This is a genomic window from Brevundimonas sp. DW-iso22 (assembly GCF_058725425.1).
On sequence record NZ_JBZXEB010000003.1, the window covers coordinates 225,855 to 336,324 of the forward strand.

Annotated in this window: 113 protein-coding genes and 1 tRNA gene (2 of these 114 only partly in view); 54 read left to right on the plus strand and 60 right to left on the minus strand. The window is 66.7% G+C overall.

Annotated elements, in window-relative coordinates; all coding sequences use genetic code 11:
• From AC4PRM_RS04675 to truA, 6 genes are all read left to right on the plus strand, one after another.
• Window positions 1–14: transfer RNA gene (locus tag AC4PRM_RS04675), tRNA-Arg, on the plus strand; it begins 63 nt to the left of the window's first position.
• Window positions 15–110: 96 nt separating this feature from the next.
• Window positions 111–458, plus strand: a complete 348-nt coding sequence (locus AC4PRM_RS04680; protein ID WP_373257187.1) for an acyl-CoA thioesterase — start codon at window positions 111–113, stop codon at window positions 456–458.
• A gap of 57 nt (window positions 459–515) precedes the next feature.
• Window positions 516–1,106: a peptide deformylase gene (locus AC4PRM_RS04685; RefSeq protein WP_492039188.1), complete on the plus strand. Its 591-nt coding sequence runs from the start codon at window positions 516–518 to the stop codon at window positions 1,104–1,106.
• Window positions 1,106–1,333, plus strand: coding sequence for a hypothetical protein (locus AC4PRM_RS04690; protein ID WP_373256916.1), 228 nt, complete (start codon window positions 1,106–1,108; stop codon window positions 1,331–1,333). Before AC4PRM_RS04685 ends, AC4PRM_RS04690 begins: the two co-directional genes overlap by 1 nt.
• Before the next feature lie 40 nt (window positions 1,334–1,373).
• Window positions 1,374–2,312, plus strand: coding sequence for a methionyl-tRNA formyltransferase (fmt, locus tag AC4PRM_RS04695; RefSeq protein ID WP_492038963.1), 939 nt, complete (start codon window positions 1,374–1,376; stop codon window positions 2,310–2,312).
• A 13-nt stretch (window positions 2,313–2,325) separates the two neighbouring features.
• The gene (gene truA / locus AC4PRM_RS04700) at window positions 2,326–3,075 is read left to right on the plus strand and encodes a tRNA pseudouridine(38-40) synthase TruA (protein WP_492038964.1); all 750 of its coding nucleotides are present in this window, start codon (window positions 2,326–2,328) and stop codon (window positions 3,073–3,075) included.
• Here truA and AC4PRM_RS04705 read toward each other — a convergent pair.
• Window positions 3,072–3,464 (minus strand): YidB family protein, encoded by a 393-nt coding sequence (locus tag AC4PRM_RS04705; RefSeq protein WP_492038965.1) that lies wholly within the window; start codon window positions 3,462–3,464, stop codon window positions 3,072–3,074. The genes truA and AC4PRM_RS04705 overlap by 4 nt on opposite strands.
• 126 nt (window positions 3,465–3,590) lie before the next feature.
• Window positions 3,591–3,728 (minus strand): entericidin A/B family lipoprotein, encoded by a 138-nt coding sequence (locus tag AC4PRM_RS04710; protein ID WP_373256912.1) that lies wholly within the window; start codon window positions 3,726–3,728, stop codon window positions 3,591–3,593.
• Between the two features lie 100 nt (window positions 3,729–3,828).
• Between AC4PRM_RS04710 and AC4PRM_RS04715 the strand changes: the two genes are divergently transcribed.
• The gene (locus AC4PRM_RS04715; RefSeq protein ID WP_492038966.1) at window positions 3,829–5,490 is read left to right on the plus strand and encodes a thiamine pyrophosphate-binding protein; all 1,662 of its coding nucleotides are present in this window, start codon (window positions 3,829–3,831) and stop codon (window positions 5,488–5,490) included.
• 48 nt (window positions 5,491–5,538) lie between these two features.
• Window positions 5,539–8,454 (plus strand): DNA polymerase I, encoded by a 2,916-nt coding sequence (gene polA, locus AC4PRM_RS04720; RefSeq protein WP_492038967.1) that lies wholly within the window; start codon window positions 5,539–5,541, stop codon window positions 8,452–8,454.
• 19 nt (window positions 8,455–8,473) lie between these two features.
• Here polA and AC4PRM_RS04725 read toward each other — a convergent pair whose 3' ends face one another.
• From AC4PRM_RS04725 to AC4PRM_RS04755, 7 genes are all read right to left on the minus strand, one after another.
• Complete coding sequence (locus AC4PRM_RS04725) at window positions 8,474–8,860, minus strand: ubiquitination-like system serine protease family protein (protein WP_492038968.1); 387 nt, start codon at window positions 8,858–8,860, stop codon at window positions 8,474–8,476.
• The gene (locus AC4PRM_RS04730; protein WP_492038969.1) at window positions 8,857–10,041 is read right to left on the minus strand and encodes a ThiF family adenylyltransferase; all 1,185 of its coding nucleotides are present in this window, start codon (window positions 10,039–10,041) and stop codon (window positions 8,857–8,859) included. The genes AC4PRM_RS04725 and AC4PRM_RS04730 overlap by 4 nt, the downstream gene beginning before the upstream one ends.
• Window positions 10,016–10,729: a multiubiquitin domain-containing protein gene (locus AC4PRM_RS04735; protein ID WP_492038970.1), complete on the minus strand. Its 714-nt coding sequence runs from the start codon at window positions 10,727–10,729 to the stop codon at window positions 10,016–10,018. Before AC4PRM_RS04735 ends, AC4PRM_RS04730 begins: the two co-directional genes overlap by 26 nt.
• 162 nt (window positions 10,730–10,891) lie before the next feature.
• Window positions 10,892–11,428, minus strand: a complete 537-nt coding sequence (locus AC4PRM_RS04740) for an ImmA/IrrE family metallo-endopeptidase (protein WP_492038971.1) — start codon at window positions 11,426–11,428, stop codon at window positions 10,892–10,894.
• 1 nt (window position 11,429) lies between these two features.
• Window positions 11,430–11,726 carry a helix-turn-helix transcriptional regulator gene (locus AC4PRM_RS04745; RefSeq protein ID WP_492038972.1) on the minus strand — a complete coding sequence of 99 codons (297 nt, stop codon included), beginning with the start codon at window positions 11,724–11,726 and terminating at the stop codon, window positions 11,430–11,432.
• A gap of 64 nt (window positions 11,727–11,790) precedes the next feature.
• Entirely contained in the window at window positions 11,791–12,078 is a 288-nt protein-coding gene (locus tag AC4PRM_RS04750; RefSeq protein ID WP_492038973.1) for a hypothetical protein, read from the minus strand.
• Between the two features lie 72 nt (window positions 12,079–12,150).
• Window positions 12,151–12,357, minus strand: a complete 207-nt coding sequence (locus AC4PRM_RS04755) for a hypothetical protein (protein WP_492038974.1) — start codon at window positions 12,355–12,357, stop codon at window positions 12,151–12,153.
• Window positions 12,358–12,878: 521 nt separating this feature from the next.
• Here AC4PRM_RS04755 and AC4PRM_RS04760 point away from each other — a divergent pair.
• The 4 genes from AC4PRM_RS04760 to AC4PRM_RS04775 all read left to right on the plus strand — a co-directional run bounded on the left by AC4PRM_RS04760 (window position 12,879) and on the right by AC4PRM_RS04775 (window position 16,060).
• A complete protein-coding gene (locus AC4PRM_RS04760; RefSeq protein ID WP_492038975.1) occupies window positions 12,879–14,087 on the plus strand; it encodes a BaiN/RdsA family NAD(P)/FAD-dependent oxidoreductase in 1,209 nt (402 codons plus the stop codon).
• A gap of 95 nt (window positions 14,088–14,182) precedes the next feature.
• Window positions 14,183–14,935, plus strand: coding sequence for a tRNA (guanosine(37)-N1)-methyltransferase TrmD (gene trmD / locus AC4PRM_RS04765; protein ID WP_492038976.1), 753 nt, complete (start codon window positions 14,183–14,185; stop codon window positions 14,933–14,935).
• 1 nt (window position 14,936) lies between these two features.
• On the plus strand, window positions 14,937–15,365 hold the full coding sequence (rplS, locus tag AC4PRM_RS04770; RefSeq protein ID WP_492038977.1) for a 50S ribosomal protein L19: 429 nt from the start codon (window positions 14,937–14,939) through the stop codon (window positions 15,363–15,365).
• A 167-nt stretch (window positions 15,366–15,532) separates the two neighbouring features.
• On the plus strand, window positions 15,533–16,060 hold the full coding sequence (locus tag AC4PRM_RS04775) for a hypothetical protein (RefSeq protein ID WP_492038978.1): 528 nt from the start codon (window positions 15,533–15,535) through the stop codon (window positions 16,058–16,060).
• A gap of 699 nt (window positions 16,061–16,759) precedes the next feature.
• Here the strand turns inward: AC4PRM_RS04775 and AC4PRM_RS04780 are convergent.
• The 7 genes from AC4PRM_RS04780 to AC4PRM_RS04810 all read right to left on the minus strand — a co-directional run bounded on the left by AC4PRM_RS04780 (window position 16,760) and on the right by AC4PRM_RS04810 (window position 22,836).
• On the minus strand, window positions 16,760–17,146 hold the full coding sequence (locus AC4PRM_RS04780) for a DUF805 domain-containing protein (protein WP_492038979.1): 387 nt from the start codon (window positions 17,144–17,146) through the stop codon (window positions 16,760–16,762).
• Between the two features lie 126 nt (window positions 17,147–17,272).
• Window positions 17,273–17,758: a PA2169 family four-helix-bundle protein gene (locus AC4PRM_RS04785; protein WP_492038980.1), complete on the minus strand. Its 486-nt coding sequence runs from the start codon at window positions 17,756–17,758 to the stop codon at window positions 17,273–17,275.
• 75 nt (window positions 17,759–17,833) lie between these two features.
• Window positions 17,834–18,646, minus strand: coding sequence for a tryptophan 2,3-dioxygenase (locus AC4PRM_RS04790; RefSeq protein WP_492038981.1), 813 nt, complete (start codon window positions 18,644–18,646; stop codon window positions 17,834–17,836).
• Between the two features lie 31 nt (window positions 18,647–18,677).
• Window positions 18,678–18,938 carry a hypothetical protein gene (locus AC4PRM_RS04795; RefSeq protein WP_373256901.1) on the minus strand — a complete coding sequence of 87 codons (261 nt, stop codon included), beginning with the start codon at window positions 18,936–18,938 and terminating at the stop codon, window positions 18,678–18,680.
• A gap of 15 nt (window positions 18,939–18,953) precedes the next feature.
• Complete coding sequence (locus tag AC4PRM_RS04800; protein ID WP_487921197.1) at window positions 18,954–19,334, minus strand: DUF1318 domain-containing protein; 381 nt, start codon at window positions 19,332–19,334, stop codon at window positions 18,954–18,956.
• Window positions 19,334–19,519, minus strand: a complete 186-nt coding sequence (locus AC4PRM_RS04805) for a YnbE family lipoprotein (RefSeq protein ID WP_373256899.1) — start codon at window positions 19,517–19,519, stop codon at window positions 19,334–19,336. Before AC4PRM_RS04805 ends, AC4PRM_RS04800 begins: the two co-directional genes overlap by 1 nt.
• An 83-nt stretch (window positions 19,520–19,602) precedes the next feature.
• Window positions 19,603–22,836 (minus strand): intermembrane phospholipid transport protein YdbH family protein, encoded by a 3,234-nt coding sequence (locus AC4PRM_RS04810; protein WP_492038982.1) that lies wholly within the window; start codon window positions 22,834–22,836, stop codon window positions 19,603–19,605.
• Between the two features lie 390 nt (window positions 22,837–23,226).
• Here AC4PRM_RS04810 and AC4PRM_RS04815 point away from each other — a divergent pair, with 390 nt between their 5' ends.
• Window positions 23,227–24,579, plus strand: a complete 1,353-nt coding sequence (locus AC4PRM_RS04815) for a M23 family metallopeptidase (protein ID WP_373256897.1) — start codon at window positions 23,227–23,229, stop codon at window positions 24,577–24,579.
• A 13-nt stretch (window positions 24,580–24,592) separates the two neighbouring features.
• Here the strand turns inward: AC4PRM_RS04815 and AC4PRM_RS04820 are convergent, their stop codons facing one another.
• The gene (locus AC4PRM_RS04820; protein WP_492038983.1) at window positions 24,593–25,225 is read right to left on the minus strand and encodes a glutathione S-transferase family protein; all 633 of its coding nucleotides are present in this window, start codon (window positions 25,223–25,225) and stop codon (window positions 24,593–24,595) included.
• A gap of 62 nt (window positions 25,226–25,287) precedes the next feature.
• Between AC4PRM_RS04820 and AC4PRM_RS04825 the strand changes: the two genes are divergently transcribed.
• Complete coding sequence (locus AC4PRM_RS04825; protein WP_492038984.1) at window positions 25,288–26,178, plus strand: alpha/beta fold hydrolase; 891 nt, start codon at window positions 25,288–25,290, stop codon at window positions 26,176–26,178.
• Between the two features lie 21 nt (window positions 26,179–26,199).
• Here the strand turns inward: AC4PRM_RS04825 and maiA are convergent, their stop codons facing one another.
• Window positions 26,200–26,832 (minus strand): maleylacetoacetate isomerase, encoded by a 633-nt coding sequence (gene maiA, locus AC4PRM_RS04830; RefSeq protein ID WP_492038985.1) that lies wholly within the window; start codon window positions 26,830–26,832, stop codon window positions 26,200–26,202.
• Complete coding sequence (locus AC4PRM_RS04835; protein ID WP_492038986.1) at window positions 26,829–27,482, minus strand: fumarylacetoacetate hydrolase family protein; 654 nt, start codon at window positions 27,480–27,482, stop codon at window positions 26,829–26,831. Before AC4PRM_RS04835 ends, maiA begins: the two co-directional genes overlap by 4 nt.
• A gap of 145 nt (window positions 27,483–27,627) precedes the next feature.
• Here AC4PRM_RS04835 and AC4PRM_RS04840 point away from each other — a divergent pair, with 145 nt between their 5' ends.
• Both AC4PRM_RS04840 and AC4PRM_RS04845 read left to right on the plus strand, forming a co-directional pair.
• The gene (locus tag AC4PRM_RS04840; protein ID WP_487921203.1) at window positions 27,628–28,008 is read left to right on the plus strand and encodes an ElaB/YgaM/YqjD family protein; all 381 of its coding nucleotides are present in this window, start codon (window positions 27,628–27,630) and stop codon (window positions 28,006–28,008) included.
• Complete coding sequence (locus tag AC4PRM_RS04845; RefSeq protein WP_492038987.1) at window positions 28,008–28,409, plus strand: hypothetical protein; 402 nt, start codon at window positions 28,008–28,010, stop codon at window positions 28,407–28,409. Before AC4PRM_RS04840 ends, AC4PRM_RS04845 begins: the two co-directional genes overlap by 1 nt.
• 74 nt (window positions 28,410–28,483) lie before the next feature.
• On the opposite strand, the gene AC4PRM_RS04850 is transcribed toward AC4PRM_RS04845, so the two are convergent.
• Both AC4PRM_RS04850 and AC4PRM_RS04855 read right to left on the minus strand, forming a co-directional pair.
• On the minus strand, window positions 28,484–29,335 hold the full coding sequence (locus AC4PRM_RS04850; protein ID WP_492038988.1) for a metallophosphoesterase family protein: 852 nt from the start codon (window positions 29,333–29,335) through the stop codon (window positions 28,484–28,486).
• The gene (locus AC4PRM_RS04855) at window positions 29,335–30,291 is read right to left on the minus strand and encodes a diacylglycerol/lipid kinase family protein (RefSeq protein WP_487921205.1); all 957 of its coding nucleotides are present in this window, start codon (window positions 30,289–30,291) and stop codon (window positions 29,335–29,337) included. The genes AC4PRM_RS04850 and AC4PRM_RS04855 overlap by 1 nt, the downstream gene beginning before the upstream one ends.
• 171 nt (window positions 30,292–30,462) lie before the next feature.
• On the opposite strand from AC4PRM_RS04855, the gene AC4PRM_RS04860 reads away from it, so the two are divergent.
• The 4 genes from AC4PRM_RS04860 (at window position 30,463) to AC4PRM_RS04875 (ending at window position 34,386) form a co-directional block, all read left to right on the plus strand.
• Window positions 30,463–30,810, plus strand: coding sequence for a YMGG-like glycine zipper-containing protein (locus tag AC4PRM_RS04860; RefSeq protein ID WP_373256888.1), 348 nt, complete (start codon window positions 30,463–30,465; stop codon window positions 30,808–30,810).
• Between the two features lie 127 nt (window positions 30,811–30,937).
• Complete coding sequence (locus tag AC4PRM_RS04865) at window positions 30,938–31,390, plus strand: OmpA family protein (protein WP_373256887.1); 453 nt, start codon at window positions 30,938–30,940, stop codon at window positions 31,388–31,390.
• Window positions 31,391–31,475: 85 nt separating this feature from the next.
• Window positions 31,476–33,683 carry a protein-disulfide reductase DsbD family protein gene (locus AC4PRM_RS04870; RefSeq protein ID WP_492038989.1) on the plus strand — a complete coding sequence of 736 codons (2,208 nt, stop codon included), beginning with the start codon at window positions 31,476–31,478 and terminating at the stop codon, window positions 33,681–33,683.
• 13 nt (window positions 33,684–33,696) lie between these two features.
• Window positions 33,697–34,386 carry a thioredoxin family protein gene (locus AC4PRM_RS04875; RefSeq protein WP_492038990.1) on the plus strand — a complete coding sequence of 230 codons (690 nt, stop codon included), beginning with the start codon at window positions 33,697–33,699 and terminating at the stop codon, window positions 34,384–34,386.
• A 21-nt stretch (window positions 34,387–34,407) separates the two neighbouring features.
• Here AC4PRM_RS04875 and AC4PRM_RS04880 read toward each other — a convergent pair whose 3' ends face one another.
• On the minus strand, window positions 34,408–34,884 hold the full coding sequence (locus tag AC4PRM_RS04880; protein WP_492038991.1) for a hypothetical protein: 477 nt from the start codon (window positions 34,882–34,884) through the stop codon (window positions 34,408–34,410).
• Window positions 34,885–34,990: 106 nt separating this feature from the next.
• On the opposite strand from AC4PRM_RS04880, the gene pgi reads away from it, so the two are divergent.
• Window positions 34,991–36,616, plus strand: a complete 1,626-nt coding sequence (pgi, locus tag AC4PRM_RS04885) for a glucose-6-phosphate isomerase (protein WP_492038992.1) — start codon at window positions 34,991–34,993, stop codon at window positions 36,614–36,616.
• 90 nt (window positions 36,617–36,706) lie between these two features.
• Here the strand turns inward: pgi and AC4PRM_RS04890 are convergent, their stop codons facing one another.
• Window positions 36,707–37,141: a hypothetical protein gene (locus tag AC4PRM_RS04890; protein ID WP_373256882.1), complete on the minus strand. Its 435-nt coding sequence runs from the start codon at window positions 37,139–37,141 to the stop codon at window positions 36,707–36,709.
• 294 nt (window positions 37,142–37,435) lie between these two features.
• Between AC4PRM_RS04890 and AC4PRM_RS04895 the strand changes: the two genes are divergently transcribed.
• The 6 genes from AC4PRM_RS04895 to AC4PRM_RS04920 all read left to right on the plus strand — a co-directional run bounded on the left by AC4PRM_RS04895 (window position 37,436) and on the right by AC4PRM_RS04920 (window position 46,770).
• Complete coding sequence (locus AC4PRM_RS04895) at window positions 37,436–37,723, plus strand: co-chaperone GroES (protein ID WP_373256881.1); 288 nt, start codon at window positions 37,436–37,438, stop codon at window positions 37,721–37,723.
• Window positions 37,724–37,775: 52 nt separating this feature from the next.
• Window positions 37,776–39,425 carry a chaperonin GroEL gene (groL, locus tag AC4PRM_RS04900; protein ID WP_373256880.1) on the plus strand — a complete coding sequence of 550 codons (1,650 nt, stop codon included), beginning with the start codon at window positions 37,776–37,778 and terminating at the stop codon, window positions 39,423–39,425.
• Window positions 39,426–39,570: 145 nt separating this feature from the next.
• Window positions 39,571–40,926 carry an SWIM zinc finger family protein gene (locus AC4PRM_RS04905; RefSeq protein ID WP_492038993.1) on the plus strand — a complete coding sequence of 452 codons (1,356 nt, stop codon included), beginning with the start codon at window positions 39,571–39,573 and terminating at the stop codon, window positions 40,924–40,926.
• Entirely contained in the window at window positions 40,923–43,850 is a 2,928-nt protein-coding gene (locus AC4PRM_RS04910) for a DUF6493 family protein (RefSeq protein WP_492038994.1), read from the plus strand. Before AC4PRM_RS04905 ends, AC4PRM_RS04910 begins: the two co-directional genes overlap by 4 nt.
• 158 nt (window positions 43,851–44,008) lie before the next feature.
• Window positions 44,009–45,583, plus strand: a complete 1,575-nt coding sequence (locus AC4PRM_RS04915; protein ID WP_492038995.1) for a DUF1800 domain-containing protein — start codon at window positions 44,009–44,011, stop codon at window positions 45,581–45,583.
• On the plus strand, window positions 45,580–46,770 hold the full coding sequence (locus AC4PRM_RS04920) for a DUF1501 domain-containing protein (protein WP_492038996.1): 1,191 nt from the start codon (window positions 45,580–45,582) through the stop codon (window positions 46,768–46,770). Before AC4PRM_RS04915 ends, AC4PRM_RS04920 begins: the two co-directional genes overlap by 4 nt.
• Before the next feature lie 3 nt (window positions 46,771–46,773).
• Here AC4PRM_RS04920 and AC4PRM_RS04925 read toward each other — a convergent pair whose 3' ends face one another.
• Complete coding sequence (locus tag AC4PRM_RS04925; protein ID WP_292170095.1) at window positions 46,774–46,926, minus strand: hypothetical protein; 153 nt, start codon at window positions 46,924–46,926, stop codon at window positions 46,774–46,776.
• 75 nt (window positions 46,927–47,001) lie between these two features.
• Window positions 47,002–47,478 (minus strand): transcription elongation factor GreA, encoded by a 477-nt coding sequence (gene greA / locus AC4PRM_RS04930; protein ID WP_492038997.1) that lies wholly within the window; start codon window positions 47,476–47,478, stop codon window positions 47,002–47,004.
• Window positions 47,479–47,524: 46 nt separating this feature from the next.
• Here greA and AC4PRM_RS04935 point away from each other — a divergent pair, with 46 nt between their 5' ends.
• The 3 genes from AC4PRM_RS04935 to AC4PRM_RS04945 are packed head-to-tail and all read left to right on the plus strand — an operon-like array spanning window position 47,525 to window position 50,623.
• Window positions 47,525–48,760 (plus strand): BaiN/RdsA family NAD(P)/FAD-dependent oxidoreductase, encoded by a 1,236-nt coding sequence (locus tag AC4PRM_RS04935; RefSeq protein WP_492038998.1) that lies wholly within the window; start codon window positions 47,525–47,527, stop codon window positions 48,758–48,760.
• 10 nt (window positions 48,761–48,770) lie between these two features.
• The gene (locus AC4PRM_RS04940) at window positions 48,771–49,457 is read left to right on the plus strand and encodes a hypothetical protein (protein WP_492038999.1); all 687 of its coding nucleotides are present in this window, start codon (window positions 48,771–48,773) and stop codon (window positions 49,455–49,457) included.
• 32 nt (window positions 49,458–49,489) lie between these two features.
• Complete coding sequence (locus tag AC4PRM_RS04945) at window positions 49,490–50,623, plus strand: serine hydrolase domain-containing protein (RefSeq protein WP_492039000.1); 1,134 nt, start codon at window positions 49,490–49,492, stop codon at window positions 50,621–50,623.
• A gap of 18 nt (window positions 50,624–50,641) precedes the next feature.
• On the opposite strand, the gene AC4PRM_RS04950 is transcribed toward AC4PRM_RS04945, so the two are convergent.
• The 3 genes from AC4PRM_RS04950 to AC4PRM_RS04960 are packed head-to-tail and all read right to left on the minus strand — an operon-like array spanning window position 50,642 to window position 54,222.
• Window positions 50,642–52,156: an MFS transporter gene (locus AC4PRM_RS04950; RefSeq protein ID WP_492039001.1), complete on the minus strand. Its 1,515-nt coding sequence runs from the start codon at window positions 52,154–52,156 to the stop codon at window positions 50,642–50,644.
• A gap of 52 nt (window positions 52,157–52,208) precedes the next feature.
• Window positions 52,209–53,171: an EamA family transporter RarD gene (gene rarD / locus AC4PRM_RS04955; RefSeq protein WP_492039002.1), complete on the minus strand. Its 963-nt coding sequence runs from the start codon at window positions 53,169–53,171 to the stop codon at window positions 52,209–52,211.
• 4 nt (window positions 53,172–53,175) lie between these two features.
• Complete coding sequence (locus tag AC4PRM_RS04960; protein WP_492039003.1) at window positions 53,176–54,222, minus strand: aspartate-semialdehyde dehydrogenase; 1,047 nt, start codon at window positions 54,220–54,222, stop codon at window positions 53,176–53,178.
• Between the two features lie 361 nt (window positions 54,223–54,583).
• On the opposite strand from AC4PRM_RS04960, the gene zapE reads away from it, so the two are divergent.
• Together zapE and AC4PRM_RS04970 are read left to right on the plus strand one after the other, a co-directional pair.
• Entirely contained in the window at window positions 54,584–55,687 is a 1,104-nt protein-coding gene (zapE, locus tag AC4PRM_RS04965; protein WP_492039004.1) for a cell division protein ZapE, read from the plus strand.
• A 68-nt stretch (window positions 55,688–55,755) separates the two neighbouring features.
• A complete protein-coding gene (locus AC4PRM_RS04970; protein ID WP_492039005.1) occupies window positions 55,756–56,289 on the plus strand; it encodes a type III secretion system chaperone family protein in 534 nt (177 codons plus the stop codon).
• A gap of 6 nt (window positions 56,290–56,295) precedes the next feature.
• Here the strand turns inward: AC4PRM_RS04970 and AC4PRM_RS04975 are convergent, their stop codons facing one another.
• From AC4PRM_RS04975 to AC4PRM_RS05030, 12 genes are all read right to left on the minus strand, one after another.
• Window positions 56,296–57,570 carry a bifunctional folylpolyglutamate synthase/dihydrofolate synthase gene (locus AC4PRM_RS04975; protein ID WP_492039006.1) on the minus strand — a complete coding sequence of 425 codons (1,275 nt, stop codon included), beginning with the start codon at window positions 57,568–57,570 and terminating at the stop codon, window positions 56,296–56,298.
• A 10-nt stretch (window positions 57,571–57,580) separates the two neighbouring features.
• Window positions 57,581–58,504 carry an acetyl-CoA carboxylase carboxyltransferase subunit beta gene (locus AC4PRM_RS04980; RefSeq protein WP_492039189.1) on the minus strand — a complete coding sequence of 308 codons (924 nt, stop codon included), beginning with the start codon at window positions 58,502–58,504 and terminating at the stop codon, window positions 57,581–57,583.
• A gap of 12 nt (window positions 58,505–58,516) precedes the next feature.
• A complete protein-coding gene (gene trpA / locus AC4PRM_RS04985) occupies window positions 58,517–59,347 on the minus strand; it encodes a tryptophan synthase subunit alpha (protein WP_492039007.1) in 831 nt (276 codons plus the stop codon).
• Window positions 59,344–59,766 carry a hypothetical protein gene (locus AC4PRM_RS04990; RefSeq protein WP_373256867.1) on the minus strand — a complete coding sequence of 141 codons (423 nt, stop codon included), beginning with the start codon at window positions 59,764–59,766 and terminating at the stop codon, window positions 59,344–59,346. The genes trpA and AC4PRM_RS04990 overlap by 4 nt, the downstream gene beginning before the upstream one ends.
• Window positions 59,763–60,215: a hypothetical protein gene (locus AC4PRM_RS04995; RefSeq protein ID WP_492039008.1), complete on the minus strand. Its 453-nt coding sequence runs from the start codon at window positions 60,213–60,215 to the stop codon at window positions 59,763–59,765. The genes AC4PRM_RS04990 and AC4PRM_RS04995 overlap by 4 nt, the downstream gene beginning before the upstream one ends.
• 4 nt (window positions 60,216–60,219) lie before the next feature.
• Window positions 60,220–61,404: a tryptophan synthase subunit beta gene (gene trpB / locus AC4PRM_RS05000; RefSeq protein WP_492039190.1), complete on the minus strand. Its 1,185-nt coding sequence runs from the start codon at window positions 61,402–61,404 to the stop codon at window positions 60,220–60,222.
• A 62-nt stretch (window positions 61,405–61,466) separates the two neighbouring features.
• A complete protein-coding gene (locus AC4PRM_RS05005) occupies window positions 61,467–62,105 on the minus strand; it encodes a phosphoribosylanthranilate isomerase (protein ID WP_492039009.1) in 639 nt (212 codons plus the stop codon).
• Window positions 62,102–62,515, minus strand: coding sequence for a type II toxin-antitoxin system VapC family toxin (locus AC4PRM_RS05010; protein ID WP_492039010.1), 414 nt, complete (start codon window positions 62,513–62,515; stop codon window positions 62,102–62,104). The genes AC4PRM_RS05005 and AC4PRM_RS05010 overlap by 4 nt, the downstream gene beginning before the upstream one ends.
• Entirely contained in the window at window positions 62,512–62,760 is a 249-nt protein-coding gene (locus AC4PRM_RS05015; protein ID WP_373256863.1) for a type II toxin-antitoxin system Phd/YefM family antitoxin, read from the minus strand. Before AC4PRM_RS05015 ends, AC4PRM_RS05010 begins: the two co-directional genes overlap by 4 nt.
• Before the next feature lie 59 nt (window positions 62,761–62,819).
• Complete coding sequence (locus AC4PRM_RS05020) at window positions 62,820–64,034, minus strand: NAD(P)/FAD-dependent oxidoreductase (protein ID WP_492039011.1); 1,215 nt, start codon at window positions 64,032–64,034, stop codon at window positions 62,820–62,822.
• 52 nt (window positions 64,035–64,086) lie between these two features.
• Window positions 64,087–64,776 carry a pseudouridine synthase gene (locus AC4PRM_RS05025; protein ID WP_487921679.1) on the minus strand — a complete coding sequence of 230 codons (690 nt, stop codon included), beginning with the start codon at window positions 64,774–64,776 and terminating at the stop codon, window positions 64,087–64,089.
• 80 nt (window positions 64,777–64,856) lie between these two features.
• Entirely contained in the window at window positions 64,857–65,759 is a 903-nt protein-coding gene (locus tag AC4PRM_RS05030; RefSeq protein WP_492039012.1) for a class I SAM-dependent methyltransferase, read from the minus strand.
• A gap of 73 nt (window positions 65,760–65,832) precedes the next feature.
• On the opposite strand from AC4PRM_RS05030, the gene recQ reads away from it, so the two are divergent.
• Window positions 65,833–67,710 carry a DNA helicase RecQ gene (recQ, locus tag AC4PRM_RS05035; RefSeq protein WP_492039013.1) on the plus strand — a complete coding sequence of 626 codons (1,878 nt, stop codon included), beginning with the start codon at window positions 65,833–65,835 and terminating at the stop codon, window positions 67,708–67,710.
• On the opposite strand, the gene trxA is transcribed toward recQ, so the two are convergent.
• The 7 genes from trxA to AC4PRM_RS05070 form a co-directional block, all read right to left on the minus strand.
• Window positions 67,707–68,045, minus strand: coding sequence for a thioredoxin (gene trxA / locus AC4PRM_RS05040; protein ID WP_373256859.1), 339 nt, complete (start codon window positions 68,043–68,045; stop codon window positions 67,707–67,709). The genes recQ and trxA overlap by 4 nt on opposite strands.
• A gap of 109 nt (window positions 68,046–68,154) precedes the next feature.
• Window positions 68,155–71,598, minus strand: coding sequence for a double-strand break repair helicase AddA (gene addA / locus AC4PRM_RS05045; protein WP_492039014.1), 3,444 nt, complete (start codon window positions 71,596–71,598; stop codon window positions 68,155–68,157).
• Complete coding sequence (addB, locus tag AC4PRM_RS05050) at window positions 71,595–74,666, minus strand: double-strand break repair protein AddB (protein ID WP_492039015.1); 3,072 nt, start codon at window positions 74,664–74,666, stop codon at window positions 71,595–71,597. Before addB ends, addA begins: the two co-directional genes overlap by 4 nt.
• Window positions 74,663–75,382, minus strand: a complete 720-nt coding sequence (gene murU, locus AC4PRM_RS05055; protein ID WP_492039016.1) for an N-acetylmuramate alpha-1-phosphate uridylyltransferase MurU — start codon at window positions 75,380–75,382, stop codon at window positions 74,663–74,665. The genes addB and murU overlap by 4 nt, the downstream gene beginning before the upstream one ends.
• Window positions 75,379–76,467 carry an N-acetylmuramate/N-acetylglucosamine kinase AmgK gene (gene amgK, locus AC4PRM_RS05060; RefSeq protein ID WP_492039017.1) on the minus strand — a complete coding sequence of 363 codons (1,089 nt, stop codon included), beginning with the start codon at window positions 76,465–76,467 and terminating at the stop codon, window positions 75,379–75,381. Before amgK ends, murU begins: the two co-directional genes overlap by 4 nt.
• Window positions 76,460–76,927 (minus strand): tRNA (adenosine(37)-N6)-threonylcarbamoyltransferase complex ATPase subunit type 1 TsaE, encoded by a 468-nt coding sequence (gene tsaE, locus AC4PRM_RS05065; protein WP_492039018.1) that lies wholly within the window; start codon window positions 76,925–76,927, stop codon window positions 76,460–76,462. The genes amgK and tsaE overlap by 8 nt, the downstream gene beginning before the upstream one ends.
• Complete coding sequence (locus AC4PRM_RS05070; RefSeq protein WP_492039019.1) at window positions 76,924–77,790, minus strand: GNAT family N-acetyltransferase; 867 nt, start codon at window positions 77,788–77,790, stop codon at window positions 76,924–76,926. Before AC4PRM_RS05070 ends, tsaE begins: the two co-directional genes overlap by 4 nt.
• A gap of 104 nt (window positions 77,791–77,894) precedes the next feature.
• On the opposite strand from AC4PRM_RS05070, the gene AC4PRM_RS05075 reads away from it, so the two are divergent.
• Window positions 77,895–80,009 (plus strand): S9 family peptidase, encoded by a 2,115-nt coding sequence (locus AC4PRM_RS05075; protein ID WP_492039020.1) that lies wholly within the window; start codon window positions 77,895–77,897, stop codon window positions 80,007–80,009.
• 110 nt (window positions 80,010–80,119) lie between these two features.
• Here the strand turns inward: AC4PRM_RS05075 and AC4PRM_RS05080 are convergent, their stop codons facing one another.
• On the minus strand, window positions 80,120–80,458 hold the full coding sequence (locus tag AC4PRM_RS05080; protein WP_373256852.1) for a hypothetical protein: 339 nt from the start codon (window positions 80,456–80,458) through the stop codon (window positions 80,120–80,122).
• A 212-nt stretch (window positions 80,459–80,670) separates the two neighbouring features.
• On the opposite strand from AC4PRM_RS05080, the gene AC4PRM_RS05085 reads away from it, so the two are divergent.
• Together AC4PRM_RS05085 and AC4PRM_RS05090 are read left to right on the plus strand one after the other, a co-directional pair.
• Complete coding sequence (locus AC4PRM_RS05085) at window positions 80,671–81,522, plus strand: alpha/beta hydrolase (RefSeq protein ID WP_373256851.1); 852 nt, start codon at window positions 80,671–80,673, stop codon at window positions 81,520–81,522.
• Window positions 81,523–81,632: 110 nt separating this feature from the next.
• Window positions 81,633–83,078 carry an AMP nucleosidase gene (locus AC4PRM_RS05090; RefSeq protein WP_492039191.1) on the plus strand — a complete coding sequence of 482 codons (1,446 nt, stop codon included), beginning with the start codon at window positions 81,633–81,635 and terminating at the stop codon, window positions 83,076–83,078.
• Window positions 83,079–83,121: 43 nt separating this feature from the next.
• Here the strand turns inward: AC4PRM_RS05090 and AC4PRM_RS05095 are convergent, their stop codons facing one another.
• Window positions 83,122–83,625, minus strand: a complete 504-nt coding sequence (locus AC4PRM_RS05095; RefSeq protein ID WP_492039021.1) for a phasin family protein — start codon at window positions 83,623–83,625, stop codon at window positions 83,122–83,124.
• 20 nt (window positions 83,626–83,645) lie between these two features.
• Window positions 83,646–84,401, minus strand: coding sequence for a creatininase family protein (locus tag AC4PRM_RS05100; protein ID WP_492039022.1), 756 nt, complete (start codon window positions 84,399–84,401; stop codon window positions 83,646–83,648).
• Window positions 84,402–84,511: 110 nt separating this feature from the next.
• Here AC4PRM_RS05100 and nth point away from each other — a divergent pair, with 110 nt between their 5' ends.
• A complete protein-coding gene (nth, locus tag AC4PRM_RS05105; protein ID WP_492039023.1) occupies window positions 84,512–85,246 on the plus strand; it encodes an endonuclease III in 735 nt (244 codons plus the stop codon).
• Here the strand turns inward: nth and AC4PRM_RS05110 are convergent.
• A complete protein-coding gene (locus tag AC4PRM_RS05110; protein ID WP_492039024.1) occupies window positions 85,243–86,301 on the minus strand; it encodes a serine hydrolase domain-containing protein in 1,059 nt (352 codons plus the stop codon). The two genes, nth and AC4PRM_RS05110, sit on opposite strands and share 4 nt — an antisense overlap.
• Window positions 86,302–86,344: 43 nt before the next feature.
• Complete coding sequence (locus AC4PRM_RS05115; protein ID WP_492039025.1) at window positions 86,345–87,229, minus strand: ATP-grasp domain-containing protein; 885 nt, start codon at window positions 87,227–87,229, stop codon at window positions 86,345–86,347.
• Between the two features lie 45 nt (window positions 87,230–87,274).
• Here AC4PRM_RS05115 and AC4PRM_RS05120 point away from each other — a divergent pair, with 45 nt between their 5' ends.
• Window positions 87,275–88,309, plus strand: a complete 1,035-nt coding sequence (locus tag AC4PRM_RS05120) for an adenosine kinase (protein ID WP_492039026.1) — start codon at window positions 87,275–87,277, stop codon at window positions 88,307–88,309.
• On the opposite strand, the gene AC4PRM_RS05125 is transcribed toward AC4PRM_RS05120, so the two are convergent.
• From AC4PRM_RS05125 to AC4PRM_RS05135, 3 genes are all read right to left on the minus strand, one after another.
• Window positions 88,296–88,841, minus strand: coding sequence for a Smr/MutS family protein (locus AC4PRM_RS05125; protein WP_492039027.1), 546 nt, complete (start codon window positions 88,839–88,841; stop codon window positions 88,296–88,298). The two genes, AC4PRM_RS05120 and AC4PRM_RS05125, sit on opposite strands and share 14 nt — an antisense overlap.
• A gap of 10 nt (window positions 88,842–88,851) precedes the next feature.
• The gene (locus AC4PRM_RS05130) at window positions 88,852–89,112 is read right to left on the minus strand and encodes a helix-turn-helix domain-containing protein (protein WP_373256844.1); all 261 of its coding nucleotides are present in this window, start codon (window positions 89,110–89,112) and stop codon (window positions 88,852–88,854) included.
• 90 nt (window positions 89,113–89,202) lie between these two features.
• The gene (locus tag AC4PRM_RS05135; RefSeq protein ID WP_373256843.1) at window positions 89,203–89,766 is read right to left on the minus strand and encodes a DUF2975 domain-containing protein; all 564 of its coding nucleotides are present in this window, start codon (window positions 89,764–89,766) and stop codon (window positions 89,203–89,205) included.
• Window positions 89,767–90,218: 452 nt separating this feature from the next.
• Here AC4PRM_RS05135 and rdgB point away from each other — a divergent pair, with 452 nt between their 5' ends.
• The 8 genes from rdgB (at window position 90,219) to AC4PRM_RS05175 (ending at window position 97,793) form a co-directional block, all read left to right on the plus strand.
• Entirely contained in the window at window positions 90,219–90,821 is a 603-nt protein-coding gene (gene rdgB / locus AC4PRM_RS05140; RefSeq protein WP_492039028.1) for an RdgB/HAM1 family non-canonical purine NTP pyrophosphatase, read from the plus strand.
• Window positions 90,814–91,968, plus strand: a complete 1,155-nt coding sequence (gene hemW / locus AC4PRM_RS05145) for a radical SAM family heme chaperone HemW (RefSeq protein WP_492039029.1) — start codon at window positions 90,814–90,816, stop codon at window positions 91,966–91,968. Before rdgB ends, hemW begins: the two co-directional genes overlap by 8 nt.
• Before the next feature lie 327 nt (window positions 91,969–92,295).
• Complete coding sequence (rsmI, locus tag AC4PRM_RS05150; RefSeq protein ID WP_492039030.1) at window positions 92,296–93,168, plus strand: 16S rRNA (cytidine(1402)-2'-O)-methyltransferase; 873 nt, start codon at window positions 92,296–92,298, stop codon at window positions 93,166–93,168.
• Entirely contained in the window at window positions 93,165–93,593 is a 429-nt protein-coding gene (locus tag AC4PRM_RS05155; protein WP_492039031.1) for a YraN family protein, read from the plus strand. The genes rsmI and AC4PRM_RS05155 overlap by 4 nt, the downstream gene beginning before the upstream one ends.
• A gap of 15 nt (window positions 93,594–93,608) precedes the next feature.
• Window positions 93,609–94,424, plus strand: a complete 816-nt coding sequence (locus AC4PRM_RS05160; RefSeq protein ID WP_487921249.1) for a transglutaminase family protein — start codon at window positions 93,609–93,611, stop codon at window positions 94,422–94,424.
• 71 nt (window positions 94,425–94,495) lie between these two features.
• Window positions 94,496–95,443: a glutathione synthase gene (gene gshB / locus AC4PRM_RS05165; protein ID WP_492039032.1), complete on the plus strand. Its 948-nt coding sequence runs from the start codon at window positions 94,496–94,498 to the stop codon at window positions 95,441–95,443.
• Between the two features lie 19 nt (window positions 95,444–95,462).
• Complete coding sequence (locus AC4PRM_RS05170) at window positions 95,463–96,140, plus strand: hypothetical protein (RefSeq protein WP_492039033.1); 678 nt, start codon at window positions 95,463–95,465, stop codon at window positions 96,138–96,140.
• A gap of 69 nt (window positions 96,141–96,209) precedes the next feature.
• Window positions 96,210–97,793 carry a YifB family Mg chelatase-like AAA ATPase gene (locus AC4PRM_RS05175; protein WP_492039034.1) on the plus strand — a complete coding sequence of 528 codons (1,584 nt, stop codon included), beginning with the start codon at window positions 96,210–96,212 and terminating at the stop codon, window positions 97,791–97,793.
• 46 nt (window positions 97,794–97,839) lie between these two features.
• Here the strand turns inward: AC4PRM_RS05175 and AC4PRM_RS05180 are convergent, their stop codons facing one another.
• From AC4PRM_RS05180 to AC4PRM_RS05190, 3 genes are all read right to left on the minus strand, one after another.
• Window positions 97,840–98,145: a hypothetical protein gene (locus AC4PRM_RS05180; RefSeq protein ID WP_492039035.1), complete on the minus strand. Its 306-nt coding sequence runs from the start codon at window positions 98,143–98,145 to the stop codon at window positions 97,840–97,842.
• Between the two features lie 144 nt (window positions 98,146–98,289).
• Complete coding sequence (locus AC4PRM_RS05185) at window positions 98,290–98,655, minus strand: hypothetical protein (protein ID WP_487921253.1); 366 nt, start codon at window positions 98,653–98,655, stop codon at window positions 98,290–98,292.
• A 14-nt stretch (window positions 98,656–98,669) separates the two neighbouring features.
• Window positions 98,670–99,608, minus strand: a complete 939-nt coding sequence (locus AC4PRM_RS05190) for a helix-turn-helix domain-containing protein (RefSeq protein WP_492039036.1) — start codon at window positions 99,606–99,608, stop codon at window positions 98,670–98,672.
• Between the two features lie 247 nt (window positions 99,609–99,855).
• Between AC4PRM_RS05190 and AC4PRM_RS05195 the strand changes: the two genes are divergently transcribed.
• Together AC4PRM_RS05195 and AC4PRM_RS05200 are read left to right on the plus strand one after the other, a co-directional pair.
• Window positions 99,856–101,376, plus strand: coding sequence for a response regulator (locus AC4PRM_RS05195; RefSeq protein ID WP_492039037.1), 1,521 nt, complete (start codon window positions 99,856–99,858; stop codon window positions 101,374–101,376).
• Window positions 101,377–101,415: 39 nt separating this feature from the next.
• A complete protein-coding gene (locus tag AC4PRM_RS05200; RefSeq protein WP_492039038.1) occupies window positions 101,416–103,113 on the plus strand; it encodes an AmpG family muropeptide MFS transporter in 1,698 nt (565 codons plus the stop codon).
• Here the strand turns inward: AC4PRM_RS05200 and AC4PRM_RS05205 are convergent.
• Window positions 103,100–105,382, minus strand: a complete 2,283-nt coding sequence (locus AC4PRM_RS05205; RefSeq protein WP_492039039.1) for an NADP-dependent malic enzyme — start codon at window positions 105,380–105,382, stop codon at window positions 103,100–103,102. The two genes, AC4PRM_RS05200 and AC4PRM_RS05205, sit on opposite strands and share 14 nt — an antisense overlap.
• A gap of 152 nt (window positions 105,383–105,534) precedes the next feature.
• Here AC4PRM_RS05205 and AC4PRM_RS05210 point away from each other — a divergent pair, with 152 nt between their 5' ends.
• The 5 genes from AC4PRM_RS05210 to AC4PRM_RS05230 all read left to right on the plus strand — a co-directional run bounded on the left by AC4PRM_RS05210 (window position 105,535) and on the right by AC4PRM_RS05230 (window position 109,318).
• Window positions 105,535–106,776: an argininosuccinate synthase gene (locus tag AC4PRM_RS05210; RefSeq protein WP_492039040.1), complete on the plus strand. Its 1,242-nt coding sequence runs from the start codon at window positions 105,535–105,537 to the stop codon at window positions 106,774–106,776.
• 94 nt (window positions 106,777–106,870) lie between these two features.
• Window positions 106,871–107,332, plus strand: a complete 462-nt coding sequence (locus AC4PRM_RS05215; RefSeq protein WP_373256715.1) for a translation initiation factor IF-2 — start codon at window positions 106,871–106,873, stop codon at window positions 107,330–107,332.
• A 109-nt stretch (window positions 107,333–107,441) separates the two neighbouring features.
• Window positions 107,442–108,008 carry a hypothetical protein gene (locus AC4PRM_RS05220; protein WP_492039041.1) on the plus strand — a complete coding sequence of 189 codons (567 nt, stop codon included), beginning with the start codon at window positions 107,442–107,444 and terminating at the stop codon, window positions 108,006–108,008.
• A gap of 46 nt (window positions 108,009–108,054) precedes the next feature.
• On the plus strand, window positions 108,055–108,687 hold the full coding sequence (locus tag AC4PRM_RS05225; protein WP_492039042.1) for a LysE family translocator: 633 nt from the start codon (window positions 108,055–108,057) through the stop codon (window positions 108,685–108,687).
• Between the two features lie 82 nt (window positions 108,688–108,769).
• Window positions 108,770–109,318, plus strand: coding sequence for a CC0125/CC1285 family lipoprotein (locus AC4PRM_RS05230; RefSeq protein WP_492039043.1), 549 nt, complete (start codon window positions 108,770–108,772; stop codon window positions 109,316–109,318).
• A 90-nt stretch (window positions 109,319–109,408) separates the two neighbouring features.
• Here the strand turns inward: AC4PRM_RS05230 and AC4PRM_RS05235 are convergent, their stop codons facing one another.
• Window positions 109,409–110,149, minus strand: a complete 741-nt coding sequence (locus AC4PRM_RS05235; RefSeq protein ID WP_492039044.1) for a DUF6065 family protein — start codon at window positions 110,147–110,149, stop codon at window positions 109,409–109,411.
• A 47-nt stretch (window positions 110,150–110,196) separates the two neighbouring features.
• Here AC4PRM_RS05235 and AC4PRM_RS05240 point away from each other — a divergent pair, with 47 nt between their 5' ends.
• A protein-coding gene (locus tag AC4PRM_RS05240; RefSeq protein ID WP_492039045.1) for a prolyl-tRNA synthetase associated domain-containing protein crosses the window boundary here: on the plus strand, window positions 110,197–110,470 show its 5' portion. 254 nt of this gene lie beyond the right edge of the window; the window shows 274 of its 528 coding nt (coding positions 1–274); the start codon lies at window positions 110,197–110,199; the stop codon falls past the right edge of the window.

Sequence of the window (110,470 nt, forward strand, 5' to 3'; positions counted from 1 at the left end):
TGTCGGGTGCGCCATCTTCTCTTGCTCAGGAAACGACCCGCGTGACCGACGCCCCTGCACCCGCGCCTTTCGACCAGCCGCTGGGCCAGCCTGTGGGCCGCGTCATCGCCATGCCGGCGGACACCAATCCCGAGGGTGACATCTTCGGCGGCTGGCTGCTGGCGCACATGGACCTGGCCGGGGCGACCCCGGCATTCGAACTGGCCCAGGGGCGCTGCGCTACAGTGGCCCTGGACGCCATGGTGTTTCACAAGCCGGTGTCGGTGGGCGACGAGGTCTCCATCTATGCCCGTGTGATCAAGACAGGCCGCACCTCGATCCGCGTCCATGTCGAGGCCTGGAAACGCCCGCGCAATCAGGCCCATGCGACCTCGGACCGGGTGACCGAGGGCGTCTTCACCTATGTGGCCATCGATCAGGACCGCAACCCTCGTCCCTTGCCCGGCGTCGTCGCATAACCCAGCGAAACGGTCGGAAATCTTGACCTTTTGCCCCCCACGGCCTACCTGCCGGGCATGGCCATCCGTCGCATCCTCACCATCGACAACGCCGCCGACCTGGCGGTGCTGAAGCAAGTCTCGACCCCCGTCGAGGGACCGATCACCGATGAGGTGCGGACCCTGATGGATGACATGCTGGAGACGATGTACGACGCGCCCGGCATCGGTCTGGCCGCCGTCCAGATCGGTGACACCCGCCGCGTGATCGTGATGGACCTGTCCGACAAGGACGGCGTCGCCTGCGATGACGATCCCGCCGAGATGAGCGAAGAGGACCGCGCCAAATGGGAGGCGGAACGCCGCAACCCGCGCTATTTCGTGAATCCCGAGATCGTGTGGACCTCGGAAGAGACCCTGCCCTACGAAGAGGGCTGCCTGTCCATTCCCGACTATTTCGACGCCGTCGAGCGGCCCGCCCGCGCCCGCATCCGCTATCTGAACTACCAGGGTGAGACGGTCGAGGAAGAGTGCGAGGGCCTGTACGCCGTCTGCATCCAGCATGAGATGGATCATCTGAACGGCGTGCTGTTCATCGACCACCTGTCCCGGCTGAAGCGCGACCGCGCGGTCGCCAAGGTCAAGAAGAACGCAAGGTTGGCTGCCTGATGGCCCGTCTGAAACGCCACCGTGACCGCATCATCGACCCTATGGGTCGCCGCCGCCTGACGCGCAACGAGAAGATCGGCATCGGCAGCCTGGCCACCCTGGTCGGCGTCGCCGCCCTGGGCGTCATCGCCGGCGTGGTGCTGGATCGTCTGCTGGATTTCGACGACGCCCTGGATGCGGGTGGCGAATGGGACGAAGGCGGCGGCGTGTCTACCCGCTGGGAATAGTTAGGTTGCCCGTCGACAACCTGTTCAAGAGCGTGAGCTGATGCGCCTCGCCTTCATGGGTACGCCCGAATTCGCTGTCCCGTCCCTCGCCGAGCTGATCGCCGCCGGGCACGAGATCGTGGCCGTCTATTCCCAGCCGCCCCGACCCAAGGGACGCGGGCAACAGCTGACGCCCTCGCCGGTTCAGGCCTTTGCCGAGGCCATGGGCCTGCCGGTCTTCACGCCCGCCTCCATGAAATCACCTGACGCCATCGCCACCTTCCAGAGCCTGGACCTGGATGCCGCCTGCGTCGTGGCCTATGGCCAGATCCTGAAGCCCGAGGTGCTGGAGGCTCCGCGTCTGGGCTGTTTCAATCTGCATGGCTCCCTGCTGCCGCGCTGGCGCGGGGCCGCCCCGATCCAGCGGGCCATCATGGCCGGCGACCGCCAGACCGGCGTCCAGATCATGCGCATGTCTGAGGGTCTGGACGAGGGGGCCATCCTGCTGTCGGAAGTCATGGACATCCGCCCCGACGACACCGCCGCCAGCCTGTCCGAGCGCATGTCGCACATCGGGGCCGGCCTGTGGCCCCGGGCGCTGGCCGCCATCGAACGCGGCGGCGTCACCGGGACGGAACAGACCGGCGAGCCGACCTATGCCCGCAAGATCACGCCTGCCGAGGCCCGCATCGACTGGTCGCGCTCGGCTGGCGACGTCGATGCCCACATCCGCGGCCTGTCGCCCTTTCCGGGGGCCTGGTTCGAGGTGTCCGGTGCCGACGGGCCGATCCGTATCAAGGCCCTGATGTCCCAGGTCGCCGACGGAAACGCCGCGCCCGGCACGGTTCTGGACGACGCCCTGACCGTCGCCTGCGGCGAGGGCGCGGTAAGCCTGACCCGCGTCCAGCGCGCGGGCAAGGCGGCTCAGTCGGCGCAGGAGATGCTCAGAGGGCTGGCGCTCCCATCCGGCACCGTCCTGTCCTCAAGCGGCGAGCGCTAGGACACACCCCCCCATGCCCCGCTATCGGCTGACCCTCGAATACGACGGCTCGGGCTATAACGGCTTTCAGGCCCAGGCCGATCAGCCGACGGTGCAGGGCGCCGTCGAGACCGCCATCACCGCCTTTTGCGGCGAGGCCGTGCGACTGGCAGCGGCGGGCCGGACCGATACGGGTGTCCATGCCACGGGTCAGGTTATCAGCTTCGACCTCGACAAGGCCTGGCCCGCGTCCACCGTCATGAATGCCCTGAACGCCCATATGGTCGAGGAGGCCGTGTCGGTTCTGGACTGCGTGACGGTGGACGACGACTGGCATGCCCGCTTTTCCGCGACGGGGCGGCGCTATCTGTATCGCATCCTCAACCGGCCCGGCCGCCCGGCGCTGGACCGGGGCCGCGTCTGGCATGTGAAACAGCCCTTGGGAGTCGAGGCCATGCAGGCGGCGGCCCGGGCCCTGGTCGGGCTGCACGACTTCACCACCTTCCGCGATGTGAACTGCCAGTCGAAGTCGCCGGAGAAGACGCTGGACGTCGCCCGCGTCACTCGCGTCGGTGACGAGGTTCACCTGATCTTCGAGGCCCGCAGCTTCCTGCATCGACAGGTGCGGTCGATGACGGGATCATTGGTCCAGGTCGGCCTGGGCCGCTGGACCCCCGACGACCTGAAGGCCGCTCTGGAGGCCCGCGACCGCGCCGCCTGCGGGCCGGTGGCACCGTCGACGGGGCTGTATCTGACCGGCGTCGAATACGCCGGGGACTCCTAGCGCTTCAGGAAGCCGCCGATCATGTCGCCCAGACCGCCGGGCAGGCTGTCCAGAAGGCCGTCGGCCCCGGACGCGTCGCCGCCGGGCGTCAGACGATCCACCGCCTCGGGCAACAGCCCCGCCAGCGTCTCGCTGGCCTGATCGGTGGAGATGCCCAGCTTTGCTGCCAGATCGGCGATCGGCCCACTGCCCAGCACCTGCTGGATCTGTTCGGCGGAGATGTTGGCGTTGGGTCCGGTACCGATCCAGGAGCCGACGGTGTCGCCCATCCCGGCCTGGGTGAATTTCTCGACCAGGCCGCCGACCCCGCCCTGACCCTTCAGCAGCTCGGCGATGCCGCCACCGGCATCCTTGCCGAGATTGCCCAGAACACTGTCCAGAATACCCATTGTCCGTCTCCCTCTGTGGTGTGACGCCAGCGTCGCATGGCCACGCTAAGCCCGGATGACGGCCCGCGCACACGAAAAAGCCCGCCGGAGACCGGCGGGCTTCGTCATTCAGGTCTGGAATGACCCTTAGTTCTTGGCCTGCTCGGCACCCGAGGACACGGCCTGGCCGGCGGCCGAAACGTCACGGCCCACGCCCGACACGGTGTTGCAGGCCGAAACGGCCAGGGCGGCGGCGACGATGGACAGAGCGATGATCTTTTTCATGGGAAATCCCCTTCACTGGTGTTGAACCTGCGCCGTAACGCCAAGCGTGGCCATTCGGTTGCATGGCCAGCGACGCAGGTGATCTGCTAAGCGACGCCTCATGACCCAAGCCGCCAACACCGCCGCCCGCCGCCTTGTCGAAACCCTGGTGATGAATGGTGTCACCCGCGTCTTCTGCGTGCCGGGCGAGAGCTATCTGGCCGTGCTGGATGCCCTGGCGGACGTGCGCGACACGATCCAGGTCATCGCCTGCCGTCATGAGGCCGGGGCCGCCAACATGGCCGAGGCCTATGGCAAGCTGACCGGCAAGCCCGGCGTCTGCATGGTCACGCGTGGGCCCGGTGCGACCCATGCCTCCATCGGCGTGCATACGGCGCATCAGGACTCCACGCCGATGATCCTGTTCGTCGGCCAGATCGCGCTGTCGGACCGCGGGCGCGGCGCTTTCCAAGAGGTCGACTACCGCGAGGTCTTCGGCGGCCTGGCCAAATGGGCGACCGAGATCGAAAGCCCGGACCGCACCGTCGAGGTGGTCGAGCGCGCCTTCGCCACCGCCCAGCAGGGCCGGATGGGGCCGGTGGTCATCGCTCTGCCCGAAGACATCCTGCACGAGGACGGCGGTCCCGCGCCCATCCGCCCCGTGGTGCCCGCCCGTGCGGCACTGGACCCGGCCTTCGTCGAAGCCGTGCGCGAACGCCTGTCGAAGGCCGAGCGTCCCCTGCTGGTCCTGGGCGGGTCGGGCTGGACAGAGGAGGCCGCCGCCGCCATCGGCGACTGGTCGGAAAGGCTGGGCCTGCCGGTCAGCCTGTCGTTCCGGCGCAAGGACATCCTGTCGAACGCGCGGCCCAACTATGCGGGCGATCTGGGCCTGGGCTGCAATCCCGAACTGATGAAGCGGGCGAAGGACGCGGACCTTCTGATCGCCATCGGGGCCCGGCTGGGCGAAAATCCCACCCAGGGCTACACCCTGTTCGACCGGGCCCGCACGGCAGAGACGCTGGTTCACATCCATCCCGGGGCCGAGGAACTGGGCCGCGTCTGGACACCGTTGCTCAGCGCGACGGCCGACAATTCCCTGGCCGCCCACGCCCTGTCCACCATCGACCCGGGCCGCACCTGGCACGACCAGGCCAGGGCGGCCCACGATCACTATCAGGCCTTCTCGACCCCCGTGCCGGTCACCGGTGCGGTGAACATGAGCGAGTGCATGGCCCATCTGGGCCAGGCCCTGCCGCCGACCGCCATCGTCACCAACGGGGCCGGGAACTTCGCCGCCTGGCTGCACCGCTTCTATCGCCACCGCGCCTGCCGCACCCAGCTGGCGCCGACGTCGGGGGCCATGGGCTATGGCTATCCGGCGGCGCTGGCGGCCAAGAGCCTGCATCCCGACCGCGAGGTCATCTGCGTCGCCGGCGACGGCGACTATCTGATGACCGGTCAAGAGCTGGCCACCGCCGTCCAGTATGGCATCAACGCCGTCGTCATCGTCGTCGACAACGGCACCTATGGCACCATCCGCATGCATCAGGAGGGGCACTATCCCGGGGCCGACCGCGTCATCGCCACCGACCTGAAGAACCCGGACTTCGTCAAATATGCCGAGGCCTTCGGTGCCTTCGGCATCCGCTGCGAGCGCACCGAGGACTTCCCCGCCGCCCTGGACGCCGCCCGCGAGGCAGGCCGCCCCGCATTGCTTCACCTGATCACTTCGGCCGAGGACATCGCCCCCAACCGCACGATCACGGGCCTGCGGGCGAAGTAGCGGCAAACGGGCGATGACGGCGGCGATCTGCCCGCCTATGTTCGCCGCATGACCGACGCTGCGCCCGAAACTACAGACCGCCCCCTCACCCAGGACGGCCCGCCGCTGCGGCTGTGGATGATCGACGCCTCGGCCTATATCTTCCGCGCCTATCACGCCCTGCCGCCCCTGACGCGCAAGTCGGACGGCCTGCCGGTCGGGGCGGTCCAGGGCTATTGCAACATGCTGTGGAAGCTGTTGCAGGACATGAAGGGATCGGACGGCCCGACCCATCTGGTGGCCATCTTCGACCATTCGGAAAAGACCTTCCGCAACGATCTGTATGATCAGTACAAGGCCAACCGCAGCGCCCCGCCCGAGGACCTGATCCCCCAGTTCCCGCTGGTGCGCGAGGCGACGGCGGCGTTCGGCGTCGCCTGTCTGGAGCTGCCCGGCTATGAGGCTGATGACCTGATCGCCACCTATGCCTGCAAGGCGCGCGACGCGGGCGGCGAGGCGGTGATCGTCTCCTCCGACAAGGACCTGATGCAGTTGATCGGCGGCGGCGTCGTCATGTGGGACCCGATGAAGGACCGCCGCCTGGCCGAGGACGCGGTCATGGAGAAGTTCGGCGTCCTGCCCGAGAAGATGGTCGATCTTCAGGCCCTGATCGGCGACAGCGTCGACAACGTCCCCGGCGCCCCCGGCATTGGCCCCAAGACGGCGGCCCAGCTGATGGACGAATACGGCGACCTCGACACCCTGCTGGAGCGCGCCGGCGAGATCAAACAGCCCAAACGGCGCGAGACCCTGATCAATTTCAAGGACCAGATCCTGCTCAGCCGCGAACTGGTGCGCCTGACCTGCGATGCCCCCGCGCCCGAGCCCATCGACGACTTCGTCGTGCGCCATCCCGACCCCCAGGTTCTGGGCGATTTCCTGGACCAGATGGAGTTCCGCAGCCTTCGCAACCGCGTCGGCGACGGCGTGGCCCCGGCCAAGGACGGCACCGCCTTCGTGGTCCGCCCCAAACCCCTGACCGCCCCGGTCATGACGCCCCGCTATGCGCCGAAGGAGGCCACCACCCCCGTCGCCGACCAGACCTTCGACCTGGACGCCTATGTCTGCATCCAGACGCTCGAGGCGCTGGACGCCTTCATCGCCCGGGCGACCGAGGCGGGCATCGTCGGCTTCGACACCGAGACCTCGGCCCTGTCCGCCACCCATGCCGGCCTGTGCGGCATCTCCCTGGCCATCGGGCCCAATGACGCCTGCTACATCCCCCTGACGCACGAGGCCGAGCCGACGGCCAGCGCGGGCGGGCTGGATTTCGGCGGCACCGACAACGACGCCGCCTGCGCCCCCGTCCCGACCCAGATCGACAAGCCAACCGCCCTGGCCCGGCTCAAGGTCCTTCTGGAGGACCCCGGCGTGCTGAAGGTCGTCCAGAACGGCAAATACGACCTGGCCGTCATGGCCCAGCGGGGCATCCGCGTGGCCCCCATCGACGACACCATGCTGATCTCCTATGTGCTGGAGGGCGGGCTGCACGGCCACGGCATGGACGAGCTGGCGCGGCTGCACCTGGGCCACGACCCCATCCCGTTCAAACAGGTGGCGGGCACCGGCAAGAGCCAGAAATCCTTCCGCCACGTCGATCTGGTCCCCGCCACCCGCTATGCCGCCGAGGATGCGGACGTCACCCTGCGCCTGTGGCACATCTTGAAACCCCGCCTGGCCGAGGAAGGCCTGGTCACCGTCTATGAGACGCTGGAGCGCGGCATGCCCGCCGTCCTGGCCGACATGGAGCGGGCCGGCATCCGCGTCGACCCCGACCGCCTGAAGCGGCTGTCCAGCGAGTTCGGCCTGCGCATGGCCGAGCTGGAGACCCAGGCCCATCAGATCGCCGGCCGCCCCTTCAACATCGGCAGCCCCAAACAGATCGGCGACATCCTGTTCGGAGAGCTGAACCTGTCCGGCGGCAAGAAGACCGCCAGTGGCCAGTGGGAGACCGGCGCCGCCACCCTGGAGACCCTCGCCCTCACCCACGACCTGCCCCGCGTCCTGCTGGACTGGCGCCAGCTGTCCAAGCTGAAGGGCACCTATACCGACGCCCTGATCGAGGCGGCGGACAAGACCACCGACCGCGTCCACACCAGCTACCAGCTGGCCGCCGCCACCACCGGCCGCCTGGCCTCCAGCGACCCGAACCTTCAGAACATCCCCATCCGTACCGAGACCGGCCGCCAGATCCGCCAGGCCTTCATCGCCTCGCCCGGCCATGTGCTGATCAGCGCCGACTACAGCCAGATCGAGCTGCGCCTGCTGGCCCACATCGGCGACATTCCGGAGCTCAAGCGCGCCTTCGCCGCCGGCATCGACATCCACACCGCCACGGCCAGCGAGATGTTCGGCGTCCCCGTCGACCAGATGGACCCCGAGACCCGCCGCCGCGCCAAGGCCATCAACTTCGGCATCGTCTACGGCATCTCTGCCTTCGGCCTGGCCAATCAGCTGAACATCGACCAGGGCGAGGCCGGGGCCTACATCAAGACCTATTTCGAACGCTTCCCCGGCATCCGCACCTATATGGATGCGACCAAGGCCCTGGTGCGGGAAACCGGCACGGTCTCCACCGTCTTCGGCCGCCGCATCCACATCCCGGCCATCCAGTCCAAATCCGCCGCCGAGCGCCAGTTCGGCGAACGCGCCGCCATCAACGCCCCCATCCAGGGTGCCGCCGCCGACATCATCCGCCGCGCCATGATGCGCATGCCCGGGGCCCTGGCCGACGCAGGCCTGAGCACCCGCATGCTGCTCCAGGTCCACGACGAACTGGTCTTCGAGGCCCCCGAAGCCGAGGCCGACCGCGCCATCACCGTGATCAAGCGGGTGATGGAAAAGGCGGCGGAACCGGCCGTGGCGCTATCCGTGCCGCTGGTGGTCGAGGCGCGGGCGGCGGCGAACTGGGACGAGGCGCACTAGGGGGACAAGGCGGTCTTTCTTAGAGGGGCAAAAGGCGCCTGAGCCATGCAAGGGCCCGCCTCCACCAAGCCGCCCCGACTGTCTCCGTGGACATATGCCGCGCAATCTGACGCTTCATGATCGCGTTGGTGCTGAATTGGCTGAAAGGAGGCAGCATCTCCACGGTCCCTGCTGTGACCCAGAAGTGTGATAGACACGGAGCATCAAATACGCCGATGGATGGGGTAATCGTCGCGAAGCCCCCTTCGTCGAAGACTTGATGGCTATCGGGGACGAGCAGACTAATGCGATGGCCGCAGCCGCAGGCGCAGAGTAGAGCGGCCAACTCGAAATCCTCGTTATGATAGACGACTCCCGCCAAAAGACTTTCTGGAGTGCGATCAACACGTTGATATCGATATTTCATTTTGGCTTCAGGGGGTCGAGTTCAAATGTAGTAGTTTCGAAGGTTAAAGAGATCATCTCTTCATCGCGAGCATAGATTCCGAAGTGCTGTTTGAAGCGAATAACGGCCAAGCTGGCGTTAAGGGCATTCATCTCCGCGATCTGGCCTTGCTTGCGATACTCACCACCTTCAGGATCGCCGCCAGGAAGATGAACCGTCCCAGCCGCCTGGTCGAAGGCGTTGCGATCGACACCTGTGATACGGACTACACCGTTAAGGCCGCCGAGCACTCGGTTTAGCCCCATCCCGCAATCCACGAAGGGAATTCCACGGGCGGTCAACCAGTCAGCGATCAGTAGGCGCGATGGGCCGTCGTCAACCGCGACAAACACGAAATGATAGGCTGCCAACTGATCTATATTTTCAGTTGTGATGCGTTGTTCGAATGGTTTTATGTTCGAGTGCCAGTTTCCATACTGTTGAGCGAGTGCGTTTACCTTTTCGATTCCCATTTCCATCGGAATGTAGCCCGGCATTCGGAATACTGTGTGTACATGCATGGTGTCGGCATCGAACAGAGCGATTTCTGCCAAGTGCGTGCGTGCGATGAAATCTAGGATGTACGCACCTGTTCCACCCAGTCCGATAATCGCCACGCGCTTGCCCTCAAGGGCGGCGGACAAATCGTTCATGTGATACCGGGCTGACATCGTATCTGGGAGTCGAAGTGGCGTACCTCGTTGCGCCGCCTTGACTTCAATTCCCCTAAGCGGAGTGGCGTCCGGGTATGCATCCATTGCAGGTGCCGTTATTGTATCGATGTAGGTGCGGACCTTCTCTTCGAAGGACGCGTACGCACGCATCTCGTTGCCCAGCATCAGCTTGTAGGAAAAGGAGCGGTCGACCTTAAAGTGGTTGGCGATCTGGACTTGGTCTGGCCCCCCGCCCAGTCTTAGCGGACGACCATTCCGAGCATGAGGCAAGCCACCTCGGAACCACGCTTGGTGATTGCTAGGCGGATCGATCACGTTGTTTGGGCGCAAGTCGACAGGGCTAGCCCAGTCGCCGTGCTGAAGCCCCCCAGCGGCATCGAGGTAGGGCAGCCCGTAGATGACAAGGTAGTTGCCTACGAAATCTACGTGAAAGCCCTGATCCTCGAGCTCTTGGATGAAGGGATTACGACTCGCCAGTTCCTGATACACGGAAGCGCATCCCATTCTTGATTGCCACTTGAGCGCCAGGGGAGAGCGTACCCTTGATGTTTTCCGGCGGACCCTTCGAATATTTGACGAGGTACTCGGCCGCCTGAGCGTTACCGGCACCAAGATAGAGCGCCACGACCTCGTCGTAGGCAATCTTCGGCTTGTCAAACTTGTGCTTGTTTTCGTTCACCCAGATCGACGGAACCTTGGGCTTACGCGTCTTGAACTGTTCCTGACCACGTTCTGCCAGGTTCACCACGCCCGTCTCGTCCACGACCTCGTCCGCAGTGTCCTCTCGTTCGATGATCAGTTCGAGATCATCGCTAACGTCGGCCAGCTTAAGAAGGTCCGATCCTTTGATGGTCGGGAACGGCCACTGCATACTGCGGCCGTCAATGGCGAAGCCATACAGATCCGCACCTTGGATGACGAAGAACTGCTCCGTCCCAGCTGACCCAAGATCGACTAGTTCGGTCGGACGGATCGATTCGATCTCTGTGTTCGGCAAGCGGTGCAATACGAGGAACGCCTCAACGGGGGACCGACCCGCCGCGTTAATGATCTGCGCTCCTGTAACCTTGCGGTCCGAAATTTTCACCGTCCCGAAAGAGAACGTCTCGTCGGAAACCATGAACTGGAAAGTCCCGCCCTTTTTTCCGGCGGACGGTTCGGTATCTGGGTTGGCCATGAGGCGCTCCTGTCATCATCTGTTTCGGCGAGGACATTTGCGCCGTCAGTGTTTGATGACGGCTTTACCGTCTTGTGTCTATGACATTGTCACAAACATTAGTGCGGCAGAATGTCGCACCGCGCATTGCTGCGCGGATGGAATCCGTGACTACTAAGGCAGCTAAAAGGGCTTGTAACGTCCGTACAGGTTGATCAGTCTCAGACTCATTGCGTGCCTGCTCACATCAAATTGCGTAGCGAGCTCGGCGACGCGGCCGTCATCATCCACGGCGTCCTCAGCGTTCAAGTCATTAAGAAATGGCTCTGGCATCAAGAGCGAAGCAGCAAACGTATTAGCTTCGATCTCCTCGATGTTTGTCGCGAGCGAGGATTCGTCGTCGCGGTAGTTGACCCGAAAGTCTTTATCGACGTGGCTCAACAGACCTTCGTGCAGCAGGAAGTGCCCTAGCTCATGGGCAATTGTGAAGCGCCTCCTGGTCGAAGGGTGCTTACTGTTGACGCCGATTGTCGCTCCAGCAGTTCCGCGAACCAACATCCCAGATACTAGACCGAGATCGCCTTGCTTTACCTCTAGCCCTTCGCCTCGTGCGATCGCCTGAACAGGCACGCAAGGGCCAGAGACGCCATGCCTGCCCAATAGCTCTTGAACCGTGGCAGCTATCTTAGAGTAGCGAACTCGCAGGGGCTTGAGGGCCATTTTATGCAGGCATCCGTTTCAGCCTGGACATGTAATCTGCGATTTCATCTGCCGGTGCCGATCGTGCAATGACAGACGTTATATCATCGTCAGGGACGAGTTCGGTTAGACTAGCGTCTAGCGCTCTAGCAAACAGCAAGAGCTGATGGACAAGGACTGCCTGGCGCCCCCGCTCAATATTGGTCACTGAAGTCCGGGATAGGCCTACCTGATCGGCTAACGCTTCCTGCGTGAGGTGCCGCTTTTCCCGAAGAGCGCGGACGCGCTCTCCCAAGGCAATATAGCTGATGTCCACCATGTTTTGATCGTCTACCGCATTGTCCAAATTGTCAATCAGGCAAACATTGCCTGCCGCATGGTCCCTACCCCTCCACCACCTCCCGCACGAACACCGGCCGTCCCTTGACCCAGCGGGCCTGAAAGATCGCCTGGGTTCCCGCGAACGGCGGGCACTGGCTGCGGCTGAGGAAGATGTGCGAGCGGCTGCGTGAGGCGGCGCGGATCAGGGCGACGGTGGGATCGTCCTGGATCGAGATGACATCGAAGATGCCCTCGACAAGGACCGTCCTCAGCCCCGGTTCGGACAGGGCCGGTCCCCGGGGCACCGGCGGATGGCGCAGCGGCAGGGGCCGGTGATCGGGCAGATTCACGCGCAGGTGCATTCTTTTTGGTCGCTACCGCTCGCCGCGCGGCGGCTCGCTGCTTGAGCGAGGGGTTGGCCCCTAACGCCCGGCCTGCGGGGCCTCGCGGCCCGGACGGTGGATGCCCACGCGCCGCAGTTCGATCCCGGCGGCCTGTTGCAGGATCAGGCCGGGCGACAGGCGCTCAATCTCTGACAGCAGGGTGCGGATGCCGGCGCGGCCGTCGGCGCTGGTCAGGTCCAGGCCCTGAAGCGAGGCCAGCAGGTCGGGGGCGGGATTGGGGGTCATGGCGGGCTCCGGGGGGCTAGGGGCTAGGGGCTAGGGGCTAGGGGCTAGGGGCTAGGGGCTAGGGGCTAGGGAAGACCCGGAGGGGGGTGGGTGGCAAGTCAATTGTTCCGGTTTTGTTCCGGGTGTCCACAGGTGAGGGGCGGCACACCCGATGGTGGATTCCCGACCCTGATCCTGTGGCCCCTTGCGACCCCTCCAGTGACCCTTGTGGCCCCTTTCATCGCCCGAACGCCCTCACGACGCCCTCGCGCCGGGTCATTCTTCCCGCCCCATGGGCCCGCCGGGGTATAATGCGGGCCAGGGCCCTCCAGGGCCCCGCCCTGCCTGACCGGTCTTTGACAGCCCTGCCCCCGATCTCGCCCGACCGCCCCAGGTCCGGCCGAAATGTCCGCATGCCGATCCCGCCCCCTGCGCACAGCGGGGTGCCGTTCCCGTTTTTCGCCGGTTGCCGTGGAAACCCGACCCTATTCCCCCCGGCTGCGGGCCTCGCTGCCCCGGCACGTCGGTGCTAGGACGCCCGCATGAAGCCACAGACCGTAGACGTCCTGATCGTCGGGGCCGGAGCCGCCGGCATGATGTGCGCGGCCGAGGCGGCCCGGCGCGGCCGCTCCGTCCTGATCGTCGATCACGCCCGCAATCCCGGCGAGAAGATCCGCATCTCGGGCGGCGGGCGCTGCAACTTCACCAATCTGGGCACCACGGCGGCCAACTTCCTGGGCGAGAACCCCCGTTTCGCCACCAGCGCCCTGAAGCGGTTCACCCAGCACGACTTCGTCAAGCGGGTCGATCGCGCCGGCATCGCCTGGCACGAGAAGACCCTGGGCCAGCTGTTCTGCGACGACAGCGCCAAACAGATCGTCCGCATGCTGACGGACGACATGCGCTCCGCCGGGGCGGTGCTGAAGATGGGCACCGGCGTGGACCGCGTGACCCGCGATGGTGAAGGCTTCGAGGCGGCCCTGTCGGACGGCTCGGTCGTGCGCTGCGCCTCCCTGGTGCTGGCCACCGGCGGCAAGTCGATCCCCAAGATGGGGGCCACCGGCTGGGCCTATGACACCGCCCGCCAGTTCGGCCTTCGGGTCACCGAAACCCGCCCCGCCCTGGTGCCCCTGACCTTCGAGCCGGGCCTGCTGGAGAAACTGGCCCCCCTGTCCGGTCTGTCGGTCGAGGCGGAGGTCACGCACTCAGGTGACAAGGGCAGGACGTCCTTCGCCGAGGGTCTGCTGTTCACCCACCGCGGCCTGTCCGGCCCGTCGATCCTGCAGATCAGCTCCTACTGGCGCGAGGGCGAGGCGATCACCGCCGCCCTGGCTCCCGGCGAGGACGTCTATGCCCGGCTGAAGGCCGCCAAGGAGGAGAACGGCAAGCAGATGCTGCACACGGCGCTTGGCCACATCGTGCCGCGCCGCCTGGCCGAAAGCATCGCCGAGCGCGAAGGCGTAAAGGGCAAGCTGGCCGAGATCGGCGACAAGACCCTGCGCCGACTGGACGAGGCGGTGAACGGCTGGACCGTCAAACCCGTCGGCTCCGAAGGCTACCGCACCGCCGAGGTCACCTTGGGCGGCGTCGCGACGGACCAGCTGGACCAGCTGGACCAGCAGACGATGGCGGCGACCTCGGCCCCTGGCCTGTTCGTCATCGGCGAGGCGGTGGACATCACCGGCTGGCTGGGGGGGTATAACTTTCAGTGGGCGTGGTCGTCAGGATGGGCGGCGGGGCAGGTGTGTTAGGGGTTAGGTTCTAGGGTTTAGGTGCTAGGGAAAGGCTGATTTGCCGACCGAACTGCCTTCCCTGATCCCTAGTCCCTCATCCCTAGACCCTGCCCATGCCCTTCACCGCCACCGTCCTGACCATGTTCCCCGAGGCCTTTCCGGGGCCGTTGGGTGTGAGCCTGATCGGCACCGCGTGGCGCGAGAAGGGGCTGTGGGCCTTGCAGACGCTGGACATTCGGGACTTTTCCGAGGATAAGCGCGGCTTCCTGGACGACACCCCTGCGGGTGGCGGGCCCGGAGCCGTATTGAAAGCGGACGTGGTGGCCCGGGCGCTCGACAGCATTCCGGGGTCTTCGCGGCCGCTTTTGTACATGAGTGCCCGGGGTCGGCCCCTGACCCAGGCACGTGTGAAAGAATGGACGACGCATGACGGGATCACCGTCCTGTGCGGCCGGTTCGAGGGGGTGGATCAGCGCGTGCTGGACGCGCGCGGGTTCGAGGAGGTCGCCGTCGGCGACGCGGTCCTGGCTGGTGGCGAGGCGGCGGCGATGGTGGTGATCGAGGCGTGCGTACGATTGATCCCCGGAGTGCTCGGCGCGGCAGACAGCCTGTCGTCAGAGAGTTTCGAGGACGGTCTTCTGGAGCATCCGCAATACACGCGACCGCGGACGTTCGAGGGACTGGAGATACCCGAGGTTCTGGTGTCGGGCGACCACCGCAAGGTGGCCGAGTGGCGTCAGACGCAGCGAGAAGAGACGACGAAGGCGCGCCGGCCGGACCTCTGGGCGGCGCATCTGGAAAGAACCACTGCGGAACCCGCTTCCGCCAAATCACAGCTAAAGGGCGCAAAAGCCCGAGGAGAATAGAATGAACATCCTGCAGACCATCGCGGCGGAAGAAAAAGCCCGCCTGATCGAAACCCGCGCCATTCCCGACTTCCAGCCCGGCGACACGCTGCGCGTCATGGTCAAGATCAAGGAAGGCGAGCGCGAACGCATCCAGGCCTTCGAGGGCGTCTGCATCGCTCGCGCCGGTGGCGGGATCAACGAGAATTTCACCGTGCGCAAGATCAGCTTCGGCGAGGGCGTCGAGCGCGTCTTCCCGCTGATGTCGCCGAACATCGACGCGATTGAAGTCAAGCGTCGCGGCGTCGTGCGTCGCGCCAAGCTGTATTACCTGCGTGACCGCCGCGGCAAGTCGGCCCGGATCGCCGAAAAGCAGACCGTGCGTCCCGCCAAGGGCGTGGCCGTGCCGGAAACCGGCACCGCCGATAAGGCCGCCGACACCGAAGCCTAAGCCGCTTCATCGGTTCGAGATTGAAGAAGGCCCCGGTGGAAACGCCGGGGTCTTTTCTATGGTTTGGCTGTAGTAGCCAGGCGCTCAAGGATGTCCGGTGTTCGGTGATATAGTTATGTCTGCTGTCGACCCATTGCGGACATTGGCGCGAGGTGTAACTTGGGTTGGTGAAACGTGCTATTTTGCTAGCAGTTGCGGTTCTGTCTTGCACGACTTCGGGTTGTGACAAGGTGGACAATGGGGCGAGCGAGCCAGCCTATAAAGCATCCTTCAAGGTCGAGGCAGAGCAGTGTGCAAGCCATTGCCGCTTTGTGATCGTTCGCTTGAAGATCGAAAACACCGGCAGCGAAGTCCTATGTGTGCCCAGCGTCTATTCTGACAATGGCGGCGCGGCTGCACTCTACCTCGTGGATCGCGCGAGTAGTCAAGCCGTCAACCTCACCAGAGGTTATGATCCCAACAGATTTAGTAGCCTTCGCTACAAAGAAGATATGCTGGATTTTTTCGAGCTTCCTCAGACGGTTGTCCAGCCGGGCACCCATCACAATTTTCTGCTGACTTTCGATAGTGATTTCGAGCTTCGCAAACAGCCGACCGATGCGATGTTGCGGCTTATCGCTTTTCGTTGCCGCGCGACCTCAGCCAAGCCTGACGCAGTATTTCAAGACATACGTTCGGAAGTGGTTTTTGAGTAGCGGGCCAAGGTCCGCTTTCTACCCGCCGCTGAAAGTCCGCTTCCGACCCATTGCGGACGTTGGTTTCAGGACCGTATCATCCCTTATGACGTCACTCTCCGGCCCACTGCATGGCCCGCGACAAACACTCTTCGTGATCGGTCGCTTGTTTTGTGGATTTGCTATTGGTCTGGCTATTCTCTGGTTTGTGGATCTTCGAGATGGCCGCACCTACACCCAAGAGCGGCGTGGCGGCCCCTGGATGCTGGTATCCATGGAGGACAATAAGGAAAGTTTCGTGATCGCTATAACGATGCGCTATGCAGTTCCCGTCGTGTTGCTAGGCACAATAGGTCTAGTCAGCATTTTGGGAGGGTTTGCGCAGCGGCGAGCTGAGACCTCGAAATAGCTCGTTCAAGTCCGCTTTCCGCTCATAAGCGACAGTCCGCTCTCGACCCAAAGCAGAGATTAGTGTGCGCGCCGGGCCTGTTCGGCTTCGGTGGCGTGACGCTTTTTCAATATTAGCTTCGATACGAGCGTAAACAGGGGCGTCGCCAAACGGCTTTTTACCCGAGTGTATTCTCTCTCAAGCTCGCCGTCCGACAGCCCGGACAGGCTTGCCTCGGACGGCACTCCAATACGATTTCGGGTTGAACGAGCCATGCCTCCTTTTCTCAGCTTGGATGTCCGCTTTCTACCTTAGGCGGACATTGGCCGGTCTCAGCCGAGCGTCAAGCCGTCAGGCCGGACACTCGTTCCGGCGACTGTCCGTGGAGCGCGGACGAGCCACCCCAAGGCCACGGGGATGAGATGGATGAGATGGCTGACGTGGAACGTAAGCGGCTCTAGCCCCTCCCAATAAGGACCAACGTTGATCACCAAGATCATCAGTACGATCCACCAGCCGCTGAGATTGGCGTCCCGGAGGCGGCGATACGTCAGAACGATAAGAGCGACGTAAACCGGCAGTCCCGCGAGAGCAGCGACCCACTCCAAGGCTCCAAGCCTCACCATGAGAACCGGGAGAAGGATCATCGTCGCAATGAGCGCGACGCTTGCCCAGCGATAGTTCTGGATTGCGCTTAGCCGGTGAACGAACGTCGCCATGCCAGGACGGTAGCAGGGGCGGTGTCCGCTATCCACTCTTAGCGGACGTCAGACATGTCTGCTTCCGGCATGGGCTCGCCTACACGATAGACGTGTAGCTCAGCCTCAAAGGCCGTTGGTTACGATCTACTGCGGAAACAGCCCGCTCTCGGCCGTCTGGCGGCTTTCCAGAGTATGTTTGAGTTCGCTCATCTCGGCGTGGCCGGTGCGGATGGCGGCGTGGACGCGGCGGATAGTTTCGCGGGTGGTGGCCGAGATGGAGGTGTCGGCGACGGCCTTGTGGAACCGGGCGCTGATGGCATCCTCGGCCTGTTCGGGGCCACCCGCCACGGTCGCCTCATTGCGCATCAGGGCGTGTTTGACGTCGGTCAGGGCGCGCTGGGCTTTGGCGATGATGGAGCCGGAGGTCTGGGGCTCGCCACCCAGAAGGCGCACGTGTTGTGAAAGGTCCTCGGCTAGGGCGCGGCGTTCGGCTTCGCGCCGGGCGTACAGCTCGCCGTATTCGGGATTGGTGGTTTCGGCGGCGGCCTCGCCATAGCTTTCGGCGCTGTCGATCATCGACTGGATCAGGCCGTTCAGCACCTGGATATCGTGGCGGTTGGCGTCGGTCATGGGAGGTCTCCGCAATGTCAGGTGCCTAGAACGGCCCGAAACGGCGGAGGTTGCGGCGCAGCATGATGCAGGTTGTCACAGCTTGGTGCGCAGCGACCACAGCTCGGGGAAGCAGCGGCGTTGCAGGGTCTCGGTCAGATAGGCCACGCCCTCGGTGCCGCCCGTGCCGCGACGGCGGCCGATGATCCGCTCGACCGTCACCACATGCTTGTGCCGCCAGGTCAGCAGGGCGTCGTCCAGATCGACCAGCTTTTCCGCCAGTTGATACAGCGGCCACCAGCGTGTGGTGTCGCGGTAGACCTCCAGCCAGGCGTCCTCGACGCCTTGCGACGGCTCATAGGGCTGGCTGACGTCGCGGTTCAGGACCTCAGACGGCACAGGCAGGCCCGCCGCCGCCAGCTGGGCCAGGGCGTCGTCGTACAGGCTGGGGGCGTCGATGGCCGCCTGGAGCGCGGCCAGGGCATCGGGGCGTTCGGTGTGGAACTTGAGGAAGCGCGCATCCTTGAGGCCCAGCATGGCCTCGAAACGGCGGAACTGATCGCTCTGAAAGCCGGAGGACGAACCGAGCACGCCGCGGAAGCGCAGATAGTCGGCGGGCGTCATGGTGGCCAGGATGTCCCAGCTCATGGTCATGACGGCCTGGATACGGCTGACGCGGGCCAGGCTCTTGTAGGCGGGGACCAGATCGCCGGCGCGGACCAGGGCTTGCGCCTGGGCCACCTCGTGCAGGATCTGCTTGAGCCACAACTCCTTGGTCTGGTGGATGACGACGAACAGCATCTCGTCGTGTTCGTCCGACAGGGGGTGCTGGGCCGCCAGCAGGTCGTCGAGCGACAGATAGCCGGCATAGGTGATGTCGGCGCGGGACGTGTCAGCAGGTGCGGTCATGGGCGACCTATCGCCCGTCGCGGCGATGGGCTCAAGCCTCGGGCGAGTTGCGTCCCGGCGTCAGGTCGGAGGTGTCATCGGCGCGGGCGTCCCATCCCTCGCGGTCGGAGCGAAAGGCCAGTCGCATCAGCACCCAGGTCAGGGCGACGGTACCGGCGATGCCGAGGCTGAGCGCGATCCAGCCGTGGATCGGCAGGGTGCCGCCGCCGATGGCCATCCAGGCCGCACCGACAGCCACGGTCGAGACGACGGCGACGGCCAGGACGATCAGGAGCTGACGAACGGTTCCCACGGCGTCAGACCCGGCCTAGCGCTGGACCCACTGGCCACTGGCGTTGCGGTACCACTGGCCCGAGCTGATGCGCGGCAAGACGATGGTCTCGAAGGCGCGAGCGGCGGCGACGTCGGGTGCCGTGCCGGCGGCCTGGGCGCTGCGGGCATAGGCGGCGCGGCGGGCTTCATTGGTCGCCTGGACGGCCTGGGTCAGCGAGCCGTCCGAGGACGGGGTGCGGAAGCCGAGATAGCCGTCGGCCTGCTCGCCCACGGTGCCTTGCGCCTTGGCGGCGTCGATCATGGACTTCTGGGCGGGGGTCTGGGCAAAGGCCGCGCCTGCGGCGACGCCCAGCGCGGCCACAGCAGCGGTGACGACGAAGAATTTGCGGAACGACATCTGGGTCAACTTTCGCATCAGAACAGGTTGGGGTTTTCGACCAGGAGGTCCTGAAGCTCCTTGTCGAGGCGGACGCGCACGTCGGCGTCCAGTTTCGCATAGATCTGGATAGGGTCCACCTGCAGCCGGATCGTCGGCGTGCAGGCCGCAGTGGTCACGGCGGCGAGGCCCAGAAGGGCGACGGTCAAACGCGTCCGGTTCATGGCTGTGGTCTCCGGTCTCAAACTGTCGCCCCTGACTAACACCTTTCAGGGTGAATGGGTTCTGAACGGCCAAGGTGCCTTCATCAAGGCGTTTCGACTGCGGGCTCGGTCGGAACGGCGGCTTCAGGCTCCGGGTCTGGCTCCGTTCTGGGGGTACTGACCTCGCCGTTGCGCGAACGGTTCAGCTCCATCAGATCGCCCGCCAGCTCATTGGCGTTCAGTGTCGTATCCAGTGTCAGATCGATGGCCGTGCCCGACGGCAGGGGGATGGGCCGGTTCAGGAATTCGCGGCTGATCAGATCGGGAATGGTGACGCGCAGGTCCTGATATTGCGGCGGTTCGTGACGGCCCTGGATGTGAAACAGCACGCCGATCCGGCCCTCGTCCAGGCTGTTGAGCTGGGCCGTCAGAACGTCGAAGGCCAGGTTCTCCATGGCCTGGAAGGCCAGGTCCTGAACGGTATTCGGTGGCACCTCGCCGCCTGCACCGCCGGCCTGGACGCCGGTCAGGGCGTCGCGCGAAATGGACAGGCGACCCGGCTGGACCGCTTCCATCGTGCCCGACTGAATGCGGATGCCGTTGGTCGGATCATAGGTATAGGGCAGCCGGCCCGAGACGACGGCGTCCATCGTCACCTTGTCGGCAAAGCCGGAATTGGCCACCACCTCGCCCAGTTGCACCCGGTCCAGGGTGATCACGCCGGAAAAGCCCTTGGAGATGTCCAGCGGCACGGCGAACGACTCGACCGTCACCTTGCCGCCAGCGATGTTGATCTCTCCGCCGTCGATCATGAAGGCGTCGGCGGCCAGGTCGAAGGTGACGGCGACGTCCGTGATCGGCGCGACCGATTCCAGGGTGTCGATGGTCAGCCGCTGGTCCGGGGCGGTGACCAGGGGGGCCAGGCTGGTGAAGTCGACCGTGCCGCGCAGGCCCTTCACCGGACCACCGGGACTGACGAAGTCCAGGCCGGGAATGGTCAGGCGACCCGAGCTCAAGCCATCGGTGTCCGACGACCAGTCGATCCGGCCTTGGAAGCCGACCGAGCCGGTGGCGGGCGACTGGATGAAATCGGCGACCAGGGGGCTGAGGTCGTCGGGCTGAAGACCGGGCTCGGCAAAGACGATGGACGGCGCGTCGATGGTCAGGCCACCCGCCCCTGCCCGCCCGTCATGCGCCAGGGTCATGCGGCCCAGCGCCGTACCGCTGCGGGCCAGGTCGAAGGTGCCGGTCCAGTTTTCGTTGGCCAGGCGGGCGGAACCCTGGGCCGTGACCGGATTGAACCGGGCGGGGGTGGTGGCGTCGACAACAAGAGCCGAGGCGACCTGTGCCTCCAGTCCCACGCCGAACGGTCCCCCGGTCGCCACGAAGCTGCCCTTGGCGTCGGTGAAGGTCAGCGCAAGGAAAGGGGCCGCAGCGTCGAGGCCCGCAATGAGACCCTCCGCGCGCCAGCCGCCGTCGGCCACAGTGACGAGCGGGCGGTCGGCGGGACAGATCTGACCGGCGATCGTGGTGACGTCACTCTCGTCCAGTTCCAGCCGCTCGACCGTCAGGGGAATGCAACTCTCGGCCACATAGGTCAGACGGCCGTTGGAGGAGGCCAACTCGCCGCGCGTCTGCAGCGCAATGCCTCTTGCCAGGTCGAAGTCGAGCGCCGCACGACCGTCCAGGGTGGCGGTAAAGCCACCGGGTGTCAGTCGCCAGGCCGGAATGTCGAAGGTGGCCTCCGGCAGGCCCTCACCGCGCGTGGCGCTAAGGGACAGGGCCCCGCCGCCCGCCTGACCATCGCGGGCGCTGAATATGGGGGTGGCAGCGGGGCGGAGCGTCAGCACGCCACCGTTGCGCGGTGTCAGCGTCGCAGGCCGGTCCAGCGTCACGCGGGTGGTGGCGGAAGACACGGCGAGCGTAAACGCCGGGATGTCGACGGCGAAATCGCCCAGCGCCCGCTTCATGGCCCCCAGCTCGGCAATGTCGTCCGACGCCGGAGGGCCGAACAGGGGCCAGGCCCCGCCTGAGCTTTGCAGACGACCAACACCGGTGACGCGGAAACCCTGATCGAGCACGGCATCCAGCGTGACCGATCCGTTCACGCCGGTCAGGGACAGCTCGTCCCAGGCCAGACGTCGCGCCTGGAGCGCCAGCGGCGCCTGGGCCTCCATCGCCGCGCCGCGCCCGCCAAGGGTGACGGCGCTGGATGTCAGGCTGACGCCATCGCCCTCAAGCCCCGCTCCCGACGCCCGGGACGCCGTCATCCGCAGGGGGCCATCGACACGCCAGCCGAGCTCGTCTGCGTTGCGCGACACCGATACCGGATTGCGCTCCAGCATCAGACGGGCACCGGTCGCGCTTGCGTCAGAGGCGTCGAGACGGGCCGCGCGGATGTCGGCCCTGGTCTGGCCCTCGATCGTGAAGGTTTCGATCCAGCCCCGCATCTGGCCGTCGAAACTCAGGCGGGCGCTGAGGTCACGCGCATCCGTCACGCCGGAGCGAAGCCGACGCGCCGCCACCACGGCCTGCACGTCCGCCGCCCCGTCACCACGGCGCGTTTTCAGGTCGGGATAGGGCACAGTACCGGTCAGGCTCAGGGACCCGGCCTCGGTCGACACGCCCGATACAGTCGCCGCATCCGCCGAGGCGCTGGCCCGTACATCGACCCGGTTGCCCGTCGTCGTCAATTGAACAGCGGCCTTCAGACCCTGGGCCTGGATATCGCCGCTGCGCAGGGCCGTTTCGGGCAGGCGGGCGTTCAGCTGCATCAGCTTGCCATTGTCCACCCGCGCATCGGCCAGGACAGTGACGGGGCCATAGTCGGTGTCCAACCGCAGACGCCCCTGTTCGACGATGACCAGGGGGCTGCGACTGTCGGGGCGGGGCGGCTGGCCGATGAAGCGATCGATCAGGGGATCAAGGGAGCCGAAGGTCAGTTTCCCGTCCCGGAACCCGGCGCTAACCACCGGACGGATCAGCCGGATGCGGCTGGGTGTGACCCCCAGACCCGTGCGCGACCAGGGCGTGGCGACGGTATAATCGACCTCGACCCGCTCGATGACCACGTCGGGGTTTGCCGGATCGCCGATGCGGATGCTGGCGACGATGCCGTCAAGTTCCACCCGCTCGACCTGCATGTCGGCGTCTATCCCCTGACGCTCCAGCCAGCCGATCAGGACCTCGCGCGTCGCCGCCCGGCGGTTCAGATACAGCGTCGCCAGCAACACCAGGACGATGGCGACGAACACGCCGAGGGCCAACCCCAAGCGTCGCCAGCCGCTTTTGCGCACGGTGGCCTTGGGTGGCGTTGGGCTAACGGAGTCTGTGTTCAAACGCGACATCCTTGAGAGTCATTCTCTGAACATACGTGGGGCAAGAGCGGCTCCGGAAACAGCATCAGGCCCGTTGCGAACGAACCACAGTAGAGTGTCAGATCAGCCACCCCTCCAACACTGCGCATCGCGTCCAGGCAAGAGAATCTTTGGCACTCACTGATCTTGAAGAAAACCCCGCGATTACTCGAAAGATGCGCGCCTGCCACACCCGGCGAACAGCGAAACTCGCCGATGTTATCGCGGCGGTTAACAGTTTGTAACGTGCTGTCTTCCCATCATGGGACGGACGGGTTATAGGCCCCGTCTCGCAACGGGACAAAGTCACGTCGCGCAGTACCGATTACCAGTGGCTTGGCGCCGACCGGCGTCGTTATGTTTCGGGGACCGATGGCTCAGTTCGACCCACGTCGCCAACCGATGCGCATCGCGCCACACGCCCTCACGGCCGTGGCCGCGCTTTCGGTGGCGCTGTTCGCAGGACGTTCGTACCAACCCGCACAGGCGGAAGTGGTTCCGCCCCCCAGCGCATCCCAGATGGCCGCGATGGAAGCCAATGCCCTGGCCACGGCCAGTGCCCCTGACGGTCTTACCGCGCCCGAGGCCATTCCAGTCCAGATCCGCCGCGGCGAAACCTTCGAGCAGGCCGTGCGCCGCACCGGCATCGCGCCGGAAGAGGCCTCCGCCGTCGCCGCCACCCTGTCCAACGCCGTGGATGTGACCGCCATGCGCGCGGGCCAGAAGTTCGAAACCGCCATTTCACGTCCGCGCGGTGGCCGGGGCGATGCCCGCCTGATCGGCCTGACGATGCGCACTGGGCCGGCGACCCAGGTCACCGTGTCCCGCAGCTTTGACGGCGCTTTGCGTCTCCGGGCGCTGGAAGAGCGCGTTGCCCACGAGACCGTTGTCCTGAGCGGCAAGGTCGAGGGGTCGCTGTCCCGCACCGCCCGGCGCGAAGGCGTGCCCGCCGATATTACCCGGGTCGCCGGTCGCCTGTTCTCGCACAAGTTCGACATGGATCGCGACATCCAGTCCAACGACCAGTTCACCTATGTCTTTGGCCGCACCGTGACCGAGGCGGGCCGCACCATCGGCACCGACGGCCTGCTGTATGCCGAGCTGAAGGGCGTGGCCTTCTATCGCTTCCAGCCTGCGGGCGCGAAGGAAGCGCAGTATTTCGACGCCACAGGCAAGAACACCCGCTCGGCCTTCATGCGCACGCCGCTGGAGCGAGGCTTCCGTGTTTCCTCGTCCTTTGGTTTCCGCCGCCACCCGATCGCCGGCTATCGCAAGATGCACCAGGGCATCGACTTCGCCGCAGGCTCCGGCACGCCGGTCGTGGCTCCTGCTGATGGCGTGGTCGTCGAGGCGCGTCGCTGGGGCGGCTATGGCAACTGGCTGCGTATCCGCCATTCGAACGGTCTGGAAAGCGGCTATGGTCACCTGTCGCGCTATGCCTCCGGTATCCGTGCCGGTCAGCGCGTGCGTCAGGGTCAGGTCGTCGCCTATGTCGGCTCGACCGGAGCCTCGACCGGTCCGCACTTGCACTATGAAATCTGGCGTGGTGGCCAACGGATCAATCCCGCCGGGGTCCGTACCGAGGAAGGCACCGTCCTGGCCGGGGCCGATCTGAACGCCTTCCGCGCCGAAAAGGCCCGCATCGACCGCATCCGCGCCGCCGGCGGCGAACGCCGTCCGCAGGTTCAGAGCGCGGCCCTGCGTCCCGCCTCGACGCAGGGCTGATCAGGCCAAAGCGCTAGGCCGGGGCCATCAGCGCGTCGTCGAGAGCCCGCGCCTGTCCCGCCGCCTCACGCGATTGCAGCCGGTCGGCATAGGCCTTGAACGCATCACGCTCGGGCAGGGTCTTGAACTGCAGACCCCAGACAATCTGGCTGCCGACATAGACATCGGCCGCCGAGAAGTTGTCGCCCAATATCCATGGGCCCTTGGTCACCGCCGTCTCCAGTGCGTCGACCACCTGATCGAACGACCCGTAGCCGACCATGCCGGACTTTTCCGTCGGGGCCAGCAGGCCCAACGACTTGGCCGTGACTGCCGCTTCCAGCGGACCCGCTGCAAAGAACATCCAGCGCAGATAGGTCCCGCGCCCGGGATCGTCGAAGGCCGGGGCCAGGCCCGCCTGCGGAAAGGCGTCGGCGAGATAGGCGCAGATGGCGGCGCATTCGGTGACCGTCACCCCGCGATGAGTGATCGCCGGCACCTTGCCCATCGGATTGATGGCCAGATAGTCGTCGCCCTTCATCGTCGTGCCGTAATCCAGAACCACGGTGCGATAGGGCTGGCCCACCTCTTCCAGCATCCAGCGGGCGATGCGGCCGCGCGACATTGGATTGGTGTAGAGGACGATCTCTTCTGATGACGGGTTCATTTCGGTCTCTCCTGCGTTGTCCTTGAATGCGATCCTGGACGCGACCTTGGCACGACGGTGACATGACACATAGACGCGACATCCTGAGAACGATCGGCGGCCTGACCCTGGCAGGCCTTGCCGCCCCTGCGGGCTGGGCCCAATCAGCCTTTGCCTCGCAGCGGATAGCGGTCAGCGCGCGCGGGCAGGGCCCCGATCTGATCCTTATCCCCGGACTGGCCTCGACGGCCGAGGTCTGGCGCGGGACGGCCCAGCGGCTGGAGGGGCAGCGACGTCTGCATCTGGTCTCGATCCGCGGGTTCGGCGATCTGCCGGCCCAGGCCAATGCCAGCGGGCCGATCCTGGCAACCGTTGCCGATGAGGTGCGCCGCTATATTGCCGAGCAACGGCTGGAGCGACCCGCCATCATCGGCCACTCCATGGGCGGACAACTGGGTCTGCGTGTCGCCGCCGATGCCGGGGATCGTGTGGACCGGGTCATGACGGTGGACTCCTCGCCGTTCTTCCCGGCCCTGATCAGCCCCCAGGCGACGACCCGCGATGTCGAACCCTTGGCCCAGGTGGCCTATCAGGCCCTGCAGTTCCTGGGCGACGACGTTCTGCTGGCCCGCAGCCGCGCCATGGGTGTTGAGCTGGGCGGGGCCAGCGACGCCTTGTTCGGCTCCATAGGCTGGCAGGGCGGCGACCGCCGAGTACTGGCCCAGGCGCTGTACGAGGTGATGACTGTGGATCTGCGCCCACGACTGGCCGATGTTCGCGTGCCTGTCACCGTGGTCTATGGCTGGAGCCCGGACGACGCCTCACCGCGCAGCCGGGCCGACAGCCTGTTCCGGTCCGCCTATGCGCGCCTGCGCTCGCCCGCCACCTTCGAACGGATCGAAGGGGCCGAGCATATGGTGATGATCGACCAGCCGGACCGCTTCCTGGCTGCCGTGAACCGCTTCCTGGCTTGAGGTTGCGGGACTGGAGCGCGGTCAGTCCGCGTCCGGCTGGCGGTCCGGATGGGCAGCGATGAAGGCGGGATGAGCCTGGGCTGCAGCGTCGATGGCAAGCAGGCGAGGGAAAGCGTCCAGCGGCACATTGAACCGGTGCGCCGAGTAGATCTGCGGGATCAGGCAGGCGTCGGCCAGTGTAGGAGTGTCGCCAAAGCACCAGCCCTGTCCGTCGCGCTCTACCAGCGCCTCCAGCGCCGTGAAGCCCGGCACGATCCAGCGCGCGGCCCAGGCATCGACGGCCGCCTGGTCGGCCCCGAAATCCTCGCGCAAGCTCTTGCCGACACGCAGATTGTTCAGCGGATGAATGTCGCAGGCGATCAGCGCCGCCATGGCCCGCACCCGCGCACGACTTAGCGGTTCGGACGGCAACAGCGGCGGCTGGGGATGGGTCTCCTCCAGCCACTCCAGAATGGCCGGGCTCTGGGTCAGGACCGCGCCGTCGATCTGTAGCGCCGGCACCATCCCCTGGGGGTTCAGGGCGACAAAGTCTGCCGCCTTCTGGGCGCCCGTGCGCAGGTCGCGGCCCTGCGTCTCATAGGCGAGGCCCTTCAGCGCCAGGGCGATACGGACGCGATAGGCGGCACCGGAGCGCCAGTAGCCATGCAGGATCATCGGGGCCTCACAGTGAAGGACAGGGGTGACAGGCCCGCGATCATAGCTTCGACCCGGTCGCCGGGCACCAGCGGGCCGACGCCCTCCGGCGTGCCGGTGAAGATCAGGTCGCCGGCTTGCACGTCCCACAGCGTCCGCGCCTTCTCCAGCACCTCGACCGGGCTCCAGACCATGTCGTCCAGCCGCCCGGACTGGCGCGTCTGGCCATTGACGGTCAGGGCGATCGCCGCCGCCGGATCAGGCAGGGCACCCAGCGTCAGGGCCCCGCAGGGCGCAGACTGGTCGAACCCCTTGGCCGCATCCCAGGGCCGCCCCTTGTCCTTGGCTGCCGCCTGAAGATCGCGCCGGGTCAGATCGCAACCAACCGCCCAGCCGATGATATCGCCGTCCTCTCCGATGGCGCACACCAGTTCGACCTCGTGGTGCAGATTGCCTGTCGCGGTCGGATAGGTGGGGTGGGCCCCGTCGGTGAGCAGGGCATCGGCCGGTTTGGAGAAGAAGAAGGGCTCGGCGCGCTCATGCCCCATCTCCCGGGCATGGGCGGCATAGTTCTGACCCACGCAAAGGATGCGGCGTACAGGAAAACGCTCGGTGCGCCCCGCGATCGGCAGGCCGGGTCTCTGGGCAGGCGGGAACAACCACTGTGTCATGTTGTTTTCCTAACTCGCCACTCCGGGAATCGCCACCAATCCGGGCGCGGTGTCTTGCTGCAATGCGGGAACCGCGACGGTGGAGTGGCGTTCCCTCGCAAGATTATCTATCTAACCGTCAAGCTTGACGACAGGAGCGCGCATCATGGCCAATAACAAGACAGCACGGGCGACCGTCAAAGACGACCTCAATACCCTGAAGGATGACCTCAAGGTTCTGGGAGCCGAAGAAAAGGCCGCACTGCGCGAGAAGGCGACCGCCGCCGAAGCCAAGGTTCGTGCCAAGGCCTCAGAGACAGAAGCCAAGTTGCGGGAACAGAGCGAAGTGCTGCGCGAGCGGGCTCGCGGCTATTACGACACGGCCCGCGTGCGTGGCCGCGAATATTACGATGAAGCGTCCGAGCGCATCGACGAGGCCCAGCGTTATGTCGTCGAGCGCGTGCAGGAACGTCCGATCCAGTCGACCGCCATCGCGCTCGGCGTCGGCGTCGTTCTGGGCATGCTCCTGTCGGGCCGTCGTCGCTGATGCTGGGCGGGGGACTTGCCCGCGGGCTGGTCAAGAAGGCCGTCGCTGCCGCAGTCGCGGCCGGGGCGGGCTTCGTGGCGCTGGTCGCCTTGGGCGGGACGATCTTCTATGCCTTGTGCCTGGTCGTGCCGGAGATGGGTGCAGCAGCGATCACCTTCGCCATATTTGGTCTGATCGCTCTGATCGTCGCCCTGGTCTACCTGAAGCGTGATAGCGGCGATGAAGAGGATGACGAGCCCGTCGGCATGGGTCAGCGCGCATTTTCGCTGTTCCGCGAGCGCCCGATTCTGGGAGCCGTCGCGGCCCTGGCGGGCGGCTGGATCTTCCTCAGGAACCCGGCTTTGGCCACGATGGTCGCTGCCGCGTTCACCGAAAAGTCGCACGGACGCCGCCGGTACTAGCCACTGACTAGTGTCGAAGAATGAGGGCCGCAGGAGCAATCCTGCGGCCCTTGTCTTTGGCGTGGGGTCTCGATCTAGGTGGCGGCCATTTCTCTCTCGCCAGGAGCATTGGGATTCGGTGCTGTCGCCAGTTTCCGCGTGTCCTGACGGCGGGCCAGCTTCCACATGTCGCTGGGCTCGAACCGGTCACCAACCCAGGCCACGACGGTCACGGTAATGTGGTGAGCGTCCCATTCGATCTGGTTGAAGCTGGGCGGGGAGCCGCGCTCGCGATGCGACAGTGTCCCGCAGCCGACGGCATAGGAGCACCGGTCACCCAGTGCGATCGGCAGGGCGAAGGGCACATGGACATGGCCGGTGGTGATCAGGTCGACGCCCGCCTCGGCAAAGATCAGCGCCGCCGCATCGCCGCGTTTGACGTCGCCCGTCATGGGCGTGCCGATCATCTCGATCAGGGGATGATGGCAGGCCAGCACGCGAAGAGCACCGACTGGAGCCTGGCGCAGCGCTTCGGCAGCCTTTCGGGTCTGCGCCAGGTCGATGACGCCCTTGGACCAGTTAGCGCGTGCCTGCCACCCCCTGGCGGTCACGACGCCGCGCACCATCACACCGGGGCTCAGGAACTGATGATCATGAGCGGGGTGACCCGTCGCCTTTTCAAAGGCCTTCCAAGGATGGAACAGCCGCGCGAACAGTCCCCAATACGGCACGTCGTGATTGCCGACGATAACGAAGCGCGGGTCCGGCATGCGGTCGATCCAGCGGGCCGCAGCTTCGAATTCGTCCGGCAAACCCTGCTGGGTAATGTCGCCCGTGATCAGAACCAGATCGGACGGATTGGCGTGGGCGTAGTCCAGGGCAGCTTCACAGGCCTGTTTGTGTTCGCACCCGAAATGGATGTCCGAAAACTGGAGGATGCGCCCCATCAGGCGGCATCCTCCACAGGGAGCGTGGGAGCCAGGGCCTTGAAGGCCTTTTTGACAAACTTCACCCTGGCCGTGGATTTGAGCAGGATCGGCTCGCCATCGACTACCGCCGGGATGCGCGAGCGGGCGGTGACCTCCACCTTGCGGGTCGCCTTGGTGGTCACGGCCGGATCGTTGCGCCAGTCATTCAGAACCGCGTGGGCGGCCAGTCGAAACGCCTGTGCGGCATCGGTCGGATTCATGGCCGCTGCCTCCAGCCCGGTATTCTCGTCCATGGCTTTGGAGATCATCGGGCTGATCAAGACCAGGGCCTCGGTCCGCTTCATGGCAGAGCCGTCCAGGGAGTAGCGAAGGCGTCCCGAAAACGCACGCTTCAACGCCTTGCGCGCATGGGTCCAGGCCAGGCTGACCTTGCCGGTTCGCATGGCTTCCCGAGCCGGGGCCCACAGGGCCGGAGCCCCCAGGATGGCAGCACAATAAAAAGCCTGGGTGACGACCCCGTCCGAAACCTCGCCGCCCGCTACGTCCTGGGCTTCGCCCTGTTCCAGCGCCAGTCTGAGAGCGGCCTTCCAGTCGGCGGTGCCGTACAGGGCCTTGGGGAGCATGTTCATGGTGCCGCCCGGCAGCGGGGCGACCAACGGTCCATTGGGGCCCGCGCGAGACGCAATCGTTCCGGCCGTGCCGTCCCCCGCCAAGACGAAAAGGGCGTCAGGGCAAGCCTCAATGGCGGTTCTGATCTGCTCATCGAACTGCCCGGGCTCCAGAGAAACCACGCTTGCCTGGCAGTCATACTCCGAAAATATAGCCCCCGCTTCCTCGGCCGCCTGATTGCTCACACTTCCCGACAGCGAGTTGACCAGCATGATCACGGTCTTGAGCGAGACATGGCGGGTCAGAGCCGGCAGCGGCGCTTCAGGGATTTCGGCAGGGCCGACGGGGATTTCAACGTCTGTCATGTCCGCCCGAACGCCCTCGTCTCGCCGATGTTCCGACCCCTGCTTTACGCTGACTATGTCATCCAGGCGAGCAGACCGCTACCGCCACAACAACCTTGACCATTGGGGGAACCGGGGTGCTAGCTTGGCGTTGTGACGACAGGGGCGAACCCGGGAACAAAGGATTTCACCATGAAAAAGGCAATTCTCGCCATTGCTGCAGCCGGCATGATGGCCAGCGCCTGTGCCAGCGACGGCTACGGCGGCAGCGGCGTCAATGAAGCGACCCGTCAGGGCGCAATCGGTGCCGGTATCGGCGCTGTCGCCGGTGCCATCATCGGCAACAACGTGGGTGGCGGCAATGCCGCAACCGGCGCGCTCATCGGCGGTGCCGTGGGTGGTGTGGCCGGTGCCGTGCGCGGCTCCAGCCAGGACCGCGCCAACCAGCAGCGTTACCGCGACAACAACGGCGGCTACTACTACTGCTACGATGGTCGTCAGAACGAATGCTACTGGGAAAATGGTCAGCGTCGCCGCTAGACCCATCCTGTAGACTGGTTTGAAGAGGGCGGCGGGTCGAGAGACGCGCCGCCCTTTTTGCGATTGGGCACTGGCGCAGTTCGCTGCGGGCTGCGACGGTGGTGAAGTGAGTATGGAGGGTGGGCTTGTGAGAGTATTTCTGGTGGGCGGACTGGTCGCGGTCGGGCTGACGGCGGCAGGATGCAATCTGGCCCCGACGATGAGCCGAAGCGACATCGTGGCGGAGCCGTCGGCGTGCACGACGAAACGGTTCGAAGTCTATTTTGCCGAGGGTGAAGCCAGGCTGACGGATGTGGCGCGCCAGGCCATCGGCCTGACGGCGACGCAGCTTCAGGGTTGCCGCATCGACAAGGTGCAGGTGATCGGCCTGGCGGATGCCAGCGGCGGGCACAGCGCCAACCAGACGCTATCCGAACGCCGTGCCATCGCCGTCGTCGAAGCCTTCGAAGCGGCGGGTTGGCCCGCCCCGGTGTTCGATGTCGATGGCGTTGGCGATCAGGGGGCCGCCATGCCCGGAGGCGTAAACGAGCCCATGCGGCGGCGCACCGAAGTGCTGGTTGAGGCGTCGCCACGAACCTGAGGCGTGACGCCGCGCAAGCGGCGGGTTCGGTGGACGCCAGGCTACGCGGACGACTAAGGTCGCCCGGATCCGTTCCGGAGGCCGCGTGAGACCTTTTGCCCGTCTGTTGATCCTGCTGGCCTTGTGCCTGCCGCCCTTGCCCGTTGTGGCGCAGGCGACTGCGCCCCAGGCGACAGCAAGCCGTATCGCCGGGCCGGGCCCCCAGAGAACCGACCGGATTGAGGCGGAACTGGTGCCGATGTCTGCCTGGGCGGCCCCTGGTTCCACAGCCGTGGTTGCTGTGAAGCAGACCATCAAGCCGGACTGGCATACCTACTGGCGCAATCCCGGCGATTCCGGCGGGGCGACAACCCTGAGCTGGACCCTGCCCGCAGGTGTCACGGCGGGCGAGATCGTCTGGCCCGTGCCTGAACGCCAGCGGCTGTCGGGACTGATGAACTATGGCTATTCCGGCGAGGTCTATCTGCCGGTGCCAATCGAGATACCGGCCAGTGCGCGCCCAGGCACGACCCTGCGTTTGACCACCCAGGCCCTGTTCCTGGTTTGCAGCGCAGAGATGTGTGTGCCGGATGAGCTGACCCTGGTGCTCGACCTGCCCATTCGAGACGGAGCCGCGCCGCTGGATCCGGAACACGGCAAGGCCATCCAGACGGTCCTTGAGAATGCGCCACGCCCGGCTGGAATCGAGGCGCGGATCGTCCTTGAAAACGATCAACTCACCCTGACGGCATCGGGAGGGCCGCTGGTCGGCCAGAACCCCGGGCCCAGCTACTTCTTTCCCTTCGGCAGCGGGGTGATCAGTCATCCGGCCCCCCAGACCGGGGCCTGGGGCCCTCAAGGCCTGACGCTTCGCCTGACGCCTGGAGGTGCGACGCGCGCCGCTGGGATCACCGAACCCGTTCAGGGCATCCTCGTCACCGCCCAAGGCGCATTCGAAATCACGGCCCAGCCTGGCGGCGCCCTGCCCGGCGCGACCGGTTCGGGATCGCTGACGGCGGCACCCGACGCCGCCTCCGAAAGTGAAGCCACTAGCGCCCCGGACACTGGTCTGGCCGTCTTCTTCCAGGCCCTGCTGTTCGCCGTGCTGGGCGGGTTGATCCTGAACCTGATGCCCTGCGTCTTCCCCATTCTGGCGATGAAGGCGGCATCCCTGGCGTCGGCGGCGCACCATCCCGCTCATGCGCGCCGCGACGGCCTGGCCTTTCTGGCCGGCGTCCTGACCACCTTCCTTCTGCTGGCCGGGTTGCTGCTGACGCTGAGGGCGGCGGGTGAGGCGGTAGGCTGGGGCTTCCAGCTGCAATCGCCCCCGGTCACGGCGGCTCTGGCCCTGCTGATGCTGGCGGTCGCGCTGAACCTGTCCGGGGTCTTCCATATCGGCGCAGGCCTGCAAGGCGCGGGGTCCGGGCCTCTTTCGCGCTTGCCCGGCGGCGTGGGGGCTTTTTTCACCGGCGTGCTGGCCGTGATCGTGGCCGCGCCTTGCACCGCCCCCTTCATGGCCTTTGCACTGGGAGCGGCGCTTGTGATGCCATGGCCGCTGGCGCTCGGCGTGTTCCTGGGTCTGGGCTTGGGCCTGGCCCTGCCCTTCGTGATCGTCAGCGTGACGCCCGGCCTGTTGAGCCGCCTGCCGCGCCCCGGTCCGTGGATGGAGCGTCTGAAGGGCCTGCTGGCCTTTCCCATGTATGGCACGGCCCTGTGGCTGGTCTGGGTGTTCGGACGACAAACAGGCACCGACGCCCTGGGCCTGTTGTTCGTGGCGGGTTTGCTGCTGGCGGTGGGGGTCTGGCTGATCGGGGGTGGGCAGGCGGAACGCACCGCAGGTCGGCGCGGCCTTCTGCATCTGACGGCGGGTATCGTCAGCCTGATGCTGGCGGGCGGGGCATTGTTTCTGGCTGCGCGCACACCGGTCGCGCCCAACGAGGCATCCGGCACTGACAGCGGCACGACACTGGCCAGCGCGGCGTGGTCCGAAGCGGCGGTTCAGTCTGCAATGGCCGAGGGCCGTCCGGTACTGGTCAACTTCACCGCCGACTGGTGCGTGACCTGCAAGATCAACGAGCGAACCTCGCTGTCGTCCGCCAGGGTTCAGGGAGCGATGGAACAGGCCAATGCCGTCTATCTGGTCGGTGACTGGACCCGGCGCGACGACGTCATCGCCGCAGAATTGCAGCGGCACGGCCGCTCCGGCGTTCCGCTGTATCTGCTCTATGCGCCCGGTTCGACCGAGCCGCGCATCCTGCCCCAGCTGTTGACCGAGGGGGTCGTGATCGACGCCCTGGAGGATATCCGCCCCTAGAAGGAGTTGCCCGATGACCCGCCTGCCCGTCGCCTCACGGTTCCTGTCTGTCGCGTTCGCCACCCTTGTCCTGTCCGCCTGCCAGCAGCAGGCCGCTGCGCCGGACAATGCGGAAACGCCCGCGCCCGTCGCGACAACCGCCACCACGCCGCCGTCGGCCGGTCAGGCCGCGCCGGCCTTCACCCTGGTCGATGCCGAGGGGACGCCGCGCTCCCTGGCCGACTTCCGCGGCAAGACCGTCGTGCTGGAATGGACCAACGAGGGCTGTCCCTATGTGATCAAACACTATTCAGGGGCCATGCAGGCGCTGCAGCGCGAGGCGGTGGCCGACGGCGTGATCTGGCTGACCATCATTTCATCGGCACCGGGCACCCAGGGGTTCGTCGAGGGTCAGGCCGCGCGGGAATGGCGGACGCGCACCAATGGTGCCTCGACCCATCTGCTGCTGGATCCGACCGGAGAGATCGGCAAACTGTTCGACGCCAAGACCACGCCGGACATGCGGGTGATCGATGCCGACGGCATCGTGCGCTTCGTCGGCGGGATCGACGACCGGCCCACCAACAAGGTCGAGGACCTTGAGGGCGCCAACAACTACGTCCGCGCCGCCCTGGCCGATATGGAGGCGGGCCGCCCGGTGCGGACGGCGTTCGCAACGCCCTATGGCTGCTCGGTCAAATATCCCGAGACGGTGGAGGGCTGAGGCCCTCCGCACCCGGTCCGATCAAACCTCCGGCTGAGGCGGAGCCGTGATCACTTCGACGTTGTCGTTGAGCAGATAGGCCAGTTCGTCGAGCGCGACGCGGCGCTCGGCGGAGGTAGCGGCGGTTTCCAGGGCCGCAACCTTCTTGGGCATGTCCTCGGAGATGCCGCGCAGGATGCATTTCAGGTCGCCGTCGATACCGCGCTCTTTCAGGATCAGGTGACCCTGCATGTCCATCTCGGCCAGGGCATTGGCCTGGACCTTGAAGTCGGCGAAGGCAGCGCCGTTCAGAAAGCCGTCCTGATCAATCAGGCCCGAGGTGCCCCAGCCCTCGACCATCGTCTTCAGCGTGGTCGAGCGGGTCACGATGTCGACGAACAGGGGCTCGCCCGCAACCGAGACCGGAGCCGACGCCAAGGCGGGCGGCTGGGCTGCGGCCAGGGCTACATTCGGATCGCTGAGCAGGAGGGAAACGGCCAGGGCGACACCACAGGACATGGCGAACCTCATCTCTATTCAGGCCGATTCACGATTCGGCGGTTGAACCCCTCTACGCCTCACCCGTAAACGAGGGTTTACCCGACCCCTTTTCAGAGTGCCGCCGATGACCCCCCGCACCCAGGCCCTGGACATGCTTCGCGCCGTCGCTCGCAAGGACGAGGGCACCCGTATCGTGCACCAGTTCGCCACCGATCCTGGCCGGGTGCAGCGCATGGGCATCGAGGCGGCGGGACTGTATCTCGATGTGTCGAAACAGTCGTGGAGCCTGGAGGGCTTCGAGGCGGCGCTGGACCTGGCGCGGACCTGCGACATCGAAGGGCGTAGGGATGCCCTGTTCGCGGGCGAGGCGGTCAATGTCACGGAAGGGCGGGCGGTGCTGCACCCCGCACTGCGCGCCGCCGACGATGCCGATTTTCATGCCCTGGGCGAGCCGGTCTCGCAGGAAGTGGCCGAGACCCGCAACCAGATCGCCACCTATGCCCAGGCTATCGGCTCGGGGGCCGAGGTCGGGGGCACGCGCCAGCCGTTCAATGCCATCGTCCACATCGGCATCGGCGGATCGGATCTTGGGCCGCGTCTGCTGTGGGAGGCGCTGAAGCCGCTGGAGCCGACGATCCAGTTGCGCTTCGTGGCCAATATCGATCCGCGCGACATGGCCGAGGCCCTGTCCGGCCTGGACCCGGAGACGACGCTGGTCGTGGTGGTGTCCAAGACTTTCACCACCCAGGAAACACTGGCCAATGCCGAACTGGCCAAGGCCTGGCTGGCCGAAAGCCTGTCGCCGCGCCGCATGGTCAAGCATCTGGTCGGCGTCACGGCCGCGCCGGAGAAGGCCGAGGCCTGGGGATGCGGGCGCACATTCGGGTTCCGCGACTGGGTCGGCGGGCGCTATTCCCTCTGGTCGTCGGTGTCCCTGTCAGTCGCCGTGGCCCTGGGCTGGGACGTGTTCCAGCGCGTGCTGGACGGGGCGCGGGCCATGGACCAGCATTTCCTGGAGGCCTCGCCCGAGATCAATGCGCCGATCGTCCTGGCCATGGCCCAGATCTACAATGTCGAGGGTCGCGGGAGACACGCCCGCACCGTCGCCCCCTATGCCCACGGCCTGCGCCGCCTGCCGGCCTTCCTGCAACAGCTGGAGATGGAATCGAACGGCAAGCGGGTGAAGCGTGACGGCACCCTCGTCGATACGGCGACCGGCCCCATCGTCTTCGGCGAACCGGGGACCAATGGCCAGCACGCCTTCTTCCAGCAGATCCATCAGGGACCACAGGTGGTCCCGGCCGAGTTCGTGGTGGTCGGTCATACATCCAAGGCCGCCGTCGATGATCGAGAGGGCGATGCGCCCCTGTGGTCCAATGCCCTGGCCCAGGCCCAGGCCCTGATGATCGGCAAGACGGCAGCCCAGGCGCGGGCCGAACTGATCGCGGCCGGCGCGGACGAGGCCGAGGCGGACCGTCTGGCCTCGCACAAGACCTTTCCCGGCGACCGGCCATCCACGACGATCGTGATGGACGCGCTGACACCCGAGGCGGTCGGGGCGCTGCTGGCGCTGTACGAGCACAAGACCTTCGTCGAGGGCGTGATCTGGGACATCAACAGCTTTGACCAGTGGGGCGTGGAACTGGGCAAGCAACTGGCCAGGGCGGTGCTTGAAGACGTGCGCAAGGGCGAACCATCGCCGGATCTGGACGCCTCGACGGCGGAGCTCATGAAGCGCCTTCTGGTCTGATCCAGATGCAGAAAGGGCGGAGACCCGAAGATCCCCGCCCCTTCCTCGCCTTCAACGGCCGGTCCTACTCACGCGACCGGCAGGAGGCTGTTACCAGCGACGATCGTAACGATAGTCCCGGTTATAACGGCGATTGTCGCGACGGTCGTAGCGATGCTCGCGGTAGTCGCGGCGCTGTTCCCAGCGCGGATCGCGGCTGTTGATACCGTGCTCGCGTTCCCAGTGACCCTGGTTCCGGTAGCAGCGGCCGCCGCGGTAATATTCGCAGCCCGAACCACGGTTTGAGGCGGTGGCACCCAAGGCGGCACCGGCCAGGGCACCCCCGGCGATATAGGTCCCGTCGCCCTGACCGATCAGGGCCCCGGCGAGGCCACCGACCACGGCACCGACCACGGCGTCGCGGCCCGTGTTGTTGTCGCGGTCGCGGTAGCTCTGGGCATCGGCGGGGCTGGCCGACATCAGGGTGACTGCCGCCGCACCGATCACGGCCGGCGAAGCGAGAGCGATCTTGGAAAACATGTTCATGATCATTCCTTCCGGACTATTTCGTGCGGCACCATGCCGAACATGAAATCACCCTAGAGGGTCGAGCCTGAACGCCCCGCGAGGTGGTCGTTCATTGCGCGTTCATCGCAAAGTCACGGCTCGGAGCCGGTTTGATCTGCCAATGCAGGCAAGAATGTCCGCCGGCGCTTGACGTGAGAGCGACCCCCTCCTACGTCCCCGACGCGTTAGCACTCTCGGGTGGCGGCTGCCAAAACGGCCGATCCGGGGGAACTGGCGAAGAAACCTTAGAAGACTTCATCGGAGAACACACAGATGGCGTTTCGTCCTCTCGGCGATCGCGTGCTGGTCAAGCGCGTGGAAGAAGAATCCAAAACCAAGGGCGGGATCATCATCCCCGACACCGCCAAGGAAAAGCCTCAGGAAGGCGAAGTCGTCTCGGTCGGCCCCGGCCTGCGCGACGAAAAAGGCGTGATCAATGCCCTGGAACTGAAGGCCGGCGACCGCATCCTGTTCGGCAAGTGGTCGGGCACCGAGGTCAAGCTGGAAGGCGAAGACCTGATCATCATGAAGGAATCCGACGTCCTGGGCGTGCTGTCCTAAGCACCCGCGTCGCCGACCTTTTCCCTGATAATTCAAGACTAGGAGCTGCCTCATGGCTGCCAAACAAGTAATGTTCTCCACCGACGCGCGCGAAAAAATGCTGCGCGGCGTCAACGTCCTGGCCAATGCGGTCAAGGTGACGCTGGGTCCCAAGGGCCGCAACGTCGTGATCCAGAAGTCCTTCGGCGCCCCGCGCTCGACCAAGGACGGCGTCTCGGTCGCCAAGGAAATCGAGCTGGAAGACGCCTTCGAAAACATGGGCGCCCAGATGATCCGCGAAGTCGCTTCGAAGACGAACGACAAGGCGGGTGACGGCACCACCACCGCGACCGTCCTGGCGCAATCCATCGTGCAGGAAGGCCTCAAGTCCGTCGCCGCCGGCATGAACCCGATGGACCTGAAGCGCGGCATCGACAAGGCGGTCACCGCCGTCCTGGCCGACATCAAGGCCTCGGCCAAGAAGGTCTCCAACAACTCCGAAATCGCCCAGGTCGGCACCATCTCGGCCAACGGCGACAAGGAAGTCGGCGAGATGATCGCCAAGGCCATGGAAAAGGTCGGCAACGAAGGCGTCATCACGGTTGAAGAAGCCAAGACCGCCGAGACCGAGCTGGACGTCGTCGAAGGCATGCAGTTCGACCGCGGCTACCTGTCGCCCTACTTCATCACCAACGCCGACAAGATGCAGGTCGAGCTCGAAGAGCCGATGATCCTGCTGCACGAGAAGAAGCTGTCGTCGCTGCAGGCCATGCTGCCGATCCTGGAAGCCGTGGTTCAGTCGGGTCGCCCGCTGGTCATCATCGCCGAGGACATCGAGGGCGAAGCCCTGGCCACCCTGGTGGTCAACAAGCTGCGCGGCGGCCTGCGCGTCGCCGCCGTCAAGGCCCCCGGCTTTGGTGACCGCCGCAAGGCCATGCTGGAAGACATCGCCGTCCTGACCGGTGGCCAGGTCATCTCGGAAGACCTGGGCATCAAGCTTGAGAACGTCACCCTCGACATGCTCGGCAAGGCCAAGAAGGTCACGATCACCAAGGACGACACCACCATCGTGGACGGCGTCGGCGGCAAGCCCGAGATCGAAGCCCGCATCGGCCAGATCAAGAAGCAGATCGAGGACACCACCTCGGACTACGACAAGGAAAAGCTGCAGGAACGTCTGGCCAAGCTGGCCGGCGGCGTTGCCGTCATCCGCGTCGGCGGCTCGACCGAAGTGGAAGTGAAAGAGAAGAAGGACCGCGTCGACGACGCGCTGAACGCCACGCGTGCAGCCGTTGAAGAAGGCATCGTCCCCGGCGGTGGTATCGCCCTTCTGAAGGCGACCAAGTCGCTGGAAGGCCTGACCGGCGACAACGCCGACCAGACCGCAGGCATCGCCATCATCCGCCGCGCCATCCAGGCCCCGATCCGTCAGATCGTCGAAAACGCCGGCGTCGAAGGCTCCATCGTGGTCGGCAAGGTGCTGGAAAACAACTCCGTCACCTTCGGCTTCAACGCCCAGACGGAAGAGTACGGCGACCTGGTCGCCATGGGCGTGATCGACCCCGCCAAGGTGGTCCGCACCGCCCTGCAGGACGCCGCCTCCGTGGCCGGCATCCTGATCACGACCGAAGCCGCAGTCGCCGATGCGCCCAAGAAGGCGTCCGGCGGCGGTGCCCCCGACATGGGCGGCATGGGCGGCGGCATGGGCGGCATGGACTTCTAGTCCACGCCAGCTCACGCTGAACGAACAGAAGGGCGGGTCCGGAAACGGGCCCGCCCTTTTTTGCTGCCTCAGCGCACGACGCATTGGCTTTACAAGGGAGGGAACCCCCCTACTGTTCTTGGCAGACATTCGGCTGGGGGATGGCGTGTCTGCTGCACTGGATTTCACCTATCAGTATGCCTTCGCATCGGGTGTCGCCGCCAATGAGAATGGCCGGCCGCAGCTGTCGCTGGCCACCTGTGACGCAAACCTCGGATCGCGTCACTTCTTTGACGGTCGCGTACGGCAACCGCGTGTGCTGGGCGAGATGCTCTACACACTCAGCGACGTCGTGCGGACGCACTTCTTCATGCCGCTGAAGCCGGGCATGCTGGACCCGGTGCTGACCAGCAACGAGGAGTTGCTGCGTCTGGAAGGGTTCAGCGGCTGCTGTGGGGTCTATGCGCGGGTGGACCTGCCCGCCGAGGCCTTCGACGGCGAATGCCATGGGCGGGGAACCACCAATGTGGATTTCAATACGCCGATGCGAAACGCTCTTTTGCGGCTGCGTGACGAGGAGGATGTCCGGTTCGCGGTCGGCGCGGAGGGGGTCGTGCTGGAGCGCGGCGGCGAAGCCACCGTCGAGAAGAAAGTCAAATTGCCCCTGAGGTGGATCAAGGGATTCAGCGAGGTTCAGGCCTATCAGCCCCGACTTGAGCTGAAGATGGAGGTCAGCGCAGCCGAAGCGCTACGCTTCGTCCGAATGTTGCCCAAGGCAGCCCGCCCTCGCATGCCCAGCTATGCGATCTCGGTCGGACGGTCGGTACGCCTGAGCCAGCGGCCACAAAAAGGCGCGGTGGCGATCCTGGGTACGCACCGGGTCAAGGTGATCGAGGCGCTGCTGCCTCGCGCGCAGAGTTTGCGAATCTGGAGCGATGAAGACAGCGGGGCCAGCGCCTGGGAGGTCCGCTATGCCGTCGGGTCTTTCTTCCTGATGATCAGCCCAGAGGTGTTCCGCGGCTTCTCGGGCGAGGGGCAGGTTCTGTCGGTTCTGGCCCGGCCACCTGAGGACGCAGTGATCGCCCGGGTCAGAGCCAGTCTGAAATGGCAGTCGCAGCTGGATGCGGGCATGCTGGGCCAGTCGCTGGACCTGGGCCAGGACGAGGTGGAGGCGGCGATGGCGGTGCTGGGCAGCCGGGGGTTGGCCGGATTCGACGCCGTATCCGGTCGCTACTTCCATCGGGAGTTGCCGTTCGACCTTGATCGGGTGGAGGAGATGCAGCCGCGCCTGAAAAACGCACGCAGGCTGGTGCACGACGGACTGGTAAAACCCGTCACCGACGGCGATGGGGCGACGTTCGCGGTGCAAGGGAACGGGACGGTGCACCGGGTGCGTCTGTCCGAGGACAGCCACAACTGCACCTGTCCCTGGTTCAGCAAATATCTGGGCCAGCGCGGGCCGTGCAAACACATCCTGGCCGCATCGGTCCTGCTTGAAGAGACGGACGCGGCGACGGCATGACCTACGATGAACTCGAGGCGCTGGTCCTAGAAGGCGGCGACGGCTGGGCGGTGCAACGGGCGTTGGCACCATTGGATGAGAAGGCGCGGGCGAAATTGTCGGCACCGGTGCAGAAGCTGTACAGGCAACTCGGTCGCGGAAAGCCGGACCCCACGGCGTCGGATCGTCTGGCGAAGTTCCTGGACGGCGCTTCGGGCATGTTCTGGACGCATCGCGGTTTCAGCGGCAACCAGAGCGCTCTGATCGTCGCTCTTTTTGCGGTGGGACCGCTCTCGGCGCTAAGCAAACTTGAAATTCGCTTCAGTCTCTTCAAACACTACGAACTGATTGAACAGGTCATCCTGGACCGACGCCCCGATTGGATCGACAACTGGGTCGCGAAGGAACTGGAAGCCGACTTCACGAACCTGAAATTCTCTACCCTTCATGGCTGGGTCCGCGACGGTGTCTGCGCCAAGCCGGATGCTGATCGCTACTACAGCCTTTTCGCGGGCCACATGATGCGGCGCAGACCGTGGGGGACCAACGAGGTCATCCCTCCGATCTCTCGTCAGCTGCTGGCCGATCCGGATCTGCTGCCCGATGTCGAGGGCCTGTTTCGCGTCGAGAGCATCGCCTTCGGCACCAACGAGTGGATGAAGAAGGACGCGCCGCCGGATCACGAGACCTGGCCGGACGCGCTGGAAAAGCTGTCGGTCTCTGGACATCTGGACCGCGCCGACTTGCTGCAATGGTCGCTGAACGGGCTGATGCGTGAGCTCAAGCAGCCACAACTGGCGGGCTTCCACAGCTTCCACAAACGGCTGAAGCCGGATCAGGCCGAGCGGCTGCGTCATCAGGCGGCCTATGTCGGTCTGTTGTGCCACCCGGTCGGCCATGTGACCAAATTCGCTTTGGAGATGCTGGCCGAGATACAGAAGGCCGGGGATTTGCAGATCGAACCGGTGCTGCGCGAGCTGCCGGTAGTGTTTGGCGGCGAGGCCAAAGGCAATGCAATCGCCGCATTGAAGCTGCTGAAACGAATTGCGGTCAACAAGTCGTCGGCGCGCCCGGCGGTAGCGGTGACCTTGGAGGCTCTGCGGCACGCCAATGCGGACGTTCAGGGCGCGGCGCTGGACCTGCTGGAAAATCATCGCGACCTGATCGACGAGGCGATGCTGGGTGACATGGAGCCATTCATTGCGGCCACTCAGCGTGTGAGATTCGGGCGGCTGCTGGCCGCGCTGGGCGGAGGTGAAGGGGACGGCGAGCCAAAGTTCGAACGGGCGTCCGTCGCCGCAGCGCTGCCGTCTGAGTTTGACTATCGCCCCGCCCCCGCCGATCGGCTGGCCGACACGCTCCTGCGGCCTGAGGACATCCTCGAACCGATTCAGACCGTGGACGCACTGATCGAGGCGGTCTTCCACGCGGCCGAGGTGGTGGAAGCGCCGGACGAGGTCGAGCGGATCATCGATGCCATCTCGCGGCTGGCGGGCGAGCGGCCCGCCGACTTCGATGCGCGGGTCGCGCCGCTGCTGCACCGCATGACTTCAGGTGGCGGTGGTCATTCTATCGTGCTGGGGAGTCCCGGCCTTGGCGGGTCGCTGCGCAACCTGTTGAACGTCTGGCTGACGGGGCAGTTGAACCGCACGGTCGAGCAGGAGGCGGCGTATTTCCGCGTCGAGGATGCCTTCATCCCTCTGCGGACACATCTGAGCGAGATCGCCGAGCGGGTGCACAAGGGGCAGAGCCGTCCACTGCTGTCGGCCCCAACTCACAAGGGCGGCTGGATCGACCCGATGGTCTGGATGGATCGACTGGAGACCGTGCGCGATCCGTCCATCATCGACAGCATGGACTTCCGCCTGTCGCTGTTGCGGCTGGCACCGGACCGGCGCGCCGAGGCGTCGGGGCGAGTCGCCGCTATTCCCCAAACCCTGAGAGCCGTGGCGGGTTTTGCGCTAGGAGGCGATGCGCGACCGACGGCATCGGATCAGTCCTTCCATGCGGCCTGGATCACTGCCGCTCGCTGTCGCGATCCGCTGAGGGATTGGAGCGCCGAACTGGCCCCCCTCCGCGTAGATGATGCGGCACCGGATGGCATCAGACCGGCTCGATACAGCTGGTTGGCCGGGACCGGGCAAGACCAATACGGCCGACAGGGGACGAAAGTCCCCAAGCTGATCGTTTCAGTGGAAAGCCAGGCGAGCGCAGCCCCGGCAGCGCCTAACACGTTCCGTGACCGGATAGCGCAAGCCTTCGCATCGCGGCGGACGGTCGATCGTGACCAACTTCCCAGTGCAGCATTAAACCGGCTGCTGGACCGCAAGCGGCGTACCTGGGGTGAGATGGGGACGCCGTGGGTGGCGCAATGGGCGAGTTGGCTCTGGCCCCAGAACCCGGCGGCCGCCTTTGTGCGCGGCGCTGTCACCCTAGTGCAGCGCATCGACGACAACGCGAGTAGTTGGAGCCCGACTCACGGTCATCTCCAGGTTCTGTTCCAGCCGGGCAGACCTTGGCGGGAGCCCGGCCATTTACTGCTTTGCATCGCGCTGATCGGCAAGGACGCCGATGCGCGTGGGCTGGCCGTCGATGCGTTGATTGAAGGGATCGAGACCAGGCTGTTTGACCCGGCATTGTTTGCGGCGACGCTGGCCGGGCTCGCCGAGGGGGAGTGGATCAAGCTCAATCGGTTGGGTGACGCGCTTGTGCAGGTGATCCCGACATCCCCGACCCACGCGTATGTGATCAGCGAAGCCCTGCAGCTTTGGTTGCCGCGATTGGACCTTCAGCAGAACAACGCCTTTCGACTGCTTGAAGTGGTCCTCGAGGCAAAGGCTGTGACTGGCCTGCCTCTCGGCCAGGCGGCGCAGGATGCGCTGGCACAGGTGACAGGCAGCGGGAAGGCGGCGAAGATCGCAAGGCAACTGGCAGCGCAGCGATAAGCACTAGAACATCATGGGCGGCATGGACTTCTGATCCACGCTCAGCTCACGCTGAACGAACAGGAGGGCGGGTCCGGAAACGGGCCCGCCCTTTTTGCATCTGCGACGGACTCTTGCGCCTGCCCCGTGTCACTGTCGGGGCGACAAGGAGACGGTGGATGCGCCAGAGTCCTAGCCAGAATGCCAGTCTGAATGCGGCCATCGCCCTGACCCGGTTCGGGCTGGGTGCGGGCCCCGGCGAGATCGAGGCTGTCGGTAACGATGCGCGCGACTGGCTGGCGGCGCAGATCCGGCCCGATGGGGCACCCTCGCCTCAGGGCGACCTGCCGACCACTGACGAGCGGGTGCAGGACTGGCTGGCCTATCAGCAGACGGGTCAGCAACGGCGGCAGATTCGCCGTCAGGAAGGTGCAGGCCCGCAGAACGCTTTACCGCCCGCGGCAAGGGCTCAGCCCATGGCCGAGGGCGCAGCGATGTCGGGCATGGCGCAGCAGGGGCAGACCCCGGCGCAGACGGCACCCCTGTCGGACGAGGCCCAGGCCGCCTTCGATGCGCGACGCGAGAGCCGGCGCGATCTGGCGCAGGAGACGGCGAGGGAGTTCGTGGCCCGGGCCGATCTGGGGGCGACGACGCCCGACGGGTTCGCAGAACGCTGGGCCCTGTTCTGGGCCAATGCCTTCACGGTCTCGGCAACAAAATTCCAGTCCGGCGTCTTCATCGGCCCCTATGAGCGCGAGGCGATCCGGCCGCATGTGTTCGGCCGGTTCGAGGACCTGGTGCTGGCGGCCGAAAGCCATCCGGCCATGCTGACCTATCTGGATCAGGCCCAGTCGGTCGGTCCCGGCAGCGTCGCGGGCCAGAGGCGCAATGCGGGACTGAACGAGAATCTGGCGCGGGAAATTCTGGAACTGCACACCCTGGGCACCGACGGCGGCTATACCCAGGCCGATGTGACGGAACTGGCGCGGGCGCTCACCGGCTGGTCGATCCCCACCAATCGGGGCGCTGGCGGTCAAGGACGGGGCCAAGGGCGTCGAGGACGCCGGGCCGCCGCCCTGGCCGAACCCGCAAGCGAGAACGGCTTCGTCTTCCGCACCATCATTCACGAGCCGGGCACACGGACGGTGCTCGGCAAGACCTATGCAGAGGGTGGGGCCGAACAGGGCCGGGCCATCCTGCGCGATCTGGCGAATGTACCCCAGACGGCCAGGAGACTGAGCTACAATCTGGCCCGGCATTTCGTGGCCGACGAGCCACCGCCCTCCTTGGTCCAGAAGCTGGAGGCGGCCTGGACTTCGTCGCGCGGCGACCTGGCGCAGGTGGCGCGCGCCCTGATCGAGGCTCCGGAAGCGTGGGAACCGCAGGCCGCCAAGATCAAGACGCCCTATGAGTTCATCGTCTCCACCCACCGCGCGCTCGGCACCCGGCCGCAGCGACCGCAGCCCTTGCAGCAGGCCTTGATCCAGATGGGGCAACCGGCCTTTTCCGCCCCCTCACCCGAGGGCTGGCCCGATACGGCAGCGGACTGGGCGGGTCCCGATGCCCTGGTCAAACGCCTGAACTGGGCCAAGACTGTGGGCGATCGCGCCGCCGAGATCGATGCCGACGCCGTGGCCGCCACCGCCCTGGGCTCGCGCCTTGGCGAACGCAGTCGCTTGGCCATCGCCCGCGCCGAAAGCCGTCCCGAAGCCCTGACCCTATTCCTGATGTCGCCGGAGTTCCAACGTCGATGACCCAGATGATCCATCTCAATCGCCGCCTGCTGCTGGGCGGTCTCGGGGCCGCCGGTGTCGGCCTGGCCTATGCCGGGCGTGTGGCGGCGCAATCCGCCTCCACCCGGCCCAAGCTGGTCGTCGTCATCGCGCGCGGAGCCATGGACGGGCTGTCGGTGACGGTGCCCTATGGCGATGCCAACTATCAGGCTTTGCGCGGGACCCTGGCCATCGCTGCGCCAGGCGAGACAAACGGGGCGCTGGCCCTGTCAGAGGGCTTCGGCCTGCACCCGGCCCTGACGACCCTGCATCAGATGTATGACGAGGGGCAGATGCGGTTCGCGCCCGCCGTCGCCATTCCCGTCCGTATCCGCTCGCATTTCGACGCCCAGGACGTGCTGGAGAACGGCGGCGAGGGTCTGCGGGCCCAAAGCGACGGCTGGCTGAACCGGGCGCTGGTTTCGGCAGGCGGGCAAGGCGCACTGAAGGGCCTGTCGATCGGGGCACAGACGCCGCTGATCCTGCGCGGCCGGGCCGAGACGTCCAGCTGGGCCCCCGGCGGTCAGGTCAAGGGCGAGGATCGCATCGCCTCGTTGCTTCAGGATCTCTATGTCGAGGATCCCATGTTGGGCACGAGCCTTGCGCGCGGACTGGAGACCGAGGCGCTGGCCTCGGCCATGAGCGACGGCACGCCTCTGCGCCGCGCCGATGTCGCCGGTCTGGGTCAGGCCGTGGCGCGGCTGATGACCGGCGAACAGGGCGCCGATGTCGTGGCCCTGTCGGTCGATGGTTGGGATACCCATGCGCGTCAGAATGCGCAGATGCAGACCCGGCTGGACGGGCTGGACGCCCTGATCGGCGGCATCCGCACGGGCCTGGGGCCGCAATGGAGCCAGACCGCGCTGGTGGTCGCCACTGAGTTCGGGCGCACGGCCCGCACCAATGGCACGCAAGGCACGGACCACGGCACGGCCTCGTCCCTGCTGCTGGCCGGCGGGGCGCTGAAGCCGGGCGGACCCATCGGCGACTGGCCGACCCTGGCCGACAATCGTCTGTTCGAAGACCGCGACTTGGCCCCGACGCTGGACGTACGATCAGTGTTCAAGGGCGTGCTGCGCGATCACCTGGGCGTGGACCGGGCCGCACTGGATGCCCGGGTCTTCCCCGACAGTGCGGCCGAGGCTCCGGCCCTCACAGGGCTGGTCTAGAGCTCAGTCCTCTTCGAGCGGCGGCAGGCCAGCTTCCTTGCGGGCGGCGGCGGCGGCTTTCTTTTCGGCCTTGGCGGCAGCCTTCTCGGCGGCCTTCTTGGCGTCGGCGCGCTCGCGTTCCTGACGTTCGAAACTGTAGTTGGGCTTACGGGCCATAGATATTGGTCTCTCTATTTTCAGACAAAGTGGAGCAAGCGGGCGTCGGGGACAACCTCTGCCGTGATCGGAAGATCAATCGACGGCGACGATCTCGACCGTCTGACCCGCGATCACCGCCTCGTCGCCGACCTGTTTGCCCATCAGGGCGACCGACAGGGGCGAGACATGGCTGACGGAGCCGGCGGCCGGGTCGGCCTCGTCCTCGCCGGTGATGCGCCAGGCCTGGGTGCGGCCATCCTCGCGCTCGATGGTGACGGAGCCGCCGAAACGGACGCGGCCATCGGGCTGGGTCTCTACCAGCTGGGCCGAGGCGCGGCGGGCGGACCAGTAGCGCAGGTCGCGCGTGGCGCGGGCCATGGCGGTGCGGTCGATCTCGATATCCCCGTGCGCCTGGGCCGCAGAATATGCGGCACGCGAGGAGGCAAGGGCGTCGTCGATCGCGGCCAGGCCCGCAGGCGTGACCAGATTGGGATGGGGCGAGATCGGGCGGTCGGGAAGATCGGCGGCTGTGGCCTCCAGATCCTCTTCGCGGGTGAAGGCAACGCTCATGGTACGGAAGATAGGCGTTGAGGGCGGTTGCCGCTAGGAAGACGACATGACCGATCCCGCCCCTTCCAAGTCCACCGTCCACGTTATCGGGGCGGGACCCGCCGGATTGATGGCCGCCGAGCGGCTCGCCCGCACAGGTGTGGCTGTGGTGGTGCATGACGCCATGCCGTCGGTCGGGCGCAAGCTGCTGATGGCCGGACGCGGCGGGCTGAACCTGACCCATTCGGAAGGGATCGAGGCCTTCACGGCGCGGTACCGCGAGGCGTCAGCGACGGCGGCCTCGTGGCTGGAGCGGTTTTCGCCGACACATCTGATCGGTTGGGCCGAGGGGCTGGGCCAGCCGGTGTTCACGGGGTCGTCGGGGCGGGTCTTTCCGCGCGCGATGAAGGCCTCGCCGCTGCTGAGGGCCTGGCTGGGACGACTGGCGGAGCTGGGGGTCGAGGTGCGAACGCGCTCGCGCTGGGTCGGGCGGCGCGACGGCGGCTTCGTCTTTGCCACGCCCGACGGCGAGCGGATCGAGCGGCCTGATGCGGTGGTGCTGGCGCTGGGCGGAGCCAGTTGGCCGAGACTGGGGTCCGACGGAGCCTGGTGCGAGGGCTTGATGGCGGAGGGCGTCGAGGTCGCGCCCTTCCGGCCCTCCAACGTCGGCTTGGATGTGGGCTGGACCGAGATTTTCGCCGAGCGTTTCGCGGGCCAGCCGCTGAAGCCCATCGCCCTCACTCATGATGGCGAGACGGTGCGTGGCGAGGCGATGGTCACCCGCTATGGGCTGGAAGGCGGCGCGGTCTATGCCCTGTCGGCCGGCCTGCGCGAGGCCATCGAGCGCGACGGCACCGCCGCCGTCGTGATCGACCTGCGTCCCGACCTCAGCGAGGAGGCCCTGGCCCAGCGGCTGGCGAAACCGCGCGGCAAGGACAGCGTCACCAATTGGCTGAGGAAGGCCGGCGGCCTGTCGCCGGTGGCGGTCGGCCTTTTGCGTGAGATTCCCGGAGACCTGCCGCTGGGCACCGAAAAGCTGGCCAAGCGGATCAAGGCGGTGCGCCTGACCCTGACCGGGGTGCAGGGGCTGGAGCGGGCCATATCGTCGGCGGGCGGCGTCCGTCTGGATCAGGTCGACGACGGCCTGATGCTGAAGGCCCTGCCCGGCGTCTTCGTAGCCGGGGAAATGCTGGACTGGGAGGCCCCGACCGGGGGCTATCTGTTGCAGGCGACCATGGCGTCGGGTGTCGTGGCGGCGGACGGGGTGCTGGCCTGGTTGGCCGGTCAAGGGCTGGCGAACTGAGGAGGACGGCATGCGCGGCATCGATCTGAGCTCGTGGGAAAGCGTGGTGGCCAGTCTGGTCGGCCTGGCCCTGTTCGCCCTGATCGGGGTGGGCATCCGGCTGGTCATGATGATGACCTTCCAGCAGCGCCAGCAGCGCATGAACCGCCAGATCAACGAGCGGCTCAAGACGCTGATCGCGGCCTACAAGGTGCTGGGCGGATCGTTCACGGGCGACCTGGCCGTGGACCCGCGCCACATGCGTGAGCTGCGCCGAGCACAGGCGGAGACTGAGGGCACCGCTGGCACGGACAGTTCGGCCAATGGCTCCGACCGCGCGCGGCGCATCCGCGATGCGGTCGAGGCCGCCCTGTCCGACATCATCCTGCTGGGGACTGAGGAACACGTGCGACTGGCCCAGAGGGCGGCGCTCGATCTCGTGGAAGGGCGACCGGCGCAGATGCATGAGTTGGTCGTGTCGCTGAGAGACTTCATCCGCCATGCCCTGGACCTCGATCCCATTCCCGCTGGACTGGCGATCCCGGCGCAAGGGCCTTCGCGCCCCTCCGGCTCCAGCGGTGGCCGAGGCGGCGGCGGTCAGGGCGGCGGCGGTCAGGGCGGTGGAGGCGGCGGCGGTGGAGGCATGGGCGGAGGAATGGGTGGCGGCATGGGCGGCGGCGCCACGCTCGGAACCGAAGACCGCGCCAGTGCCGGGTGACGGCCCGCCTCGCCTTGGCTAGAACCCCCCCAATGACCGACCTGCCTGAAATCCAGGGCCTGTGCCCGCCGCGTTTCGATGCCGTGAAGGACGCCTTCGCCGCCAACTTCACCGATGCGCCCGAGGGGCTGAATGAACAGGGCGCGCGGTTCAGCGTCTGCGTCGACGGAGAGGTGGTCATCGACCTGATGGGCGGCTGGGCCGATGCCGCCAGGACCGTGCCCTATGGTCCCGCGAGCCTGACGCCCGTTTTCTCGACCGGCAAGGCGGTGATGGGGGCCTTGATCGCCACCTGCGTCGAGCGCGGCCTGCTGGACTATGACGCGCCGGTGGCGCGCTACTGGCCCGCCTTCGGCCAGAATGGCAAGGACGCCATCACCGTCGCCCAGATGATGAGCCATCAGTCTGGCCTGCCCGGCTTTTCGGAGACGGTCGATCCGACCATCTGGTTCGACCGGCAGGCGGTGCTGGATCAGCTCTGCGCCCAGGTCCCCATGTGGCCGCCGGGCACGGCCAGTGGCTATCACCCCATCACCATCGGCTATCTGGCGGGCGAGTTGTTCCTCATCGTGGACGGGCGAACCATGGGCACGGCCCTGCGTCAGGACTTTCCCGGCCTGGACCTGTGGATCGGCCTGCCCGAGGCCGAGCACGGGCGGGTGGCCCAGATGCGCAAGCCCGCCTCGGCTCCCGACCTGGGTATCATCGACGCGGTCAAGCGCGCCGCCTTTCTGGACAAGGGCTCGGCCCCCGGCGGACGTGGCTCGACCGAATGGCGGACCATGGAGATTCCGTCGGCCAATATGCATGCCACCGCCGCCGATCTGGCGCGTTTCATGAGCGTGCTGACGACAGGCGTGCTGGACGGTCGGACGGTGCTGTTGTCCGACACGCTGAACCAGATGCGCCGCGAGCGGATCGCGGGTCTGGACCGGGTCGTGCCCTTCGACGTCAGCTGGGCGGCGGGGGTCATGCGCAACGAGCGGCTGAACATCTTCGGCCCCAATCCCGAAACCCTGGGACACTGTGGCTGGGGTGGCAGCTGCGCCCTGGCCGATCCGGGCGCGAGGCTATCAGCGGCCTATGTCATGACCCGCCAGTCGCCGCACCTGCTGGGCGACCCGCGAGCGAAGCGCCTGATCGAAGCGCTCTACAGCACTTTGTAGGGCCTATCGCACTAAGCGCTACTTGAGGCGCTGAGTCCGCCCCGGAGCCGTGAGGGCACCGACGACCCCGGCCAGGACGGCGCATGCCGCACAGGTCAGGATCACGACACGAAAGGCCGTATGGAAGGCGTCGGTGGCGGCGCTGTCCAGATCGCCCCCGGCCATGACCTGGCCCAGCAGGGCGCGGGCGTCCGGACTGTCGGCCTGCGAGACGAAGACGGCGGACAGAATCACACCCAGCAAGGCCACGGCCAGCAGGCCCGCGACCCGGGCCACGGCATTGTTCACGCCCGAGGCCACGCCGGTATGGCCCGGCTGGACCGCCCCCATGACGGTGGCGGTCAGGGGGCCGACGGCCAGGGTCATGCCGATGGCCAGCACCGTCATCCCCGCCAGAGGCCCATCGACATAGCCCGCGCCAGGCCCCGGCCAGGCCAGCAACGCCAGACCTATGCCGGACAGGATCGGTCCGAGGCTGAGCGACAGCCGCGCCCCGAACCGGTCGGCCAGCCGCCCGGCGACGCCCGAGAACAGCCCCATGACCACGGCGAACGGCAGCATCGCCGCCCCGGCCATCGTCGCACTGAACCCCTGCACACGGATCAGGTCGAAGGGCAGGAAGAACATGGCCCCACCCGGGGCGAAATAGAGCAGCAGGGTCAGGACGTTCACCCCGCTGAACACCGGCGACCGGAACAGGGCCAGTGGCATCATCGGATGGCTCTGCCGCGCCTGGGACAGCAGGAAAACGGCCAGCAGCACGACACCGCCCGCCATGCCGCCGATGATGGCAGGGCTGGTCCAGCCCAGATCGGGCGCGGCAGTCAGGGCCCAGGTCAGGGCGGCCAATCCGCTCACAGCCAGAAGCGCTCCGATCCAATCCAGCCCCCGCGCGTCGTCGTCCCGGCTTTCGGGCACGGCCTTCAGAGTGACGGCAATGGTCAGGGTGGCCAGCGGCAGGTTGATCCAGAAGATGAAGCGCCAGTCGGCCTGATCCGCCAGCCAGCCGCCGATCAACGGCCCGACCATGCCGAATAGAGCCGCCGCCCCCGCCCAGGTACCGAAAGCCTTGCCCCGCTCCTCTGGCGGAAAGGTCGCGCCGATGACCGCCAGCGCTCCGGGCGCCAGCAAGGCCGCGCCGATGCCCTGCAAGGCTCGCCCGCCGATCAGCAACTCAACCGTCGGGGCCAGGCCGCAAGCCAGCGAGGCCAGGGCGAAGACGACGACACCGATCAGGAAGACCCTGCGCCGCCCGAACCGGTCCCCGGCCGCACCGCCGGTCAGGACCAGGGCGCCCAGTGTCAGCAGATAGGCGTTGGACACCCATTGTACGGCGGCGGGGCCTGCGCCCAGATCACGCTGGATGGCGGGCAGGGCCACGCCCAGGGCCGAGCCGTCGATGAAGGTCAGGCTGGAGCCCAGGACGGTGGCGACCAGTATCCAGCGCTTGCGAGAGGCAGACAGGGCCTGCGTCGGCGGCGGGGCCGCCTGGACCTGGCCTTCGTTACAGGGGCTTCGGTGCGGGCCGTCCATCGCTTGTCCCCCAAGTCGGAAACAGACGTTACGCCGCCTTCCCGTGGGCGGTCTAGCGTCCGGCCTCGCGGCTCCGGTCCCCGGCGGGATCGTCCAGCAGGCCGGGCTCGGGGGCGACGACGACGGACCTGCGCCGCGACCGGACGGCCGCGATGGCGAAGACAACCGCCCCGGCCCAGATGAAGCCGAACGATATGGCCCGCAGCAGGCCGAAGGGCTCACCCTGGCTGACCCCGATGACGAAGACGATGGTCGGGGCCAGGAACTGCAGGAAGCCCATGGTCGACAGGGGCATGCGCCGCGCGGCCCAGGCGAACAGCACCATGGGCACCACGGTGATCGGCCCGGCGGCCAGCAGCCACAGGGTCGCCGCCGTCGACTGGCCGAAATGGCCCTGACCCTGGGAGGCGATCCACAGCACCCAGGCCAGGCCGGGCCCGGCCAGCAGCAGGCATTCCAGGAACAGGCCGCTCTGGGCGTCGACGGACACCCGCTTTCGGATCACCCCATAGGCACAGAAGGTCGTGGCCAGCAGCAGAGATACCCAGGGCAGATGCCCCAGGGCCACGGCCTGAAGCACCACCCCGCACCCGGCCAGGGCGATGGCGACCAGGCCGGTGCGCGAAATCTTCTCGCGGAACAGCCAGGCCCCCGCCGCCATATTGAGCAAGGGGTTGAGGTAGTAGCCCAGGCTGGCATCCAGCGTCCGCCCGTTGTTCACGGCGATGACATAGGTGGTCCAGTTCACCGCGATCAGCGTCGTGGACAGGGCAATCCAGCCCATGACGCGCGGCGAGCGCAGGGCCTGCATGACCTGCCCGCCCTGACGCACCACCAGGACCAGCGCCCCGGCCCACAGCACGGCCCAGGCGGTGCGGTGCGCCATGATCTCGAAGGCATCGGCCCCGGCCCGGTCCATCGCCTGGAACACCAGGGGGATGAAGCCCCAGATGGCATAGCAGGCGACGCCCGCGATCAGGGCCTTGCGATCCTCACCGGCCGGGGCGGTGGTCACGGCCTCAGACCGTGATGGTGCGATAGCCCGAGGACGGCTTGATCATCCCGGTCTCGTCCAGCAGCTGGGCGATCTGGACGGCATTCAATGCCGCCCCCTTGCGCAGGTTGTCGCCCACGATCCACAGCATCAGGCCGTTCTCGACCGAGGGGTCCTTGCGGATGCGGCTGACATAGACCGAGTGCTCGCCGGCGGCATCGACCGGGGTGATGTAGCCGTCGTGCTCCTGCTTATCGACCACCTGGATGCCGGGCGCGTCACGCAGGATGGCGCGGGCCTCGTCAGGGGTGATCGGCTTGTCGAACTCCAGCGCCACCGCCTCGGAGTGGCCGACGAAGACGGGCACGCGCACGCAGGTGACCGTCAGCTTGATGTCGGGGTCCAGCATCTTGTGGGTCTCGTCCCACATCTTGGCCTCTTCGTCGGTGAAACCGTCATCGCGGAAGCTGCCGATGAAGGGGATGACGTTGAAAGCGATCTGTTTGGGGAACAGCTTGGGCCGCGCGTCGCCCAGACCGTAGATGGCCTTGGTCTGGTTCCACAGCTCGTCCATGCCCGCCTTGCCCGCGCCCGACACCGATTGATAGGTCGAGACCACCGCGCGCTTGATCTTGGCCGCGTCATGCAGCGGCTTCAGCGCCACGACCAGTTGCGCCGTCGAGCAATTGGGGTTGGCGATGATGTTCTTCCTGGACGCCAGCTTGATGTCGTCCGGGTTCACCTCCGGCACGATCAGCGGCACGTCCGGGTCCATGCGGAAGGCCGACGAGTTGTCGATCACCATGGGCCCGGCCTTGCCGATCTTCTCGGACCAGGCGCGCGAGGCGTCGCCACCGGCGCTCATCAGGACCAGATCGACCTGCGAGAAATCGAAGCTGTCGATGTCTTCGCATTTGATGGTCTTGTCGCCCCAGGACACCTCGACGCCCTTGGACTTGCGCGACGCGACGGCGTGCATTTCCGAGACCGGAAACTCCAGCTCTTCGAGGATGTTCAGCATCTCGCGCCCGACGTTGCCGGTAGCGCCCACGATGGCGACTTTATAGCTCATATTGGTGTGTCCTTCGGACGCCCTGTCGCTCGCCGCGCGGCGGCTCGCTGCTTGAGGGCTCTGGGGTAGTGCGGGAAGCTTCTGCATGTAGGCCTTCGCAGGCGCGAAGCAACGGTTTTTGGCTTTAACTCCGTCAAGTTCGCAACGCCATGCCATTCATCGTCCTTATGGCGTTGCTGCTACGGACAATCCGCTCTCATCACTTGCGTCCGATTTTGACGTGCGGCTGCCTTAGGATGTCCCCACGGTCCGTAGCGCGACCGACCTCCCGTCGGCTGGATGGGCCAGACCCGGCAAACGAAGTGGACTGAGTGGACTGTATTTTTCTTCCTTCGCTGTCGTTGCCTCGGTAATCGGAGCCATGACGTCCCGCATTCGTTCCGCCTATGACATCCGCATTGAGGAAGGGGTCATCGCGCCCGATCCGGCCCAGGCCCCGCTGATCGCGGCGATGGAGCGGCTGGAGGAGGATCTGGCCAAACGCGGCCTGTTCGGCGGACTGCCCGAGGTGCGGGGCCTCTACATCTGGGGGCCGCCGGGGCGGGGCAAGTCCATGCTGATGGACCTGTTCGTCACCTCGACGCCCGAGCCGAAGAAGCTGCGGGCCCACTTCCACGCCTTCATGGCCCGTATCCACGACCTGGTCCGCCAGTGGCGCGAGGGGGATGCCAAGGCCCGCAAGGCCGTCTTCGGCACGCACAAGGGCGGCGACCCCATCCCGCCGATCGCCGCCCTGATCGCGTCGGAGGCAAGGCTGCTGTGCTTCGACGAGCTGCAGGTCACCGACATCGCGGATGCCATGATCCTGGGGCGGCTGTTCGAGGCTCTGTTCGAGAAAAAGGTAGTGCTGGCCGTCACCTCCAACCGCGCGCCGGATCAGCTGTATCTGAACGGCATCAACCGCCAGCTGTTTGTGCCCTTCATCGAACAGATCGAGGCGCGATGCGAGGTGGTGTCGCTGACCGGCGAGCGCGACTGGCGCCTGCACCGGCTGACAGGCGGCAAGGTCTGGTTCTCGCCGGTGGACGAGGCGGCGCGACTGGGGTTCGAGGACCTGTGGTCCGACCTGCGCGGCGGCGAGCCGGAGGAGCCCGCGCACCTGACGGTCCTAGGCCGAGAGGTGGTCATCGCCCGTACCGCCGGGAGCATGGCCCGCGCCACCTTCGCCGAGCTGTGCGGCAGGCCGCTGGGCCCACAGGACTATCTGGCCATCGCCGAGCGCTTCCATACCCTGTTCCTTGAGGATGTGCCGCTGCTCAGCCCCGCCAATCAGCAGGAGGCGCGGCGTCTCGTGACCCTGATCGACGCGCTCTACGAAGCCGGAACACGGCTGGTCACCCTGGCCGCCGCCGCGCCGGAGGCGCTGTATCCCGAGGGTGTCGGCGCCTTCGAGTTCGAGCGCACCGCCTCGCGCCTGAACGAAATGCAGGCCGCGGACTGGATGACGCGCGAGCGTTCGGTCTAGGCTTTGGCCATAATTCCGCTGGACCCTGCGGTGCACCGTTGTCGCCTGATATCAAGAGAGACCCGCCCATGCGCCTGCCCGCCCTGATCGCCGCCCTATCCATGAGTGCCTTATTGCCGACTGTGGCACTCGCCCAGACGCCAACACAGACGCCCGCGCCCGCAGCCGCACCGGCCCCCGCCGTCGGCGTCACGGTTGCCGATGCCCGAACCTGGCTGACCGGCTTGGGCGGATCGGTGGGCGAACCGGAAGCGGTGACCGGGGCCCAGATCCTGCGCGTGGCCGACGAGCCCCTGCCCTGGAACCTGACCTTCTACGCCTGCACGGCCCTGTGCGATGACCTGCAGTTCAGCGCCGTCTTCACTGGCCCGCTAACGATCGAACAGGCCAATCGTTGGAACCTGCAAAGCCGCTATCTGAAGGCCGCCTTCTCTCCGGCGCCGGCGACCGGCGGCAACCCCAGCATCGTGCTGCAGTACGATGTTCTGCTGACCCAGACCGGCCCGGACCAGCTTCAGGAGCCGACCGTCATCTGGATCCAGCAACTTCGGGCCTTCGCCCGTATGCTGACCGGTGAAGGCGCTGCACCGGCCCAGCCTTAGATTTGGTCAGTCCGGCCACGTCTCGCGGCTGGCCCCCAAGACCTCGCCTGCGAGATACAGCGAGCCGCAGATGACCACGCGCCCGGCCCCGAGGGCCAGGGCGCGCGACAGGGCTTCCTGAGCCGAGGTCATGGGCGTGGCCCCCAGGCCATGACCGCGCGCGACCGCTGCCAGCGCCTCCGGCTCTGCTGCCGCGCCGTCGAAGGGCACGGTGAAGACGTGGGCACCGCTGTCCTTCAGGGCCTCGAAGAAGCCGCCGGCATCCTTGTTGCCCAGCATGCCGACGATCAGGGCCAGGGGACGCGGTGCCCTGGCCTGGCGCTGGGCCAGGGCCTCGGCCAGGGCGCGGGCGGCGTGGGGATTATGCCCGCCGTCCAGCCACAGCTCGGCCTCTGCGGCGCGGGCCATCTCGCCATAGAGGCCAGCCGTCAGCCGCTGCATCCGCGCGGGCCAGCGAACGGATGACAGGCCTTCGACGATGGCGGCCTCCGGCAGATCCAGCTCAAGCGCCACGGCCACGGCCAGCCCGGCATTGTCGATCTGATGCGCGCCGGCGAGTGCGGGCAGCGGCAGATCCAGAAACCGCTCCTGATCCTGAAACGCCATGCCGCCGCGCTCGGCGAAGGCGTCGAAGTCCGTGCCCATGACCGTCAGGGGGCTGTGAACCGCGTCGGCGGCGACGGTGATGGCGTCCATCGCCTCTTCGGACTGACGACCGATCAGACCGCGCGCGCCAGTCTTGAGGATACCAGCCTTCTCGACCGCGATGCCGCGCAGGGAAGTGCCCAAGAACTCGGCATGGTCCAGATCGACGGGGGTGATGACGCTCAGAAGCGGGCGCGCGATGACATTGGTCGCGTCCAGCACGCCGCCCAGGCCGACCTCGACGATGGCCAGGTCGGCGGGTGTCTCGCTCATGGCGACGAAGGCGGCGGCGGTGGTGCTTTCGAAGACGGTGGCTTCGCCCGCGACGCGCTCGATCCGGTCCAGAATGGCGTTCAGCGGTGCGTCCTCGATCAGCTGTCCCGCCAGCCGGATGCGCTCGTTGAACCGCACCAGATGCGGTGAGGTATAGGTGTGGACCGTTAGCCCGGCCGCCTCGGCGATGGCGCGGATGAAGGCGACGGTCGAGCCCTTGCCGTTGGTCCCGGCCACATGGATCACAGGCGGCAACCGCTCCTGCGGATCACCCAGAGCCGCGCAGAGAAGACGCATCCGGTCCAGCGACAGGTCGATCCGCTGGGGGTGGCGGGCGCGCAGGCGTGCGGAGATGGGGTCCATGGCCGCGGGATCAGGCCGCGCGGCGCTGGCCGTCCATCAGCATCGACAGGATGCGCCCCAGGGTGGCCGGCAGATCGGCGCGGGCCACGACCTTGTCGACCATGCCCTTTTCCTGAAGGTATTCGGCGCGCTGGAAGCCCGGCGGCAGTTTCTCGCGGATGGTCGCCTCGATCACGCGCGGACCGGCAAAGCCGATCAGGGCACCCGGCTCGGCCAGATGGACATCACCCAGCATGGCATAGCTGGCGGTCACGCCCCCGGTGGTCGGGTCGGTCAGCACGACGACGAAGGGCAGTTTGACCGCCTTCAGTTCCTGGATGGCCAGGGTGGTGCGGGCCATCTGCATCAGGCTGAGCGCGCCCTCCTGCATGCGCGCTCCGCCGGCGGCGGTGTAGCAGACCAGCGGCACGCCGCGCTTCACGGCCTCGCGTGCGGCGGCGATGAAGGCCTCGCCTGCGGCCATGCCCAGAGAGCCGCCCATGAAGGTGAAGTCCTGAACGATCACCACCGCCGGCGTCCCGTCCAGGGTGCCGAAGCCGATAGCCATCGTGTCCTTGCGGCCCGCGGCCTTGCGCGCGGCCGCCAGACGATCCTTGTAGGGCTTGCCATCCGAAAATTTCAGCGGGTCCTCGGGCACGTCGGGGGTGTCGATGGAGACGTATTTGCCGTCGTCAAAGGTGGCGGCCAGGCGCGTGGGGGCGTCGATGCGCATATGACGGCCGGACGGCGTGACCCACAGGCTGGCCTCCAGGTCCGGGCGGTAGAGCATCTCGCCGCTGTCCGGGTCCTTGACCCACAGATTGTCGGGCGTCGCGTCGCGCCGGTTGACGATCTTGCGCACGCCTGGGGCAAAGCGCGACAGCCAGCCGCCGCGTTTCTCGGCGGGTTTGGCGTCAGGCTTGACGGCGGGGGCAGCGGGTTTGGTCTTGTCGATCATGGCGCGGCTTTAGACGGTTTCCGGCGTCCGCGCACCCCTGACCGCATCGGCCAGCTGGCGGACCTTGGCCAGAACGCGCGGGGCGGCGGGTTCGTTCGCTTCGAGCGCGGCCGCGACCTCGTCGACCAGAACCGAGCCGGCCACGACGGCATCGGCCACGCGGGCGATCTCGGCGGCGCGCTCGGGCGTCTTGACGCCAAAGCCGACGGCGACGGGCAGGCCAGAGGCCTTGCGGACACGCTCGACGGCGGGGGCCACCGACAGGGCCTGGGCCTCCTTGACGCCGGTCACGCCTGCGACCGAGACATAGTAGACGAAGCCGGAGGTCCGCTCGGCGATGATCTTCAGCCGCGCGTCGTCTGATGTCGGCGTGGCCAGGCGGATCAGGGAGATATGGGCCGCATCCAAGGCATCGCTGAGCGGTGCAGCCTCTTCCGGCGGGCAGTCCACGACGATGACCCCGTCCACGCCGCTGGCGGCCGCATCGCGGGCGAAAGCTTCGTAGCCGTAAGATTCGATCGGGTTCAGATAACCCATCAGGATCAGGGGCGTGTCCGCATCGCCCTGACGAAAGGCGGCAGCCAGATCCAGCGTACCCTTCAGCGTAAGGCCTGCCTTCAATCCACGCAGGGCCGCGCGCTGGATCGGCGGCCCTTCGGCCATCGGATCGCTGAACGGAAAGCCCAGCTCGATGATGTCGGCCCCGGCGGCAGGCAGGCCACGCAGGATATCCAGCGCCTGGTCGCGCGTGGGATCGCCAGCCATGACATAGGCGACAAAGCCGGCCCGGCCCTCGGCCTTCAACGCGGCGAAGCGGGCATCGATACGGGCAGTCGTCATTGTGCAGCCGAACCATTTGGCGTCTGGCAGGCCTGGCCGGGCTCGATCATCAAACCGATGTAGGCTGGAATACCCCCCGCTGGCTGGGGATGCTGTCGGAAATCCCAAAACCCGGCGACAGTCAGGCGTTCACAGCCTCCTGCGGCGTCAGGCTTCTGAAACAGTATGATGTTGGCCTGTCCGCCTGCGGGAGACCAGCCGGCAAGCCGGACCTGCTGTAGTTGGGCATTGAACTGGTCAGCCGCCTGTTCGATCGGAAAGGTGATGCATTGCATCGCCTCGTTTCCCCGGCTCACGACATCCCGCATGCCACCGCAGTCGGGGGCGGGCGTCGTTCCCGGAACGAAGGGCAAGGGACTGGTCGCGGGCGGCGTTTGGGAGGCCAGAGCGAGGGCGAAAGCAGCGACGATGAAGCTCATTGTGGTGGCGCGCTTTCAACAGGTGCGGTCGAACAGATGTCGCCAGGGATGGTGGCAAAGGCCAGATAGGCAGGCGCTCCGGGAGCGGGAACCCGGCTTTCGTCCGTAAAAGCCCTCATCTGGAACGCGTCGCACCCGCCGCCTTCGCGACGACGCACATAGACGATCAGATTCTCATCCCCTGCGCCGACCAGCCAGCCCTGCTGTGCGAAATCGCTCGTATAGGCGTCGGCGACCGCCTGCATCCCCGCCTGCGTCGAGGCGACACAGAAGGCGATGCGCGCCAGTTCGGCCAATCCACCGCATGTGGGGTCGGCGGTCGTGCCCGCCACATTGGGAAGCTCCACGTTCAGGGCCGGGCGAGTGGCGCTGTCAGTGGCCGGGGCGGCCTGTGAGGGAACAGGTGACGATAGGGCGGCCGTGACCGCGGCGATTGCCAGAATACTCATGCACTCAGATCTCCACACCCAGATGGGCCGCGACGGCAAAGATATCCTTGTCGCCACGCCCGCACATGTTCAGCACGACATCGCCGCCCTTGCCAACTTCGCTGGCGATCTCGCCGATGCGCGCCAGGGCATGGCTGGGCTCCAGGGCAGGGATGATCCCCTCCAGCCGGGCGCACAGCTGGAAGGCTTCCAGCGCTTCGGCATCCGTCGTGGCGCGGTATTCGGCGCGGCCGAGGTCTTTCAGCCAGGCGTGCTCCGGCCCGATGCCGGGATAGTCGAGACCCGCCGAAATCGAATGCCCTTCCAGAATCTGGCCATCGTCATCCTGAAGCAGGTAGGTGCGGTTGCCGTGCAGCACACCGGGGCGACCGCCCTGCAGCGACGCCGCATGGTCCGGGCCGTCGAGACCGCGCCCGGCCGCCTCGATGCCAATCAACCGAACCTCGGCATCGTCGATGAAGGGATGAAACAGGCCGATGGCATTCGAACCGCCGCCGATGGCCGCGACGCAGGCGTCAGGCAGCTTGCCCTTGCGGGCCAGCATGGCGGCGCGGGTTTCCTTGCCGATCACGCTCTGGAAATCACGGACCATGGCCGGATAGGGGTGCGGACCCGCCGCCGTGCCGATCAGGTAATAGGTGTCCTCGACATTGGTGACCCAATCGCGCATCGCCTCGTTCATGGCGTCCTTCAGGGTCGCACGACCGACCGTGACCGGCACCACCTCAGCCCCCAGCAGCTTCATGCGGAAGACGTTGGGCATCTGACGCTCGACGTCGGTCGCACCCATGTAGACCACGCATTTCAGGCCGAAGCGGGCGCAGACCGTCGCGGTCGCTACACCATGCTGGCCCGCGCCGGTCTCGGCGATGATCCGCGTCTTGCCCATCCGCATGGCCAGCAGGATCTGGCCCATGCAGTTGTTGATCTTGTGTGCGCCCGTGTGGTTCAGCTCGTCGCGCTTGAACCAGATGTTGGCCGCGCCGTAGTGCTCCGTCAGCCGCTCTGCCAGATACAGCGGGCTGGGCCGGCCGACATAGTCGGTCAGAAAGCCGTCCAGCTCGGCCTGGAACGACGGGTCTGCCTTGGCCGCCTCATAGGCCGCCGTCAGCTCGTGCACGAGCGGCATCAGGGTCTCGGCCACGAACCGCCCGCCATAGGGGCCGAACCGGCCCTCGGCGTCGGGCATGGCGTACTGATTGGGAATGATGGCGTTCACGGGCGCAGCTTTCACGCAAGGGGGCGTCGGAATTACGACCGGCGCACGGCGTCCAGAAACGCCGCGATCCGGGCGCTGTCCTTAACACCCGGCGCGCTTTCGACGCCAGAGGACACGTCCAGCATCGGTGCGCCGCTGATCGCCGCAGCCTGGGCCGCATTCTGCGGGTTCAATCCGCCCGCCAGAAACCAGGAATGGCGATAGGTACGACCCTGCATCATGGTCCAATCGAACCGCGCCCCGACCCCGCCGGGCAGATCGGACCCCTCTGGCGGCCGGGCATCGAACATCAGGTGATCGGCGACATCCTCCCAGCTGGCGTCAGCCTCGAGGTCGGCGGGTGTCGAGACCGGCAGCGCCTTGATGATCCCCGCCCCGGTCAGGCGACGCGCCTCGACCGCCCGCTCAGGCGTCTCCGCCCCGTGCAGCTGGATCAGATCCGGACGCAGGATCAGGGCGATCTCGGTCAGAAGGGCGTCGTCGGCATCGACCGTCACGGCCACGATCTTTGCCCGCCCCCTCGCCCGCTCGAACAGGGTCGCGGCATGCAGGACGTCGATGTTGCGCGGGCTTCTGGGAAAGATGACGGCCCCGACGAAGGCTGCGCCATGGTCAAGCGCAGCGTTCAGGGTGTCGGGTGTGGTCAGGCCACAGATCTTGACGTGGGTCATAGGTCCACAACGTCCATACCTTCGGCGACCGCCGCGTCCTTCATGTCCCGATCGACTGTCGCCAACGCCAGTCCAGCGTGACGCGCAATGGCCAGATGCAGGGCGTCGGGTGCACGAAGACGTTGGTGCACCCGCATCAGCGTGCGGGCCTCCTGAAATCGCTCGCGCGGAACTTCAAGGACGATCCCGCCCGCAGCCCATCGGTCGAATGCAAGCTCGGCGATGTTGCGTTCTCGTTCGCTCAATGCTCGGGCGCGAACGAGGTGCGAAAGGGCCGATGTGAATTCTGTCAGCGTCCATTCGCTCAGGGCGACAGCCGGCTGGCTTGCCGCCCAGGTTCGGCTGGTTGTCGCGTGTACGTCGTCGATGAAGAAGGAGACGATGACGCTGGTATCAAGATAGGTCCTCAATACCGATATCCGCGCCGCATTTCGGCGACACATGCGGCGGTATCGACAGGACCGGACGCGGGCTTGATGCGATTGGCGTCGAGCCATTCCAGATCGAGTTTGAAATCCGTCTGTGGCTTGGACTCCGGCTCAAGCCGAGCGATCGGCTTTCCGCGACGGGTGATCACCACATCCTCCCCTGCCAGCATACGGTCCAGAAGCTTGGGCAGGTTGTTCTTGGCCTCGGCAACGGAATAATGGGTCATGCATAGAATGAATAATGGGTCATGCATAGAATATAGCCATCTGGATGGCCATCGTCCACCTAGGAACGGTACAGGTCCGCGTCCGGATCCACCGTCCCCCTCGCCGCCGCACCGACGACCTGCGACGCGATCACCGAATAGGTGATACCGTTGCCGCCGAAGCCCATGACGGCCCAGGTGTGGTCCATGTCGGGCACCGGGCCGATCGACGGCAGGCCGGTCGCGCTCTCGCCGAACGCCCCGGCCCAGCTGTAGTCGATCTCGAAATCCAGTTCGGGAAGAAGCCGCCTCAGCTTGGCGGAGATGGTCTCGCACTTCCGCTTCAGCTTGGCCTGGTCCTCATGCGCATCGGGCGAAGCCTCATCCTCGCCGCCAATGATCAGTCGCCCGTCGCCGCCCATGCGGAAATACAGATACGGATCTGACGCCTCCCAGACCAGGGCATCGCGCAGCCAGGTCGGGCACGCCGTGCGCGGTTTCGTCGCCAGAGCCCAGGTCGAAATGATCTCCGCCCCCGGGGTTGGAACGCCTTCAGGAAACTCATAGCCACAGCAGAACACCACCGATTTTGCCCGCACGGCATGACCGGCGTCGGTCAGCAGCGTCACGCCCTCCGGATCGCTCGCGGCCTGCATGACCTCCACCGGAGAATAGACCTTGGCCCCCTTCGCCTGGGCGCGGCGCAGCAGGCCTGCCGCCAGACGGGCAGGGTCGGCTCCGGCCGAGCCGCTGCTGAACAGGGCTCCGGTGCGATCGATGCCGAAGCGTTCGCGCAGGTCGGCAGGCTTCAGATAGGCGCTGTCCAGCCCGATCTCGGCGCGGGCCTGCGCCTCGGCCTCCAGCGCCCGGTGCCCGTATTCATCGCCCGCCAGATACAGCGACGACTTGTCCTTCAGGCCGCAGACGATCCGCTCCTCGGCCACGGTCCGCTTCAGGGCAGCGACCGCGCTGAATGACCGCAGATAGGCCCGGCGCGCCTTTTCGGCCCCGATCTTGTCGGTCAGGGCCGTGAGCGGAAGGTCGATCTCCCACTGCAGCATGGCGGTCGAGGCCATGGTCGATCCGGTCAGCGGCGGACGACGATCCAGCACGGCGACGGAATGATCGCGGCTCAGCTCATGCGCCATGAAGGCCCCGCTGATGCCTGCGCCGACGATGGCGACATCGACGGAGATGGCCGCCTTCAAGGGATGCGCGGGGACGCCCAGGCCCGGGCTGTCCGCCCAGAGCGGTTGGCTGGTTCGCAAATCCCGCTTGTGTGTCGCGCCGCTCATGTCCGTCGTCTCCAGGGCGCAGGCTAAAGCGGCGACAAGCCTTGCGGTTCCGTCAGGCGAAGATCAGCGCAATCTCGTCCGGCGTCATCAGCCGCCACTGACCGGGCTCCAGATCGCTCGGCAGGCTCAGACCACCGATCCGCTCGCGGTGCAGGGCCTCGACATGATTGCCGACCGCCGCGAACATCCGACGCACCATGTGATAGCGGCCTTCCGTCACCGTCAGTCGCGCTTCGGTGGGAGACAGCACCTCCAGAACGGCGGGTGACAGGGGCTTGTCCTCGCCCTCCAGCACCAGACCGCCCGCCTCGAATATCGCCTGTTCGGTGCCCACCAGCGGCCGGGCCAGGGTGGCGCGATAAACCTTGGCCACATGGCGTTTCGGCGAAATCACCCGGTGCAGCAGGTCGCCGTCGTCGGTCAGCAGCAGCAAACCTGTCGTCTGCTTGTCCAGCCGCCCGATGGTCGAAATGGCCGGGTCACGCCGTCGCCAGCGATCGGGCAGAACGTCATAGACCAGCGCCCCGTCCTCCTTGCGCGAACAGGTCATGCCCAGCGGCTTGTGCAGCATCATGACCAGGCCGGCGGGCGGGTCCAGCGGACGGCCATCCACCTGCATCCGCATCGGCAGGTCGGGGGTGACCGGGATGCGCTTGGACACATCGGTCAGTTCGACCCCGTCCAGCACGATGCCGCCCGCCCGACCCAGCCGCGCCATCTCGGTGCGCGAGCCATAGCCCATCGAGCCCAGCAGCTTGTCCACTCGGCTTGTGGGGACTTTCTTGTTTGCCCTATCGCCCGTCGGGCTACTCGAGGGCAGGGTCACTTCACCGCCTCGAACAGCTTGTAGCCGCCCGCATCGGCGACCAGCCGCACGCGCTTGAAGGCGGCGTTCAGCTCGGCCTCATAGGGCAGGTGCCGGTTGGCGACGCACCACAGGACACTGCCCTTGCCCAGCAGTTCGGCCGCCTTTCGGATGAAGGCCTGACCCAGACGGCGATCCTCGGCTCCACCGTCGTGGAAGGGCGGGTTCATGACCACGAAATCCAGATCGCCCGCGGCGTCCAGCGTGCGAACGTCGGCCCAGTCGACGGTGACGCGGGCGTCCTCGACATTGCGCCGCGCCGCCTCGACCGCGCGCCGGTCCAGATCGACCATATGCAAAGCTGTCACGGCGGGCGATTTCAGCACGACGGTGCTCAACGCCCCGTAGCCGCAGCCCAGGTCCGCCCCGCGCCCCTTCATCGGCGGCAGGTGCTGGGCCAGCGACAGCGATCCGGCATCGATCCGGTCCCAGGCAAAGACCCCGGGCTGGGACCAGGCATCCAGTCCCTCGACCAGACGCGGAGCGCCTGCGAAAATCGCCTCATCCAGACCTGTCGCCGTCTCGGGCGCGGTGACGACACAGCGGCGATGGTGGGCCTTGGCCGTCTCACCCACGGTGACGCCAAGAGCCTCCAGCTCCTTCTTCAGGCGCGAGCCGCCCTTGTCCTTGGCGGCCATGACGTCCAGCCGTCCACCGGGCTTCAGCGCCCGCAGCGCCAGGGCCAGGGTATAGCGCCGCTCCAGTACGCCGGGCGGGGCATAAATCATGATGTCATCGACCGAACCGGGCGCGACGTCTTCCAGCGAGGTCGAACCGGGGATCAGGGGCGAGACCTGGATCGCGCTATCGGGCGGATCGAAGACGGCGGGCGGGCGGCCATAGAGGAGGGTACTGGTCATCTGCGGCTCCTTATCCGCTTTCAAGCCATAGGCGAAGCTGGCGAGCCCGGAACAAATCCGGCACAAGGCCCCGATGCTGGCCGACTCAGTCCTGAATGCCCCCCCGCCGACCCTGGACGACGCCCGTGCGACCCTGGAGCGGGTCTGGGGCCATGGCGATTTTCGTGGCCTGCAGTCCCAGGTGGTCACGGAGATTCTGGGGGGCCGAAACGTGCTGGCCGTCCTGCCCACGGGTGGGGGCAAGTCGGTCTGCTATCAGATACCGGCCATTCTGCGCCCCGGCCTTGGGCTGGTCGTCTCGCCCCTGATCGCCCTGATGACCGATCAGGTCGAGGCGCTGAAACAGCAGGGGGTGGCGGCGGCGCGGCTGGACTCGGGCGTTTCCATGGACGACCGGTCCGAAATTTGGCGGCAGGCGCGGGCGGGCGAGCTCGATCTGCTCTATGTCTCACCCGAGGGACTGGCCCAGCCGCATCTGATCGATCGGCTGCGGGATCTGCCGCTGTCCCTCATTGCCATCGACGAGGCCCATTGTGTCTCGCAATGGGGACATGACTTCCGACCCGACTATCGCGGCCTGGGGCGATTGGCCGAGCTTTTCCCGGATGTGCCGCGCATCGCCGTGACGGCCACCGCCGATGCCCGGACGCGCGAGGACATCGTCGCTTCCTTGCGGCTGGACGGGGCGCGGGTGCTGGTCGACAGCTTCGCCAGGCCAAACCTGCAACTGTCCGCCGAGCGCAAGGAAAATGGCTCGCGCGCCAAGGCCGACGCCCATGTGATCGAACTGGTCCGCCAGAGGCGCGGCAAGTCGGGCGTCGTCTATTGCGGCAGCCGCGACGGCTGCGAGCGCGTGGCCGGGGCCCTGCGCGATGCGGGCGTCAATGCCATCGCCTATCATGCGGGCATGGATGCGCGGCAGCGCGACCGCCTTCTGGCGCGTTTTCTGGCCGAGGACGGGGCGGTCATGGTCGCCACTATCGCCTTCGGCATGGGGGTGGACAAGGCGGACGTCCGCTTCGTCATCCACGCCGATCCGCCCGGGTCGCTGGAAGCCTATTGGCAGGAAATCGGGCGCGCGGGCCGCGATGGCGAACCAGCCGAGGGCATCACGCTTTACGGTCCCTCCGACATCGCCTGGACGCTGAAGCGGCTGGAGGGTCGCCCGATGGCCGAGGAGGTTAAGGCGGTCCAGGTGTCAAAGGCCCGCCGCCTCTATGCCATGCTGGACGGAGCCACCTGCCGCCCCCAGGCGGTGCGGCGCTATTTTGGTGAAACCGATGCCCAGGTCTGCGGCGTCTGCGACCTGTGTCTCGATCCGCCCGCCGTGTTCGATGCGACGGTCCAGGCGCAGAAGGTCTTGGCGGCGGTCCAGCGTCTGGGCGAACGGTTCGGCAAGACGCGCGTCATCGACCATCTGCTGGGCAAGACGCGGGATGTGCAGGGCTGGGAGACGGCGCTGTCGACCTGGGGCATCGGGGCGGACACCGCCAGTCACACCTGGCGCGACGTGGTCGATCACCTGATGTTCGACGGCCTGCTGGTCGAGGACCCCAACGACGGCAAGCCCCTGATCCGGCTGGGTGAGCCGGAGGCCGTCCGCGCCGTCTATCGTGGCGAGCGGGTCGTGGAGGTCCGCAATGCCCCGGCCCGCGCCTCATCGTCCCCGCGCGAGCGCACTCGCACGGGCCGCAACGCCGCGCTGGAGACGATGGACGCCGACGTCCGCGCCCGGTTCGAGGCCCTGCGCGCCTGGCGCCGTGACCGCGCGGCCGAACAGCGCGTGCCGCCCTATGTCATCTTCCAGGACAAGACCCTGCTGGAAATCGCCATCCGCCAGCCCGGCGATCTGACCGTGCTGGCCGGAATCGCCGGAGTGGGACAGTCCAAGATCGAACGCTACGGGTCGGCGGTGCTGGATCAGCTCAGCCGGATGGCCGAAAGCGCCTAGGCTGCGGTCTGGCCGATGCCGGCCTCGGCCAGCCATTCGACGATCTTGCCCTTGGGCATGGCGCCGACCTTCATCGAGGTCATCTGACCGTCCTTGAAGAGCATAAGGGTCGGGATGCCCTTCACGCCCAGTTTGGACGGGATCATGGGCGAATCGTCGATGTTGACCTTGGCGATCGTCACCTGGCCGGACAGTTCGTCGGCGATCTGCTCCAGGGCCGGGCCGATCTGCTTGCACGGCCCGCACCATTCGGCCCAGAAATCGACCAGCACGGGTGTGCTGGACTTCAGAACGTCAGCGTCGAAGCTGTCGTCGGTGACTTTGACAGTGGCCATGAGAAACGATCCTTCTGACCCGCGCGGCGGGCTGGTTTCATAGCCCTGAATCGGGCCGTTGGCGCGAATGTGGGGACGACGGTCGCGCGGGTCAACGCGCCTTTCCGGCTTAACGCGACAGTGCGGCTTCAAGCAGGGTATCGGGCACCGGCATCAGCCTGGGCCCATCCGTCCAGACCAGGGCGGCTTCGACCGGGCGGACCGGATAAAGCTGTCGCAGGATGGAGACATACAGCGCCGCCTGAAGCACATAGGCCGGATCGGCGTCTTCGATCCGGTCCGGTGCGGGTCGATTGCTCTTGAAATCGACGACCAGAATGCGGTTCGGCTCGATCACCAGCCGATCCATCCGTCCCGAGACAGGTACGCTATCCACGACGCCGGTCAGGGCCACTTCGGCACGCGAACCCGGCCCGAACACGGGCGCGAACCGGGGATCGTCGAGAACGCCGAAAGCTGCCCCGATCATCTCATGGCGCTGCACCTCGTCGATGTCTCGCTCGCGCGACAGCATGCGCAAGGCCGCTTTTGCGCGGTCGTCAGGCGCGATGTCAGGGAGCCGTTCCAGCAGGCGGTGGATCAGGTCGCCCCGGCGGAACCGGCCCAGCGACACACCCGATTTCGCGAGCGGCGATGGCGCAGCGATGCGCACGGCACCCTCCATCGTCGAAGGCGAGGCGAAACGGGCGGCGGTATCGGGCGCGGGTTCTGTGCGTGCCCAGGCCGGGACCTCGATTGTCTCGGCGACGGCACCGACGCCCACCGCAAGGACGGCCGGATCGACACCGAACCTCTGACGGCCGTCGCCGATGTTGCGCACCTGCGCGCCGAGACGCTCGAAGGTCTCGGTCAGGACCGCCCACCAGCTGCCCTCGTCATAGCCCAGCTTCGACTTGCCGCTGCCACGCCCCAGGATCACGATCCGGTCCCGCGCCCGCGTCAGGGCGACGTAAAGCAGTCGCAGCGTCTCGGCATCGACCCGGTCCTGACGCGCCTGACGCGCTTCGCCCGAGGCCTCGCAGTCTTCTTTCTCTGAGCCAGGGCACATCAGCCAGGCCTCGGTTCCGTCCGGTTGTTCCACCGGCATCAATGTCGGCCCCTGCGCCTTAGCCCGCGCCGTGGTGTCAGGCAGGATCACGATCGGTGCCTCAAGCCCCTTGGCCCCGTGCACGGTCATGACACGTACTTCGCCCCGCGCCCCCTCCAGCTCGCGCTTCACCTCGACGTCGGCAGCCTCCAGCAGGGCCAGGCAGGTTTCCAGATCGGTCGCGCCGCGCTGTTCGGCGGCCAGGACCTGGTTCAACGTCTCGTCGATCGCCTCCTCCGCCTCGCGCCCCAACCGGGTCAGGACGCGCGCCCGGCCCGAGACACCTGTCTCGTCCACCCGGTTCAGCAGGGCCGAAAAGAAGGCGAAGGGATCCCGATCGCGGGCCCCGATTGCAAAGGCCAGCAGGTCGCGCGCCCGCCGCCATTCCGTGCGCTCGATCGCCCGACGCTGTAACTCCTGCCACAACCTGCGTCGCTTCGGATTCGATCCCGCCAGTTCGTAAAGCCCGTCCTCGTCCACGTCGCAGAACGGGCTGCGCAGGATGCCCGCCAGGCTGAGGTCGTCGTCGGGGAACAGAACGAACCTCGCCATCGCGATCAGGTCGTCAAATACGATATGCGACGACAGCTTCAGCCGGTCCGCCCCTGCCACCGGCACGCCGGCGGATTTCAGGGCGCGGATGATCTCCTCGAACGTCGCGTCGCGGCGGCGGACAAGGATCAGGAAATCGCCGTAGCCGCAGGGGCGAAGTTCCCGTTTAGCCTTGTCCTGCACCGCCACACCGGTCTCGACCTGGCGCTTGATCTCGCGGGCCAGGTCCCCGGCCATCCGCTTGCGCGCGCTCTGGACCGGCTCCTGATCCAGCGGGTCGTCCCAGGCGTCGCGCTCGGGCGGTTTTTCGTCGATGTAGAGCGGCCACAGGTCGATACAGCCGTGATCGCCCGCGCGCATGGCTTTATGAGGCGGGATGGCCGCGATCTCCTGCCCGACCAACGCAGTGGTGCGCGCCGGGCCTTCGAAGACCGCGTCCACGAAGGCCAGAATCTCGGGCGTGGAGCGGAAAGAGGTGGCCAGTTCGACGCCTTCGAAGGCCTGTCCTGCCCCGCGCACCAGACCGTCATACCGCTGCGCCTCCTGCCGCAGCCGCTCGGGCCGTGCGCCCTGGAAGGAATAGATCGACTGCTTCTCGTCGCCGACGGCGAAGACGGTCCGGTCCACATGACCGGCCCCGAAACGCTGCGAGCCTTCGCCCGCAAAGAAGCCTTCGGTCAGGGCCCTCAGGATGTCCCATTGCTCGGGGGCGGTGTCCTGCGCCTCGTCGATCAGGACGTGTTCGATGCCGCCGTCCAGCTTGTACAGAACCCAGGCGGCGCTGGCCCGAACGGTCAGCAGCTCGACCGTCCGCGCGACCAGATCGCCGAAGTCGAGCGCACCCTTCTTTTCCTTGGCCTGGTCATAGAGGGCACCATGCGCCTGGGCCAGGGTCAGGACGTGGACGGTGTCCTCGGCGACGCGAGCCTTGCGCACCTGTCCCAGTGCCGAGACCACCTTGTCCTGCATCGCCGTTAGCCAAGCCTTGGCATCAGGCGGTGCTTTGCTGGTCGCGATCCGGGACCTTGCTTTGCCTTCGGTTAGAAAGACTCCGGCTACCGCTGGAAAAGTCCAGTCCGCGCTCCACATTCGCTCGGCGCACTTTTGGTCATCCGCACTGCCGGTCGCCATCTGTTCGGCGACGGCCAGCCATTCGGCGTGGTCCAGCCAGCGCATGAAGTCGTCCTGAATAGACGCTACGTCGCGGTCTGGATCGGCCCCGACCAAGGCGTGCGGGCCGGGGGCCAGTCCCTCGACCACGCGGCGGGTATAGTCGATCAGACGGACGCGATCCTGCTCCACCCGGGCCAGCAGGGCCTCGAAATCGGGCCAGCTCAGCTCGACCGCGAAATGGGCATAGGCCCGGCCGATCGCGCCGTCCTCGTCCTTCAGGGCTTCCCGCGCGAGATCCTCGCGCGCGCCGTGCGACAGAGCCGTCGCGGCCTGATCCTCCAGCACGGTGAAACCCGGCGTGACACCCGCCTCGATCGGAAACCGCCGCAGCAGCTTTTCGCAGAAGGCATGCAGGGTCTGGATCTTCAGCCCGCCCGGCGTATCCAGCGCCTTGGCGAACAGCTGGCGCGCCTTGGACAGGTCCAGGTCCGACAGCGCCGCCTCATCCCGCCCGTCCAGATCGGCCAGCGAACGGGCCAGCGCCCGGTCGTCCATGACCGCCCAGGCCCCCAGACGGTCGAACAGCCGCGCCTGCATCTCGGCGGCGGCGGCCTTGGTATAGGTGACGCACAGGATCTCGCCGGGCTGGACTTCCTCCAGCAGCAGACGCGCCACCCGGTCGACCAGGGTCGAGGTCTTGCCCGACCCCGCATTGGCGGTGACGAAGACCGACTGGCGCGGGTCGGCCGCCGCGATCTGATTGGGGTCGGGCAGGATGCGGGCTGAGAGGTTCGCGCTCATGTCTCGCCCTCCTCGCCACCGACGACATGCCATTCCCAGACGCGGGCCAGATGGTCGTAGTTGCCGCCGAAATTGCCCATGAACTGAGGCGCGACCCAGCTCAGATAGGGGGTGCGTTCACTGTCGAACCGCGCCACCCGCGCCTTCAGACCGGCGAGCGCCGCCTGCGAAAGATGCGCCGCCTCCGCCCCCTCCGCCAGGGTCTTCGCCTCGCCCGGCACCTTGCGCCCTACGACGCGGACGTAGGTCAGCTCCTCCGGCTCAACCGGGCCGGAGGTCTTCGATCCCGCCTCCGCCAAAATGGCCCCGGTCAGGGTCAGTTGGGGCGAAAAGCCGGTCTTCAACTGTTTGGCCGAAGGGATCTGTCCGGTCTTGAAATCCAGAACCGCCGCGCCGGACCCCGACAGCTCGAGCCGGTCCGCCTTGGCCGTCAGGGTGAACGGCCCGGCGGGGGCGTCGAACGTCAGGGACAGCGTCTCCTCTACTCGGATGTCGATGCCGCGCGCGCGACGCCGCATCTCGAACCCGGCCAGCCAGCGGGCGGCATTGCGGGCCAGCGGGGCCTCGCGCGCCATGGCCGCGTCCTCGAAGCCGTGGTGGGTCAGTTCCTCATGCAGCAGCTTGGAAATCTCGCCCTCGCAATCGTCGGGCAGGACGTCGGGCCAGCTGAGGGTCAGTCGCTCCACCGCCTTGTGCACAGCCTGACCACGCGCGATGGCCTCGGCCGACTGACCGGGCCGGTCCAGCTGCCGCAGGTTCAGCACATAGCGGGCATAGACCGCGTAAGGATCGCGCACCCAGCGTTCGACGCCGGTCACCGGCAGTTGTCGCGGACGGCGCTCGACCGGCGGTCGGGGCGCGGGGCGGCGGGCATAGCCCGGCGTGGTGCGGGTCGGGGCGTCCAGGGCGCGGGTCTGATGCAGCTGGATCGACGGCTGGTGCACGCGCACAGGGGTGGCCTCGGAATCAGCACCGCGCGTCAGCATTTCCAGCCGCCACAGCCAGCGCGACTTGACTGCTGGCTGGCCGCCGCGGCGCTCGGAATGGACCAGGATGGCGTCATCGGCGCAGGCCGCCTGGACGAAATCCTGGGCGGTCTGGCCCAGGCGACGCTCGGGCGGCGGCAGGCCCAGACTTTTGCGCATCGGCCGCGACAGGAAGGGATCGGTCGGGGCGGCATTGGGCCAGACGCCCTCCTCCAGCCCGGCCAGGATCATCCGGTTGGCCCGCACCAGCCGTGCCTCGATGGCCCCCAGAATGCGCAGGCGCGGCTGGCTGGCCCCACCCGTCCGCACCGTCTGTTCCGTCAGAAGCGTCGAGACCAGATCGGCCATCTCGGCCGGCGCCACCGGCGGCAGGGCCGCACCACCCTCGATAAGGCTGGACAGCAAGGCCGCAGCCGCCTCTCCATCCGGACCGGCCCAGACCTCGGAGCCTGCCAGACTTTCGATCAGGCGGGTCAGAGCGCGCGCCGCCTCGTCCAGCGAGTCGGTCGGCAACAGGGCCGGGCGTGCCCTGCCCGACAGCGACTCCAGTCGATCCAGCAAGTGTCCCGCCATTGCGACATCGGCCCTTGTACGGTCCGAAGGCAGTTGGCCGTCGTCACGAGGCTGTGTAGCCTTAAGCAAGGCGCGCCGTGCCCCGGCCCAGTCCCGGCGGCGGGGGCCGCGCAGGGCATGACGTTCCATAGCTGCAACCGCCTGCCCGTAATCGGCGTCGTTCATGTCGATCCGGACCAACGGATGTTTCAGCAGGCCTAGCAGCACATGCGGGTCCAGCGGCTCGGCCATGAACCGGGCCACCAGATCGACCAGCCGCCCTGCCGCCATCCGCGACAGCGGCTGGCCGGACGAACTGTCTGCCGTGATCCCCCATCGCTCCAGCCGCGCCTCCACCCGTCGCCCCAGGGCCAGGTCGGGGGTGACCAGGGCACAGGTCTTGCCGGGCTCTACCAGAGTCTCGCGCATCATCAGAGCGATGGCGGCGGCGGCATCTTCCTCAGCCCGGACCGTGACGACCGACAGGCCCTCCAGCCCCTCGGCGATCGGATCGGCAGATTGTAAGCTGGCGGCGCTGGCGCGTAGATCGCGGATCGTCTGGCGCCAGTCGGCGGTGGACTTGGCCGGACGCAGGGCCTCGTTGAGCAGCCGCTGGCGCGCGCGACCACGCGATGCGGTCTCGGCTGGTTCGGGCGGCTGGAACCAGGGCCGGACCTGATCGCGCGCGACCGCGGCACGGTTCAGCAGACGCCAAAAGGCGTTCTGCGGGTGCTGTTCGCTTTCACCCAGGTCTTCCCAGACACGGGCATCCAGATCGAAGTCCAGCCCGGGCAGAACCACGCACCCCTGCGGCGCCGCGGCGACGGCGGCCAGCACGTCGGCGGCGGCCGGTGCGGACCCGGTCGAACCGGCGGCGATCACGGGCTGCTGCGGCGGGCGCTCGGTCCAGGCCGTGGCCAGCAGACGCAGCAGCTTCGCCCGACGCCAGGCCGGATCGACCAGGCCCATGGCGTCAAGCCGCCGGGGCCAGGCCTCGACGGCCAGACCCAGGAACTCTGCCGACGCCTGCCAGTGCTCGGCCAGATCGCCCTCGACCAGGGTGGCGACCCGCGCCACGTCCTCGACCTCTTCCAGCTGGCAGGAATCGAGAAAGTTGCCCAGGGCGTCGGCCATCTCCAGCGCCCGCAGGGGAGTCAGGCCGGGCCGGAAATCCTCGACAATCATCCGCGCCATTTCGAACCGGCGGGTCAGGGGGGCGATCGCGGGCGGCAGGTCCAGACCCAGTTCGCCGGGCGCGAACGGCGGCTCGTCCTCCTCCAGATCGCCCAGCGGTCGGACCTGCGGCAACAGCAGGGATCGCCCCTGCGCCTGACGGGTCAGCGCCGAGGTGAAGGCCCGCGCCGCCCGGCGATTGGGCAGAAGGATGACGGCATCGGACAGGGACTCGGGCGGATGTTCGCCCAGCCAGGCCAGAACGCCCGCCGCCAGATCGTCCAGAAACGGCCGTCGCGCCTCGATGGCGTACCAGCGCGGGGAGGGGCCCGAGAAGGGGTCGAACGCCGTGTTCATCCGCCCTGCGCCAGCCGGGCCTCGGCCTCGTCGCGGGCCTGGGGATAGCCGACATGCATCCAGTCGCCGTCCAGCACGCAGCCATAAAGCCGCCCTGCCGCCGCCGACTTCCGCCACAGGCCGCTGAGGGAGAACGGCCCCTCGGGACCCTCGGCGACATAGTCGGGCCGACAGATGTGGACGCCCATATAGGCGAACGGCGCCGACGCCGCCTCGCCCCTGAATGTCAGCCGCCCATCGTCCGCCAGAAAGAAGTCCCCGTCGCCCTCGAAGCCGATGGATCCCTCACGGCGGGCCAGCAGCAGGGCCGCGTCCATATTCTCCGAGTCCCACAGGCGAGACAATTCAGATAGGGCGTTGCCCCGGTCTAGCCAGACGCTGTCGATATTGGCCACGAACACCGGCGCGTCGCCCAGCAGGGATGCGGCCTTCTTCAGCCCGCCGCCGGTTTCCAGAAGCTCGGCCCGTTCGTCGGAAATGAAGATCTCGGGCCCGCGCCCTCGTGCGGCCAGATGCGCCTCCAGACGGTCAGCGAACCAGTGGACATTGACGACGGCCTTTTCGACGCCCGCGTCCGCCAGCCGGTCCAGCACATGGTCGATCAGGGCGCGTCCCCCGACCTCGACCAGTGCCTTGGGCCGGTCGTCGGTGAGCGGACGCATGCGGGTGCCCAGACCAGCGGCGAGAACCATGGCAGTTTTTGGGGCGGTGCTCATCGGCGGCTGTCCTCGGGCACGTGTCGGGCGAACCAGTCGCGGACCGGCTCCAGCCCCGGCTTGTCCAGATTGGCACTCAGATGCCGCCACATGCGCGGCATAAAGGCGCGATAGCGCGGCTTGCCATCCCGCACGATCAGGCGCGCGAAAATGCCCAGGATGCGCGCCTCGTTCAGTGCCGCCAGACCGGCATAGTCCTGCATGAAGGCCTCGCGCTCGACCTGGGGCCGCAGGGCGAAATAATGATCCAGAGCCCGGGCCTCCAGCGCAGGCGACACATCCCGTCGCGCATCCTGGAGCAGGGAATGCAGGTCCCAGGACGGATGGGCCTTCACCGCGTCCTGAAAGTCTATCATGCCGACCAGCGACGGGCCTGCCCGCTCGTGCAGCCGGATCAGGTTCTCTGCATGGTAATCCCGGTGCGCCATGACGGTCGCCCCGTCCTCGCCCCGCGCCACCACCGGAGTCCAGGCCGAGTGCCAGTCGTCGATGGCGGCGGCGTCGAAAGTGAGACCTGGCTCCAGTTGGGGCATCCACTCCACGAACAGATCGGCCCCGCCTTGCAGCGCCGTCGCGTCGTAGGTTTGTAGCGGCCAGTCGCCCGCCGCGCCGTTCAGGACATCCGGTGTCGGAGCCTCATGAAGCCGCGCCAGTGCCTCGACCGCCGCCAGATACAGCGGCTCCTCCGGCTCGCCCGCTTCGATGACCCGCGCAAAAAGATCGTCCCCGAAATCTTCAAGAACGGCCAGCCCGGCCGCGGCATCGACCGCGATGATCGCGGGCGCAGACAGACCCAAAGAGCGCAGATGCGCGGCCACGGCCGCGAAGGCTTCGATCCGCCCCGCAGACAGGCGGGCCGTGGCGTTCCAGCCGGAGACGCGGCGTTGCTCGGGCGTCCAGGCAGGGTCGGCAGGCGGACTCTCGGCCGAGGCGGCTTGGTCCATCAGCATCAGGGTGGTGCCTGAGGGCAAGGTCAGCCGCTCATAGCGACGCGTGGACGCATCGCCGGGCAGCGCGACACGCACGGCCTCGCCCAGACCGGCGGCCTTCAAAAACTCCAGACGTTGATGCTCGCGGTCAGACATGCAGATCCTTCAACTTGGCTTCCCACGCCCCTACGCCAGAAACGGTCGCAACACGTCCCTCGCCGTCTTCGGACAGTGTGACGATCAGGCGGTCCGGCCCAAGCCAGGCGGCGGGATCGTCGCCCAGACGTTCGGGCCATTCGATGACGGCAAAGCCGGTGTCCAGTGCCTCGTCCAGCCCGATCTCGACCGCCTCCTCCGGCCGGGTCAGGCGGTAGAGATCGAAATGGGCGACCGGCGGCTCGCTGTCATAGAACTGAACCAGGGTGAAGGTGGGCGAGGGCACATCCTCGTCGGGCCGCGTCAGGGCGCGGATCAGGCCGCGCGCCAGAGTCGATTTTCCCATGCCCAGTGGGCCGTATAGAAGCAGGGCTTCACCGTGTCCCATGAGTGGGGCAAGCGTAGCGCCCAACCGTGTGGTGGCGTCGGCATCAGCGAGAGGAAGGGTCAGCCCGCTCATGCGAAATCCGCATCCGGCTGGCCGGGCAGGACCCGTTCGGTGAAGGCCTTCAGCGCATAGGTCGCCTTGCCCGCGTCGATGTCCAGCCGTCGGGCCGGGATCGGCTTGCCGACCTTGAGCTGGAAGGCCCCGCGCTTCTTGTTGAGCAGTTCGTGGAACAGGGTGATGTCCCGCAGTTCCTGCGAGAACCGGTCGAACAGATGGAACAGTTTCGACGTCGGCCCGGCCACATGGATGGGCACCACGGGCGCGTCGTATTTGCGGGCCAAGGACGCGGCCGTCTGGGCCCATTCGGGATCGGTCAAGCTACCGTCGGGGCCGACGCGGGCCAGCCGGCCGGCGGGGAACATGACCACGCAGCGTTCCGCCTCGAACGCCTCCTTTGCGGCCTGAAGCGTGGCACGGGTCTTCTCACGCGTGCGCTTCTCATGCACCCATTCGACCGGGATGATGGCCTCCCCCAGGCGCGGGGCGACACGGATCGCATCGGCGTTGGCGAAGAAGATGGCGTCGTCCCGACGTTTGCGCACCGCGTCGAAGACCGCGATGCCGTCGGCGATGCCGGTCGGATGATTGGCGACGATCAGGCAGCGACCGCTGGCCGGTATCCGCTCCAGATTCAGGGTCGAGACCCGCAGATCCAGCAAGTTGCTGACGTGGTGCAGCGCCTCCTGGCCCGACAAGGGCAGGATCGCATCGGCCATCCGCACGGCATGCCGAAACCCCAGCAGGCGGTACAGCAGCGGGCGCACCACCGGCCAGAATACCGATCGGGTCAACCGCGGAGCCCGCTCGGCGATCAGCACCTCGCAGATGTGCGGTGCAGGCTTTGTCTTTAAGGGGGCCGAAGCGGTCGGGGTCATGCAGGTCCGGTTGTCGCCGTTTGCATGGGCCTCCGCAAGCGGCCCGGCTTTGCCGGGGCGAACGACGGTGCTAGGCCAGTCGCCTGATTGAGGAGAACCGTCCGATGCGCCACCGCTCCCTGCTTGCCAGCGCCTGCTGCGCCCTGGCGCTCGTCGCTGCCGTCCCGGCCCTGGCCGAGGCCCACGCCGTTGTGGCACCCGCCGCGGCCACATCCGCCCAGAGCCAGACGCCCTTCACCTACCAGGACATGATCCCGGCCAATCGCCTGGGCGATCCGCAGGTGTCGCCGGACGGGCGCTGGGTCGTCTATTCGCTGACGACCACGGATGTGGCGGCGAACAGCCGCGCCGGCGCACTGTATGCTCTGGACCTGACCAATCCGGGTGAGCCGGTGCGTCTGGCCATCAATGAGGGCGGGGCCAGCACAGCGCGCTGGGGGGCGGACGGCAAGCTGTACTTCCTGTCGGGCCGGTCCGGCTCCAGCCAGGTCTGGCGGGCCGAGGCGGACGGCACCGGACCGGTGCAGGTCACCGACCTGCCGACCGACGTCAACGCCTATCGCCTGAGCCCCGACGCCGGGCGCGTCGTCGTGTCCCTGGCCGTCTATCCCGAGGCCGAAACCCTGGCGGCATCGGTCGCGCGCGCCCAGGCCGTGGCGGCCCAGAAGAACACCGGCCAGGTCTATGACCGCATGTTCGTGCGCCACTGGGACACCTGGAACGACCACACCCAGAACCATCTGTTCGTTCAGGACATCGGTGCCACCGGTGCCGCGATCGGCGAGCCCGTCTGGGTCACGCGCGGCTTCGACGGCGACACCCCCTCCAAGCCCTTCGGCGACGAGAGCGAGTTCACCTTTGCGCCTGACGGCCAGTCGGTCGTCTTCGCCTCGCGTCAGGCCGGTCAGTCCGAGCCCTGGAGCACCAATTTCGATCTGTATCAGGTCTCTGTCTCGGCTCCGGGACAGCTGAACAACCTGACCGACGACAACGAGGCCTGGGACACCGGCCCGGTGTTTTCGCCCGACGGTCGCACCCTGGCCTATCGCGCCATGGCCCGGCCCGGTTTCGAGGCCGACAAATACGCGGTCTTCCTGCGCGATGTGGCCTCGGGGCAGGTGCGCCAGATCGCGGCCAACTGGGACCGTTCGGCGGACAGCCTGCAATGGTCGAAGGATGGCCAGACCCTGTACACCACCGCCGGTGACGTCGGGCAGACCCGTCTGTTCGCCATCGATGTGACCAGCGGCTCCGTCGTGCCGATCACGGGCGAGGGCCATGTCTCGGCCTTCCAGCAGACGCCGTCCGGCTTCGTCTTCGCCCAGGACAGCCTGACCCGGCCCAGCGAGCTGTTCGTCAAGACGTTCCGGGGTCGCGAGATGCCGATCCGCATCACGAATGTGAACCCGCAACTGGACGACCGTGCCTTCGGCGAGGCCGAGCAGTTCACCTTCGCTGGCTGGAACGGCGAGGAGGTCCACGGCTATGTCATCAAGCCCGCCAATGCGGTGGAGGGCCAGAAATACCCGGTGGCCTTCCTGATCCACGGCGGGCCGCAGGGCTCGTTCGGCAACAGCTGGTCCTACCGCTGGAACCCCATGACCTATGCGGGCGCAGGCTACGCAGTCGTGATGATCGATTTCCACGGCTCGACCGGCTACGGCCAGGCCTTCACCGACTCCATCAGCCAGCACTGGGGCGACCGCCCTCTCGAAGATCTGCAGAAGGGCTGGGCGGCGGCACAGGAGAAGTACGACTTCATCGACGGCGAGAACGCCTGTGCGCTCGGCGCGTCATACGGCGGCTATATGATCAACTGGATCGCGGGCAACTGGTCTGGCGAGTTCAAATGCCTGGTCAATCACGACGGCGTCTTCGACACCTTCGGCATGGGCTATTCGACCGAAGAGCTGTGGTTCACCGAGTGGGAATATGGCGGCACGCCCTGGGAAAACCCGCGTGGGTATCAGGAATTCAACCCGGCCAACCACGTCCGCAACTGGCGCGACCCGATGCTGGTGATCCAGGGCGATCTCGATTTCCGCATTCCGACCGCCCAGAGCCTGTCGACCTTCACCGCCCTGCAACGGAAGGGGATCGACAGCCGGCTGGTGGTCTTCCCGGACGAGAACCACTGGGTGCTGCGCCCGGCCAACAGCCAGCAGTGGCACAACGAAGTGTTCGGCTGGCTGGACAAGTATCTGAAGCCGGCGGAGTGATCCGGGGCTGACAACAGCCAGAAGCCCCGCAGTCGACCGGACTGCGGGGCTTTTCTTTTTAGGACGCTATCTCTCGGCCCGCGGGACCTCGTTGCTTGAGCGCGCGCAAATTAGCGCGCGGCGATCGACCGGGTCAGATTGACGTAGCGATCGTGTTCGCGGGCGGTCATGCAGCGCGGCATGGACCAGGTCTCGCCCGTGCGGCGCACTTCGACGGCCTGGCGCGCGGTGATAAACACTGGCGCGGCACCATATTCGCGGGTGAAGGCGACGCGGGTGGCGGCGTCGGCGTCGCAGACCATAACGGCCCGCGGCTGGGCGACCTGTTGCGACGCGCGCGGGGCGGGCGGAAGCTGCGTCTGGTTCTGCGTCGAGAAGTTCTGGGCCAGGGCAGGGGCGGCGCTGGCCAGAACCAGCAGGGTGGCGGCGGAAACTGCGAACAAGCGCATCAGGAAATCCTCCAAATCATCCCGAATTCGCTCCGGGTTCGGACATAAGAATGCGCTCTTTTCTGCATTTGTAAAGTTTTGACGACAGTTTCGGGAATGAAAAATGACGCACGCGGCGAGTGTCGACCGGCAGGGCATTAATTTCGTTCGAGATTGAGCCGAAGCGCGGCTTCGTGCGTATCTGACGCGAAGCCGCATTCAACAGGACACCCATGACCCGAAGAGGCCTGTTCGCCCCCCTGCTGGGCCTTGCCGCCGCCGCCTGTTCGCCGCTATCGCTGCTGAATGCGGTCGGGCCGCGCGATCGCGGGGCCGGGCGGATCGCCCGGGACCTGCCCTACGGTGACGACCCGCGCCAAAGGATGGACGTCTATGCTCCGGCCCAGGCCGCGAACCTGCCCGTTCTGGTCTTCTTCTACGGCGGCGGCTGGGATTCCGGGGATCGCACCGTCTATGGCTGGGCGGCGCAGGCTCTGGCCGCGCGCGGCTTCGTCGTCTTTGTGCCTGACTACCGTCTGGTGCCCCAGGTCCACTTCCCGGCCTTCATCCAGGACGCGGCGGAGGCCACAGCCCGCGCGGGCGCGCTGGCTGCGACCTATGGCGGCGACCCGGCCCGCCTGGGCGTCATCGGCCATTCCGCCGGGGCCCATCTGGCCATGATGATCGCGCTGGACCGGCGCTACATGGCGGCCGTGGACCAGCCGACCCTGATCAAGGCGGCTGCGGGTCTGGCCGGACCCTATGAGTTCCTGCCCTTCGACGTGGCCGCCTCGCGCAATGCCTTTGGCCGCGCGCCCGACCCGACCCTGACCCAGCCGGTTACCTTCGCCCGCGCCGATGCGCCTCCCCTGTGGCTGGGCCACGGCACCGACGATGTCGTGGTGCATGACGAGGACACCACCATCCTGTGCGAACGGATGACCGCCGTCGGCGGACGCTGCGAGGCCAAACTCTATCCCGGCCTGAACCACGCCGACCTGATCGCGACCTTCTCTCCCCTGTTCCGCAAGAAGGCCCCCGTTCTGGACGACGTCACCGGCTTTATGCGCCGCGAGCTGGGCTGAACGCGCGCTAAAGCAGCGAGCAACCGCCTTGCGAGCGCTAGCGCCACAACAAAGCGTGGCCGTCTCGCCAAGGTCATCTTCTTCCGCTAGGGGAGATCATGACAAACACAATGACAGCCTCGACGCAGGCCCTGGCGGCACTGGACCGCCTCGAAACCCTCTACGCCCAATCCGTCGCGAACTTGCGCGCCGCCGTGGGCAGCTTCCTGAAAACCGGCGAACGCGCCGATGCCGAGGCCCGGGCCAAGGGCCTGTTCGCCTATCCCGAACTGCGGGTCAGCTGGTTCGGCGACCGGCCTGAAAACCTGGCCAGCCGCGCCTATGCCCGCCTGTCCAGGCCCGGCGTCTATGCGACCACCGTAACCCGGCCGGACCTGTACCGATCCTATCTGCTGGAACAGCTGACCCTGCTGGAACAGGACTATGGCGCGACATTCGAGGTGCGCCCGTCCGAACAGGAGATTCCGTTTCCCTATGTGATGGACGGCTCGGACGTCGTGCTGGACCGGACCCAGACCGCCGCCGTCGCCCGCTATTTCCCGACCACGGACCTGGCTCATATCGGCGACGAGATTTCCGACGGCCTGTTCGACCTGGGCAAGGACTTTCCGCTGGCCCAGTTCGACGGCCTGCGCACCGACTTCTCCCTGGCGCGCTTGCGCCACTACACCGGCACACCGGTCGAGGACGTCCAGTCCTATGTGCTGTTCACCAACTACAACCGCTATGTCGACGAGTTCGTGCGCTGGGCCTGCGCCCAGCTGACCGACCCGGACAGCGCCTATGAGACCCTGTCCTGTGCAGGCGGCGTGTTACTGACGCGAGACACGCCGGATCTGGAGGCGGCGGCGATGGACGCGGCCTGGAAGAAGCACCAGATGCCGGCCTATCACCTGACGGCACCCGGCCATGCGGGCATCACCCTGGTCAACATCGGGGTCGGGCCGTCGAACGCCAAGACGATCTGCGACCACCTGGCCGTCACCCGCCCGCACGCCTGGATGATGATCGGCCACTGCGGCGGCCTGCGTCCCAGCCAGACGATCGGCGACTATGTCCTGGCCCACGCTTACTTGCGTGACGACCACGTGCTGGACGCGGTACTGCCGCCGGACATTCCGATCCCTTCGATCGCCGAGGTCCAGCGCGCCCTGTACGACGCGGCCAAACAGGTGTCCGGCGCGCCGGGCGAAGAGGTCAAGCGTCGCCTGCGCACCGGCACGGTCGTGACCACCGACGACCGGAACTGGGAGCTGCGCTATTCCAAGTCGGCGCTGCGCTTCAACCAGTCGCGCGCCGTGGCCATCGACATGGAATCCGCCACCATTGCCGCGCAAGGGTACCGCTTCCGCGTCCCCTACGGCACGCTTCTCTGCGTGTCCGACAAGCCCCTGCATGGCGAGATCAAGCTGCCGGGTCAGGCCAACCGCTTTTACGAGGGCTCCATCTCGGAGCACCTTCAGATCGGCATCCACGCCATCGACCTGCTGCGGGCCGAGGGCAACCGCCTGCATTCCCGCAAGCTGCGCGCCTTCGACGAGCCGCCGTTCAGGTAATGTGAATCTCCCTCCCCACTTCGGGGGAGGGAGATTTCTCGGCCTATTTCTTCAGCCGCCGGGCATTGGCCACGGCCGTGCGGTGGATGGGCTTCAACGCCTCGGCCTGACCCTTCAGCAGTTCGGTGTTGAGGGTCAGCATCTGGCCCGCCGCCCGGCTCCACCAGCCCAGGGCATAGCTGACTTGCGCCTGCATGGCCGCCGCCGGGGTCGAGGCCCCGGCGATAGCCGAAGCGGCGCGGCTGGCCAGGCCCGCCTCGGTGACGGCATTGGCGTTCAGCCGCTGGCCGATGTCGCCGAAGGTCTTGCCCATGGCCGCCGCCGATTCCGACAGGGCCTCGATCTTTTCGCTGCTCATCAGCGACATTTCCTTCAGGTCGACCTTGGCCGGATCGGTCATGCCGTCGGCCATGATCTTCATCCGGGCGGCGATCACGTCACCGGCCGCGCTCAGCATCTCGCCGCCGGACAGGGCTGTGTGGCTGGCCGAACTGGCGTTGCGGGTCAGCTTGCGGCCGGTTTTCACGGCGCGATCGATCTGTGTCATGGCTCAGCCCTGCGCCTCATTCAGGCCTCCGGCAAGACCTCGTTGGAGAAGTCGGCCACATCCTTGAGCAGGGCGGGCACGGCGGCATCGATGATGGTCTGGCCCTTTTCCGGACTGGCCTGAGCCGGATCGGAGCCGATACGTCCGTCGGGAAAGCGTGCGCGGTAGTCGAGCGCATCGCGGATCGGCCCGGACGGTGCGATCTGCGGGCTGTAGTCGGCGGTCTTGATGTGTTGCGGATAGGCGGCCTGGGTCACCGCGATCTCGGAGGGGGTGGCATGCATGCCATGGCCGGTCGGGAAGAGGCGATTGCACAGGCTGTTGACGCCCGGCAGGTCCCACCAGTTCTTCAGCTTCAGCACGAACGGAGGCCGCTCCTCGACGAAGCTCCACTCCGCATAGATCTCGGCGAAGGTCGCCTCGATGGTGGCGACATTGCCCCCGTGGCCGTTCAGGAAATAGATCCGCTCGAACCCGTGCCGGCTCAGAGACGACACCCAGTCGGTGATCGCGGCCATGAAGGTCGAGGGGCGCAGGGAGATGGTCCCCGCAAAGGCCAGATGATGCTGGGCCATGCCGATGTTGAAGGTCGGGGCGACCACCAGATTTTCATCGGCCTGCTCCGCCGCATGGGCGATGATCTCGGGACACATCCAGTCCGTGCCCAGAAGGCCGGTCGGCCCGTGCTGCTCGTTGGAGCCGATCGGCACCACGATCGTCTTCGTCTGTTTCAGCCGCGCATCGATCTCGGGCCAGGACGACAGATGGATCAGCATGGGCGACGCTCCTTCAACAACAATGGGTGCGGTTTAGGCCGATTGCCGGACGTGGCCAACCGCGAACGGCCCGCCTTCGGCTTGACCCGGAAGCCTTGGACGGCGAAGCCATGATCATGCCGCCCGTGCCGAACCCCCCAAGACCAAGAGCCAAGACACCCAAGCGCGCACCCCGCGCCCTGGGCTGGCCGCCGGACGAGGATCGCGTCGAGACGATCTTCGAGCGGCTTTCGGCCATCATGCCCGAACCCAAGACCGAGCTGGATTTCGTCGACCCCTTCACCCTGGTCGTCGCCGTCGCCCTGTCGGCCCAGGCGACGGACGTCTCGGTCAACAAGGCCACGGATCGCCTGTTCAAGGTCGCCGATACGCCTGCGAAGATGCTGGCCCTGGGGGAGGAGGGGCTGGTGCCCTACATCGCCTCCATCGGTCTGTATCGCGGCAAGGCCCGCAACGTGATCGCTCTGAGCCGGATCGTGCTGGAGCAGCATGGCGGGGTCGTGCCGCTGAACCGCGCCGATCTTCAGGCCCTGCCTGGCGTGGGGCGCAAGACGGCCAGCGTGGTGCTGAACGAGCTGGGCATCGAGCCGGCCATCGCGGTGGACACCCATGTGTTCCGCGTCTCGCACCGCCTGGGCCTGGCCAATGCCGCCACGCCGGACAAGGTCGAGGCGCAACTGCACAAGGTCGTGCCTGCCGCCTGGCTGCCCAAGGCGCATCACTGGCTGATCCTGCACGGTCGCTACACCTGCACGGCCCGCAAGCCGAAGTGCGCAGCCTGCGTGATCTCGGACCTGTGCCCGTCGCGCGGCGACCTGATGGCGTCAGGTGAGGCGGCCGCCTAGGCCCCGCGCTTGGCGGCGGGGATGAAGCCGTTAGCCAAGAGCGCATGCAGGGCCTGGACATGGCCGTCGCGTGCCTCGACCGGGGCGGAATCGGACGTCATCACCACCGTCAGCCGCAGGTCCGGCACAACAAAGACCATCTGGCCGCCATAGCCCCAAGCATAGAAGACATCGTGGCCGCGCGCCTTGCGCATCCACCAGCCATAGCCGTGACCGTCGCCCGTCCAGCGCGAGTTTCCGCGCGGCTCCCACGACGCATCGACCCAGCCCTCGGGCAGGACCCTGACACCCTCATGCAGGCCGTCGTTGCGATACAGTTCGCCGAACGCCAGCAGCGCGCGCGGCGACAGGCGCATCTCGTTGCCGCCGAAATAGATGCCCTGCGGGTCGGCAGGCCATTCGGGAATGGTCAGACCCATAGGCTCGCCCAGCAGTTCGCGCGTCAGGGCCAGGGTGGACCGCCCCGACGCCCGGGTCAGTACCGCCGAGGTCAGGTGCGAGGTGCCGGTGGAATAGATCAGCGTCCCGCCCGGATCGCTCTCGAACGGCTGGGCCAGGGCGTAGCGGACCCAGTCACGGCTGGACACCCAGGCGCCGTAGTTGGCTCCGGAAGTCGAGGCCAGACCGGCCCGCATCGACAGAAGATGGCCCACCGTCAGGGCATTCAGGCGTGGATCGGGATTGGCCGGAAACCGGTCGGACAGAAAGCGGGCGACGGTCTGATCCACCCCGGTCAGCAGCCCCTTGCCGATCGCCGCCCCGGCGACGGCAGCCAGCACGGACTTCGAGGCGGACTTGACGTTGACGGCTGTGTCCAGCCCCGGCCCGCGCAACACCTCCTCGACCAGAGGCTGGCCGTCCCGCGCCACGATCAGGGCGCGCATCTTGGGCAGATCACGGGCCGCCTCGACCGCCGACGCCGTCAGGGCAGCATCCAGACCCTCGGTGCGAGGGGCGGAAGCCGGGGCAGGCACCGCCGACTGGCCGCAGGCGACCAGAGGCACGGACAGGGCGGGCAGGCTCAGGCCGGCGGCGAGGAGATGTCGGCGTTTCATGCCCATCGACATGGGGACGCCGCCCCGTCCGCGACAGGCGACCTCACGCCGCAGCCTGGGCCAGCCTGGCCTTCACCGCCGCCGCGAACCGCCGTCCGCCCTCTGACGCAGAGCCCAGGTAGAAGTCCGGCTCGATCAGTTCGGCCTCCATCAGAAGCCACTGCCCATCGGACCCGCGCGCCATGTCGATGCGGGCATACAGCAGGTCCTCGTCGATCGCGGCCAGCGTCTGTTGCGCCAGTGCCCAGGCCCCCTCGGGCGGTTCCGGAAGGGCGACATACTGGCCGCCGTACTGGACCTGAATGCGGAAGTCGCCGTTGACGGGCCGCTTGTTGACCACATGGCTGAGCCGGCCGCCGAAGATCAGCAGGGAGGTCTCCCCCTCGGTTTCGATGGACGGCAGATAGGGCTGGATCATCGCCGCCCCGTCCGGCGCGCCCTCCATCTGTTCGCCGCGCGACAGACGCAGGGTCTGCCAGGCCCCGCCGGAGACACGCGGCTTGACCACCACCGTCCCGGTGCCGAACCGGTCGAAGGCGGCATCGACATCGGCCTGGGTCACACCCTCGACCCACTGCGTCTGGGGCATGGCCACGCCGCGCTCCGCCAGCCGCCGCAGATAGGATTTGTCGGAGTTCCAGGTCAGCACCGACGGCGGGTTCAGCATCCGCACCCCGGCCGCCTCCCACGTCGCGCAGGCCTTCACCCAACGCGCATGATCGCGGTGATAGCCCCAGACGATCAGCGGCAGGACCAGCGGAAACGCCGCCAGCCGCGATCCATCCTCGATGTAGTCCGTCCAAGGCATCGGCTCGACCGCGATCCCCTGGGTCGCCAGTGCCGCCTGCAACCGCTCCAGCACGCCCGGCCACTGACCGGCATAGGACGGATCGGACGGGTCGGGGGTCAGGACGGCGATCTGGGTCATGGCGGCGATCTAGCGCGAAAGCCCCGCGCCGGGTAAGGCCTCGCAATGACCCAGAACACCTCGCCCGAAATTCTCTTCGACGTCTGCGCCGTCGGCAATGCCATCGTCGATGTGCTGGCCCCCTGCGACGACGCCTTCCTGAACGCCCAGGGCCTGACGCCTGGCTCGATGCAGCTGGTCGATGCGAAGCAAAGCGCGGCCCTCTATGATGCCATGGCGGCGGGCGTCGAGGCCTCGGGCGGATCGGCGGGCAATACCGTGGCGGGCGTCGGCTCCTTCGGCGGTCGCGCCGCCTATGTGGGCAAGGTGGCGGACGACACCCTGGGCGGCGTCTTCACCCACGACATCCGCGCCGCCGGCGTGGCCTTCGACAGCCCGGTCCTGACCGGCGGGGCCGAACAGGGTCTGGGCACCGGTCGCTGCCTGATCAATGTCACGCCGGACGGGCAACGCACCATGTGCACCTTCCTGGGGGCCGCCAACCAGTTGTCGGCGGACGACATCGATGCCGACCAGATCGCGGCCTCGGCCATCGTCTATCTGGAGGGCTATCTGTTCGACCCGGCCCCGGCCCGCGCCGCCTTCGAGGCCGCCGCCGCTGCCGCCCACGCCGCCGGACGCAAGGTCGCCATCACCCTGTCTGACACTTTTGTCGTCGCCCGCTGGCGTGCCGAACTGCTGGCCTTCATCGAAGCCTCGGCCGACATCGTCCTGGCCAATGAGGCCGAGCTGGCCGCCTTGTTCGAAACAGACGATTTCGACGCCGCCGCCGCCCGCCTGGCCTCCATGACCGAGGTCGCCGCCATCACGCGCGGGGCCGAGGGCTCGGTGCTTCTGTCCGGCAACGAACGGGTCGAGGTCGCCGCCTTCCCGGTCGACAAGGTGATCGACACCACCGGCGCGGGCGACCAATACGCCGCCGGCGTCCTGCTGGGCCTCGCGCGCGGCCTGTCGCTGAGGGACGCCGGGACGCTGGGGTCGCTGGCGGCGGCGGAAGTCATCGCCCACTGGGGACCACGACCCATGACGTCGCTGGAAGCGCTGGCGAAAGAGGCCGGGCTGGCTCTTAACCCCGCCTGATCGTCACATACAGCGCCCCGTCGCCCCCGTGGTGCCGCGCCGCCGGGGCGAAGCCGGACACGACCCCGCGCAGGGCCGGGCCGGTCAGCCACTCATGGACCGAGCCCCGGATCACGCCTGTGCCGCCGCGTCGCCCCTGACCGGTGATCACCAGTACCGAGCGATAGCCCCGCGCCTGCGCCCCCATCAGAAAGGCGGTCAGGGCGTCCTGGGCCTGAAACCGGCCATAGCCGTGCAGGTCGATCCGCGCCTCGATCGGATCGCGCTCGCGCGACAGTCGCCGCTGGCGACGCGGCTCCAGCACCTCGGGCACGCTGCGGGAGGCGGGGGGAGATACGGCTGGAGAAAAGGACGGCAGCGGCCGGGGCGCAGCCTTGCCCTTGCCGGTGGGAAGGGGCGCCGCTGGAGGATAGGGCTGGACCGCCCCGACGACGATACGCGGAGCCTTCTTCGGCTTGGACGGCGTCACCGATCCGGCCACGCGGGACCAGATGTGCCGGTCGTCGGGGCTCAGATCATCGCGTCTGGTCACGAGGCGGGGCTCATGTCGTGCCGGAGGCGGTCCCGTCGGCATCCTCGTCCGAACCCTGATCCTGCGGCCCCGGCGCATAGGCCAGCAGGTCGCCGGGCTGGCAATCCAGTTCGCGGCACAGGGCATCCAGGGTGGTGAACCGCACGGCGCGGGCCTTGCCCGTCTTCAGGATCGACAGATTGGCCAGGGTCACGCCCACGCGATCGGCCAGCTCGGTCAGCGACATGCGCCGTTCGAGCAGGATGCGGTCAAGCTGGATGCGGATGGCCATGATGTCTCTCTATCTAACGGCAATCATCGGGTCGACCCGAAGGGCGGCGCGAAGCGTCAGAAGGGCGGAGCCGTCTGACCGCGCTGCCAGTTAAATGGTCAGTTCGGATTCGCGGCGCAGGCGCGCCCCTTCGCGGAAAATCTGCGCCAGCACGGTCACCACCAGAACTGAAAAGGCGGGCGTCACCAGGTCGAACAGACTGGGCGCTTCCATAGCGCCTCGCACCAGGCGCGACACAAGGCTCTGGCCAATCCACGCGCCGCCGGTCACGACGGCCAGGATGAAGCCGATCTGCTTGAGGCGCCCGGTATTGGCAGGATGAAAGGGGTCGCCGATGCGCAGTGTCTGCACGATCTGGCGCAGATGCCTGAGAATGAGGGTAAATCCGCCCAGGTAGGCACAGGCCGCGCCGACACCGAACAATATGTAGGCCCGGCCTACGGGAACCTGCGTGTCCCTGAACGTCAGGTTCAGTTGCTCAAGAGGCAAAAACACGAGAAAAATGAAGACAGCAGTGACGGCGATGGTCACCAGGGCCAGGATCCAGAAGGCGGCCCCAAGGGCTACGCTCAACAGGCTGGTCATCGAACCGAGGGACAGGCCGGGAACACGAGTTCGGCGATTCACCGGAAATTTCAGTCTCGGCAGGCGCATGCAATAAGGCCTATTCGTCGTCAGGCCGGGGCAGAGGGCGAGGATGCCGCGCGGGGTCCGGCGAACCCACACGCGGTCTTAACTCTCGCGCTTGTCATGCCGATCGTCAAAGCTCCGTTTTGTTCTTACAGACCTTGGACGAGCGTCGCGATCAGGGCGACCGGCAGGGCGGCGAGCAGCATGGTGTTGATCACGCCGTGGCCGATCTTTTCGATGAAGTAGGAAGCGTTCATGGTGTTCATTGTCGTTCTCCGTTGATCCTGAGTGAGGGATGTTTTCACCCCTCGTTTAGTTTCCGCTGCATCGATCTTGCCGTTTTCGGCTGGATCGGAGAACGTCGCGGCGTCCGTCCTTGAAACAATAGATAGGCCGTGCGCTGAACGAAGTCATGTTACATATCGTTTAACGATATTAAACTTTGGCAATGGATTGTAACGGAGCGCGTGAAGGCGATGAATCTGAAGCTAATCAAGGGGATGCGTCTGGTCCTGGCGACGCACAATCCCGGCAAGGTGCCCGAGATCGAGGCCCTGCTGGGCGGACATTACAGCGTCGTCACCGCCGGCAGCCTGAACCTGCCCGAACCGGACGAGACGGAGAGCACCTTCGTCGGCAATGCCCTGCTGAAGGCGCGCCATGCGGCGGACCTGGCGGGAGAGGTCGCCATTGCCGACGATTCCGGCCTGTCGATCGCGGCGCTGGACGGGGCCCCCGGCATCTTCTCCGCCCGCTGGGCCGGGCCGGACAAGGATTTCGCCTTCGCCATGAAGAAGGTCGAGCAGCGGCTGGAGGAAATCGGCGCGCAAGACCGCAGCGCCTGGTTCACCTCGGCCCTGGCCGTGGCCTGGCCGAACGGTCCGGCCGTGGTGGTCGAGGGCCGGGTCGACGGCGCCCTGACGTTTCCGCCCCGAGGCACGCGCGGCTTCGGTTACGACCCCATCTTCACCCCCGAGGGCCACAACCAGACCTTCGGCGAACTGGACCCCGCCTTCAAGGATTCCATCAGCCACCGCGCCCGGGCCTTCGAAAAGCTGAGGGATGCGTTGATTGACTGACGCCAGTCCCGACGCCCTGGCCCTCTACATCCACTGGCCCTACTGCGCGCGCATCTGCCCCTATTGCGATTTCAACGTCGTGCGCGACCGGGGGCGGGATCGGGAACAGGCCGGCCTGGTCGAGGCGATCCTGGCCGATCTGGAGGCGCAGGCCGCCCTGACCGGCCCGCGCCGCCTGGCCTCCATCTTCTTTGGCGGCGGTACGCCCTCCCTGCTGGCCCCCGACGCCGTGGCCCGCATCATCGCCGCTGCCACGGGCCGGTTCGCTCCCCTCGGACCCATCGAGATTACGCTGGAGGCCAATCCCACCGATGCAGAGGCCGACCGGTTCGCGGCCCTGAGAGACGCCGGCATCAACCGCCTGTCGATGGGGGTCCAGGCGCTGGACGACGCGGCGCTAAGGTTTCTGGGCCGCAACCATTCGGCGGACGAGGCCCGGCGCGCCGTCGCCGTCGCCGCCCGCGCCTTCGACCGGCTGTCGATCGACCTGATCTATGCCCGCCCCGGCCAGACGGTGGCGGGCTGGACCGACGACCTGACCCAGGCGCTCGATCTGGGGTTCGAGCACATCTCGCCCTATCAGCTGACCATCGAGCCCACGACCGCCTTCGGCCGCGCCGTCGCCCGCGGGGCCTGGTCGCCGCCGGACGAGGATCTGGCGGCAGACCTCTATGAGACGACGCAGACCGTGCTCCAGGCCGCCGGTTTCGACGCCTATGAAGTCTCCAACCACGCGCGCGGCGTCGCGGCCCGCTCCAGCCACAACCTGCATGTCTGGCGCGGCGGCGACTATCTGGGCCTCGGCCCCGGCGCCCACGGCCGCCTGACCCTGGACGGCGTCCGCACCGCCACGGTCGCCCAGCGGGGCATCGCCGACTATGTCACCGGTGTCGCGGCCGGTACCCCCTGGAGTGAACACCAGCCCCTCTCCCCCTCCGACGCCGCTGAGGAAAAGGTCCTGCTGGGTTTGCGCACAGTCGAAGGTGTGGCGCTGGCGGAGCTGGCGACGCTGAGGCGGACTGTGGATGGGGGACCGCTGGCCGAGCTGATCGCAGACGGGTTTCTGGAGGTCGAGGCCGGACAGGTCCGCGCGACCGCGACGGGGCGACCCGTACTGGACAGCGTTCTCAGCTCCCTTCTGACATAATCCCACGAGTGTAATCCGGACCCTGATCCTCCCGTCCCTTCGCGCCTGTGAATGGAGACACTGGACCCTCAGGTCCGGCGCAAGGGCCGCTTTCTCCTCACCACACTCCCCAGCCGGGGTATAATCCTCGTCTGAACCTGCCGGACCCTGTCCGCGCGGGATTCAGCCGGTCTTTGACACGTCGATCTCCTCTGTTGCGCCGGGACGCACAGGCGAACCGGGCCCGGCCCGCTCACTCCGTTTCACCCGAAACACGCGTCCGCACCTTTTTCGGGCGCGATGAAGACTCTCGACCCTGACCGCCTGCGCTGGCAGGGTCGCCCCCAGATGACCGAGCTCTCCCCCTTCCCCCCCACCGCCCCGCCACCGCGTCTCGTTTCGCCCGGCCTGTATCTGGTGGCGACGCCGATCGGGAACCTGCGCGACATGACCCTGCGGGCGCTGGACGTTCTGGCCGCCGCCGATCTGGTCCTGGCCGAGGACACGCGCGTCACCGGCAAGCTGCTGTCGGCTTACGGCCTCAAGGCCCGGCTGGAACGCTGCGACGATCACGCCTCGGCCCGGGCGGCGGAGCTGGCCATCGAACGGCTGCGCGAAGGGGCGGTGGTGGCCCTGGTGTCAGATGCAGGTACGCCCCTGGTCAGCGATCCCGGCTTCGTAGTGGCCCGGGCGGTGATTGCCGAGGACCTGCCGGTCCATCCCATCCCCGGCGCATCCAGCCTGCTCGCCGCCCTGTGCATCGCGGGCCTGCCTGCCGACCGCGTGACGTTCGCGGGTTTCCTGCCGCCCAAATCCGGCGCCCGCCGCTCTGCCCTGGAAGAGCTGCGCACCACCCGACAGACGCTGGTCTTCTTCGAAAGCGGGCCGCGCCTGGCCGACAGCCTGGCCGACATGGCCGCCGTGCTCGGCCCCCGCCCCGCCGCCGTCGCCCGCGAACTGACCAAACTCTATGAAGAGTGCGTGCGCGGGACGCTGGCTGAGCTGGCCACCGACCCCCGCTGCCAGTCGCCCAAGGGCGAGATCGTCATCGTGATCGGCCCCGGCGAGGTCGAGGTCGCCAGCGAGGCCGACACCGACGCCGCGCTGGCCGAGGCCATGACCCGCCTGCCACCGGGCGAGGCCGCCGCCGAGGTCTCCCGCGCCCTGAACCTGCCCCGCAAACCGCTCTACAAGCGGGCGCTGGAGATGCAGGGCCGGTGAGCCGGAAACGCCCCCGGCTGAAACCCGCAACCGTCGCGCGGGCCAAGCAGGGCTGGCGCATGACCCTGGGCCGCGATGCCCACCGCCAGGGCCACCGCTCCGAATGGCTGGCGGCGGCCTGGCTGATGCTGAAGGGCTATCAGCTGCTCGGCTTTCGCCTGAAAACCCGCGCCGGCGAAATCGACATCCTGGCCCGCCGGGGCAAGACGCTGGCCGTGGTCGAGGTCAAACGTCGCGCCAGCGTCGAACAGGCGCTGCTGGCCATCAGCCCGGACCAGTACGACCGCCTGCTGTCCGCCGGACGTGCGGTGTTGCGCCAAAGACCCAGCTTGGCCGGTCATCTGCTGCGTATCGATATCGTGGCGCTGGCCCCCGGACGGTTTCCGGTTCATCGTCGCGGCATAGAGCCCATGGGGAGGGGCTAGGAGGGGGGCTGAAGCATGACGCGCGACGAGGCCATCGAAGTTCTGACCCAGGCCGGTCAGGCCGAGGACGATGCCTTTCCGCTCCTGGACGCCGCCATCGCCTGCGCCATCCACGACGCCCCCCTGCGTGACCCCGCCCCCGTCCGCGCCCTGGCCGACCGCGCCGCCGAACGCCTGGCCGAGCGGCTGATCGAGGATAGTCCTGACGAGGCCCTGTCGGAGACGATGTGCAGCGATTTCCGCCTCAACGGCGACCTGCTGCATCACGATGACCCGGCCAATACCGACGTCATCGACATCGCCGAGCGCAGGCGGGGGCTGTCCGCGGCGCTCAGCGTCTTCTATCTGGATGCCGCCCGGCGCAACGACCTGCGGGCCGACGGCGTGGACTTCCCCGGCCACTTCCTGTTGCGGGTGGAAACGCCTGAGGGGCCGGTCGCACTGGACCCGTTCAGCCAGGGGCGGCTGGTCCTGCCGTCCGAGCTCAGCCGCCGCGCGCTCAGGGCGGGCCTCACGCCCCACGTCGCCGACCGGCTGGATCTGCTCATGGCCCCGGTCAGCGACCGCGAGGCCCTGATCCGGCTGCAGAACATGGTCTTCGTCCGCGCCATTCACGCCCATGACTATGAGGGGGCAGAGCGGTCCGCCCTGCGATGCGCCCTGCTGGACCCCGAGGACCACCGTCCCTGGCTGGACGTTGCCACCGCGCGCGAGAAGCAGGGGGCCCTGACCGGCGCGCTCCAGGCCTTGGCCTGCGCCCGCACCCTGGACGACCCGCTGGCCGCGCGCCGCCAGATCAGTCTGGACCGGGTCCGGCTTCAGCTGAACTGAGACCGCCCGGCCTTGCGCCGCCTTGCCCGCCTGCCCATTAGTCTGGGGCAGAGCAGCCGAGGACCGAGCCCATGAAAGTCGCCATCCAGATGGACCCCATCGAAGGGGTCAACATCGCCTCGGACACCACCTGGCTGATGGCGATGGAGGCGCAAGGTCGAGGCTATCCGCTCTGGGTCTATGACTTCCGCACCCTGGCCCTGGACGAAGGCCGCCTGCACTGCCGCGCCCGCCCGGTGACCCTGCGCCAGGTCGAGGGCGACCACGTCACCTTCGGCGAGGAGGTCAAGCTGGACCTCGGCAAGGATGTCGACGTCATCCTGATGCGTCAGGATCCGCCCTTCGACATGGCCTATGTCACCGCCACCTATCTGCTGGAGACGGTCCACCCGCAGACCCTGGTCGTCAACGATCCGGCCCAGGTGCGCAGCGCGCCTGAAAAGCTGCTGGTCACCCACTTCCCCGACCTGACCCCGCCGACCCTGATCAGTTCGGACCCGGTCGCCCTGGGCGACTTCCACAAGCGGCACGGCGATGTGGTGCTGAAACCCCTGCACGGCGCGGCCGGTTCGGGCGTCGTGCGTCTGAAGGCGGACGACCCCAATCTGGAGGCCCTGATCGAGATTCACGCCACCGGATCGCGCGATCCGCTGGTGATCCAGAAATTCCTGCCGGCGGTGTCGGCGGGCGACAAGCGTATCCTGCTGGTCGATGGCGAACCCGTCGGGGCCATCAACCGCGTGCCGCTGAAGGATCAGGTCCGCTCCAACCTGCGCGTCGGTGGCACGGCGGCTCCGGTCGAACTGACGCCGCGCGACCTGAAAATCTGTGCCGCCATCGGCCCGACCCTGAGGGAGCGCGGCCTCATCTTCGTCGGCATCGACGTGATCGGCGACTGGATGACCGAGATCAACGTCACTTCGCCGACGGGGGCCCAGCAGCTGAAGCAGTTCAGCGGCGTGGATGCCGCCGCCCTGATGTGGGACGCGATCGAGACGCGGCGCATCCCATCAGCGTAATTTTGTATCGGAGTTTTCAATGCAGGCCCTTTTGCTTCTTGCTTCAGTCCTCTCAGCCCAACCGGCTCCGCCGCAGGACGCCGCGTCACCTCGCCGCCCGACAATCGAACAGCTGGAATCCATCATCGAGACACGCAGTCCGCAAACGCGCGTGGAGACCGTGGATCACGACCGGATCGCGGTTCGACGGATCGATGTCGTCGATGAGGACGGCACCATACGCATGACACTGGCGGCGGACACTCCGGCCCCGATCATCGATGGCATCCAGTATCGCCGGGCCTTCGGCGTTTCGGGACTGATCCTCTATGACGAGGATGGCAGTGAGCGAGGCGGCTTCGGTGTCGCAGACGTAGACGGCGGCATGGCCGTGCTGGCTCTCGATCATCCAGCCATGGACGCTATCGGCTGGCGAGTATCCCCGGACGGTTCCGTCAGCTTCAGCATAAATCAGGCTCCTCCGCCGATCCGCGACCCCGCCTTGGGCGACCGGCTTGTCCCCGGAGTCCAGACCTCCACGCGCGTTCAGTTGAGCGTCGCCGCAGATGGAACCCCTGCCGTTGGTCTTGCAGACAGCGACGACCGCACCCGCGTTCGCATGACCGTGACGCCGGAAGGCTATGGGGCGATCGAGTTTCTGAATGCCGCCGGCGAGGTGATCCACACCCTCGCCCCGGAAGCCGCCCTCGCTCGCTGAACAGGGTTGCTGGTATTGCAATCCACTTCAGTTCATGGTTCGTTCTTTCGCGGATAGCGGGAGCGGGTCATGGTCGCCAGTGTCGTCACGGTTGCCTTCGAGGGGGTGGATGCGCGGCGCGTGGACGTGCAGGTCCAGCAGCTGTCCAGCGATCAGCCGTCCTTCACCATCGTCGGCCTGGCCGACAAGGCGGTGGCCGAGAGCCGGGAACGGGTGCGCGGGGCGTTCGCGGGCATAGGACTGGCTTTGCCGTCCAAGCGCATCATAGCCAACCTGGCCCCTGCCGACCTGCCCAAGGAAGGCAGCCATTTCGACCTGCCCATAGCGCTGGCCCTGCTGGCCTCCATGGGGGTCATTCCGCCCGACGCCCTGCAAGGCTGGGCCGCGATCGGGGAGCTGGGGCTGGACGGCCAGATCGCGCCGGTGGGCGGAGCCCTGCCCGCCGCCGTGGCCGCCGACGCCATGGGGCTGGGCCTCATCTGTCCGGAGTTCAATGGGCCGGAGGCGGCCTGGGCGGGCGATGTCGCCGTGCTGGCTCCGCGCTCGCTGATCGGTCTGGTCAACCATTTCAAGGGCGTGCAGGTCCTGCGGCGGCCCGAGCCGGGGGCCATGCGCGATGGAGCCCGCGTGCCTGACCTGCGCGAGGTCAAGGGTCAGGAAAGCGCCAAGCGGGCGCTGGAGATCGCCGCCGCCGGAGGTCACAATCTGCTGTTCGTCGGCCCGCCCGGCTCGGGCAAGTCGATGATGGCGGCGCGCCTGCCGGGCCTTCTGCCGCCGCTGACGCCCAAGGAACTGCTGGAAACCTCCATGGTCTGGTCCGTGGCAGGTATGATCGAGCGCGGCTCCCTGACCCGCGAACGCCCGTTTCGCGCGCCGCACCATTCCGCCTCCATGGCTGCGCTTACGGGTGGCGGGCACAAAGCCAAGCCAGGGGAGGCCTCGCTGGCCCACAACGGCGTGCTGTTCCTGGACGAACTGCCCGAATATTCGGCCCAGGCCCTGGACAGCCTGCGCCAGCCGCTGGAGACCGGAGAGATCGTGGTGGCCCGCGCCAATGCCCATGTCCGCTATCCGGCCCGGTTTCAGCTGATCGCCGCCATGAACCCCTGCCGCTGTGGCCTGGGCGGCGGCGGCCGCGGGGCGTGCGGCAAGGCTCCGCGTTGCCAGCGGGATTACCAAAACCGCATCTCCGGCCCGATGTTCGACCGGATCGACCTGACGGTGGAGACGCCACCGGTCACCGCCGCCGACATGGCCTTGCCGCCGCCGTCCGAAGGCACGGCCGAGGCCTCGGCCCGCGTCCAGACCGCCCGCGCCATGCAGGAGGATCGGTTGCGCGCTGCCGGTATAGACCCGGACATCGCCCGCGATCAGGCCATCAACGCCCGCGCCTCGGGCGAGACGCTGGACCGCTTCGCCCGGCCGGACGAGGCGGGGCGCGCCCTTCTGATGCGGGCGGGCGATGCCGGGGGCCTGACCGCGCGCGGCTGGACCCGAACCCTGCGTCTGGCGCGCACCATCGCAGATCTGGACGATTGCGAGGGCGTGCTGCGCCGCCACATCGCCGAGGCCCTGATCTATCGCCGCACCACCGTCGGGGCCCAGGGCGATTTCGAACGCCAGACCAATCATCACAGCACCTCTGCTTTCTGAGGCTGCCGGAGACTCGATTGGCAAAAGTGCCGACGAGGGCAGGCAGCTACCCTTGGTGCTGCTGAGCAGTCTTCCGACGCCTTAGAAGACAGCCCAAAGCCAGCGCGAGAAGCACGACATAGCTCCAGATATAGTAGGCGCTGAAAAATCCTTCCTGCATCATCGCAGGCGTCAGGGCGAAGCCGACGTGCGTCAGCAGGATCATGATCTGCGCCCCTGCGGCCAACATGAGCCATAGCCGGACGCTGCTCAGAGCTTGAACCGCCAGCCACACCGCCAGAAGGATGTCGACAGCCAGAATGGCCCACTGAACGCCTCTGGACCCGTCGTTATCGACGATTACGGATGCCACCCAGCATATAGCCACGGCTGCGGTAGCCCTGCGCTCAGGCGCTCCTCCCCTCCATAATGCGAGAAGACAGACAAGGAGGAGCGCCCCCAGACCATACCATTCGACAAGCGTTACATGAATCACGGGGCCCTCGCCCCGACACCATCACCCGGCGGCGTGCACCACGGCAAGGTGGTTGCCAGGCGGAATTGTGCCGCCTACGGGCGTGTCTTTCGATCCCCCACCTATGGCGACCGTTCGCATGTGCGAGTCAGCCTTCAGCTCCGCCAGAAGCTCATGCACCTCTACAATCCTGGCGCGAGCCTGGGATTGGGCGACCATGGCTTCTGCCAATCGCTCATAGACGGCCTGGCCGCGCGTAGCGGCAAAGCCCGCCTCCTTCCCTGCTGATGGAAGGGCTTGGGCAAAACATGCAATCTGACTGATCGCATGGTCCATCGCGTCTTCAGTTTGGAACAGGGTTTCAGCGACACCCGTCACGGTGCCACGGGCAAGTTCAATACGTTTCATGTTGGCTTCCTCGCCTACTGGAATAGCAGGTTCTGCAACCATAGCGAGAAATTCTGCACTGTTAAGAGGGCGAGCGCGAGAATCGTGAGCCCAAGGATTGAACCCATCAGCACCAGCGTCCGAAATAGAAGCTCGGGCGTCAGGCCGCTCTGGCCGAACTCGGGCGTTGATCGATTTCCGCTCTGAACTGGAGTGCGTTCGGCGTGGGGAGCCCGCAAACCAGCAGCATCAACTGTCGTGCCGTTGCCGCCCCCGACAACCGGTCGTCCCGAAACATCAGACAGTCGTGATGACGGGCTATGGCTATTTCCAGCGCCAGACCCGACCAGGTGTAGGACAGGGCGACCTCCAGATCCGTATAGCTCCATCGCGGCATCGGCCCATTCGCCGGTGTGGGAATGACCGATTCTCCAGCTTTCATCTCTGATGATCGAGTCGGGTCCAGGCATTTCGCCATTGTCAGCAAAAGCTGCTGGAGCAAATTCATTGTCGGCATGTCTGTGCTCGCCAACCAGAGCGCCCTGACGAGGTGCTTGGGCTTTTGCCGCTTCTCCGGATTGGAGATCAGCGTGTCGATCGCGGTCTCCACATCCTCCCATTTCATGGCGCTCAGCTCGTTGCGCGCGGTCGCTGGCGACCAGTCCCGCGTATACCATTCCGGCACTTGTCTGATGGTCCTCGGCATACCAACCTCCCCCGTTGAGAAGGTCAGCGTGCAGATGATCCTCACTTTGAGGTATCGAGGAAAAACCCTCTACGGGTTCAGTCTGTAGGCTTTCGCCAAACACACGCCTGACCGCGACACGGCTGCTAGAGACGCCAAGTTTCTTGCGGATGTTGGCGAGGTGGGTTTCGACGGTTTTCGGAGAGAGGCCGAGCTCCCGCGCAATCTCGTCGGCCTGAAGATGCCTGGCGACGCCCGATAAACAGAGCATTTCTTTCGGCGTGAGCATTCAACACTCGCTACACGTGCAGCTTGTCTCCACGATTCGCTGACCACCTAGCGTGTTACAGGGCGTTACATTTGGCAAGTCAGCAATAACACAGCGGCGTTGCCACGGAAGGCACTACGACCCCGTCACTGATGTGCGGCACGAAAGGGTGCGGCCCAATAGCGGGCGGCATTTGACCAGGCCCCGCCGGACCGCTTGAGCCAAAGTTAAGGGGTTTGCGGCAATGTCGTCCCGTCAGGAGACGACGATGGCGCGGCAGAACAAAGCCCAATCACACGACAGCACTGCGGCAGCGCCCGAGCAGCAGTTCCTGCGCCTGATGAGCCACGAAATGCGCACCCCCCTGAACGGGGTGATCGGCATGCTCGGCCTGCTGTCGCGCACCAAGCTGGACGGGGCCCAGCGCGCCTATGCGGACGCCGCGCGCTCCTCGGCCGAACACCTGCTGGGCCTGGTCAACGACCTGCTGGACTATGCTCGCCTTGAAGCCGGCAAGCTGGAGTTCGATTCCGCCCCCGTCGATCTGGAAGCCCTGGTGCGCGGCGTCGCCGAACTGCTGAGCCCGCGTGCCCATGAGCGAGGGCTGGAGATCGCCTGGTCGGTCGCCGCCGACGCGCCCGATATCGTCGGCGACGAGGGGCGGCTGCGGCAGGTGCTGTTCAACCTGGCTGGCAATGCCGTCAAGTTTACCGAGACGGGCGGGGTCCGCATCAGCGTCGAGCGCGCGGGCGGCCCGGCGTCCAAGCCTCGCCTGGCCTTCATCATCGATGACACGGGGCCCGGCATTCCTCCCGAGGCCCGCGCTCGCATTTTCGAGGAGTTCGGCCATGTCGATGCCTCGGACGCCTCCCGCTTCGGCGGCGCGGGTCTGGGCCTGGCTGTCGTACGCCGCCTGGCCGACGCCATGGGTGGACAGGTAGAGGTGTCCGACCGGCCCGATGGTCCCGGGGCCCGTTTCCGCTTCACCGCTGACTTCCCCGTCGCCAAGGGCACACAGCGACTGCGCGAGCTCGGAGGCCGCACCGTCGGCATCGTCAGTCCCGACCCCTTCGTCCGTGCCGCCGCCACCGCCCAGATCGAGGCGTCGGGCGGTCAGGTCCATACTCAGGCTCCGGTCGTCCTGATCGACCACGCCGCACGGCCTGATGGCCACGCCCTGGTCCCGCGCCCCGCCGATGTCCGCGCCATCGTCCTACTGAAGCCGGAGGAGCGCGAGCGGATCGCCGCCTATCGCTCGGCCGGTTTCCACGGCTATCTGATCAAGCCCCTGCGCCGCGCTTCCCTGGCCGAGCGGGTGCTGGCGGCGATCGGCCAAAGCAGCGGCACGGCCGGGCTGCGCCAGACCCCGTCCGACGACGACCGGGTTATCCCTTCGCGCTTTTCCGGCACCCGCGTGCTGCTGGTCGAAGACAATCCGGTCGGGGCCCTGCTGGCCACGACCTTGCTGAAACGCGAAGGCTGCGCGGTCGAGACCGCCGCCAACGGGGCCGAAGCCATCGCCGCCCTCAAGCGCGCCCGTTACGACCTGGTACTGATGGACATGCGTATGCCCGGCGTAGACGGGCCGACCGCCTCGCGCGCCATCCGGGCCGCAGGCGACCGGACGCCGATCATTGCCCTGACCGCCAATGCCTTCGCCGAGGATCGGCGGGCCTGTCTGGAGGCCGGGATGGATGACCATCTGGTCAAGCCGCTGGAGCTGGAAGCGCTGCGATCGACACTTGCCCGCTGGACGAACCGGGACGTCCGCGCCAAGGTCGCCGTCTGATTTGAAGACGCGGGGGCGTCTGCTGGAGACGCCGACCGAATGAACGACACCCCTGCCCGCATGCCCACTGAACCACTGGCCGTCACCGACACCACGCCCAAGGGTCTGGGCGTCATCAAGGTCGCCTTCCGCGACCGGCGCACCCTGGCCATGCTGCTGCTGGGGTTCTCTGCGGGCCTGCCGATCACCATGGTGTTGGGCACGCTGAACGCCTGGTTGACGGATGCCGACGTCGCCATATCGACGATCGGCATCCTGTCCTGGGTTGGGCTTTTCGCAGCCTTCAAATTCCTGTGGTCGCCCCTGGTCGGCATCCGTCCCCCCGTGATCGGAAAGCGGCTGGGCCGTCGCCGCAGCTGGCTGATCGCCTGTCAGGTCGTGGTGATCGGTGCGCTGTTCGTCATCGCCTTTTCCAATCCCGAGGGCAGTACTCTGGTGCCCCTGGCCATCGCCGCCGCCCTGGCCGCTTTCGCTTCGGCCACTCAGGATATTGTCATCGACACCTGGCGGATCGAGGTCGCAGGACCGGGTGCCCCGCTGGACCTGCTATCTACCATCTATCAGTTCGGATCACGCAGCGCGGCACTCGTGGGCGGCGCAGGCAGTCTGTTGCTGGCCGACGCGGTAGGCTGGCCCGTCACCTATATGTTGAGCGGCATGCTGATGGGCTTGGGGGTGCTGGGCACACTGATCGCGCCCGAGCCCACGCCTGCACCGCCCCAGGCCATCGCCAAGGAGCGCCTCGGTTCGCCGCGTCTGCGCCAGATCGCCCTGATCGCCACGCTCGCGGCTTGGGCCTGGGCGGCCTTTATGCTGGTGAACTTCATGGTCACGGCATTGACCACGACGCCCGCGCCAAGCGCGGGCGAGTTCACCGGCACCTGGGGGCCGTGGATCATTGCCGCCGCCGTCCTGCTGCCCTGCGCCCTGGCCGGGTTCGTGGTCTGGCGCGGCAAGGTGGCCACGCCGGCACCGGGAGATCGGCCGGTCCTGACGAAGCTCTATGACGCCATACTGGCCCCGCTGGTCGAGCTGATGGGGCGGCTGGGCTGGGGGGCGCTGATCGTGCTAGGCCTGATCCTGACCTATCGCATCACAGACGGCGTCTGGGGACCCTTCGCCTTCCCCTTCTACATGGGCGACACGGGCGGGGCGCTGGGCCACACCAAGAGCGAGGTGGCGTTGGCCTCCAAGACGTTCGGCGTCGTCATGACCATCATCGGTATCGGCCTGGGCGGCTGGGCGCTGTTGGCCATAGGGCGAATGGCGTCGCTGCTGATCGGGGCGGTCCTGGCGGCGGCGACCAATCTGCTGTTCGTGGACCTCGCCATGGGCGCGCCGGTTATCGGCCGCTTCATGGAGGCGACAGGTTTGTACGCTCTGTTCGGTGCTTTTGGCGCGGGCGAGCCGATGGCGCGTCTGATGCTGGCCATCGCGGGCGAGAACATCGCGGGTGGTTTCGCAGGCGCGGCCTTCGTCGCCTATCTTTCGGCCCTGTCCAGCCGGATGTTTGGCGCGGTCCAGTTTGCGGTCTTCACGTCGCTGGCCCTGCTGATCGGCACCCTGGGGCGTGGGGCGCTGGGCGAGATGATCGAGAACCAGGGGTTCGCCCCGGTCTTCCTGTTCGCCGCCGCACTGGGCGGCATCGCCGTCGTCTTCTGCCTCCTGGAATGGATCCGGCTGGCGGCCGAGCGTCGCAAGCTCGACCGCACGGGAGAAACGGTCAGCCCTCGCTGACGACCTCGCCGTCGTAGGCGGCGAAGGTGGCGGCAGTGATGATCTCTGACACCGAGGCCCCCAGGCTGACGATCTGCACCGACTTCTCCAGCCCGACCAGCAGGGGTCCGATCACGGTCGCCCCGCCCAGAGCCTGGACCAGCCGCGTCGAGATTGAGGCGGAATGGATGGCCGGCATGACGAGGACGTTGGCATCGGCGCTCAGCCGCATGAAGGCGTAGTTGGCCCGCGCCTCGGGATCCAGCGCCAGTTCCGGCGGCATCTCGCCCTCGTATTCGAAGTCCACGCCCTTGCGGTCCAGGATGCGGATCGCCTCGCGTACCTTTTCGCCCCGATCGCCGGGGGGATTGCCGAAGGTCGAATACGACAGGAAGGCCACGCGCGGGGTCCGGCCCAGGCGACGCACGGCCGCCGCCGCCTGGATGGCGATCTCGGCCAGTTCTTCGGCGTCGGGCAGTTCGTGGATGGAGGTATCCGCCACGAACAGGGTCCGCCCCTTGGCCAGCAGGATCGACAGGCCGATCATCCGCTCCTTGACGTCCAGCACGCGCCGGACCTCCTTCAGCACCATGTTGAAGTTGCGGGTCGAGCCGGTGACCACCGCATCGGCGTCGCCACGCGCCACCATCGAGGCGGCGAAATAGTTTCGGTCCTGATTGATCATCCGCTGGACGTCGCGGCGCAGATAGCCCCGGCGCTGCAGGCGCTCGTACAGGAAGTCGGTGTATTCGGTGTTCTTGTCAGACACCCGGGCGTTGACGATCTCGATGCCCAGGGCGTCGAAATCCAGACCCGCCTCGATGGCGTTCTTGCGGATCAGGTCCTCGCGGCCCAGCAGGATGGGCGTGCCCAGTTCGGCCTGTTTGAAGGCCCAGGCGGCGCGGATGACGGTGGTCTCCTCGCCCTCGGCAAAGACCACCCGCTTGTCCGGCGCGGCGCGAACGGCCGAGGAAATCTTCTGCATCAAGGCCGCAGACGGATCGATCCGGCCCCTCAGCGACGTCCGATAGGCATCCATGTCCTCGATCGCCACACGGGCGACGCCGGTATCCATCGCCGCCTGGGCGATGAAGGGCGGGATGTACCAGATCAGGCGCGGATCGAACGGCGTGGGGATGATGTAGTCCGGCCCGAACTTCAGCTTGCGCCCCGAATAGGCGGCGGCGACCTCGTCCGGCACATCCTCGCGCGCCAGCATGGCCAGGGCCTGGGCGCAGGCGATCTTCATCTCGTGGTTCACGCGCCGGGCCCGCACGTCCAGGGCCCCGCGGAACAGATAGGGGAAGGCCAGGACGTTGTTGACCTGGTTCACATAGTCCGATCGACCGGTGGCGATGATGGCGTCGGATCGCACCGACAACACATCCTCGGGGGTGATCTCAGGATCCGGATTGGCCATGGCAAAGATGATCGGACGCGGGGCCATGGACGCCACCATCTCCTTGGTGATCGCCCCCTTGGCCGAGAGGCCCAGCACGACGTCCGCCCCGACCATGGCCTCGGCCAGGGTTCTCAGGGGTGTGTCGGTCGCGTGCGCGGCCTTCCACTGGTCCATGCCCGACGGGCGGCCCTTGTAGACCACGCCGTCGCGGTCGCAGATGACGGTGTTCTCGGCCTTGACGCCCGCCGCCTTCATCAGGGCGATGGACGAAAGACCGGCCGCACCGGCCCCGGCCAGCACCACCTTGATATCCTCCATCCGCTTGCCCGTCACATGGCAGGCATTGATCAGACCGGCAGTCGAGATGATGGCGGTGCCATGCTGGTCGTCGTGAAAGACGGGGATGTCCAGCAGGTCCTGAAGCTCGCTTTCGATCACGAAACATTCGGGGGACTTGATGTCCTCCAGATTAATGCCGCCCCAGGTGTCGCCGATGTTCTTGACGACGGTGATGAACTCGTCCGGGTCGGTGGTCTTCACCTCGACATCGAAGCTGTCGACGTCGGCAAACCGTTTGAACAGGACCGACTTGCCCTCCATCACCGGCTTGGAGGCCATGTGACCCAGGTTGCCCAGACCCAGGATGGCGGTGCCGTTGGAGATCACGGCGACGAGGTTGCCCTTGGCCGTATAGTCGTAGGCCTTGTCCACATCCCTGGCGATCGCCAGCACCGGAATGGCCACACCCGGCGAATAGGCCAGCGACAGATCGCGCTGGGTCGCCATGGGCTTGGTCGGGGCCATGGAGATCTTGCCCGGCGTCGGATGGCTGTGGAAATCCAGAGCGTCCTGGTCGGAGAAGGTCTGTTTGTCGGTCAGGTCGGGCATGGTCGGCTTTCGGTCTTGGGAACCCCTCTGTCCTAGAGCCGTGCTGACGCCGGGACAACCTTCGTAAGGACCGCCACACTTGCATTGCAGGCCGTCTGGTCCTTTAAGCGCGGCCAAAGACGCCTCCCCCGCGTCTGACCAAGGATCACGCCATGTCCGCAGCCCCCACCAAGCCCATCAAGAAAGTCGTCCTCGCCTATTCCGGCGGCCTGGACACCTCGATCATCCTGAAATGGCTGCAGACCGAGTACAACGCCGAGGTCATCACCTTCACGGCCGACCTGGGTCAAGGCGAGGAACTGGCCCCCGCCCGCGAGAAGGCCCTGAAGCTGGGCATCAAGCCCGAGAACATCTTCGTCGACGATCTGCGCGAGGAGTTCGTGCGCGACTTCGTCTTTCCGATGTTCCGCGCCAACACCGTCTATGAGGGTCAGTATCTGCTGGGCACCTCCATCGCCCGGCCCCTGATCGCCAAGCGCCAGATCGAGATCGCGAAAATGGTCGGCGCCGACGCCGTCTGTCACGGCGCAACCGGCAAGGGCAACGACCAGGTCCGGTTCGAGCTGGGCTACTATGCCCTGGACCCCGACATCCATGTCATCGCCCCGTGGCGCGAGTGGGAGTTCCGCAGCCGCGAGGCCCTGCTGGACTTCGCCGAGAAGCATCAGATCCCGATCAGCAAGGACAAGCGCGGCGAGGCCCCGTTTTCGGTCGACGCCAACCTTCTGCACTCCTCCTCCGAGGGCAAGGTGCTGGAAGACCCGGCGGTCGAAGCCCCCGAGTTCGTGCATCAGCGCACCATCGCCCCTGAGGATGCGCCCGACACCCCGACCGTCTTCACCCTGGGTTTCGAAAAGGGTGACGCCGTCTCCATCGACGGCGAGACCATGTCGCCCGCCACGATCCTGACGAAACTGAATCAACTGGGTCACGACAATGGCGTCGGCCGTCTGGACCTGGTCGAGAACCGCTTCGTCGGCATGAAGTCGCGCGGGGTCTATGAGACGCCCGGCGGCACCATCCTGCTGGCCGCGCACCGGGGCATCGAGTCGATCACGCTGGATCGCGGGGCCATGCATCTGAAGGACGAGCTGGCGATCAAATACGCCCACCTGATCTACAACGGCTTCTGGTTCAGCCCCGAGCGCGAAATGCTGCAGGCCGCCATCGATCACTCCCAGACCCACGTCTCCGGCACCGTCCGCGTCAAGCTGTACAAGGGCAATGTCTCGATCATCGGCCGCGAGAGCGACCAGAGTCTATACGATCAGGACCTGGTCACCTTTGAGGAGGGCGTCCAGGCCTATGATCACCACGACGCGGAGGGCTTCATCAAGCTCAACGCCCTGCGCCTGCGGGTGCTCGGCAAACGGACCAAGCGCAATCAGGACTGACGCCTGCCACAAATGATCTCGCCCTCGCCGTGAAATGGCGCCACCTTGGGCTCAGGAGCATGGGCTCCGCTCAATGATTTCAGGACCCTTTGCCATGTCATTCCGCGCTGTTCTGGCCGCCTCGGCCGTATTCGCCTTCGCCGCTCCTGCCTTTGCACAAGACGCTCCTGCGCCAGCTCCGGCACCCGCCGCTCCAGCCGCGCCGTCGGCCGAAGAAGCCGCTCTTCAGGCCAAGGGGGAAGCGTTCGGGGCACGTATGCAGCAGATGGCCACCGAAATGCAGTCGGCCGTCACGGCGGCTGCCGGCGACACGGCTAAGGCGAACGCCGATCTGGATGTCATCGTCGCCCGCTACCAGCCTGAAGCCGACGCCTTCGGTGACGAAGTGGCCGCCTTCATCACGGCTCAATCCGCCACTGCTCCGGCTGAACAGCAGGCTCAAATGGCACAGATGATCCCGATGATCACCGCCGAGATCACGGGCGTTCCCGCCAAGGCCAAGACCGATGTCCTTGCCGCCGCAGCCTCTGCAGCCGCCCCCGCCGTTCCTCAATAAGTGTCGCACGATCAAGGCGGTGGGGTCTTACCTCGCCGCCTTACCGCGATTTCACTTGAGATCGTGCGGGTATGGGCAGAGCTTGAGCGCATCCACAAGGAGCGCCCCGATGATCAAGGCCCTTTCCCTCGCCGCAGCCCTCGCCCTGCTGCCGATTTCCGCCGCCGTCGCCGGTGATGTCCGAGGCCCATCCGAAGACGCGCTCGAAGCCGCCGCCGAGGCCTTCGAGGCCCGGATGGAGACTTTCGGCGAACGCGCCGAGGCCATTTCCGAAGACGCCGACCTGACCGACGAGCAGAAGGGCCTGCGGATCGCGGCCCTCTGGACCGAATATCAGCCAGACGTGATGGCCTTCACTGCCCTGGCCAGCCAGGTCGCCCCCGCCATTGCCGCCGAAGCCCTAGCCGACATCGATGTCGAGGCGCTGGTCGGTGACGCCATGGGTCAGGCCGATCTGTCGGGGGTCATGGCGACGGCGCAAGGCGTGGCCAACAACGGAGCCTGGGCCTCCAACGATCCCGAGCACATGGCCACCTACGGTTTGATGGCCGACTACGCCGTCGGCGAGGCGATGGACTCGATCGACGAAGCCTCGGCGGAGATCGCCGCAGCGACCGCACAGGCCGAGGCCGAGGTGGCCCGCGCCGCCGAAGCGGCTGCTCCAGACGAAGACTGATCCCGCCCCCTTGACCGGGTGACCGGACGGCCCGACAGGGCCTGATATGGCCAGCCTGCCCGTCGATCCGCATCTATATCTGACCTTCCTGGGGGTCATGGCCGTAATGGCCATAACACCGGGACCGGCCAACCTGTTCTCTGTCGCCAATGGCGTGGCGCGGGGCAAGGCCGGTGCCATGCTGGGGGTGCTGGGCATGAATGCCGCGACCCTGGTCTGGTTCGGAGCGGCGGCCCTGGGTCTGGGTGCGCTGGTCGTGGCGTTTCCTGAAGCCTTTCGCCTGATCTCCGTCGCCGGTGCGCTGTATGTCGCCTGGCTGGGGCTGAAGGCTCTGCGCGGAGCCTTCCATACGGCTGCCGATCCCGAGGACACGACGGTCCGGCCCGGCCGCAGCGCCCTGGTCGACGGCTTCATGGTCCAGATCGCCAATCCCAAGGCCGTGCTATTCTTCACAGCCGTCCTGCCGCCATTCCTTGATGTGAACCGCCCGGCCGCGCCCCAACTGGCCCTGTTCGCGGTCGCCACCATCGGCATGGATGTGCTGTCGATGTCCGCCTATGGTTTGGGCGGAGCCGCCTTGGCGCGGCGGATGTCAGAGCCCCGGTTCCGGCGCGGTTTCGGCCTGCTGACCGGCATCCTTCTGCTGGCGGCCTGCGTACTTATACTGACGCGACTGTAGCGGACGATCGGCCGCAGGAACCGGCCTGTTCATGTCCCGTTCAACTGTTCTGGCGTCTTTATGATCGCCAAGGAGAAAATTCATGAAGATGCGTATGTTCAAGCCCGTGCTTCTGGCGGCGGCAGCTGCGCTCGCCCTGTCGGCCTGCGCCACCGCCACCCCCTATGCCCCCGCCAGCCCCGACAGCCGATACGGCTACTCCCAGCAAAGGATCGAAGGCGACCGCTTCCGGGTCAACTTCGCCGGCAACTCCGTGACCTCGCGCGACCAGGTCGAGATGTCGCTTCTGCTGCGTGCAGCAGAAGTTACTGTCGAGAACGGCGGGGACTGGTTTACCACCGTCAACCGCGCCACTGATCGCGACACCCGCCTGACCGGCGGAAGCGACCCCTTCTATTACGACCGGTATTCGCGATTCTGGGGCCCGTCGTGGCGCTATTCGCGTCGCGGCCTTTGGAGCCCTTGGCGTGAGCCCTTCGGCCCTGACTTCGACGTTCGCCAGATTGACCGTTACGAAGCTACGTCCGAGATCGTCATTGGTCGCGGCCCGAAACCTGCCAACGATCCCAATGCCTTCAACGCGCGGGAAGTGATCGAGAACATCGGCCCCCGCGTCGCCCGGGCGATGTAGCCTTGGATACGACAGGATAAGTCTGGACAACCAGGCTGAACAAAATGGACCGGGCGGCCCCTGCACAGGGGCCGCCCTTTTCCTTGCGCCCTATCCGATGCGCGGCATCTTCATCCGACGCTTGTTGGTGTGGCTGGCGGGAGCTTTGCCCAGGTCGTCGGGCAGTTCTCCCTTGAAGTAGAACCGCTGCCAGGCCTCCTTGGCCGCTTCGGGATCACCCGAGGCGAGGCGACCGTTAAAGTCGCTGCGCTGTTTCAGCCAAGCCTCGTACTGGCCCTGCATGGTCGGGTTGGAGCTTAGGGTACGGATCACCGGCTGGGCTTCCTCGGCCTTCTTGTGCTGGGCGATGGTGATGAAACAAAAGGGCTCGCCCTTGTCGAAACGGATCTTCCCGGGCCGGGTGAAGATCCAGTTCATCGTGAACGGAAACGGCAGCCAGTCGGTCTCCACCACCCCGACCAGGGCCTGAATGCCGTCCTTGATGTGGTTCGGGCTGCCCTGGCAGGTCATGCTCCAGCCCGGCGGGGTGCGGAACAGATACTGCGGATGCATGGTCAGAACGCCGCGCGTGAAGTGCGAGACGACGAAATGCTTCACGTCCGGCTCCGGCCGGTCTGGCGTGATGACGATGTCCGACTGGGCCGGGCCGCCGTTCCACTCGGCGGAAAAGCCGAACGGACACAGGATTTCCCACCCCGTCGTATTGGCCATGTTCAGCGGCAGACAGCGATAGGGATGCCGGCTGGCAAAGGCGTCCATCCAGTCGCGCGACTGCCGCCCCGGCACCAGGTCCGGCGGGCGCTGCGACATCGGATAGCATTCCAGTTCCACGGGCGATCTCCGGCGGGTATCGAGGACGGATACATTCCTAGCGACCGATGATGACCCAAGACAAGCCGACCCATACTCCCGCCTATGACCGCGACCGCCTGCTGGCGTGGATGGCCGAACACGACATCGCCCAGACCACCCACGACCACCCCGCCGTCTTCAGCGTCGAGGAGGGGCTGGAGCTGAAAGCCGCCCTGCCGGGAGCCCACACCAAGAACCTGTTCCTCAAGGACAAGAAGGGCAGGCTGTGGCTGATCTCAGCGCGTCAGGACACGGTCATCGACCTGAAACGCGCCCCCACCCTGATCGGCTCGGACCGCC

Coding starts and splice junctions, on each gene's coding strand:
- AC4PRM_RS04960 (WP_492039003.1), bottom strand. CDS start 54,222: ATGAGCTATAAAGTCGCCATCGTGGGCGCTACCGGCAACGTCGGGCGC.
- AC4PRM_RS04690 (WP_373256916.1), top strand. CDS start 1,106: ATGGCCCGTCTGAAACGCCACCGTGACCGCATCATCGACCCTATGGGT.
- AC4PRM_RS04760 (WP_492038975.1), top strand. CDS start 12,879: ATGAAGCCACAGACCGTAGACGTCCTGATCGTCGGGGCCGGAGCCGCC.
- AC4PRM_RS05110 (WP_492039024.1), bottom strand. CDS start 86,301: ATGAAACGCCGACATCTCCTCGCCGCCGGCCTGAGCCTGCCCGCCCTG.
- trpA (WP_492039007.1), bottom strand. CDS start 59,347: ATGACGACTGCCCGTATCGATGCCCGCTTCGCCGCGTTGAAGGCCGAG.
- AC4PRM_RS04940 (WP_492038999.1), top strand. CDS start 48,771: ATGCGCGGCATCGATCTGAGCTCGTGGGAAAGCGTGGTGGCCAGTCTG.
- murU (WP_492039016.1), bottom strand. CDS start 75,382: ATGAGCACCGCCCCAAAAACTGCCATGGTTCTCGCCGCTGGTCTGGGC.
- AC4PRM_RS04950 (WP_492039001.1), bottom strand. CDS start 52,156: ATGGACGGCCCGCACCGAAGCCCCTGTAACGAAGGCCAGGTCCAGGCG.
- AC4PRM_RS04995 (WP_492039008.1), bottom strand. CDS start 60,215: ATGAGTATTCTGGCAATCGCCGCGGTCACGGCCGCCCTATCGTCACCT.
- AC4PRM_RS04845 (WP_492038987.1), top strand. CDS start 28,008: ATGCTGGGCGGGGGACTTGCCCGCGGGCTGGTCAAGAAGGCCGTCGCT.
- AC4PRM_RS04935 (WP_492038998.1), top strand. CDS start 47,525: ATGACCGATCCCGCCCCTTCCAAGTCCACCGTCCACGTTATCGGGGCG.
- AC4PRM_RS05115 (WP_492039025.1), bottom strand. CDS start 87,229: ATGACCCAGATCGCCGTCCTGACCCCCGACCCGTCCGATCCGTCCTAT.
- trxA (WP_373256859.1), bottom strand. CDS start 68,045: ATGGCCACTGTCAAAGTCACCGACGACAGCTTCGACGCTGACGTTCTG.
- AC4PRM_RS05120 (WP_492039026.1), top strand. CDS start 87,275: ATGACCCAGAACACCTCGCCCGAAATTCTCTTCGACGTCTGCGCCGTC.
- AC4PRM_RS04895 (WP_373256881.1), top strand. CDS start 37,436: ATGGCGTTTCGTCCTCTCGGCGATCGCGTGCTGGTCAAGCGCGTGGAA.
- rdgB (WP_492039028.1), top strand. CDS start 90,219: ATGAATCTGAAGCTAATCAAGGGGATGCGTCTGGTCCTGGCGACGCAC.
- AC4PRM_RS04710 (WP_373256912.1), bottom strand. CDS start 3,728: ATGAAAAAGATCATCGCTCTGTCCATCGTCGCCGCCGCCCTGGCCGTT.
- fmt (WP_492038963.1), top strand. CDS start 1,374: ATGCGCCTCGCCTTCATGGGTACGCCCGAATTCGCTGTCCCGTCCCTC.
- AC4PRM_RS04685 (WP_492039188.1), top strand. CDS start 516: ATGGCCATCCGTCGCATCCTCACCATCGACAACGCCGCCGACCTGGCG.
- AC4PRM_RS05080 (WP_373256852.1), bottom strand. CDS start 80,458: ATGCGCTTGTTCGCAGTTTCCGCCGCCACCCTGCTGGTTCTGGCCAGC.
- AC4PRM_RS05030 (WP_492039012.1), bottom strand. CDS start 65,759: ATGACCAGTACCCTCCTCTATGGCCGCCCGCCCGCCGTCTTCGATCCG.
- AC4PRM_RS04800 (WP_487921197.1), bottom strand. CDS start 19,334: ATGCGAAAGTTGACCCAGATGTCGTTCCGCAAATTCTTCGTCGTCACC.
- AC4PRM_RS05130 (WP_373256844.1), bottom strand. CDS start 89,112: ATGGCCATCCGCATCCAGCTTGACCGCATCCTGCTCGAACGGCGCATG.
- AC4PRM_RS05185 (WP_487921253.1), bottom strand. CDS start 98,655: ATGAAACGTATTGAACTTGCCCGTGGCACCGTGACGGGTGTCGCTGAA.
- AC4PRM_RS04790 (WP_492038981.1), bottom strand. CDS start 18,646: ATGACCGCACCTGCTGACACGTCCCGCGCCGACATCACCTATGCCGGC.
- zapE (WP_492039004.1), top strand. CDS start 54,584: ATGACGTCCCGCATTCGTTCCGCCTATGACATCCGCATTGAGGAAGGG.
- greA (WP_492038997.1), bottom strand. CDS start 47,478: ATGAGCGTTGCCTTCACCCGCGAAGAGGATCTGGAGGCCACAGCCGCC.
- AC4PRM_RS05020 (WP_492039011.1), bottom strand. CDS start 64,034: ATGAGCGGCGCGACACACAAGCGGGATTTGCGAACCAGCCAACCGCTC.
- AC4PRM_RS04705 (WP_492038965.1), bottom strand. CDS start 3,464: ATGGGTATTCTGGACAGTGTTCTGGGCAATCTCGGCAAGGATGCCGGT.
- trmD (WP_492038976.1), top strand. CDS start 14,183: ATGCCCTTCACCGCCACCGTCCTGACCATGTTCCCCGAGGCCTTTCCG.
- pgi (WP_492038992.1), top strand. CDS start 34,991: ATGACCCCCCGCACCCAGGCCCTGGACATGCTTCGCGCCGTCGCTCGC.
- AC4PRM_RS04755 (WP_492038974.1), bottom strand. CDS start 12,357: ATGACCCCCAATCCCGCCCCCGACCTGCTGGCCTCGCTTCAGGGCCTG.
- AC4PRM_RS04820 (WP_492038983.1), bottom strand. CDS start 25,225: ATGAACCCGTCATCAGAAGAGATCGTCCTCTACACCAATCCAATGTCG.
- recQ (WP_492039013.1), top strand. CDS start 65,833: ATGCTGGCCGACTCAGTCCTGAATGCCCCCCCGCCGACCCTGGACGAC.
- AC4PRM_RS05025 (WP_487921679.1), bottom strand. CDS start 64,776: ATGGGCTATGGCTCGCGCACCGAGATGGCGCGGCTGGGTCGGGCGGGC.
- AC4PRM_RS05210 (WP_492039040.1), top strand. CDS start 105,535: ATGTCCGCAGCCCCCACCAAGCCCATCAAGAAAGTCGTCCTCGCCTAT.
- polA (WP_492038967.1), top strand. CDS start 5,539: ATGACCGACGCTGCGCCCGAAACTACAGACCGCCCCCTCACCCAGGAC.
- AC4PRM_RS04680 (WP_373257187.1), top strand. CDS start 111: ATGCCGGCGGACACCAATCCCGAGGGTGACATCTTCGGCGGCTGGCTG.
- groL (WP_373256880.1), top strand. CDS start 37,776: ATGGCTGCCAAACAAGTAATGTTCTCCACCGACGCGCGCGAAAAAATG.
- AC4PRM_RS05005 (WP_492039009.1), bottom strand. CDS start 62,105: ATGACCCACGTCAAGATCTGTGGCCTGACCACACCCGACACCCTGAAC.
- AC4PRM_RS04715 (WP_492038966.1), top strand. CDS start 3,829: ATGACCCAAGCCGCCAACACCGCCGCCCGCCGCCTTGTCGAAACCCTG.
- AC4PRM_RS04735 (WP_492038970.1), bottom strand. CDS start 10,729: ATGGCCAACCCAGATACCGAACCGTCCGCCGGAAAAAAGGGCGGGACT.
- maiA (WP_492038985.1), bottom strand. CDS start 26,832: ATGATCCTGCATGGCTACTGGCGCTCCGGTGCCGCCTATCGCGTCCGT.
- rplS (WP_492038977.1), top strand. CDS start 14,937: ATGAACATCCTGCAGACCATCGCGGCGGAAGAAAAAGCCCGCCTGATC.
- AC4PRM_RS04740 (WP_492038971.1), bottom strand. CDS start 11,428: ATGGCCCTCAAGCCCCTGCGAGTTCGCTACTCTAAGATAGCTGCCACG.
- AC4PRM_RS04915 (WP_492038995.1), top strand. CDS start 44,009: ATGCGCCAGAGTCCTAGCCAGAATGCCAGTCTGAATGCGGCCATCGCC.
- AC4PRM_RS05220 (WP_492039041.1), top strand. CDS start 107,442: ATGATCAAGGCCCTTTCCCTCGCCGCAGCCCTCGCCCTGCTGCCGATT.
- AC4PRM_RS04910 (WP_492038994.1), top strand. CDS start 40,923: ATGACCTACGATGAACTCGAGGCGCTGGTCCTAGAAGGCGGCGACGGC.
- AC4PRM_RS05205 (WP_492039039.1), bottom strand. CDS start 105,382: ATGCCCGACCTGACCGACAAACAGACCTTCTCCGACCAGGACGCTCTG.
- AC4PRM_RS04745 (WP_492038972.1), bottom strand. CDS start 11,726: ATGGTGGACATCAGCTATATTGCCTTGGGAGAGCGCGTCCGCGCTCTT.
- AC4PRM_RS04920 (WP_492038996.1), top strand. CDS start 45,580: ATGACCCAGATGATCCATCTCAATCGCCGCCTGCTGCTGGGCGGTCTC.
- AC4PRM_RS05070 (WP_492039019.1), bottom strand. CDS start 77,790: ATGACCCCGACCGCTTCGGCCCCCTTAAAGACAAAGCCTGCACCGCAC.
- AC4PRM_RS05200 (WP_492039038.1), top strand. CDS start 101,416: ATGAACGACACCCCTGCCCGCATGCCCACTGAACCACTGGCCGTCACC.
- AC4PRM_RS04725 (WP_492038968.1), bottom strand. CDS start 8,860: ATGAAATATCGATATCAACGTGTTGATCGCACTCCAGAAAGTCTTTTG.
- AC4PRM_RS05195 (WP_492039037.1), top strand. CDS start 99,856: ATGGCGCGGCAGAACAAAGCCCAATCACACGACAGCACTGCGGCAGCG.
- amgK (WP_492039017.1), bottom strand. CDS start 76,467: ATGTCTGACCGCGAGCATCAACGTCTGGAGTTTTTGAAGGCCGCCGGT.
- AC4PRM_RS04880 (WP_492038991.1), bottom strand. CDS start 34,884: ATGTCCTGTGGTGTCGCCCTGGCCGTTTCCCTCCTGCTCAGCGATCCG.
- nth (WP_492039023.1), top strand. CDS start 84,512: ATGATCATGCCGCCCGTGCCGAACCCCCCAAGACCAAGAGCCAAGACA.
- AC4PRM_RS04825 (WP_492038984.1), top strand. CDS start 25,288: ATGACACATAGACGCGACATCCTGAGAACGATCGGCGGCCTGACCCTG.
- AC4PRM_RS05100 (WP_492039022.1), bottom strand. CDS start 84,401: ATGCTGATCCATCTGTCGTCCTGGCCCGAGATCGATGCGCGGCTGAAA.
- AC4PRM_RS05175 (WP_492039034.1), top strand. CDS start 96,210: ATGGTCGCCAGTGTCGTCACGGTTGCCTTCGAGGGGGTGGATGCGCGG.
- addA (WP_492039014.1), bottom strand. CDS start 71,598: ATGAGCGCGAACCTCTCAGCCCGCATCCTGCCCGACCCCAATCAGATC.
- tsaE (WP_492039018.1), bottom strand. CDS start 76,927: ATGAGCGGGCTGACCCTTCCTCTCGCTGATGCCGACGCCACCACACGG.
- AC4PRM_RS04840 (WP_487921203.1), top strand. CDS start 27,628: ATGGCCAATAACAAGACAGCACGGGCGACCGTCAAAGACGACCTCAAT.
- AC4PRM_RS05090 (WP_492039191.1), top strand. CDS start 81,633: ATGACAGCCTCGACGCAGGCCCTGGCGGCACTGGACCGCCTCGAAACC.
- AC4PRM_RS04805 (WP_373256899.1), bottom strand. CDS start 19,519: ATGAACCGGACGCGTTTGACCGTCGCCCTTCTGGGCCTCGCCGCCGTG.
- AC4PRM_RS05225 (WP_492039042.1), top strand. CDS start 108,055: ATGGCCAGCCTGCCCGTCGATCCGCATCTATATCTGACCTTCCTGGGG.
- AC4PRM_RS04780 (WP_492038979.1), bottom strand. CDS start 17,146: ATGGCGACGTTCGTTCACCGGCTAAGCGCAATCCAGAACTATCGCTGG.
- AC4PRM_RS04990 (WP_373256867.1), bottom strand. CDS start 59,766: ATGAGCTTCATCGTCGCTGCTTTCGCCCTCGCTCTGGCCTCCCAAACG.
- AC4PRM_RS04835 (WP_492038986.1), bottom strand. CDS start 27,482: ATGACACAGTGGTTGTTCCCGCCTGCCCAGAGACCCGGCCTGCCGATC.
- AC4PRM_RS05135 (WP_373256843.1), bottom strand. CDS start 89,766: ATGCGCCTGCCGAGACTGAAATTTCCGGTGAATCGCCGAACTCGTGTT.
- AC4PRM_RS04855 (WP_487921205.1), bottom strand. CDS start 30,291: ATGACAGACGTTGAAATCCCCGTCGGCCCTGCCGAAATCCCTGAAGCG.
- gshB (WP_492039032.1), top strand. CDS start 94,496: ATGAAAGTCGCCATCCAGATGGACCCCATCGAAGGGGTCAACATCGCC.
- AC4PRM_RS04875 (WP_492038990.1), top strand. CDS start 33,697: ATGACCCGCCTGCCCGTCGCCTCACGGTTCCTGTCTGTCGCGTTCGCC.
- AC4PRM_RS05095 (WP_492039021.1), bottom strand. CDS start 83,625: ATGACACAGATCGATCGCGCCGTGAAAACCGGCCGCAAGCTGACCCGC.
- AC4PRM_RS05015 (WP_373256863.1), bottom strand. CDS start 62,760: ATGACCCATTATTCCGTTGCCGAGGCCAAGAACAACCTGCCCAAGCTT.
- AC4PRM_RS04890 (WP_373256882.1), bottom strand. CDS start 37,141: ATGAACATGTTTTCCAAGATCGCTCTCGCTTCGCCGGCCGTGATCGGT.
- truA (WP_492038964.1), top strand. CDS start 2,326: ATGCCCCGCTATCGGCTGACCCTCGAATACGACGGCTCGGGCTATAAC.
- AC4PRM_RS04970 (WP_492039005.1), top strand. CDS start 55,756: ATGCGCCTGCCCGCCCTGATCGCCGCCCTATCCATGAGTGCCTTATTG.
- AC4PRM_RS04945 (WP_492039000.1), top strand. CDS start 49,490: ATGACCGACCTGCCTGAAATCCAGGGCCTGTGCCCGCCGCGTTTCGAT.
- AC4PRM_RS05075 (WP_492039020.1), top strand. CDS start 77,895: ATGCGCCACCGCTCCCTGCTTGCCAGCGCCTGCTGCGCCCTGGCGCTC.
- AC4PRM_RS04925 (WP_292170095.1), bottom strand. CDS start 46,926: ATGGCCCGTAAGCCCAACTACAGTTTCGAACGTCAGGAACGCGAGCGC.
- AC4PRM_RS04860 (WP_373256888.1), top strand. CDS start 30,463: ATGAAAAAGGCAATTCTCGCCATTGCTGCAGCCGGCATGATGGCCAGC.
- addB (WP_492039015.1), bottom strand. CDS start 74,666: ATGAACACGGCGTTCGACCCCTTCTCGGGCCCCTCCCCGCGCTGGTAC.
- AC4PRM_RS05170 (WP_492039033.1), top strand. CDS start 95,463: ATGCAGGCCCTTTTGCTTCTTGCTTCAGTCCTCTCAGCCCAACCGGCT.
- AC4PRM_RS05190 (WP_492039036.1), bottom strand. CDS start 99,608: ATGCTCACGCCGAAAGAAATGCTCTGTTTATCGGGCGTCGCCAGGCAT.
- rsmI (WP_492039030.1), top strand. CDS start 92,296: ATGACCGAGCTCTCCCCCTTCCCCCCCACCGCCCCGCCACCGCGTCTC.
- AC4PRM_RS04975 (WP_492039006.1), bottom strand. CDS start 57,570: ATGGACCCCATCTCCGCACGCCTGCGCGCCCGCCACCCCCAGCGGATC.
- AC4PRM_RS05160 (WP_487921249.1), top strand. CDS start 93,609: ATGACGCGCGACGAGGCCATCGAAGTTCTGACCCAGGCCGGTCAGGCC.
- trpB (WP_492039190.1), bottom strand. CDS start 61,404: ATGCCCGACGCCGAGGGCCGGTTCGGCCCCTATGGCGGGCGGTTCGTG.
- AC4PRM_RS05085 (WP_373256851.1), top strand. CDS start 80,671: ATGACCCGAAGAGGCCTGTTCGCCCCCCTGCTGGGCCTTGCCGCCGCC.
- AC4PRM_RS04850 (WP_492038988.1), bottom strand. CDS start 29,335: ATGGGGCGCATCCTCCAGTTTTCGGACATCCATTTCGGGTGCGAACAC.
- AC4PRM_RS05230 (WP_492039043.1), top strand. CDS start 108,770: ATGAAGATGCGTATGTTCAAGCCCGTGCTTCTGGCGGCGGCAGCTGCG.
- AC4PRM_RS05215 (WP_373256715.1), top strand. CDS start 106,871: ATGTCATTCCGCGCTGTTCTGGCCGCCTCGGCCGTATTCGCCTTCGCC.
- AC4PRM_RS04785 (WP_492038980.1), bottom strand. CDS start 17,758: ATGACCGACGCCAACCGCCACGATATCCAGGTGCTGAACGGCCTGATC.
- AC4PRM_RS04815 (WP_373256897.1), top strand. CDS start 23,227: ATGGCTCAGTTCGACCCACGTCGCCAACCGATGCGCATCGCGCCACAC.